Origin of the sequence: Solihabitans fulvus (genome assembly GCF_008386585.1) — a bacterium.
Classification (GTDB): domain Bacteria; phylum Actinomycetota; class Actinomycetes; order Mycobacteriales; family Pseudonocardiaceae; genus Solihabitans; species Solihabitans fulvus.
On record NZ_VUOB01000059.1, the window covers coordinates 773 to 114,500 of the forward strand.

The 113,728-nt window shown below is 70.4% G+C and carries 107 protein-coding genes (1 of these 107 only partly in view); 61 read left to right on the forward strand and 46 right to left on the reverse strand.

The window, feature by feature from the left end; genetic code table 11:
* Positions 1–150: 150 nt before the first annotated feature.
* Complete coding sequence (locus F0L68_RS28955; RefSeq protein ID WP_223199228.1) at positions 151–678, reverse strand: winged helix-turn-helix domain-containing protein; 528 nt, start codon at positions 676–678, stop codon at positions 151–153.
* Positions 679–762: 84 nt separating this feature from the next.
* On the opposite strand from F0L68_RS28955, the gene F0L68_RS28960 reads away from it, so the two are divergent.
* Together F0L68_RS28960 and F0L68_RS28965 are read left to right on the forward strand one after the other, a co-directional pair.
* A complete protein-coding gene (locus F0L68_RS28960; RefSeq protein ID WP_149853008.1) occupies positions 763–1,413 on the forward strand; it encodes a GntR family transcriptional regulator in 651 nt (216 codons plus the stop codon).
* Between the two features lie 6 nt (positions 1,414–1,419).
* A complete protein-coding gene (locus tag F0L68_RS28965; RefSeq protein ID WP_149853009.1) occupies positions 1,420–2,421 on the forward strand; it encodes a 1-aminocyclopropane-1-carboxylate deaminase in 1,002 nt (333 codons plus the stop codon).
* An 8-nt stretch (positions 2,422–2,429) separates the two neighbouring features.
* Here F0L68_RS28965 and F0L68_RS28970 read toward each other — a convergent pair whose 3' ends face one another.
* From F0L68_RS28970 to F0L68_RS28985, 4 genes are read right to left on the reverse strand one after another with little or no spacing between them, the layout of a single operon-like run.
* On the reverse strand, positions 2,430–3,965 hold the full coding sequence (locus F0L68_RS28970) for a pentapeptide repeat-containing protein (protein WP_149853010.1): 1,536 nt from the start codon (positions 3,963–3,965) through the stop codon (positions 2,430–2,432).
* A 44-nt stretch (positions 3,966–4,009) separates the two neighbouring features.
* Positions 4,010–8,569 carry an ATP-dependent helicase gene (locus F0L68_RS28975; RefSeq protein WP_149853156.1) on the reverse strand — a complete coding sequence of 1,520 codons (4,560 nt, stop codon included), beginning with the start codon at positions 8,567–8,569 and terminating at the stop codon, positions 4,010–4,012.
* A 42-nt stretch (positions 8,570–8,611) separates the two neighbouring features.
* The gene (locus tag F0L68_RS28980) at positions 8,612–9,838 is read right to left on the reverse strand and encodes an MFS transporter (RefSeq protein WP_149853011.1); all 1,227 of its coding nucleotides are present in this window, start codon (positions 9,836–9,838) and stop codon (positions 8,612–8,614) included.
* 50 nt (positions 9,839–9,888) lie between these two features.
* The gene (locus tag F0L68_RS28985; protein ID WP_223199230.1) at positions 9,889–10,491 is read right to left on the reverse strand and encodes a Uma2 family endonuclease; all 603 of its coding nucleotides are present in this window, start codon (positions 10,489–10,491) and stop codon (positions 9,889–9,891) included.
* 268 nt (positions 10,492–10,759) lie between these two features.
* Here F0L68_RS28985 and F0L68_RS28990 point away from each other — a divergent pair, with 268 nt between their 5' ends.
* The 3 genes from F0L68_RS28990 (at position 10,760) to F0L68_RS29000 (ending at position 15,670) form a co-directional block, all read left to right on the forward strand.
* On the forward strand, positions 10,760–12,637 hold the full coding sequence (locus F0L68_RS28990; protein WP_149853012.1) for an Hsp70 family protein: 1,878 nt from the start codon (positions 10,760–10,762) through the stop codon (positions 12,635–12,637).
* A gap of 80 nt (positions 12,638–12,717) precedes the next feature.
* On the forward strand, positions 12,718–14,034 hold the full coding sequence (locus F0L68_RS28995; protein WP_149853013.1) for an MFS transporter: 1,317 nt from the start codon (positions 12,718–12,720) through the stop codon (positions 14,032–14,034).
* A gap of 97 nt (positions 14,035–14,131) precedes the next feature.
* Positions 14,132–15,670: a purple acid phosphatase family protein gene (locus F0L68_RS29000; RefSeq protein WP_223199231.1), complete on the forward strand. Its 1,539-nt coding sequence runs from the start codon at positions 14,132–14,134 to the stop codon at positions 15,668–15,670.
* Between the two features lie 93 nt (positions 15,671–15,763).
* Here the strand turns inward: F0L68_RS29000 and F0L68_RS29005 are convergent, their stop codons facing one another.
* Positions 15,764–16,648 (reverse strand): SRPBCC family protein, encoded by an 885-nt coding sequence (locus tag F0L68_RS29005; RefSeq protein ID WP_149853015.1) that lies wholly within the window; start codon positions 16,646–16,648, stop codon positions 15,764–15,766.
* The gene (locus tag F0L68_RS29010; protein WP_149853016.1) at positions 16,635–17,198 is read right to left on the reverse strand and encodes a helix-turn-helix domain-containing protein; all 564 of its coding nucleotides are present in this window, start codon (positions 17,196–17,198) and stop codon (positions 16,635–16,637) included. Before F0L68_RS29010 ends, F0L68_RS29005 begins: the two co-directional genes overlap by 14 nt.
* A 173-nt stretch (positions 17,199–17,371) precedes the next feature.
* Between F0L68_RS29010 and F0L68_RS29015 the strand changes: the two genes are divergently transcribed.
* Both F0L68_RS29015 and F0L68_RS29020 read left to right on the forward strand, forming a co-directional pair.
* On the forward strand, positions 17,372–18,550 hold the full coding sequence (locus F0L68_RS29015; protein WP_149853017.1) for a serine hydrolase domain-containing protein: 1,179 nt from the start codon (positions 17,372–17,374) through the stop codon (positions 18,548–18,550).
* 28 nt (positions 18,551–18,578) lie between these two features.
* A complete protein-coding gene (locus F0L68_RS29020) occupies positions 18,579–19,364 on the forward strand; it encodes a MerR family transcriptional regulator (RefSeq protein WP_149853018.1) in 786 nt (261 codons plus the stop codon).
* A gap of 61 nt (positions 19,365–19,425) precedes the next feature.
* Here the strand turns inward: F0L68_RS29020 and F0L68_RS44610 are convergent, their stop codons facing one another.
* Positions 19,426–19,551 carry a hypothetical protein gene (locus F0L68_RS44610; protein WP_276313904.1) on the reverse strand — a complete coding sequence of 42 codons (126 nt, stop codon included), beginning with the start codon at positions 19,549–19,551 and terminating at the stop codon, positions 19,426–19,428.
* Positions 19,552–19,588: 37 nt separating this feature from the next.
* Between F0L68_RS44610 and F0L68_RS29025 the strand changes: the two genes are divergently transcribed.
* Positions 19,589–19,783, forward strand: a complete 195-nt coding sequence (locus tag F0L68_RS29025) for a DUF3046 domain-containing protein (protein ID WP_149853019.1) — start codon at positions 19,589–19,591, stop codon at positions 19,781–19,783.
* A gap of 36 nt (positions 19,784–19,819) precedes the next feature.
* On the opposite strand, the gene F0L68_RS29030 is transcribed toward F0L68_RS29025, so the two are convergent.
* Complete coding sequence (locus tag F0L68_RS29030) at positions 19,820–20,512, reverse strand: DUF4383 domain-containing protein (protein WP_223199232.1); 693 nt, start codon at positions 20,510–20,512, stop codon at positions 19,820–19,822.
* 285 nt (positions 20,513–20,797) lie between these two features.
* On the opposite strand from F0L68_RS29030, the gene recA reads away from it, so the two are divergent.
* The 3 genes from recA (at position 20,798) to F0L68_RS29045 (ending at position 23,089) form a co-directional block, all read left to right on the forward strand.
* Positions 20,798–21,838 carry a recombinase RecA gene (recA, locus tag F0L68_RS29035; RefSeq protein ID WP_149853020.1) on the forward strand — a complete coding sequence of 347 codons (1,041 nt, stop codon included), beginning with the start codon at positions 20,798–20,800 and terminating at the stop codon, positions 21,836–21,838.
* A 6-nt stretch (positions 21,839–21,844) separates the two neighbouring features.
* Positions 21,845–22,423, forward strand: a complete 579-nt coding sequence (locus tag F0L68_RS29040) for a regulatory protein RecX (RefSeq protein WP_149853021.1) — start codon at positions 21,845–21,847, stop codon at positions 22,421–22,423.
* A 147-nt stretch (positions 22,424–22,570) separates the two neighbouring features.
* Complete coding sequence (locus tag F0L68_RS29045) at positions 22,571–23,089, forward strand: GNAT family N-acetyltransferase (protein ID WP_149853022.1); 519 nt, start codon at positions 22,571–22,573, stop codon at positions 23,087–23,089.
* Positions 23,090–23,146: 57 nt separating this feature from the next.
* Here F0L68_RS29045 and F0L68_RS29050 read toward each other — a convergent pair whose 3' ends face one another.
* A complete protein-coding gene (locus tag F0L68_RS29050; protein WP_149853023.1) occupies positions 23,147–23,794 on the reverse strand; it encodes a dioxygenase family protein in 648 nt (215 codons plus the stop codon).
* Between the two features lie 246 nt (positions 23,795–24,040).
* Between F0L68_RS29050 and F0L68_RS29055 the strand changes: the two genes are divergently transcribed.
* Entirely contained in the window at positions 24,041–24,730 is a 690-nt protein-coding gene (locus F0L68_RS29055) for an HAD family hydrolase (protein ID WP_223199233.1), read from the forward strand.
* A gap of 55 nt (positions 24,731–24,785) precedes the next feature.
* Here F0L68_RS29055 and eda read toward each other — a convergent pair whose 3' ends face one another.
* The gene (gene eda, locus F0L68_RS29060) at positions 24,786–25,412 is read right to left on the reverse strand and encodes a bifunctional 4-hydroxy-2-oxoglutarate aldolase/2-dehydro-3-deoxy-phosphogluconate aldolase (protein WP_149853024.1); all 627 of its coding nucleotides are present in this window, start codon (positions 25,410–25,412) and stop codon (positions 24,786–24,788) included.
* A 103-nt stretch (positions 25,413–25,515) separates the two neighbouring features.
* Complete coding sequence (gene edd, locus F0L68_RS29065; protein ID WP_188316888.1) at positions 25,516–27,381, reverse strand: phosphogluconate dehydratase; 1,866 nt, start codon at positions 27,379–27,381, stop codon at positions 25,516–25,518.
* A gap of 271 nt (positions 27,382–27,652) precedes the next feature.
* Between edd and F0L68_RS29070 the strand changes: the two genes are divergently transcribed.
* The 4 genes from F0L68_RS29070 (at position 27,653) to F0L68_RS29085 (ending at position 31,579) form a co-directional block, all read left to right on the forward strand.
* Positions 27,653–27,940 carry an Rv0250c family protein gene (locus tag F0L68_RS29070; protein ID WP_149853025.1) on the forward strand — a complete coding sequence of 96 codons (288 nt, stop codon included), beginning with the start codon at positions 27,653–27,655 and terminating at the stop codon, positions 27,938–27,940.
* Positions 27,941–28,025: 85 nt separating this feature from the next.
* Complete coding sequence (gene sdhC / locus F0L68_RS29075) at positions 28,026–28,814, forward strand: succinate dehydrogenase subunit SdhC (protein ID WP_149853026.1); 789 nt, start codon at positions 28,026–28,028, stop codon at positions 28,812–28,814.
* A 94-nt stretch (positions 28,815–28,908) separates the two neighbouring features.
* Entirely contained in the window at positions 28,909–30,825 is a 1,917-nt protein-coding gene (locus F0L68_RS29080; RefSeq protein ID WP_149853027.1) for a fumarate reductase/succinate dehydrogenase flavoprotein subunit, read from the forward strand.
* 1 nt (position 30,826) lies between these two features.
* Complete coding sequence (locus tag F0L68_RS29085) at positions 30,827–31,579, forward strand: succinate dehydrogenase/fumarate reductase iron-sulfur subunit (protein ID WP_149853028.1); 753 nt, start codon at positions 30,827–30,829, stop codon at positions 31,577–31,579.
* Positions 31,580–31,627: 48 nt separating this feature from the next.
* On the opposite strand, the gene F0L68_RS29090 is transcribed toward F0L68_RS29085, so the two are convergent.
* The 3 genes from F0L68_RS29090 to F0L68_RS29100 all read right to left on the reverse strand — a co-directional run bounded on the left by F0L68_RS29090 (position 31,628) and on the right by F0L68_RS29100 (position 33,604).
* Positions 31,628–32,416, reverse strand: a complete 789-nt coding sequence (locus tag F0L68_RS29090; RefSeq protein WP_149853029.1) for a VOC family protein — start codon at positions 32,414–32,416, stop codon at positions 31,628–31,630.
* 122 nt (positions 32,417–32,538) lie between these two features.
* Positions 32,539–32,733, reverse strand: a complete 195-nt coding sequence (locus F0L68_RS29095) for a DUF397 domain-containing protein (protein WP_149853030.1) — start codon at positions 32,731–32,733, stop codon at positions 32,539–32,541.
* A 4-nt stretch (positions 32,734–32,737) separates the two neighbouring features.
* A complete protein-coding gene (locus F0L68_RS29100) occupies positions 32,738–33,604 on the reverse strand; it encodes a helix-turn-helix domain-containing protein (RefSeq protein ID WP_149853031.1) in 867 nt (288 codons plus the stop codon).
* 88 nt (positions 33,605–33,692) lie between these two features.
* Here F0L68_RS29100 and F0L68_RS29105 point away from each other — a divergent pair, with 88 nt between their 5' ends.
* Positions 33,693–33,914, forward strand: coding sequence for a hypothetical protein (locus F0L68_RS29105; protein WP_149853032.1), 222 nt, complete (start codon positions 33,693–33,695; stop codon positions 33,912–33,914).
* 33 nt (positions 33,915–33,947) lie between these two features.
* On the opposite strand, the gene F0L68_RS29110 is transcribed toward F0L68_RS29105, so the two are convergent.
* The 4 genes from F0L68_RS29110 to F0L68_RS29125 all read right to left on the reverse strand — a co-directional run bounded on the left by F0L68_RS29110 (position 33,948) and on the right by F0L68_RS29125 (position 37,231).
* Positions 33,948–34,811 carry an amino acid ABC transporter permease gene (locus tag F0L68_RS29110; protein WP_149853033.1) on the reverse strand — a complete coding sequence of 288 codons (864 nt, stop codon included), beginning with the start codon at positions 34,809–34,811 and terminating at the stop codon, positions 33,948–33,950.
* Positions 34,808–35,464 carry an amino acid ABC transporter permease gene (locus F0L68_RS29115; protein ID WP_149853034.1) on the reverse strand — a complete coding sequence of 219 codons (657 nt, stop codon included), beginning with the start codon at positions 35,462–35,464 and terminating at the stop codon, positions 34,808–34,810. Before F0L68_RS29115 ends, F0L68_RS29110 begins: the two co-directional genes overlap by 4 nt.
* Positions 35,465–35,542: 78 nt before the next feature.
* Positions 35,543–36,436, reverse strand: a complete 894-nt coding sequence (locus F0L68_RS29120; RefSeq protein ID WP_149853035.1) for a glutamate ABC transporter substrate-binding protein — start codon at positions 36,434–36,436, stop codon at positions 35,543–35,545.
* 66 nt (positions 36,437–36,502) lie between these two features.
* Complete coding sequence (locus F0L68_RS29125) at positions 36,503–37,231, reverse strand: amino acid ABC transporter ATP-binding protein (protein ID WP_188316901.1); 729 nt, start codon at positions 37,229–37,231, stop codon at positions 36,503–36,505.
* 258 nt (positions 37,232–37,489) lie between these two features.
* On the opposite strand from F0L68_RS29125, the gene F0L68_RS29130 reads away from it, so the two are divergent.
* Entirely contained in the window at positions 37,490–38,182 is a 693-nt protein-coding gene (locus F0L68_RS29130) for a response regulator transcription factor (RefSeq protein ID WP_149853037.1), read from the forward strand.
* Between the two features lie 4 nt (positions 38,183–38,186).
* A complete protein-coding gene (locus F0L68_RS29135) occupies positions 38,187–39,581 on the forward strand; it encodes a sensor histidine kinase (protein ID WP_149853038.1) in 1,395 nt (464 codons plus the stop codon).
* 64 nt (positions 39,582–39,645) lie between these two features.
* Here F0L68_RS29135 and F0L68_RS29140 read toward each other — a convergent pair whose 3' ends face one another.
* Complete coding sequence (locus tag F0L68_RS29140; protein WP_149853039.1) at positions 39,646–40,611, reverse strand: TAXI family TRAP transporter solute-binding subunit; 966 nt, start codon at positions 40,609–40,611, stop codon at positions 39,646–39,648.
* Positions 40,612–40,705: 94 nt separating this feature from the next.
* Here F0L68_RS29140 and miaB point away from each other — a divergent pair, with 94 nt between their 5' ends.
* Both miaB and F0L68_RS29150 read left to right on the forward strand, forming a co-directional pair.
* The gene (gene miaB, locus F0L68_RS29145; RefSeq protein WP_223199234.1) at positions 40,706–42,202 is read left to right on the forward strand and encodes a tRNA (N6-isopentenyl adenosine(37)-C2)-methylthiotransferase MiaB; all 1,497 of its coding nucleotides are present in this window, start codon (positions 40,706–40,708) and stop codon (positions 42,200–42,202) included.
* Positions 42,199–42,714: an Rv2732c family membrane protein gene (locus tag F0L68_RS29150; protein WP_223199235.1), complete on the forward strand. Its 516-nt coding sequence runs from the start codon at positions 42,199–42,201 to the stop codon at positions 42,712–42,714. Before miaB ends, F0L68_RS29150 begins: the two co-directional genes overlap by 4 nt.
* A gap of 13 nt (positions 42,715–42,727) precedes the next feature.
* On the opposite strand, the gene F0L68_RS43765 is transcribed toward F0L68_RS29150, so the two are convergent.
* Positions 42,728–42,820, reverse strand: a complete 93-nt coding sequence (locus F0L68_RS43765; RefSeq protein WP_149853042.1) for a VOC family protein — start codon at positions 42,818–42,820, stop codon at positions 42,728–42,730.
* 191 nt (positions 42,821–43,011) lie between these two features.
* Positions 43,012–44,343 (reverse strand): DUF349 domain-containing protein, encoded by a 1,332-nt coding sequence (locus F0L68_RS29160; protein WP_149853043.1) that lies wholly within the window; start codon positions 44,341–44,343, stop codon positions 43,012–43,014.
* 202 nt (positions 44,344–44,545) lie between these two features.
* Here F0L68_RS29160 and F0L68_RS29165 point away from each other — a divergent pair, with 202 nt between their 5' ends.
* Genes F0L68_RS29165 through dapF form a run of 3 tightly spaced genes read left to right on the forward strand, consistent with a single transcriptional unit; the run spans position 44,546 to position 47,019 of the window.
* A complete protein-coding gene (locus F0L68_RS29165; protein WP_149853044.1) occupies positions 44,546–45,268 on the forward strand; it encodes a class III extradiol dioxygenase subunit B-like domain-containing protein in 723 nt (240 codons plus the stop codon).
* Positions 45,265–46,173, forward strand: a complete 909-nt coding sequence (gene miaA / locus F0L68_RS29170) for a tRNA (adenosine(37)-N6)-dimethylallyltransferase MiaA (protein ID WP_149853045.1) — start codon at positions 45,265–45,267, stop codon at positions 46,171–46,173. Before F0L68_RS29165 ends, miaA begins: the two co-directional genes overlap by 4 nt.
* Positions 46,174–46,182: 9 nt before the next feature.
* Positions 46,183–47,019, forward strand: a complete 837-nt coding sequence (gene dapF, locus F0L68_RS29175; protein ID WP_149853046.1) for a diaminopimelate epimerase — start codon at positions 46,183–46,185, stop codon at positions 47,017–47,019.
* 33 nt (positions 47,020–47,052) lie between these two features.
* Here the strand turns inward: dapF and F0L68_RS29180 are convergent, their stop codons facing one another.
* The gene (locus tag F0L68_RS29180) at positions 47,053–48,330 is read right to left on the reverse strand and encodes an MFS transporter (RefSeq protein ID WP_149853047.1); all 1,278 of its coding nucleotides are present in this window, start codon (positions 48,328–48,330) and stop codon (positions 47,053–47,055) included.
* A 193-nt stretch (positions 48,331–48,523) separates the two neighbouring features.
* On the opposite strand from F0L68_RS29180, the gene hflX reads away from it, so the two are divergent.
* The 7 genes from hflX to F0L68_RS29215 all read left to right on the forward strand — a co-directional run bounded on the left by hflX (position 48,524) and on the right by F0L68_RS29215 (position 55,953).
* Positions 48,524–49,981 (forward strand): GTPase HflX, encoded by a 1,458-nt coding sequence (gene hflX, locus F0L68_RS29185; RefSeq protein WP_149853048.1) that lies wholly within the window; start codon positions 48,524–48,526, stop codon positions 49,979–49,981.
* A 74-nt stretch (positions 49,982–50,055) separates the two neighbouring features.
* Positions 50,056–50,310: a Sec-independent protein translocase subunit TatA gene (tatA, locus tag F0L68_RS29190; protein ID WP_149853049.1), complete on the forward strand. Its 255-nt coding sequence runs from the start codon at positions 50,056–50,058 to the stop codon at positions 50,308–50,310.
* Positions 50,311–50,602: 292 nt separating this feature from the next.
* Positions 50,603–51,280 carry a Crp/Fnr family transcriptional regulator gene (locus F0L68_RS29195; protein ID WP_223199236.1) on the forward strand — a complete coding sequence of 226 codons (678 nt, stop codon included), beginning with the start codon at positions 50,603–50,605 and terminating at the stop codon, positions 51,278–51,280.
* A gap of 134 nt (positions 51,281–51,414) precedes the next feature.
* The gene (locus F0L68_RS29200) at positions 51,415–52,173 is read left to right on the forward strand and encodes a nucleotidyl cyclase domain-containing protein (RefSeq protein WP_149853050.1); all 759 of its coding nucleotides are present in this window, start codon (positions 51,415–51,417) and stop codon (positions 52,171–52,173) included.
* Entirely contained in the window at positions 52,170–54,437 is a 2,268-nt protein-coding gene (locus F0L68_RS29205) for an amino acid adenylation domain-containing protein (protein WP_149853051.1), read from the forward strand. Before F0L68_RS29200 ends, F0L68_RS29205 begins: the two co-directional genes overlap by 4 nt.
* Positions 54,434–55,585, forward strand: coding sequence for a hypothetical protein (locus F0L68_RS29210; protein WP_149853052.1), 1,152 nt, complete (start codon positions 54,434–54,436; stop codon positions 55,583–55,585). Before F0L68_RS29205 ends, F0L68_RS29210 begins: the two co-directional genes overlap by 4 nt.
* A complete protein-coding gene (locus F0L68_RS29215; protein ID WP_149853053.1) occupies positions 55,582–55,953 on the forward strand; it encodes a hypothetical protein in 372 nt (123 codons plus the stop codon). The genes F0L68_RS29210 and F0L68_RS29215 overlap by 4 nt, the downstream gene beginning before the upstream one ends.
* 34 nt (positions 55,954–55,987) lie before the next feature.
* On the opposite strand, the gene lexA is transcribed toward F0L68_RS29215, so the two are convergent.
* Positions 55,988–56,710 (reverse strand): transcriptional repressor LexA, encoded by a 723-nt coding sequence (lexA, locus tag F0L68_RS29220; RefSeq protein WP_149853054.1) that lies wholly within the window; start codon positions 56,708–56,710, stop codon positions 55,988–55,990.
* 222 nt (positions 56,711–56,932) lie between these two features.
* Between lexA and F0L68_RS43770 the strand changes: the two genes are divergently transcribed.
* Positions 56,933–57,388, forward strand: coding sequence for a LysM peptidoglycan-binding domain-containing protein (locus F0L68_RS43770; protein ID WP_223199237.1), 456 nt, complete (start codon positions 56,933–56,935; stop codon positions 57,386–57,388).
* A 491-nt stretch (positions 57,389–57,879) separates the two neighbouring features.
* Here the strand turns inward: F0L68_RS43770 and F0L68_RS29230 are convergent, their stop codons facing one another.
* A complete protein-coding gene (locus F0L68_RS29230) occupies positions 57,880–58,176 on the reverse strand; it encodes a hypothetical protein (protein ID WP_149853055.1) in 297 nt (98 codons plus the stop codon).
* A gap of 85 nt (positions 58,177–58,261) precedes the next feature.
* Between F0L68_RS29230 and F0L68_RS29235 the strand changes: the two genes are divergently transcribed.
* The 5 genes from F0L68_RS29235 to F0L68_RS29255 all read left to right on the forward strand — a co-directional run bounded on the left by F0L68_RS29235 (position 58,262) and on the right by F0L68_RS29255 (position 64,372).
* A complete protein-coding gene (locus F0L68_RS29235) occupies positions 58,262–58,531 on the forward strand; it encodes a hypothetical protein (protein WP_149853056.1) in 270 nt (89 codons plus the stop codon).
* A gap of 283 nt (positions 58,532–58,814) precedes the next feature.
* A complete protein-coding gene (locus tag F0L68_RS29240) occupies positions 58,815–59,111 on the forward strand; it encodes a putative quinol monooxygenase (RefSeq protein WP_149853057.1) in 297 nt (98 codons plus the stop codon).
* Between the two features lie 230 nt (positions 59,112–59,341).
* The gene (locus tag F0L68_RS29245) at positions 59,342–59,635 is read left to right on the forward strand and encodes a hypothetical protein (protein WP_149853058.1); all 294 of its coding nucleotides are present in this window, start codon (positions 59,342–59,344) and stop codon (positions 59,633–59,635) included.
* A gap of 1,222 nt (positions 59,636–60,857) precedes the next feature.
* Positions 60,858–61,343, forward strand: coding sequence for a transcriptional regulator NrdR (nrdR, locus tag F0L68_RS29250; protein ID WP_149853059.1), 486 nt, complete (start codon positions 60,858–60,860; stop codon positions 61,341–61,343).
* Positions 61,344–61,480: 137 nt separating this feature from the next.
* Positions 61,481–64,372 carry a vitamin B12-dependent ribonucleotide reductase gene (locus F0L68_RS29255; protein WP_149853060.1) on the forward strand — a complete coding sequence of 964 codons (2,892 nt, stop codon included), beginning with the start codon at positions 61,481–61,483 and terminating at the stop codon, positions 64,370–64,372.
* 92 nt (positions 64,373–64,464) lie between these two features.
* Here the strand turns inward: F0L68_RS29255 and F0L68_RS29260 are convergent, their stop codons facing one another.
* A complete protein-coding gene (locus tag F0L68_RS29260; RefSeq protein WP_149853061.1) occupies positions 64,465–65,247 on the reverse strand; it encodes a ComF family protein in 783 nt (260 codons plus the stop codon).
* Between the two features lie 247 nt (positions 65,248–65,494).
* Between F0L68_RS29260 and F0L68_RS29265 the strand changes: the two genes are divergently transcribed.
* Entirely contained in the window at positions 65,495–66,433 is a 939-nt protein-coding gene (locus F0L68_RS29265; protein ID WP_149853062.1) for an alpha/beta fold hydrolase, read from the forward strand.
* 62 nt (positions 66,434–66,495) lie between these two features.
* Here F0L68_RS29265 and F0L68_RS29270 read toward each other — a convergent pair whose 3' ends face one another.
* Entirely contained in the window at positions 66,496–67,389 is an 894-nt protein-coding gene (locus F0L68_RS29270; RefSeq protein ID WP_188316889.1) for a TIGR03620 family F420-dependent LLM class oxidoreductase, read from the reverse strand.
* Positions 67,390–67,502: 113 nt separating this feature from the next.
* Between F0L68_RS29270 and F0L68_RS29275 the strand changes: the two genes are divergently transcribed.
* Positions 67,503–68,099: a TetR/AcrR family transcriptional regulator gene (locus tag F0L68_RS29275; protein WP_223199238.1), complete on the forward strand. Its 597-nt coding sequence runs from the start codon at positions 67,503–67,505 to the stop codon at positions 68,097–68,099.
* Between the two features lie 19 nt (positions 68,100–68,118).
* Here the strand turns inward: F0L68_RS29275 and F0L68_RS29280 are convergent, their stop codons facing one another.
* On the reverse strand, positions 68,119–69,573 hold the full coding sequence (locus tag F0L68_RS29280; protein ID WP_149853064.1) for an MFS transporter: 1,455 nt from the start codon (positions 69,571–69,573) through the stop codon (positions 68,119–68,121).
* 82 nt (positions 69,574–69,655) lie between these two features.
* On the opposite strand from F0L68_RS29280, the gene F0L68_RS29285 reads away from it, so the two are divergent.
* The 5 genes from F0L68_RS29285 (at position 69,656) to F0L68_RS29305 (ending at position 73,638) form a co-directional block, all read left to right on the forward strand.
* The gene (locus F0L68_RS29285) at positions 69,656–70,051 is read left to right on the forward strand and encodes a winged helix-turn-helix transcriptional regulator (protein ID WP_149853065.1); all 396 of its coding nucleotides are present in this window, start codon (positions 69,656–69,658) and stop codon (positions 70,049–70,051) included.
* A 254-nt stretch (positions 70,052–70,305) separates the two neighbouring features.
* Complete coding sequence (locus F0L68_RS29290; RefSeq protein ID WP_149853066.1) at positions 70,306–70,494, forward strand: hypothetical protein; 189 nt, start codon at positions 70,306–70,308, stop codon at positions 70,492–70,494.
* Between the two features lie 93 nt (positions 70,495–70,587).
* Positions 70,588–71,574 (forward strand): ADP-ribosylglycohydrolase family protein, encoded by a 987-nt coding sequence (locus F0L68_RS29295; RefSeq protein WP_149853067.1) that lies wholly within the window; start codon positions 70,588–70,590, stop codon positions 71,572–71,574.
* A 191-nt stretch (positions 71,575–71,765) separates the two neighbouring features.
* Positions 71,766–73,013: a hypothetical protein gene (locus F0L68_RS29300; RefSeq protein ID WP_149853068.1), complete on the forward strand. Its 1,248-nt coding sequence runs from the start codon at positions 71,766–71,768 to the stop codon at positions 73,011–73,013.
* A 196-nt stretch (positions 73,014–73,209) separates the two neighbouring features.
* Positions 73,210–73,638 (forward strand): CBS domain-containing protein, encoded by a 429-nt coding sequence (locus tag F0L68_RS29305; protein WP_149853069.1) that lies wholly within the window; start codon positions 73,210–73,212, stop codon positions 73,636–73,638.
* A 54-nt stretch (positions 73,639–73,692) separates the two neighbouring features.
* Here the strand turns inward: F0L68_RS29305 and F0L68_RS29310 are convergent, their stop codons facing one another.
* Together F0L68_RS29310 and add are read right to left on the reverse strand one after the other, a co-directional pair.
* Positions 73,693–74,133 (reverse strand): MarR family winged helix-turn-helix transcriptional regulator, encoded by a 441-nt coding sequence (locus F0L68_RS29310; protein ID WP_223199239.1) that lies wholly within the window; start codon positions 74,131–74,133, stop codon positions 73,693–73,695.
* A gap of 40 nt (positions 74,134–74,173) precedes the next feature.
* Positions 74,174–75,190: an adenosine deaminase gene (gene add / locus F0L68_RS29315; RefSeq protein ID WP_149853070.1), complete on the reverse strand. Its 1,017-nt coding sequence runs from the start codon at positions 75,188–75,190 to the stop codon at positions 74,174–74,176.
* 283 nt (positions 75,191–75,473) lie between these two features.
* Here add and F0L68_RS29320 point away from each other — a divergent pair, with 283 nt between their 5' ends.
* Entirely contained in the window at positions 75,474–77,309 is a 1,836-nt protein-coding gene (locus tag F0L68_RS29320; protein ID WP_149853071.1) for a Xaa-Pro dipeptidyl-peptidase, read from the forward strand.
* Between the two features lie 32 nt (positions 77,310–77,341).
* On the opposite strand, the gene F0L68_RS29325 is transcribed toward F0L68_RS29320, so the two are convergent.
* From F0L68_RS29325 to F0L68_RS29335, 3 genes are all read right to left on the reverse strand, one after another.
* Entirely contained in the window at positions 77,342–77,995 is a 654-nt protein-coding gene (locus tag F0L68_RS29325; protein ID WP_149853072.1) for a response regulator, read from the reverse strand.
* Positions 77,996–78,026: 31 nt separating this feature from the next.
* A complete protein-coding gene (locus F0L68_RS29330) occupies positions 78,027–79,100 on the reverse strand; it encodes a sensor histidine kinase (protein ID WP_223199240.1) in 1,074 nt (357 codons plus the stop codon).
* A gap of 87 nt (positions 79,101–79,187) precedes the next feature.
* The gene (locus F0L68_RS29335) at positions 79,188–79,685 is read right to left on the reverse strand and encodes a hypothetical protein (RefSeq protein ID WP_149853074.1); all 498 of its coding nucleotides are present in this window, start codon (positions 79,683–79,685) and stop codon (positions 79,188–79,190) included.
* A 317-nt stretch (positions 79,686–80,002) separates the two neighbouring features.
* Here F0L68_RS29335 and F0L68_RS29340 point away from each other — a divergent pair, with 317 nt between their 5' ends.
* Positions 80,003–81,007 (forward strand): DUF4192 domain-containing protein, encoded by a 1,005-nt coding sequence (locus tag F0L68_RS29340; RefSeq protein WP_188316890.1) that lies wholly within the window; start codon positions 80,003–80,005, stop codon positions 81,005–81,007.
* A gap of 171 nt (positions 81,008–81,178) precedes the next feature.
* Here F0L68_RS29340 and F0L68_RS29345 read toward each other — a convergent pair whose 3' ends face one another.
* From F0L68_RS29345 to F0L68_RS29360, 4 genes are all read right to left on the reverse strand, one after another.
* The gene (locus F0L68_RS29345; RefSeq protein ID WP_149853076.1) at positions 81,179–83,230 is read right to left on the reverse strand and encodes a S9 family peptidase; all 2,052 of its coding nucleotides are present in this window, start codon (positions 83,228–83,230) and stop codon (positions 81,179–81,181) included.
* A gap of 6 nt (positions 83,231–83,236) precedes the next feature.
* The gene (gene galE / locus F0L68_RS29350) at positions 83,237–84,199 is read right to left on the reverse strand and encodes a UDP-glucose 4-epimerase GalE (protein ID WP_149853077.1); all 963 of its coding nucleotides are present in this window, start codon (positions 84,197–84,199) and stop codon (positions 83,237–83,239) included.
* 69 nt (positions 84,200–84,268) lie between these two features.
* Entirely contained in the window at positions 84,269–85,528 is a 1,260-nt protein-coding gene (locus F0L68_RS29355; RefSeq protein ID WP_149853078.1) for a galactokinase, read from the reverse strand.
* Positions 85,525–86,220 carry an iron-dependent transcriptional repressor DtxR gene (locus F0L68_RS29360; protein ID WP_149853079.1) on the reverse strand — a complete coding sequence of 232 codons (696 nt, stop codon included), beginning with the start codon at positions 86,218–86,220 and terminating at the stop codon, positions 85,525–85,527. Before F0L68_RS29360 ends, F0L68_RS29355 begins: the two co-directional genes overlap by 4 nt.
* Positions 86,221–86,381: 161 nt before the next feature.
* Here F0L68_RS29360 and F0L68_RS29365 point away from each other — a divergent pair, with 161 nt between their 5' ends.
* A complete protein-coding gene (locus tag F0L68_RS29365; protein ID WP_149853080.1) occupies positions 86,382–87,233 on the forward strand; it encodes a sulfurtransferase in 852 nt (283 codons plus the stop codon).
* A gap of 151 nt (positions 87,234–87,384) precedes the next feature.
* Here the strand turns inward: F0L68_RS29365 and F0L68_RS29370 are convergent, their stop codons facing one another.
* The 3 genes from F0L68_RS29370 to F0L68_RS29380 all read right to left on the reverse strand — a co-directional run bounded on the left by F0L68_RS29370 (position 87,385) and on the right by F0L68_RS29380 (position 89,668).
* Positions 87,385–87,957 (reverse strand): DUF3558 family protein, encoded by a 573-nt coding sequence (locus F0L68_RS29370; RefSeq protein WP_188316891.1) that lies wholly within the window; start codon positions 87,955–87,957, stop codon positions 87,385–87,387.
* Between the two features lie 113 nt (positions 87,958–88,070).
* The gene (locus F0L68_RS29375; RefSeq protein WP_149853082.1) at positions 88,071–88,631 is read right to left on the reverse strand and encodes a DUF3558 family protein; all 561 of its coding nucleotides are present in this window, start codon (positions 88,629–88,631) and stop codon (positions 88,071–88,073) included.
* A gap of 407 nt (positions 88,632–89,038) precedes the next feature.
* Positions 89,039–89,668, reverse strand: a complete 630-nt coding sequence (locus F0L68_RS29380; protein ID WP_149853083.1) for a DUF3558 family protein — start codon at positions 89,666–89,668, stop codon at positions 89,039–89,041.
* 167 nt (positions 89,669–89,835) lie between these two features.
* On the opposite strand from F0L68_RS29380, the gene F0L68_RS29385 reads away from it, so the two are divergent.
* The 4 genes from F0L68_RS29385 (at position 89,836) to F0L68_RS29395 (ending at position 95,226) form a co-directional block, all read left to right on the forward strand.
* Entirely contained in the window at positions 89,836–91,011 is a 1,176-nt protein-coding gene (locus F0L68_RS29385) for an acetoin utilization protein AcuC (RefSeq protein WP_149853084.1), read from the forward strand.
* 10 nt (positions 91,012–91,021) lie between these two features.
* The gene (locus F0L68_RS29390) at positions 91,022–93,775 is read left to right on the forward strand and encodes a bifunctional acetate--CoA ligase family protein/GNAT family N-acetyltransferase (RefSeq protein WP_149853085.1); all 2,754 of its coding nucleotides are present in this window, start codon (positions 91,022–91,024) and stop codon (positions 93,773–93,775) included.
* A 34-nt stretch (positions 93,776–93,809) separates the two neighbouring features.
* On the forward strand, positions 93,810–93,980 hold the full coding sequence (locus F0L68_RS42720) for a hypothetical protein (protein WP_188316892.1): 171 nt from the start codon (positions 93,810–93,812) through the stop codon (positions 93,978–93,980).
* 469 nt (positions 93,981–94,449) lie between these two features.
* Entirely contained in the window at positions 94,450–95,226 is a 777-nt protein-coding gene (locus tag F0L68_RS29395; RefSeq protein WP_223199254.1) for a GntR family transcriptional regulator, read from the forward strand.
* A gap of 97 nt (positions 95,227–95,323) precedes the next feature.
* Here the strand turns inward: F0L68_RS29395 and F0L68_RS29400 are convergent, their stop codons facing one another.
* Positions 95,324–97,705, reverse strand: coding sequence for a Tex family protein (locus F0L68_RS29400; RefSeq protein WP_149853086.1), 2,382 nt, complete (start codon positions 97,703–97,705; stop codon positions 95,324–95,326).
* Positions 97,706–97,888: 183 nt separating this feature from the next.
* Between F0L68_RS29400 and F0L68_RS29405 the strand changes: the two genes are divergently transcribed.
* The 6 genes from F0L68_RS29405 to F0L68_RS29430 all read left to right on the forward strand — a co-directional run bounded on the left by F0L68_RS29405 (position 97,889) and on the right by F0L68_RS29430 (position 106,991).
* The gene (locus tag F0L68_RS29405; RefSeq protein WP_149853087.1) at positions 97,889–99,007 is read left to right on the forward strand and encodes a TIGR03364 family FAD-dependent oxidoreductase; all 1,119 of its coding nucleotides are present in this window, start codon (positions 97,889–97,891) and stop codon (positions 99,005–99,007) included.
* Positions 99,004–99,681, forward strand: a complete 678-nt coding sequence (locus F0L68_RS29410) for a phosphonatase-like hydrolase (protein WP_149853088.1) — start codon at positions 99,004–99,006, stop codon at positions 99,679–99,681. Before F0L68_RS29405 ends, F0L68_RS29410 begins: the two co-directional genes overlap by 4 nt.
* Before the next feature lie 188 nt (positions 99,682–99,869).
* Complete coding sequence (locus tag F0L68_RS29415; protein WP_149853089.1) at positions 99,870–100,700, forward strand: DUF4190 domain-containing protein; 831 nt, start codon at positions 99,870–99,872, stop codon at positions 100,698–100,700.
* Between the two features lie 108 nt (positions 100,701–100,808).
* Positions 100,809–104,663 (forward strand): hypothetical protein, encoded by a 3,855-nt coding sequence (locus F0L68_RS29420; protein WP_149853090.1) that lies wholly within the window; start codon positions 100,809–100,811, stop codon positions 104,661–104,663.
* Positions 104,664–104,772: 109 nt separating this feature from the next.
* Complete coding sequence (locus F0L68_RS29425; RefSeq protein WP_149853091.1) at positions 104,773–105,534, forward strand: response regulator transcription factor; 762 nt, start codon at positions 104,773–104,775, stop codon at positions 105,532–105,534.
* On the forward strand, positions 105,534–106,991 hold the full coding sequence (locus F0L68_RS29430; RefSeq protein WP_149853092.1) for a sensor histidine kinase: 1,458 nt from the start codon (positions 105,534–105,536) through the stop codon (positions 106,989–106,991). The genes F0L68_RS29425 and F0L68_RS29430 overlap by 1 nt, the downstream gene beginning before the upstream one ends.
* Positions 106,992–107,013: 22 nt before the next feature.
* Here the strand turns inward: F0L68_RS29430 and F0L68_RS29435 are convergent, their stop codons facing one another.
* A complete protein-coding gene (locus F0L68_RS29435) occupies positions 107,014–107,388 on the reverse strand; it encodes a winged helix-turn-helix transcriptional regulator (RefSeq protein ID WP_223199242.1) in 375 nt (124 codons plus the stop codon).
* Positions 107,389–107,444: 56 nt separating this feature from the next.
* Here F0L68_RS29435 and F0L68_RS29440 point away from each other — a divergent pair, with 56 nt between their 5' ends.
* From F0L68_RS29440 to cutA, 3 genes are read left to right on the forward strand one after another with little or no spacing between them, the layout of a single operon-like run.
* A complete protein-coding gene (locus F0L68_RS29440; protein WP_149853093.1) occupies positions 107,445–107,855 on the forward strand; it encodes a YybH family protein in 411 nt (136 codons plus the stop codon).
* A gap of 9 nt (positions 107,856–107,864) precedes the next feature.
* Positions 107,865–108,308, forward strand: coding sequence for an SRPBCC family protein (locus F0L68_RS29445; protein ID WP_149853094.1), 444 nt, complete (start codon positions 107,865–107,867; stop codon positions 108,306–108,308).
* Positions 108,305–108,622: a divalent-cation tolerance protein CutA gene (gene cutA, locus F0L68_RS29450; protein WP_149853095.1), complete on the forward strand. Its 318-nt coding sequence runs from the start codon at positions 108,305–108,307 to the stop codon at positions 108,620–108,622. The genes F0L68_RS29445 and cutA overlap by 4 nt, the downstream gene beginning before the upstream one ends.
* 11 nt (positions 108,623–108,633) lie before the next feature.
* Here cutA and F0L68_RS29455 read toward each other — a convergent pair whose 3' ends face one another.
* Together F0L68_RS29455 and F0L68_RS29460 are read right to left on the reverse strand one after the other, a co-directional pair.
* A complete protein-coding gene (locus tag F0L68_RS29455) occupies positions 108,634–109,362 on the reverse strand; it encodes a carbon-nitrogen hydrolase family protein (protein ID WP_149853096.1) in 729 nt (242 codons plus the stop codon).
* Positions 109,363–109,438: 76 nt separating this feature from the next.
* Positions 109,439–110,026 carry a hypothetical protein gene (locus tag F0L68_RS29460; protein ID WP_149853097.1) on the reverse strand — a complete coding sequence of 196 codons (588 nt, stop codon included), beginning with the start codon at positions 110,024–110,026 and terminating at the stop codon, positions 109,439–109,441.
* A 294-nt stretch (positions 110,027–110,320) separates the two neighbouring features.
* Between F0L68_RS29460 and F0L68_RS29465 the strand changes: the two genes are divergently transcribed.
* Entirely contained in the window at positions 110,321–111,670 is a 1,350-nt protein-coding gene (locus tag F0L68_RS29465) for an MFS transporter (protein WP_149853098.1), read from the forward strand.
* Between the two features lie 54 nt (positions 111,671–111,724).
* On the opposite strand, the gene F0L68_RS29470 is transcribed toward F0L68_RS29465, so the two are convergent.
* Positions 111,725–113,227 (reverse strand): aldehyde dehydrogenase (NADP(+)), encoded by a 1,503-nt coding sequence (locus F0L68_RS29470; protein WP_149853099.1) that lies wholly within the window; start codon positions 113,225–113,227, stop codon positions 111,725–111,727.
* Positions 113,227–113,728: the 3' portion of an NAD-dependent epimerase/dehydratase family protein gene (locus F0L68_RS29475; protein ID WP_149853100.1), read on the reverse strand. It continues 323 nt past the right edge of the window; the window shows 502 of its 825 coding nt (coding positions 324–825); the start codon falls outside the window, past its right edge; it ends in the stop codon at positions 113,227–113,229. Before F0L68_RS29475 ends, F0L68_RS29470 begins: the two co-directional genes overlap by 1 nt.

A 113,728-nucleotide genomic window follows, 5' to 3' on the forward strand; every position in this document is an offset into this window, starting at 1 on the left:
CTCGCACACCCCGCACCGTCACAAAGTGGAAAAGCGGGGCGCTGGGCGTGGGGCGTGGGGCGTGGGGCGCTGGGCGTGGGGCGTGGGGCGTGGGGTGCGGGGCGTGGGGTGCGGGGTGGGGGGCGTGGGGTGCGGGGTGGGGGCGCCTGGCTAGCGGTTCGGCTTGTCGTCGGTCTTGTCTGTTGGTAGCAGGGGGAACAGTCGGGCTAGGGCGGCTACGGGTAGGGCGTCGGTGGGGCGTTGCTCTGGGTGGGTTTCGCGGTTCGCGAAGCGGTTGAGTACACCGCGGATCTGGTCGGCTACCTCGTGGAGTTCGTCCGGGCTTAGGTACAGGACCGTGCTGAACGCCTCGTCGCGTTGCCATTGCTCGGACGCCTGGTCGCGGAGTCGCAGCCATCGCTGGTAGCCCTCGTCCTCCAGTTCCCTGGCCAGGTTGCCTAGGTCGTCGGCCGGCTGGGTGCGCAGCCGCCAGGGTCGGACCCGGCCGCGCGCGCCGCCTGCCTCTTCGATGTGGCCGTAGCGGGCCAGTTGGCGCAGGTGGAAGGAGCACAGGCCGGAGCTGTGGCCCAGTTCCCGCGCCGCCTCCGTGGAGGTCACCGTGCCCCTGGCGCGGATCAGGTCGAGCAGCGCGCTGCGCACCGGGTGGGTCAACGCCGTCGCGGCCTTCTCGTTGGTCACTTTGCAAAGACTATGCTTTGCAAAGAGTGGCGTCAAAGATCGTCTTTTGTTGACGTGGGTTGGTTGTGGGGGCATGGTGGTTGTATGCAATATATTGGTCAGGTTGATCGGTCGTTGCTTCGTGATCGCGCGTTGTCCTCGATCCGCGAGGCGATCGTTGTTGGCGACCTTGCGCCCGGCGAGGCGATCAGGGACGTCGACCTGGCCGAACGGCTCGGGCTGTCCAGGACCCCCGTCCGCGAGGCGCTGGCTCGGCTGACCGACGAGGGGCTGGTCGAGTCGAAGCCGCACAGCTACACGAGGGTTACGCCGCTCAACGGTGACGCGGTGCGCGACGCGCACGCGGTGGTGCAGGCCATGCACGCGCTCGCCGCCCGCCTGGCCGTTCCGCGCCTCGGCGCGGCCGAGCTTGCCGCCATGCGGGCGGCGAATTCGGACTTCGAGGCGGCCATCGCGCGCGGCGACGTCGGTGCGGCGCTGGCGGCCGACGACGAGTTCCACGGGGTCGCGGTGCGCGCCAGCGGGAACTTCGCCGTGGTGGCGACGATCGAGCGCTACACGCCGCTGGTGCGCAGGCTGGAACGGCTGCGGTTCGCCTCGCCGGTCGGCTGCCATTCCGTTGCCATGCACGAGGAGATCGTCGCGGCCTGCGCCGAGGGCGACGCGGAGTTGGCCGGCCGCCTGGTCGAGCGCAACTGGGCGACGCTGGGTGATCTTCTCGGCGAGAGTGGGTGACCGGTCATGCGTCTCGTCGATTTTCCTCGCCACCCCTTGATGTTCGGCCCGTCGCCGGTGCACCCGCTCGATCGGCTCACCGCCCACCTCGGCGGCGCGCGGATCTGGGCGAAACGGGAGGACTGCAACTCGGGACTCGCCTTTGGCGGCAACAAGACCCGGAAACTGGAGTACCTGGTGGCCGACGCGCTGGCCACGGGCTGCGACACGCTCGTGTCCATCGGCGGCGTGCAGTCCAACCACACCAGGCAGGTCGCCGCAGCGGCCGCGAGGGTGGGGCTGAAGTGCGTGCTGGTGCAGGAAAGCTGGGTCGACTGGTCGGATCCCGGCTACGAGCGGGTCGGCAACATCCAGCTCAGTCGGCTGCTCGGGGCGGAGATCCGCTTGGCGCGGGCGGACTTCGGCATCGGCGTGAAGCGGACCTGGGAGCAGGCGATCGAGGATGTGCGCAGCGCGGGCGGCACACCGTACGCCATCCCGGCCGGGGCGTCCGACCATCCGCTCGGCGGCCTCGGTTTCGCCGGCTGGGCGGCCGAACTGACGCGGCAGGAGGCCGAACTCGGCGTCTTCTTCGACACAGTGGTGGTGTGCTCGGTCACCGGCAGCACCCAGGCTGGGATGGTCGCCGGCTTCGCCGCGCTCGGGCAGCGGCGTCGGGTGATCGGCATCGACGCCTCCGCGAAGCCGACCGAGACCAGGGACCAGATCCTGCGCATCGCGCGGTGCACCGGCGAGCTGCTCGGCGTCGAGATCGCGGACGCGGACGTGCTGCTGGACGACCGCTACCACGGCGGCATTTATGGCATCCCGGACGAGGCCACTCTTGATGCCATGCGCACGTCTGCCAGGTTGGAGGGCATGATCACCGACCCGGTGTATGAGGGGAAGTCGATGGCAGGGTTGATCGATCTGGTCGGGAGGGGTGAGATTTCAAAGGGCGCAACGGTTCTGTACGCGCATCTTGGCGGTCAGCCTGCCCTCAATGCGTACAGCGCGCTGTTCGCCTGACCCGTCGCCTACCGCTTCACCCGTGCGCGGATCGCCAGGAACGCCAACGCGAGGAGCACCGGCCCGAGGAGCCGTGCGAGCAGCACGATCCAGTTGCCCGCCGTGGTGAGCCGCTGGCCCGCGTCGCGGAACACCACCGCGTTGAGCGCCAACCTCGCGGACGTCTCGGCGCGGTCCCAGGTCACTCGCTGGTCGGGTGCGGGCGGTCGGGCGGTGGTGTCGGCGGCGACCACCTGCCCTGGCTGGGGTTCCGCGGGCAGCCCGAACCCGACGAGCCCCGCCGTGACCAGGAGGACGAGCAGCGCGAGCGCGATCAACGCGCGGCTTGCCCGCTGCCCGTAGCCGGAGAACAGCCAGTAGGCGCGGAGGATGACGCGCTCCCCGCGCGGAGTGACCGTGGCGTGCCGGCGCGCCTCCATCTCGCCGTAGTAGAAGTCGCCGGAGCCGGCCTCGTTCTTGTTGTCCTCCATGGATTTCCGCAGCCCCCGATACAGGGCGGCGAGTCGTTCGGGGCCGACTGCGGCGACTCGCCAGCCGGGGCCGAACGCGTCGCCGAAGGGGTGCCCGGCCTGCCAGCCGGAATCCTCGTCCCGGCGCGCGCGCCACAGGTGCTCGTCGAAGATCACCTGACGGTTCGTCCAGCGCAGCCCCGGCGGTGGTTGGGCGAACGGGCTGCGGCCCTCGATGCGCAGCTTCTCCAAGCGCAGCGCGCCTGCGAAGTGACACCAGCGCAGATCGATGTCGGTGAGCACCAGCTCGCTCACATCGGTGCCGCTCAACGACGCCAACGCCGGCTGCCAGCCCTCCGGACCGCTGCGGAGATCGCGGGCGTGGATCCGCGCCGCCCACCGCGTCCAGTTCTGTCGCTGGTTCTCGTCCGCGATGTCCGAGATCGCGCTGTAGCCGACCGCGAAGGTGCTGGAGCCTGCCAGCGAGGACGCGGCCCCGAAGCGGACCTGTTCAAGCCGCACCACGGCGAACCGCACGCGCAGGGCGACGCCGTCCTCGAATCGCGTTCGCACGCAGGACACGACGCCCGCCTCGGCCTCGATGATCATCGGTTGGGCGAACACCGCCTCGTCGAGCACCAGCGAGTCCGCGGCCAGCGGGCCGAGCCCGCCAGGTGCCTCGAAGCGGGCAGCCACGAAGCTGGCCCGGCCGGCGAACCTCGCCCTGTCGAACCACACGCCTCCGGCGAACCGCGCCTCGTCGAACACCGCGTCACCGGCGAACCGCGCGCCACGGAACCAGGTCTCGCCGGTGAACTCCACGCCCTCGAACGACGCCTTCTCCTCGAAGCGCGCACCGTCGAAGTTGGCCTCGTTCAGGCGAAGTCCCCTGTGTGTCAGGACTTGGCTGAGCAGGTCCGCCGTGAATGCTGTCCCGCGCAGATCGACGGTGTCGGCCTTGCGGATGGCCTGGAGCGCGTCCACCAGACGTGGACCGCGGAGGTGTGCCAGGCAGCGGCTCAAGCCGGGGATCTGCACGCCGGTGCAGGCCGGTTTGACCGGTTCCTGGCAGATGGACCAGCTCACTGCGATCATCGTTCAGTTGTAGGGCATCGGCGCGCGGCGCGGGCCGGAAACGCCTACGCGCGCAACCGCAGTCCCTTCGGCGTGGCGCGGAAACCGGCCTCCTGCAACACCAACGCCAACCGCGACCCCAGCGCGCCCTCGCCGTCGGCGCGTTGCACGGCCAGCTGGCCGAGCCACCCGTCCCGCACCGCGCGGCTCAACGCCTCGGCCGCACTGCGCAGCGCGGTCTCGTCCTCGGTGAACGACAGCAGCGACCGGCCGCCGCGCTCCACGTACAGCGCGGGGACGCCGTCGACGAGCACGGTCAGCCCGCCCGCCTTGCGCGCCGGCCGGTGCTTGCCGCCGCCGATCGGGTCCGGCCAGGGCAGCGCCGCGCCGTAGGGCTGGGCCGGGTCCGCCGCGGCGAGCACGATCGTCGGGGTCGGGTCCGCGCCGTCAGCCGGCCGGGACAACGCCCGCAGCCGGTCCACCGCGCCCCTGGCGGCGAACTGCGCCGCGCCGAGCCCCTCGACGACGTACCCGCGCACCACCTGCCCGGACTCCTCCATCGCCCGCAACACCTTGTACACCGCGCTGAAGCCGCCGCTGACCCGCTCGGTGTCCAGCGCGCCCCTGGTCAGCACGCCGTGCCGCTCCAGGAACGCCTCGGCCCGCGCGTGCGCGCGCCGGGTCGGGTCGGTCTCCCGCGCGACGACCAGCGACCACCGGCCGGCCACGGTCGGCGGGCCCGACCGGCTCGGCATCGCCGGCCGCGCCGCGCGCAGCTGCGCGTACCGCCCGCGCGGGGCCGTCCGCCGGGGTTTGTGCGCCGCGCCCTTGCCGGACACCAGCGCGCGCAGCGGCCCCAGCGTGTCGTTGGTGACCAGGCCCGCCCACACCAGGTCCCACAGCGCGGCAACCATGTCCTGGTCGTTGGGCACCGGCGCGTCCTCGTCGCGCGGCGCGACGGACACCCGGTCGGTGAGCTGCCGGAAGAACAGCGCGCCGCCGGCCAGAGCCGCGAGCACCGCAGTGTGCAGCGGTGACTCCGGCAACGCCTCGGCGATCTCGGGCAGCAGCAGGTCGGCCACGTCGGTCGGGGCGAGCGCCACCCAGCCGTCGCCGCCTGCCAACGCCCCGCACCCGGCCCAGGTGACCTCGCCGGACGCGGTCAGCTCGTCAAGCAGCGCGGGGGAGTAGCCGGGCAACCGGGCGGGCAGGATCAGCGACTCGAGCCCGCTGGCCGGCAGCGGCGCGCCGGCCAGCTGCTCGACCACCGACAGCACGTCGTCCACCGAGGGAGCCGACCGCAGCCTGCGGGACACGCCGTGCCAGTTCGGCAGGAACCGGCCGAGCGCGGCCGGTTCGACGGGTTCGACCTCGGCGCGCAGCCGCGCAAGGGACGCGCGCCGCAGCCGACGCAGCACATCCGCGTCGCAGTACTCGGTGTGCGTGCCGCCCGGCCGCAGCTCGCCGCGCACCAGCCGCCCGCCGGCCGCCATCCGTTCGAGCACACCGGTCACCACGGCGACGCCGAGCCCGAATCGCTCCGCCGCCTGCGCGGCCGGGAACGGGCCGTGCGTGCGGGCGTACCTGGCCAGCAGGTCGCCGAGCGGGTCGGCCACCGGCTCGGTGAACGCCTCCGGCACGCCGACCGGCAGCGCGACGCCGAGCGCGTCCCGCACCCGGCCGGCGTCCTCGATCGCCAGGTGCCTCGGCTCGCCGGCGATGCGGACCTCGATCGCCCTGCGCTGCGTCACCAGCTCGGCCAGCCACGCCGGGTCGACCCCGCGCTCCTGCGCCTCCGGCACCGAGAGGTCGCCGAGGAACCGCAGCAGGTCCGCCGCGTCCTCCAGGTGCCTGGCGCGCCGCTCGGGGGTCAGGCGCTGCAACGACAGTTCGACCTCGGCCAGCACCTCGGGGTCGAGCAGCTCGCGGATCGCCTCGGCGCCGAGCAGCTCAGCGAGCAGCGCGGAGTCGAGCGACAGCGCGGCGGCGCGGCGCTCGGCCAGCGGCGTGTCCGACTCGTACAGGAACATGCCGACGTAGCCGAACAGCAGGCTGCGCGCGAACGGCGACGGCGCGGCCGTCTCGACCTCGACCACGCGGACCCGGCGGGCCCGCACGTCGGTCATCAGCTCGCGCAGCCCCGGCAGGTCGTAGACGTCCTGGAGGCACTCCCGCATCGCCTCAAGCACCACGGGGAAGCTCTCGTACTTCGCGGCGACGGACAGCAGCTGCGCCGCGCGCTGGCGCTGCTGCCACAGCGGCGTCCTGCGGCGGGGATCCCTGCGGGGCAACAACAACGAGCGCGACGCGCACTCGCGGAACCGCGCGGCGAACAGCGCGGAGCCGCTGACCTCCGCCACCACGATCTGGTCGATCTCCTCAGGATCGAGCAGCACGTCCTGCGCGCCTGCGGTCACCTCGGACCCGTCCTCGTCGACCGCGTCGGGCAGCCGCAGCACGATGCCGTCGTCGGAGTGCGCGACCTGCGCCTCGACGCCGCGCCGCTCGCGCAGCCGCGCCGCGATCGCCAGCGCCCACGGCGCGTTCACCTGCGCGCCGAACGGGGAGTGCACGACCAGCCGCCAGTCGCCGAGCTCGTCGCGGAACCGTTCCACCAGAACGGTTCTGTCGTCCGGCACGTGCCTGGTGGCGGCCCGCTGCTCGGCCAGGTAGGTCAGCAGGTTCTCGCCGGCCCACTCGTCCAGGCCGGCGGCCGCGGTGCGCTGCTTCGCGTCCGCTCTGTCCACTGTGGACAGTTCGCGCAGGAACTTTCCCAACGCACGGCCGAGTTCCAGCGGCCGGCCCGGCGAGTCGCCCTTCCAGAACGGCATCCGCGCCGGCTCGCCTGGCGCCGGCGTGACCACCACGCGATCGTGCGTGATGTCCTGCACGCGCCAGGAGGACGTGCCGAGCAGGAACGTGTCCCCGACGCGGGACTCGTACACCATCTCCTCGTCCAGCTCGCCGACCCGCGAACCTGGCGACGAACCGTCTCCCGGCGTCATCACGGTGAACATGCCTCGGTCGGGGATCGTGCCGCCGGAGGTGACCGCGAGCCGCTGCGCGCCGGGCCGGCCGCGCAGCTCGCCGGTGATCCGGTCCCAGGTCACCCTGGGGCGCAGCTCGCCGAACTCCTCGCTGGGATAGCGGCCGGCGAGCATGTCCAGCACGGAGTGCAGCGCCGACTCCGGCAGCGCCGCGAACGGCGCGGCCCGCCGCACCAGCCCGGCCAGCTCGTCGACCGTCCACGGCTCCAACGCCACCATCGCCACGATGTGCTGGGCGAGCACGTCCAGCGGGTTGCGCGGGTACCGCATCGACTCGATCGCGCCGTCCCGCATCCGCTCGGCGACCACCGCGCAGGACACCAGATCGCCGCGGAACTTCGGGAACATCACGCCCCGCGACACCGCGCCGACCTGGTGGCCAGCGCGGCCGACCCGCTGCAACCCCGACGCGACCGTCGGCGGCGCCTCGATCTGCACCACCAGGTCGACCGCGCCCATGTCGATGCCCAGTTCGAGCGAGGAGGTGGCGACGACGCACGGCAGCCTGCCCGTCTTCAGCTCCTCCTCGACGGTGGTGCGCTGCTCGCGGGACATCGACCCGTGGTGCGCCCTGGCGACGGTCGGCGGCGCGCCCGTCGTCAGCCCGGACTGCCCGATGGCCTCGGCAGGGAAGCGTTCGATCGGGGTGTCGTCCTCGGCGGCCAGCTCGTTGAGCCGGGCCGTCATCCGCTCGGCCAGCCGCCGCGAGTTGGCGAACACGATCGTCGAGCGGTGCTGCCGGACCAGTTCGAGGACGCGCTGCTCCACCGAGGGCCAGATCGAGCTCCGCCGCTCCGCCCCGGACGCCGACCCGGACACCTCGCCGGTCGGCTCGCCAAGCGTCGACATGTCCTCGACCGGCACCTCGACCTCGACCTGGATGGTCTTGGCGATGGCCGGCTGCACCAGCCGGACCGGGCGGCCCCCGGCCAGGAACGAGCTGACCTCCTCGACCGGGCGGACCGTCGCGGACAGGCCGATCCGCTGGGCCGGACTGTCCAGCAGGGCGTCGAGGCGTTCGAGCGACAGGGCTAGGTGCGCGCCGCGCTTGGTGCCGGCCACCGCGTGCACCTCGTCGACGATCACCGTCTGCACGCCGCGCAGCGAGTCCCGCGCGGCCGAGGTGAGCAGCAGGAACAGCGACTCGGGCGTGGTGACCAGCACGTCGGGAGGTGTGCGGGCGAACGCGCGGCGCACGTCGGCCGGGGTGTCCCCGGTGCGCATCCCGACCGTGATCGAGGGCTCGGGCTGCCCGAGCCGATGCGCGGCCTGGCGGATGCCGGCGAGCGGGGCGCGCAGGTTGCGCTCCACGTCGACCGCGAGCGCCTTGAGCGGGGACACGTACAGCACCCGGCAGCGCCGCTTCGGCTCCTCCGGCGGCGGCAGCGTGGCCAGCCGGTCCAGCGCCCACAGGAACGCGGCGAGCGTCTTGCCAGAGCCGGTCGGCGCGATCACCAGGGCGTGCTCGCCGGCCGACGCGGCCTGCCACGCGCCGACCTGGGCGGGAGTCGGCGCGACGAAGGCTCCCGCGAACCACTGCCTGGTCGCCGGCGAGAACACGTCGAGCACATCCACCAGGCCATACTGACTCACGGCACCGACAACGGCCGTGCCGGCAGGTCAGCTCGCCGCGACGGCGGGCTCGGGGACGCCCCGGCCGAGGCCGCGCACGCTGGGGCTCGCGAGCATGCCCAGCGTCGCGAGCAGGCAGACGACGCCGCCACCGACCACCACCTCGGCCGCGCCGAACCTGGTCGCCAAGAAGCCGGCGCCGAGCTGCCCGACCGGCATGGCGATGAACGACCCGAGCATGTCGTAGGAGAACACCCGGGACAGCTTGTCCTCCGGCACGTGCTGTTGCAGCGCGGTCTGCCACACCACGCTGAACACGCCCATGCCGACGCCGGCGAGCACGCTGCACACCAGCAGCGTCGGCGGGTTCGGGACCAGCCCCAACAGCGCGAGCAGCGGCGCGGTGGTGATCGTGCCGATGATCCCGGCGCGCATCGGGCGGGCCGGGTCGAACCGCATCATCGCCGCCGTGCCGATCAGCATGCCGGCCGTGTCCGCGGCGAGCAGCAGGCCCCACCAGCCCCGGCCGAACGAGCCGTCCGCGATGGTCGGACCCAGGGTGTTCCACGCCCCGGCCGTCACCATGTTGAGCGCCCCGAACCCGAGGACCACCACCCACAGCCACTGGCGGGAGGCGAACTCGGTCCAGCCCTCCCGCAGGTCGGCGAGCATGGTGCCGCCCGAGATCCGGTCGCCTGCCGGTATCCGCAGTGCGGCGAACAGCACCGCGGCGGCGCCGAAGGTGGCCGCGTCGAAGGCGATCGCCCAGCCCGACCCGACGGCGGCCACCACGATCCCGCCGAGGGCGGCGCCGCCGATCCGCACGCCGCTGCCGCCGAGGCTGAACAGCGCGTTCGCCCCACGGCGCAGCTCGGCGGGCACGACCTGCGCGAACAGGCCCTCGAGGGCGGGCATGGTGAACGCGCCCGCGGCCCCGTTCACGGCCTCGATCAGCGCGAGCGTGGTCACCGTCGCGGTGTGGGTGAGCAGCATGGTCGCCGCGAGGCCCTGGGACGCGACGGAGACGACACCGGCGACGACGAGCACCCGGTGTCGGGGCAGCCGGTCCGCGATGATGCCGCCGAACAGCAGAAGCAGCAGCGTCGGCACGGTCCGCGCGGCCAGCACCACGCCGAGGTCGAGCGACGAGCCGGTCAGGTCGAGGACGGCGAACGCCACCGCGATCGGCGCGACCGCGCTGCCGAGCCCCGACACGAGCCGGGCGGACAGCAACAGCCGGAACGGCCGATGGGCCAACGGGGCGAAGGCAGACATGCCGGCACCATGCCGCAGGTACTGCTGTTAGTGCGACCGGATTACGAAGCTCAGCGAAGGGCGTCCAGACGCAGGCTGACCGCGAAGGGGGCAGCCGTGGTGAACGTGCCGGTGACGCGTTCGGCGTCCTGATAGCTGAACTCGTCGGCGAGACGGCAGGCCATGAGCGAGACCTGCCCGTCTAGGTCGATGATCCAGTAGTGCTGGATGCCCGCGTCGGCGTACTCGGCGTGCTTGGTCCTGTAGTCCATGCGGCGCGAGCCGGGCGACACGACTTCGATCACGACGAGCACCTCCGATGCGCGGATGATTCCGCCCTCGCGACGAATCCTCTGGCGGACGGCCTTGTCCACGATGACCAGATCCGGTCGGCGGGAGAATCCCGGTTGATCTGAGGGTGCCAACTCCAGGTCGATGTCGATATCCTGAATGATTTCCAGATGATCAGGTATCTGCTGCTTGAGCAGGTCGCGTAGTTCCCCTGAGGCGTAGTTGTGGTCAGGTACCGGGCTCGGTGACATCAGCAGGCGGCCCTCTTCAAGCTCCGTGTACCCGGACTCGGGCTCGCCGAGTGCCGTGTACTCCTCGATGGTCAGCAGGTGAGTCGGCATCGCCAGCATGTGGGTCTGCGTTGGCTGGGGGACCGCGATCACAGCTTCTCCTTACGTCGTCATCGAGTTTTTCACGGGCGTCGTCGAACTTTGTAGTGCCTGACCATTGTTTCCGCCTATCAGGTCGTCGAAGAATGAATCCTTCCCGACCTCAGTCGGTCAATTCTAGCGACCGAATTCGACCCCGGCCACGCACCCGAGTATCGGGCGGATCTGGCCAACCAGCACCCGCGGCATCCGGGTGACGTGGCAGCATCACCGCTGATGCGGCCGGTCGTCGGCGCGCTCACGGGTGAGGCGAGGGAGAACGGTGCGCGTCCTGTCGGTTGACCTGGGCACCTCCAACACGGTCGCGGTGCTGTCCGCGCACGGGCGGCAGCCCAGGGTCGTCGAGGTGGACGGCTCCGCCACGATGCCCTCCGCGGTGTTCGCCGAGGACGGCGGCGGGCTGGTCGTCGGCCGCGACGCCGAGCGCCGCGCCCGGCTGGACCCGTCGCGCTTCGAGCCCAACCCGAAGCGCCGGGTGGACGATGGCGCGCTGCTGCTCGGCGAGTCCGTCGTCCCCGTCACCGACGCGCTGGCCGCCGTGCTCGCCAGGGTCCTCGGCGAGACCACCCGCCAGCTCGGCGGCGCGGCCCCCGAGGAGGTGCGGCTGACGCACCCGGCGCAGTGGGGTTCCATGCGCCGCAACGTGTTGCTGTCCGCCGCCCGGCTGGCCGGCATGGGCGGCAACCTCGTGCTCGTCCCCGAACCGGTGGCCGCCGCCGCCCACTTCGCCTCCTTCCTCGACCAGCCGCTCGCCGCCGGCCAGGCTCTCGCCGTGTACGACCTCGGCGCGGGCACGTTCGACGTCGCCATCGTCGGCGCCACCCAGGACGGCTTCGCGGTGCTCGCCGAGGACGGCCTGGCCGACCTCGGCGGCCTCGACGTCGACCAGGCGCTGCTCGAACACGTCGGCCGGCAGGTCTCCAACCGCGACCCCGCGCACTGGCAACGGTTGCTGCGCCCCGAGTCCACCGCCGACCGCCGCGCAAGGCGCGCCCTGCTTGAGGACGTGCGCGCGGCCAAGGAGGCGCTGTCCAGGCACCCGCAGACCGAGGTGCCCATGCCGGAGCCCTTCGACGACGTCCTGGTGACCAGGACCGAGCTGGAGGCGCTGATCCGGCCGAGCCTGCTGCGCAGCGTCGAGCTGCTGGCCGCGACCATCCGCTCCATCGGCATGGCGCCGGAGAACCTCGCCGGCATCTACTTGGTCGGCGGCGCGAGCCGCATCCCGTTGGTGGCCACGCTGATCTCGGAGCGGCTGCGGGTCGTGCCGACCAGCCTCGACCAGCCGGAGACGGCCGTCGCGCTCGGCGCGCACCACGTGCCGTCCGAGGGCGCCAGCCACCGCACCAGGGACTTCGCGGTCCCGCCGCCGACGGCGGCCGAGACCACCGACAGCATGCCGGCGATCAGCGGTGGCTACACCAATCCGCACACGGGCGGCTTCACCATTCCCGGCACCCAGGCCTACCCGGGTACGGGGCCGCAGCCGATGCAACAACCCGTGCCGCAGTTCAACTTCCCTTCGGTCAGCCCGCAGCCGGCGGCCCGGCCCGCCGCGGTCAAGGCCAAGAAGAAGAACAGCAACCGGACCGTGCTGATCGCGCTGGCTTCGGTCGTCGTGCTCGCGCTCGCCGCGTTCGGCGCGGTCCTGTTCCTGCGCAACGGCAACGGCGTGCCGACCGCTACCGAGTGCAAGGACCAGACCGGCAAGGACGACAAGGGATTCACCAAGTGCCTCCGGCAGCTCGCCGGGGCGGTCGCCGACCGCGACAACTGCCAGGCCGGCAGCACCGCGGGGGTGGCCGGGGTGACCCTCAAGGGCATCTCGGTGAACTGCAACGTCGGCAGCGGCTACACCGTGCAGTACGTGCTCACCGACACGGTCACCGCGGCCCAGGAGAGCGCGACGGCGGTCGTGACGTCCAACCGCAGCAACGTGGTCAAGGCGAACTGGAGCGGCAACGGGTTCGACGGGGAGTACCGCGCCAGCGCGGACAGCGGCATCGGCTTCCTCGTGTTCACCGTCAAGGACCGCCCGCTGGTCGGCATCATGACCAAGGTCGACAGCAGCGGCGCCAAGAGCATGACCCCGGACGCCCTCGCCGACTACTTCGAGCACAACGTCCAGCCGGGAACGTAGCCCACAACCTCGACGCGGGACACGTCGTCCCACGTCCGGGCCTAGCCGAGGCGTCGGCCGCCGTGTCACGATCGCTGATCATGGGAGCCGGTGGCGGGCGGACGGACGAGGTGTCGGTGCCGAGGCGCGCCGCGCCCGTCATCGAGGTGGAACGCCTGCAACGCAAGATCGTCGGCGTGCTCAGCGGCACCCAGGTGCTCGGCGGGGCCGGGACAACCACCGGGCTGGCCATCAGCACCCTGGTGGCCGCCTCGATCTCCGGTTCCGACGCGATCGGCGGCCTGGCCCAGACCAGCGCGGTGCTCGGCGCGGCGATCCTGGCGCTGCCGGCCGCGCGGCTGGCCGCCCGCCGGGGCCGCAGGCCGGCGCTGCTGCTCGGCTACGCCGTCGGCACGGTGGGGGCGCTGGTCGCGTCGGTCGCCGTCGCGGCGCACTCCTGGCCCGTGCTGCTGTGCGGCCTGGTGATGTTCGGCGGCGGCAGCGCGGCCAACCTCGCAGGTCGTTACGCCGCAACCGATCTGGCCCACCCGCGCCGCAGGGCCCGTTCGCTGTCCTTCGTCGTGTGGGCGACCACGGTCGGCGCGGTCGCCGGCCCGAACCTGGCCGATCCGGCCGGCCGGTTCGCCGCCGCGCACGGCCTGCCGCTCGGCAGCGGCCCGTTCCTGTTGTCCGCGATCGTCTTCGGCGCGGCCTCCCTCGGCGTGTTCCTCGGCCTGCGACCCGACCCGCTCGTGGTGGCGCGCGCCGCCGAACTGGGCCGCGAACAGCCCCGCCTGGCCGCCGACCACTGCACGGGCGGCGCGACCCCGACGGCCGTGCGGGCCACCGCGTGGCGGTCGCTGCGGCCGTCGGCGCGGCTGGCACTGGCCGGCGTCACCCTCTGCCACACCGCGATGGTCGGCATGATGTCGATGACCCCGGTGCACATGAACCACGCAGGCGCATCGCTGAAGGTCGTCGGCCTGGTGATCAGCCTGCACGTGGCCGCCATGTACGGCGCGAGCCCGCTGTTCGGCTGGATGGCCGACCGGCTCGGCCGGGTGCCCGTGCTCGCGATGGGCGCCGCGCTGGTGGTCGCCGCGGCCGGCGTCGCGGGCATGGCGCCTGCGGCCGACGCCCCGCAGCTGGCCGCCGGGCTGATCCTGCTCGGCTTCGGCTGGTCCGCCGGCGTCGTGTCGGGTTCGGCGCTGCTCACCGAGTCCGTGCCGATCGAGGCAAGGCCGGCCGCGCAGGGCCTGTCGGACCTGTGCATGAACGTCGGCGGCGCGCTCGGCGGGGTGCTGGCCGGCATCGTCCTCACCACCTGGTCCTACGCCGTGCTCGGCCTCGCCGTCGGCTTCACGGCGCTGCCCCTGCTGGTGTTGTGCCTGTTCGCCACGCTGCGGCCCGCGACCTGACCAGACAGTGCTCATCCACTGTTTGCCCGACGGCCATCCGGCGGTCGTCGTCCGGGGGCAGGGTGTGCGTGATCAGTAGCGACTGGGTGGAGGCGTTGTGAACGAGATCAGCAGGCGGAGCCTGTTCCGGGCCGCGGGTGTGAGTGGCGCGGCGATCGCGGCGGGGCTCGCGCTGCCCGGCGCCGCCACGGCGGCCCCCGAGCTGCTGACCGCCACCGGACCGACCGGGACGACCCCGGTGCAGGCCCCGCACACCACCTTCGGCGCGGACCCGGCCCGCGAGGTCGTCGTCTCGTGGACCTCGCCGAGCCAGGTGCACCGGCCGCTGGTCCGGATCGGCACCACCGACGGCGGCTTCGGCCGGGTCGTGCACGCGGAGACCACCCGCTACGTCGACCACGCCAGCAACCGCGAGGTGTTCTGCCACCACGCCTCCGTGCGCGGCCTGCACCCCGACCGGCACCACGTCTTCCAGGTGCGCCAGGGCGACGCGGCCCCGGTGTCCGGCACGTTCCGCACCGCGCCGGACGGCCGCGCGCCGTTCCGGTTCACCAGCTTCGGCGACCAGGCCACCCCGACCCCGGGGGACACGCTGTGGTCCCCGCACGCGGCCGACATCGTCGACCAGGTCGAGACCGTCGACCCGCTGTTCCACCTGATGAACGGCGACCTCTGCTACGCCAACATCAGCCCGGACCGGATCAAGACCTGGCAGGACTGGTTCGCCAACAACGCCCGTTCGATGCGCAACCGGCCGTGGATGCCGGCGGCCGGCAACCACGAGAACGAGCTCGGCAACGGCCCGATCGGCTTCGCCGCCTACCAGTCGCTGTTCCGGCTGCCCGCGCCGCATGGCGTCGACGAGGAGACCAAGGGCCTCTGGTACTCCTACACCGTCGGCTCCGTCCGGTTCGTGCACCTGAACAACGACGACGTCGCCTACCAGGACGGCGGCAACTCCTACGTGCGCGGCTACAGCGGCGGCGCGCAGCGGCGGTGGCTGGAGGCCGAGCTGGCGTCGGCCCGCTGCGACCACCGGATCGACTGGATCGTGGTGTGCATGCACCAGGTGGTGATCTCCTCGGCCGACTTCAACGGCGCCGACCTCGGCATCCGCGAGGAGTTCGCGCCGCTGTTCGACCGCTACGGCGTCGACCTGGTGCTGTGCGGGCACGAACACCACTACGAGCGGTCCCACCCGGTGCGCGGGGTGGAGAGCGGCTCGGCGACGCTGACCCCGCGCGCGGCGGCCACCGACCTGCGCAGGATCGACACCACCAAGGGCACCGTGCACATGATCCTCGGCGGCGGCGGCACGTCCGCGCCGTCCAATCAGACGCTGTTCACGCCACCCAAGGCGAAGATCATCACCGGCGTCGGCCCGGTGGGCGCCAACGGGAAGCGTCCGTCGGTGTTCGCCTACGAGCAGGCGGGCTGGTCGGCGGTGCGCGACCACGACCACGCCTACGGCTTCGCCGGCTTCGAGGTCGACCCCGGCAGGGCGGGCGGCAAGACCACCATCAAGGTCACCTACTACGACTCGCTCGGCTCGGGCGCCGGCAACATGGTGCCGTTCGACGAGTTCGTGCTGGAGCGCCCGCGCCGCGACCACCGGGGCGGCCGGGACGACGACTAGCAAGGCTGCACCGACGTCGCGAAGGACTGGCTGGCCCAGGCTGGTCTCTGAGCACGAGGGCCCTCGGAACAGTTCCGAGGGCCCTCGTTTTCCCTAGTCGTTCAGCAGGATGCCTTCGGGGAGACCGGCCACGTCGATCTTGCGCCAGATCGAGCGCCAGTCCGGCAGCTCGTGGTAGCGCCGCAGCTCGGCGACGCCGCTGAGCCAGCCGCCCCAGCCCGAATACGGCGGGTTCGCGGGGTCGAACCCGCTGTGCACGATGGTGAGCCGGGTCCGGCCGTCCGAACCGTCCAGCTCCCAGGTGGTGGTCTCGTTGTCGGCGAAGCGAATGGCCGCCTTGCGGCCCGGTTCGAACTCGACGAACTTGGCCCCGCCCGGGTCCACATCGAACCCGCCCATCGCGAACCGGCCACCCAGGCGCGGCTCGATGTCCACGTTGGCGCGGAACCAGCTGCGGAACTGCTCCGACTGGACCAGAGAATCGAACACCGCCTGCGGTGCCGCGTCGATGACGACCGACGCGCGCAGCTCGTCCGAGGTGAAGTCGATCTTCGGGGTCAGCTCGCGGCCGGCCAGGTAGTCGGCCAGGTTGGCGATCGCCAGCGCCCAGAACGTCTGCACCGCGCCCCGGGCACCGGCCTTGTCGGCCAGCACCTCCTCGAAACTGGGCAGGTCGCTGTGGCTGAGCGTCACCAGCGTGCCGCCCTCGTCCTCGTCCACCTCGAACTGCACCGTGTCCTCCACGCCCTCCACGGTCCAGCCGAACCGCAGGGTGCGCTCGTCCACGTGCAGCACGCGCTGGTGCGGCCCGCCGCCGTCCGGGGTGGAGGGGCCCCAGAACTCGTATCTGGTGGGCAGGTCGACCTCGGCGTGCTCGGTCAGCCAGACGCGCAGCGCGGCCGGATCGGTCAGGGCCTCGTAGGTGACCTTCGGCGGGGCCGGCACGACCGCGCGGAGGACCAGGTCAGGTTCGGTCATCGGGATCTCCCTTCGGGTAGCAGGCGACGGCCAGGCGGAACGCGTCGCCTTCGGCGCCGCCGTAGCGGGTGAACAGGTCCTGGAGCGTCTGCTGTAGGTCGTCGAGGAACGCCTTGCGCTGCTCCGGGCGCACCCGGATTTCCCCGGACACGCCGATCGACGGCAGGTCCGGCCGGGTGCGGTCGAGCGCCGCGACCTCGGCCTGGACGTCCTCCATCAGGTCGACCAGGTAGCCGAGGCTGAGCCGGTCGCGGGTCTGACGCAGCCCGATCCGCCCCACTAGGCCAGGGGACAGCCAGTAGGACCGGGCGGTGGCCTGGTAGATCCCCTCGTGGATCCCGCGCACCCGGCGCACGGCCACCTGGCCGACCAGGCCGGCCTCCAGCAGGCGTTTCACGTGGTAGTAGACCCGCTGCGGGGTCTGGTCGAGCTCGACCGCGACCTCGGTGCACGACCGGGGCTCGGCGAGCTGCCGCAGCACTTCGATCCGCTGCGGCTTGAGCAGGGCCTCGGCCTGCTCGATCTGATCGAGGTAGATGACGTCTCTCATGGCGAAAATCAGTTTGTACATAAAAAAGTTTTTTGTCAATGAGACGACGGTGGTGACCGCGGCGAGCGTGGCTGTGAGCCAGCTCATGGTTGAGGTTGACCTTGGGTCAGGGTGGACGCTCGTCGCAGCGGCACAAACGCCGACCAGCACACGAACTCGAAGGACCAACCACCATGGCCAGCACCCCGACCGACCAGGACACGTTCACCCGGCAGACCGTCGTCTCGCTGCCGGCCGCCGCCGGACCGGACCGCCAGGAACTCCAGCGGGCCATCGACGAGATCGTCGGTTCCGGCTTCGTCGGGGCGACGCTGCGCGTGCACGACGAGCGGGGCGAGTGGGTCGGCAGCGCCGGGCTGGCCGAGCTTGGCGGGACCGCCAAGCCGCCGACCAACGGGCACTTCCGGATCGGCAGCAACACCAAGACCTTCACCGCGGCCCTGGTGCTGCGACTGGTGGCCGAGGGCAGGATCGGGCTGGACGTCCCGGCGGCCGACTACCTGCCCGAGTTCGAGCTGGACCCGCGGATCACGGTGCGGATGCTGTTGCAGCACACCAGCGGGGTGTTCAACCACACCGGCGAGGTCTACGCCGACGGGACGGTCGTGCTGGGGATCCCCATCCCCTACGGCACCACGGGCAAGGAATGGGTGGACAACCGGTTCGCGACCTACCGGCCCGAGGAGCTGGTGCGGCTGGCGTTGTCCAAGCCCGCGCGGTTCGAGCCGGGGACGGGCTGGAGCTACTCCAACACCAACTACGTGCTGGTCCGGCTGCTGATCGAGAAGGTCACCGGCCGCTCGCTCGCCGAGGAGATGCAGCGGCTGATCATCGGGCCGCTCGGGCTGTCGGGCACCGTCGTGCCGGACGCCTCGCCGGAGCTCCCCGAGCCGCACGCCCACGTCTACTACCGCTACGAGGACGCCGGCCAGCAGCAGACACTCGACATCACCCGGCACAACCCCTCCTGGGTCTCCACCGGCGGTGACATGATCTCCACCACCCAGGACCTGCACACCTTCGTCTCCGCGCTGAACGGCGGCGGGCTCCTGCCGGCCGAGCTGCTCGCCGAGATGCGCACGCCGCACCCGACGGGCATCCCGAACATGGGCTACGGCCTTGGCGTGTTCGTGCAGGACACCGACAGCGGCGGCACCCTCATCACCCACAACGGCGGCATCGCGGGCTACGCGACGCTGATGTTCAGCACGCCCGACGGCAGCAGGGCCCTGACCGCCTCGCTGACCTGTGTGGACGACGCCGGCCTGTCCATCGCGGCAGCGCTCCAGAACGCCCAGCAACGGCTCGTCGACGAGGTGTTCTCCGCCGGGCAGACCGAGTCGACGGCCTGAACACCGGCGCACAGGGCAGGCTGATCAGATGACCAACGGAGTCACGATCGGGCAGGCGGCGGCGTTCGTCGGCGTCACGGTGAAGACGGTGCGGCACTACCACAAGCTCGGCGTGGCCGAGGAGCCCGAACGCGACAGCTCCGGCTACCGGCGGTACGGATCCGCCGACCTGTTGCGGCTGGTGCGGGTCAGGACGCTGGCCGCCGCCGGGGTGCCGCTGGCCGAGATCGGGCGCCTGCTCGACACCGACGCCGCGCCGTTCGCCGCCGCGCTGGCCGACGTCGAGCGGCAGCTCACCGAGCGGATCGAGGAGCTGATCGCACGGCGTGACACGCTGCACCGGCTCGCCGACGGCGACCGGGCCCTGCTGCCGGACCACGCCGTGGCGCTGCTGGAGCGGATGCCCGGCCTCGGCTTCACCCCGGACGAGGTGGCGGCGACCAGGGACGGCTGGGTGCTGGCCAAGGCCCTGGTCCCGGAGGGCTTCGACGAGTACCTCACCGATGTCGAGCACGCCCTCGAGGACACCCGGTTCGTCGCCCTGCTCAGGCGCGGCGCCGAAGCCGCGGCCTGGGATCCGGACGATCCGCGCATCCCCGAGCTGGCCACCGCCGCGGCCGAGCACTACCTCGCCAACCCCGCGCAGTTGAAGGTGGTGACCGGCCTCCAGGCCAGGACCGAGGCCGCGACCCGGTACAAGCTGATCGCCCACCACGGCGAGGAACAGGGATCGGCCGCGGCGCGGCTCGGCGCGCTCGTCGAGGCCAAGCTCCGCGCTGCGGGCGTCCGCCTCCCGAGGCCGGACGCCCACTGACCGCGCCGTGCTCCGGTCCCTCGGATGTCGACCGAACGGAAGCGGTGACGACTCCTCGGCGTCACCGTTTCCGGTTGAACCACCACGCGCGCAGGCCGACCACGATCGCGGCAAGCAGGCCGGCCGCGACGGCGATCTGGCCGATCGGCGAGGACAGGCCCGTCGGGTCGCCTTCGAGCAGCTGCACGCCGTGAGCCTACGCGCGCCACGTAACCTGGACGGCGATGCGCATTACCGTGTTCAGGCAGAAGCTGGCCGACGAGTTCGGCGACGTGCGGGCCGAGATGCTGGCCCGCGACCACGTGTTCTCCGCCCTCGGCGGCCGCACCGTGGACGAGGCGCTGGAGGCGGGGCACCCGACGAAGTCGATCTGGCGCGCGGTCTGCGACGCCTTCGACATCCCCGCCGAGCGCCGCTGACCAAGCCCGTCCCGACCGCCGTCCTGGCCGCGCAGCTCAGGAGTAGGGGCTGTTCTGGGCCAGCCAGGTCCTGCCCTGTTCCCGCTCGCGTCGGTACAGCTCGCGGCGCGTCTCGATGGCCCGGCGCACGGCGTCCTCGTGCACCATCCGCAGCTGTTCGGCCGTCGCGTGCCCCTCGGCCACCGCCAGCTCCGCGTGCGCCAGCTCGTCGATCTCGGCCATCCGAGCCCGCTCGGCCAGCAGCTCGGGGCTGTGGTCGTCGTAGGGCTCCTCGTGGTGGCGGGCGCGCCAGTACGGGTTGTCCTGCGGCAGCCGGCCAGCGACCCGCCCGTAGAGGCCGACGAACAGCAGCAGCATGCCGGCGACCAGGCTGAACAGCACGTTCGGCAGCTTGAACGCGAGCAGGTTGAGCGGGCTGTCCAGCACCGCGAGGTTGACCAGGCCGGAGAGCAGGAAGGCCGCGCCGACGACGCTGGTGGTGGTCGAGGCCACCAAGCCGCCGATGACCGCGGCCACGACGAGGCCGAGGCCGACCACCACCGAGATGGTGGACAGCAGGCCGTTGCTGGACAGCCCGAGCACCATGTCGCCGCTGGTGGAGAAGTAGGCGAGCTGGTTGGCGAAGCCGAGCGCGCCGAAGACCACCAGCCCGAGCCCGAACAGCGCGGCGCCGATCCGGTGCACCCTGTTCAGCGGATGGTTCGGCGGCAGATAGCGATCCATCTTCATGGCGGCACCTCCGTAGGACGTTCGCGGCCGGCCGGTGCCCGGTTCGCCGCGGTGCCTGTAGGAGTAGTTTCCGTCCGTTGCCCGGCCAGCGCAGCGCAGGCAAAAATCTCCACCGTAGGGGACCGGTGTGTCACTCCGACGCTCGAACACCTGTTCGGGTAGCATCCTGTCCACAACAGGGTCGTCGATCCACAGGTCGGCTGTCGGGCGCGGAAATTGTCGGCCCCTCCCCGTAGCGTCGGCCCCGACAAAACACGACGGCTCACTAACCGAGGTGGATTCGAGATGGCACCAGCACCCGACCGGGACAAGGCGCTTGAGCTGGCCCTGGCACAGATCGACAAGAACTTTGGCAAGGGATCGGTCATGCGGCTCGGCGACGAGGGTCGCGCGCCGATCGAGGTGATCCCCACCGGTGCGATCGCGCTGGACGTGGCGCTGGGCATCGGCGGCCTGCCGCGCGGCCGCGTGGTGGAGATCTACGGCCCGGAGTCCTCCGGTAAGACGACGGTCGCCCTGCACGCGGTCGCCAACGCGCAGAAGGCCGGCGGCATCGCGGCGTTCATCGACGCCGAGCACGCGCTCGACCCCGACTACGCCAAGGCGCTCGGCGTGGACACCGACGCCCTGCTCGTGTCCCAGCCGGACACTGGCGAGCAGGCGCTGGAGATCGCGGACATGCTGGTCCGCTCCGGCGCGCTGGACATCCTCGTCATCGACTCGGTGGCCGCGCTCGTGCCGCGCGCCGAGATCGAGGGCGAGATGGGCGACAACCACGTCGGCCTCCAGGCCAGGCTGATGAGCCAGGCGCTGCGGAAGATGACCGGTGGGCTCAACACGTCCAACACCACCGCGATCTTCATCAACCAGCTCCGCGAGAAGATCGGCGTCATGTTCGGCTCCCCGGAGACCACGACCGGTGGCAAGGCGCTGAAGTTCTACGCCTCGGTCCGGCTGGACGTGCGGCGCATCGAGACCCTCAAGGACAGCGGCGACGCGGTCGGCAACCGCACCAGGGTCAAGGTCGTCAAGAACAAGGTTGCCCCGCCGTTCAAGCAGGCCGAGTTCGACATCCTCTACGGCAAGGGCATCAGCCGCGAGGGTTCGCTGATCGACATGGGCGTCGAGCAGGGCATCCTGCGCAAGTCCGGCGCCTGGTACACCTACGAGGGCGACCAGTTGGGGCAGGGCAAGGAGAACGCCAGGAAGTTCCTGCTGGACAACCCCGACATCGCCAACGAGATCGAGAAGCGGATGAAGGAGAAGCTCGGCATCGGCGCGAAGCTGGACGCCGAGGACAGCGCGCCGACCCCGGTCGACTTCTAGTCCGTCGTGGCGGGTCGTCAGTGGGGCCGTGGCGGCGGCGGTCGCGGTCCCGAATCGGCGCAGGCGCGCGAGGAGAGCCCGGCCGAGCAGGCGAGCCGGGCCAGGGAGATCTGCTACCAGCAGCTCACCGCCCGGCCGAGAACGCGGGCCGAGCTGCACGAGGCGTTGCTGCGCAAGGACATCGCCGAGGACGTGGCCGAGCAGGTGCTGGGCCGACTCAACGAGGTCGGCCTGATCGACGACGCCGCGTTCGCCGAGGTGTGGGTGCGTTCCCGGCACAACCACCAGGGGTTGGCCCGTCGCGCGCTCGCGGCCGAGCTGCGCCGCAAGGGTGTTGCCGACACGTTGGCCGCCGAGGCGGTCGCGGCGGTGGACGACGAGTCGGAGGAGGAGCGGGCCCGCCAGCTCGTGCGCAAGCGCATGCGTGTCCTCGGCGGGGTCGACGAGACCACCAGGATCCGCCGGCTGGTCGGAGTGCTGGCCCGCAAGGGCTACTCCGAGGGCATGGCCTTCCGCGTGGTCCGCGACGAACTCCGCAACGCCGACCTGGACGCGGACCAGCTCGACGGTCCCGCGCTGGACTGAGGTCGACCCCGGGCTGGATTGACGCAGGCTTCGCGCTGGACTGACGTCGGCTTCGGACACGCCCAACGACGCCGACTCGGCCCGGAATCGTATGTACTGCATCACTTCTGGTCTCGCGCAGCCGCGCGCGGGTGTTGGGATCGCCGCATGCACGAGATCGTCCGACTGTCTCCCAACGACCTGCTCGACTCGGTCCGTGAGCTGGCCGAGGTGCTGACCGACACCGTCGCAGGGGGCAACTCCCTCGGCTTCCTGGCTCCGCTCGACCCAGCCGCGGCCGAGGTGTGGTGGGCGGCGCAGGCCCCGGCGATGAAGGACGGCCACCTGCTGGTGCTGGCCGCCAGGGCCGAGGGGCGGATCGTCGGCACCGTGCAGCTCAAGCGGGGGCAGTTCGCCAACGGCAGGCATCGCGCCGACGTGAACAAGCTGCTGGTGCATCGCAGCGCCAGGGGACAGGGGCTCGGCCGGGCGCTGCTGGCCGCCGCCGAACGCCTGGCCGCCGAGGAGGGCGTGACGCTGCTCGTGCTGGACACCGAGACCGGCAGCCCGGCTGAGCGGCTCTACCGGGCGAACGGCTGGACCGAGGTCGGCGTCATCCCCGACTTCGCCGCCGACGCGGCCGGGGTGCTGCGGCCGACCACGATCTTCTACAAGTCCGTCGGCTGACGTCACCGCCGTGGCGGGCCGGCCGCCGGACGGCCCGCCACGACGGTGACTTGTCACCTATTTCTTCGCCGCGTCCCAGGAGCTCAGCACGAAGTCGAAGGCGGCCGTCCTGCCGTTGGGGACTCGCTGAACCGGCATTACCAGCCGCTGGTCGAAATAGGGGTCGGTGTTGTTTCTCGGCTCACCGGGGAAATAGAGCTGAGTGGTCAGCACGGACGCGTTCGGGAGCTGCGCCTTGACGTGGATATGCCTGGTCCTGCCGGGATACAGGCCCGGCACGATCGTGGTCAGCGTGAACTTCCCCTGCGCGTCGGTGTACTGGTGGCCGCGCAGCGTGTAGCCGACGTTGTCGTAGTTGCCGTAGCGATCGGCCTGCCAGAAGTCCAGCAGCGCGCCCTCCGACGGGGCGCAGTAGACGTCGAACACATAGCCGCTGATCACCAGCTGGGTGCCGGTGACGCCGGGTTCGAGCAGGGAAGCGCGTTCGGGGGAGCCAGGAGTGAAGTAGGGGCCCTCGATCTCCGGCGGGGTCGGCTCGTCGCCGTCGTGGCAGGCCGGCGTCAGGTCGAGCGGTTTGGTGGCTGCCTGCGCTTTGCGGTCGGACATGCTGCCGGCCGCGCCGATGAGCACCGGAACCACAGCCGCAGCCGCCAGGCCAGCCTTGAGGAAGGAGGCGCGGCTGAGGCGGTGTTCTTCGTCCGTCATGACATAATCACCTGTCTGAGTAGGCAATTCTTCACTGAATTACTCGTCAGAACTCCTCGGCGACCTGCGCACAGAATGTTGGCAAAGGTGTTGCGAAGTCAAGGGGAAGGTAAAGAATCACCCATAGGAATCAGTCGCCGGCTACGGACCTGAAGTAACTCCCGAGTTACCTACTCACCTCGGGGTAAGTGTGCTCCGTCGCTGGTGGGGGCCCCGCCGGGCACCGGCCGATTAGGCTGCGTGACCGTGACTACTGGGGGAGCGACCATCGGGGGAGCCGCGCGGCCTGCGCGGCACGTCGTCTGGGACTGGAACGGCACGCTGCTGGACGACAACCACGCCGTGGTGGCTGCGGTGAACAGCGTCTGCGCGGGTTTCGGCCGGCCGTCGGTGACGTTGGAGCAGTGGCGGGAAGTCTTCAGTCGACCGCTGGTGGCGTGCTACGAGCGGCTGCTGGAACGGCCCCTCAGCGCCGAGGACTGGGCGACCCTCGACGCGCTGTACCACGACGAGTACCGGAACCTGCTGGACACCTGCCGGCTCGCCGACGGGGTGCCGGACCGGCTGCACGACTGGCGGGCGGCCGGGAACACCCAGTCGCTGCTGTCTATGTGGTTCCACCACGAGCTCGTCCCGCTGGTCACCGAGTTCGGCCTCGCCGACCTGTTCGACCGCATCGACGGACTGCGGGTCGACACCGGCGGCGGCTCCAAGGCCGAGCACCTCGCCGAGCACCTGACCCAGCTGCGGCTCGACCCGGCGGACGTCGTGCTGGTCGGCGACGTCGTCGACGACGGGCACGCCGCCGAGCAGGTCGGCGCGGCCTGCGTGCTGGTCAGCACCGGCGTGACCAACCGGGCGACCCTCGAAGCCACCGGCCTCCCCGTGGCCGACTCCATCCCAGCAGCCCTCACCCTGATCAACCGCATGTCGTGAAGGGTCCCTTCCTGACGCAAATCCAACGTCAGGAAGGGACCCTTCAGGGCGTGCCTCAGGCGGTGAGTTCGGCCGCGGCCTTCGCCAGCGACTCGATGAGGCCGAAGTCGCCGGCCGCCAGCGCCGACTTCGGCGTCAGCCACGAGCCGCCGACGCAGCCGACGTTGGCCAGCGCGAGGTAGTTCGGCGCGCTCTGCGGCGTGATCCCGCCGGTCGGGCAGAACCGCAGCCCTGGCAGCGGTCCGCCGATGGACTTCAGGAAGTCCACGCCGCCAGCGGCTTCGGCCGGGAAGAACTTCAACGCGGTGAGCCCGCGCTCGGCCAACCGCATCGCCTCCGACACCGTGCTCGCCCCCGGCAGGAACGGCAGCCCGGTCGCCTCCACGGCGTCCAGCACCCGGTCGGTGCTGCCCGGCGTCACCAGGAACGCCGCGCCGGCCTTGGCCGCCAGCTCGGCGTGCTCGGGCGCGGTGACCGTGCCGGCCCCGACCACCATCTCCGGCACCTCGGCGGCCACCCGCTCGATCGCGGCCAGCGCGGCGGGAGTGCGCAGGGTCAGCTCGATCACGCGGATGCCGCCCCGCAGCAGCGCCTTCGCCAGCGACACCGCCTGATCGGCGTCGTCGAGCACCACGACGGGCACAACGGGGGACAGGTCGAGCAGGTCCGGTCCGGTCGTCACCGGGCCACCTCCAGGTCGATCAGGTTGATCGGGTTGAACAGGTTAGTCAGGATCATTGTCGCGCGGCGCACGGCGGGTGCGAGCCGCAGCGGAACGGCGTCGGTCACGACGCGCCGGCGAAGTGCGAGGCGGCCAGCGGGCCGAACACGCTCGCGCCCCGGTCGGCCGGGCCGACCGAGCGACGCAGGGCCGCGAACAGCTCGCGGCCGGTGCCGGCCCAGGCGTCCGCGCCGGGCGGGAAGTCCACCAGCTCGCGGGCGGCCAGCTCGGCGGGGTCGACCAGCACGTCCAGCGTGCCGAGCGTGGCGTCAAACCGGAGCACGTCGCCGTCGCGCACCTTCGCCAGCGGGCCGCCGACGGCCGCCTCCGGGGTGAGCTGGATGGCGGCCGGGATCTTCCCCGACGCGCCGGACATCCGGCCGTCGGTGACGAGCGCGACCTGGTAGCCCCGGTCCATCAGCACGCCGAGCGCCGGGGTCAGCCCGTGCAGCTCGGGCATCCCGTTCGCCTGCGGACCCTGGTTGCGCAGCACCACCACGACGTCGCGCTCCAGCTCGCCCGCCTTGAACGCCTCGGCGAAGCCCTCCTGCGAGGTGAACACCCTGGCCGGCGCCTCGACGATCCGGTGCTCCTCGCGCACCGCGGACACCTTGGTCACCGACCGGCCGAGGTTGCCGGCCAGCATCCGCAGGCCGCCGTCCGGCGCGAACGGGTCCGCCAGCCCGCGCAGCACCGACTCGTCCAGGCTGCGGCTCGGGCCGTCCCGCCACACCAGCTCGCCGTCGATCAGCACCGGCTCGCGGCGGTAGCGGTCCAGCCCGTCGCCAGCCACGGTCCGCACGTCGCCGTGCAGGAACCCGCCGTCCAGCAGCTCGCCGACCAGGAACTGCACGCCGCCGGCCGCCTGGAAGTGGTTGATGTCGGCGTTGCCGTTGGGGTAGACCCGCGCGAGCAGCGGCACCACGGCGGACAGGTCCGCGAAGTCGTCCCAGCTCAGCTCGATGCCGGCGGCAGAGGCGATGGCCACCAGGTGCAGCGTGTGGTTGGTCGATCCGCCGGTGGCCAGCAGCGCGACCACGCCGTTGACCACGGTGCGCACGTCGACCACCTCGGCGATCGGGGTGTACTCGTCGCCGCCGGGCTGGGTCAGCGCCACCACGCGCCGCCCGGCCTCCTCGGTCAGCGCCCGCCGCAGCGGGGTGTTCGGGGGCACGAAGCTCGCGCCGGGCAGGTGCAGGCCCATCACCTCGACCACGAGCTGGTTGGAGTTCGCGGTGCCGTAGAACGTGCAGGTGCCGGCCCCGTGGTAGGACGCCGACTCCGCCTCGAGCAGGTCCTCCCGCGTCGCCTTGCCCTCGGCGAACAGCTGCCGCACCCGGCTCTTCTCCGAGTTGGGCAGGCCAGAGGCCATCGGCCCGGCCGGCACCAGGATCGCGGGCAGGTGCCCGAAGGACAGCGCGCCGATCAGCAGGCCGGGCACGATCTTGTCGCAGACCCCGAGCAGCAGGGCGCCGTCGAACATGTCGTGGGACAGCGCGATGCCGGTCGCCATCGCGATGACGTCCCGGCTGAACAGGGACAGCTCCATGCCGGGCCTGCCCTGGGTGATCCCGTCGCACATGGCGGGCACGCCGCCGGCGAACTGAGCGACGCCGCCCGCCGCGCGGACCGCGTCCTTGATCCACGCGGGGTACTCCTGCATCGGCTGGTGCGCCGAGAGCATGTCGTTGTAGGCGGACACGATCGCCACGCCGGGCTTGACCAGCCGCCGTAACGCGATGCGGTCCTCGCCCTCGCAGGCGGCGAAGCCGTGCGCGAGGTTGCTGCACGCCAGGCCAGCGCGCACCGGGCCCTGCGCGGCAGCGGCGGCGACGCGGGCCAGATAGGCGGCGCGGGTCTGCGCGCTGCGGTTGGCGATCCGTTCGGTGACCTCGGCGACGACCGGGTTCAGTTCAGGTCGGTTACTCATGTGGCACCTGTCTCCGTCGAATACGGGCCGTGGTGGTGGCCCGGCGGACGACGGCGTTGGCGCCGCACGGGTGTGCGTGACAGGTCACACAGTAGGCGACATCACCCGTTCGAATCAAAACCGATCCAGTAATCGATTCAGTACCCCGGTTGGGCGGAGGTCTACGATCACCGGGCGATTCCCGGCGTGTGGTTCTTGTCACAGGGCAGGTCTGGGGTGCACAGTCGGCGGCACGGCGTCGAGGACGCCCTTCGGTACGGGAGGTGCAGCTATGTCGTCCACCGAGATCGCGGAGCTCCGGCGAGCGATCGGCCAGCTTCGCCAGTGCGTCGGCGCGCTGCGGTCCCGCTTCGGCGACGCGCCCGCGGTGCAGCGGCTGGCCAACGACGTCGAGCGCATGGACATCGACTCGACCGAACTCTCCGACCTGGGCGTCCCGCCCGCACAGCGGAAGGCGGAGCACGAGGTCGTCGTCGTGCCCGACGCGCCGTATGACCCGAAGCTGTGGCACGGCGCCGACGACGAGGGCGTTGGCGGATACCACCGCCACGGCACCTGACCTGTCCGGCTGACCGGTGGCGCCGCGGCGCCCCCGGTCGCATCCGCGTGTCCGGACCAGAACCGACCTGAAATCCGAGGTGGCGATGACCGCAGGGACCAATGCGGCCGGTCGCGCGCAGATCGGCGCGCGCACGTTACGTACCGACCGCTGGTGGCTGCAACCGGCACTGACAGTGGCGGCTCTGGTCGCCTTCATCATCTACTCGACGATCAGGGCGTTCGCCAACACGGCCTACTACGCCCCGCCCTACATCTCGCCGTTCTACTCGCCGTGTCTGACGACCAACTGCGTGCCGGGCGCCGGCGACGTGAACCTGGTCGGCGACTGGTGGCAGCTCTCGCCCGCGTTGATCATCCTGATCTTCCCGCTGGGCTTCCGGCTGACCTGCTACTACTACCGCAAGGCCTACTACCGGGGCTTCTGGGCCTCGCCGCCGGCCTGCGCGGTCGCCGAACCGCACGGCAAGTACACCGGCGAGTCGCGATTCCCGTTGGTGCTCAACAACATCCACCGGTACTTCTTCTACGCCGGCCTGGTGTTCAACGTGATCCTCACCTACGACGTCGTGTTGGGGTTCCGGGACGCGCAGGGCAACTGGGGCCACGCCGGTCTCGGCACGCTGGTGTTGCTGCTCAACGCGGCGTTCCTGTGGGTGTACTCGCTGTCCTGCCACTCCTGCCGGCACCTCATCGGCGGACGGCTGACGCACTTCTCCCGCCATCCGCTGCGCTACCGCATGTGGACCTGGCTGTCCAAGCTCAACGCGCAGCACATGCGCTACGCGTGGATCTCGCTGTTCTGGGTGGCGTTCACCGACTTCTACGTCATGTTGGTCGCCAGCAACACCATCAGCGATCTGCGTTTCTTCTAGACCACGCTGTGTCTGACAGGCGTTGCTGTGTCTGGACATTGCTGTGTCTGAGCAATCGGATCTGCTGCGCTCTGTTCAACGACGAGGGGAGCTCATGTCGGAGTTGGAGCGGCACGCCTACGACGTGCTGGTGATCGGAGCAGGCGGTGCCGGGCTGCGTGCGGCCATCGAGGCGCGCGAGCACGGGATGCGCACGGCCGTACTGTGCAAGTCGTTGTTCGGCAAGGCGCACACCGTCATGGCGGAGGGCGGCATCGCCGCGGCGATGGGCAACGTGAACTCGCACGACAGCTGGCAGGTGCACTTCCGCGACACCATGCGCGGCGGCAAGTTCCTGAACAACTGGCGGATGGCCGAGCTGCACGCGAAGGAGGCCCCGGACCGGGTCTGGGAGCTGGAGACCTACGGCGCGCTGTTCGACCGGACCGCAGACGGGCGGATCAGCCAGCGCAACTTCGGCGGCCACGAGTACCCGAGGCTCGCGCACGTCGGGGACCGCACCGGGCTGGAGCTGATCCGCAGCCTCCAGCAGAAGATCGTGTCCCTGCAACAGGAGGACCAGCGCGAGCTTGGCGACTACGAGGCCAGGCTGAAGGTCTTCGCCGAGTGCACCGTCACCGAGCTGTTGCAGGACGAGGACGGCCGCATCGCCGGGGCGTTCGGCTACTGGCGGGAGTCCGGCCGGTTCGTGTCCTTCGAGGCGCCAGCCGTGGTGCTGGCCACCGGCGGCATCGGCAAGTCCTTCAAGGTCACCTCGAACTCCTGGGAGTACACCGGCGACGGGCACGCGCTCGCGCTGCGCGCGGGAGCCGCGCTGGTGAACATGGAGTTCGTGCAGTTCCACCCGACCGGGATGGTCTGGCCGCCGAGCGTGAAGGGCATCCTGGTCACCGAGTCGGTGCGCGGCGATGGCGGCGTGCTGCGCAACTCGGAGAACAAGCGCTTCATGTTCGACTACATCCCCGAGGTGTTCAAGGACAAGTACGCGGACAACGAGACCGAGGCAGACAAGTGGTACACCGACGCGGACAACAACCGCCGCCCGCCGGAGCTGCTGCCGCGTGACGAGGTCGCCAGGGCGATCAACTCCGAGGTGAAGGCGGGCAGAGGATCGCCGCACGGCGGGGTCTTCCTCGACGTCTCCAGCCGGCTACCGGCCGAGGAGATCATCCGCAGGCTGCCGTCCATGCACCACCAGTTCAAGGAACTGGCCGACGTGGACATCACCGCGCAGCCGATGGAGGTCGGGCCGACCTGTCACTACGTGATGGGCGGCGTCGAGGTCGAGCCGGACACGGCCGCGTCGCGGGTGCCAGGGTTGTTCGCGGCCGGCGAGGTGTCCGGCGGCATGCACGGCTCGAACCGGCTTGGTGGCAACTCGCTGTCGGACCTGCTGGTGTTCGGCCGCAGGGCAGGAGCCGGCGCCTCGGCGTACGTGCAGGGGCTGACGGAGCGGCCGGCCGCCGCGCCGGAAACGCTTGCGCGCGCGGAACGATCGGCGCTCGCGCCGTTCGATGGCGAGGGCGGTGCAAATCCCTACGGCCTGCACATGGAGCTCCAGCAGGTGATGAACGACCTCGTCGGCATCATCCGCAAGTCGGGCGAGATGGCGCAGGCGTTGGAGAAGCTCGAGGCGCTCAAGGCAAAGGCGGCCGAGGTCACGGTCGAGGGGCACCGGCAGTTCAACCCCGGCTGGCACCTCGCGCTCGACCTGCGCAACATGCTGCTGGTCAGCGAATGCGTTGCCAAAGCTGCGTTGTTGCGCACCGAGAGCCGGGGCGGCCACACCAGGGACGACTTCCCAGGGATGGACGCCGAGTGGCGGCGCAAGCTGCTGGTGTGCACGGCGAGCGGCGACGGCGTCGAGGCGTCCGCCGAGGTCGTGGAGAAGCCGCAGGTGCCGATGCGACCGGACCTGCTCGACCTGTTCGAGTACAGCGAGTTGGAGAAGTACCTCACCGGCCAGGAGCTGACCGGACAGAGCGGGGCCAGCCGCGGCGAGGGGAGCTGAGATGGGCTACCAGGCGCACTTTCGGGTGTGGCGAGGTGATGGCGAAGGGGGAGACCTGCGGGACTTCACCGTCGAGGTGAACGAGGGCGAGGTCGTGCTCGACGTCATCCACCGGTTGCAGGCGACACAGGCCTCGGACCTCGCGGTGCGGTGGAACTGCAAGGCCGGCAAGTGCGGCTCGTGCTCGGCGGAGATCAACGGCAGGCCGAGGCTGCTGTGCATGACCAGGATGTCGGTCTTCAGCGAGTCCGAGACCGTCACGGTGACGCCGATGCGGACGTTCCCGGTGATCAGGGACCTGGTCACCGACGTGTCGTTCAACTACACCAAGGCGAGGGAGATCCCGTCGTTCAAGCCGCCGGCGGATCTCGCGCCTGGCGAGTACCGGATGCAGCAGGTCGACGTCGAGCGCTCGCAGGAGTTCCGCAAGTGCATCGAGTGCTTCCTGTGCCAGGACACCTGCCACGTGGTGCGTGACCACGAGGAGAACAAGGAGTCCTTTGCCGGGCCGAGGTTCCTGATGCGCATCGCCGAGCTGGAGATGCACCCGCTGGACGACGCGGACCGGGTGCGCGAGGCGCAGTCCGAGCACGGGCTCGGGTTCTGCAACATCACCAAGTGCTGCACCGAGGTCTGCCCGGAACACATCAAGATCACGGACAACGCGCTGATCCCGATGAAGGAACGGGTGGCCGACCGGCGCTACGACCCGCTGGTGTGGCTGGGCAACAAGATCGGCCGCCGCAAGGCCTGACGGTGTTGTGGGCGCACGACATCCGGTCGTGCGCCCACAACACGGGTGTCAGACGGGCAGGCTGGTGATCAGCGCGAACGGCGCGCCGAACGGGTCGGTCACCATGGCGGTGCGGCCGGCCATGGGCGTGTCCATCGGCGCGATCAGTTCCGTGGCGCCGAGCTCGAGAGCCTTGGCGTAGGCCGCGTCGCAGTCGGCGACCTCGAAGTACGGGTGCCACTCGGAGGTCGAGCCCGCCGCGAGGTTGGCCTCGCCAAGCTGCATCATGCCGCCGTGCATCGTGGTCTGGCCGCCGCCCTTGGGGGAGGCGATGGTGTAGGTCATGTCCGGTCCGGCCGGCATGTCCACGGTGTCCCACTCGAACACGGTGCGGTAGAAGGACTTCGCCGCGTCGGCGTCGGTGCTGTACAGCTCCAGCCAGCTCATCGAGCCGGGCACGTTGTAGGTTTCCAGGCCCGGGATCTCGCCGCCCTGCCAGACCGCGAACTGCCCGCCGGCCGGGTCGGTGAAGCCCGCCATCCGGCCGCTCGGCGAGACGTCCATCGGCTCGAACCGGACAGTGCCGCCTGCCGCCGAGACGGCCTTGGCGGTCGCGTCGGCGTCGGCGGTGTGGAAGTAGATGGTCCAGGAGGGCGTGGTGCTCTCCTCGGTGTGCGGGCCGATGGCGGCGACGGTCTTGCCGTCGAGCAGGAACACGCCGTAGCTGTTGGGTTCGGGGCTGAAGGACTTGAAACTCCAGCCGAACAGGTTGGTGTAGAAGGCAGCCGTGGTGGCGATGTCGGTGGCCGCGAGGTCGAGCCAGGCGGGACCGCCGGGCGCGTTGGTGGACGTAAGCATGTTGGTGCTCCTCAGTCCTTGCATGTCGGCTTTGGCGTGGGGCACGGCCTCACGGGCGTGCCGTCCAACGCGCACAGGATGGCAGAGGGCACCGACAACGGCTCGGTGTACGAGTGGATCGGTCAGACGTCGTAGTCGCCGTCCTTGACGCCGAGGACGAAAGCGGACCATTCGTCGTGCGTGAAGACGGCGGTGCCGGCCTCCGGGCGGAGGTTGTTGCGGACGTAGACGGCATCGTCGGTGAACTTGGTTTCCACGCAGGTGTTGCCGTTCGGGCTCTGACGCGGCACGAACCACTCGTTGGTCTTACGTGGCATGCGGTCACTCTACTGACAGCTCCTGGTGCAACCGCTGGAGAAAGTCGGTGCTGCTGTCGAGTCCGAGGGCCTGGGCCTTCAACAATTCCAGGTGGTGTGCTGCCCGAGCGACCTCGCCAGGACGGTCCTCGAAGATCATTCGACCGTAACTGTCCAGCATGAGCGTATCCGGTGCCGGAGGCGGAAACCGAAGCAGCGCAATGGTGAGGCCGAGGAACGCGTGCGCTCCGCTTCCCTGCGGCAGTACCTGCACGACGATGTTCTCCATGGTGAGGTTTGCCTGGATCAGGTGCCCGATCTGTTCCCGCATGACCTTGGCGCCGCCGATGTTGCTGCGCAGCGCGGTTTCGCTGAGGATGCACCAGTACCGCAGCGGCGGGCGGTGCGTGCGGGTCAGCGCGCCCGCGCGTTCCATTCGAAGGTCGAGGAACCTGGCGACCTCGTCCGGTCGGCTCTCGCGCCCCCAGCTCAGCAGCGCCTCCGCGTAGCTGCGGACTTGGAGGATGCCTGGGATCAGCTCGCCCGAGTAGAAGACCGAGGACAGCGCCTGCGCTTCCAGGTCCGCCGTTCGAATGTGATTCCCGGGAATGGCCGCCGTGCTGTAGGGGCTTGGGGCGCGGCGGCCTCGCGACGTGCGGGCGAACTGGACCAACTCGTCGCGTTCCGCGCCGGTAATGCCGTAGTGATCGAGCAGGCGTTCCAGTTCGGCCGGCTTCGGCTTAGAACGCCCGACTTCCAGGTCGCCGATTTTCGAACTCGTGCAGCCGAGTAGGCTGGCCGCCTCCTCACGGCTCACCTTGGCGTGTTCTCGCATCCGGCGCAGTGTTGCCGCGACCTGGATGTGCTCGGTGTTCAACCGACGTGCCGTCACATGTGCAGCGTAGCTCGGTATCTACGCCCGTAGATTCACTCGATTGTGCAGTTCCAAACCATTACGCGCGTAGGTTACGGTCAAAAACATGACGATCTACACCGACAGTCCGCAACTCCACGGCGGCGCGTGGATCTCGTTGCAGGACAACAACAAGATCAGTTACCAAGTCCTGCCCGACGAGGGCTACGCCGACTTCAACTTCTTCGGTCCCATCGAGGTCAGCCTGAACATGTCCACCGACACCATTCGCCGCTGCCACGAACTCTTCGGCCAGGCCCTGGACGAAATCACGAAGGGCGCCCCCTGAAACCAGGGAGCGCCCTTCGGGTGAACCGCAAACTCAGTCGGCGGCGAGCGCCACCGCTTCGGTCTTGCCCGTATCGTCCAGCTCCACGTGCTTCTTGCTGCGACGGTTGCGCTTCTCCAGGTACCTGGCCAGCGCGGTCAACAGCAGGCACATCGCGATGTACATGAACGCCACCACGATGCTGACCGGAATCAGCGGCCTGCCGAACTCGAACTTGCCACCGAGGAAACCCGCGTAGCGCAGCAGTTCCTCGTAGGTGATCAGGAAACCGAGCGCGGTGTCCTTGAGCAGCACCACGAGCTGGCTGATGATCGTCGGCAGCATCGCCCGCAGCGCCTGCGGCAACAACACCTGGATCATCACCTGGGTCTTGCGCATGCCCAGTGCGTACGCCGCCTCGCTCTGGCCCCTCGGCAGCGACAGGATGCCGGCGCGGAAGATCTCCGCCAACACGGAACCGTTGTACAGCGTCAACCCGAGCACCACAGCCGCGAACGGCGACATCTTGATGCCGACCGTCGGCAGGCCGTAGTAGAAGAAGAACAGCATGATGACCAGCGGCACCGCGCGGAAGAACTCCACGATCACCATCGACGGCCCGCGCAGCCACGCGTGCTCGGACAGCCGTCCCGCCGCGAACACCGCGCCGAACAGCAGCGCGAGCACGGCGCCCGCCGCGAACGCCTGCAACGTGTTCATCAACGCGGTAAGCAGGTCCTGCTGGATCGTCGTGTACTGGATCCAGTCCCACTTCTTCGCGTCGAACTGACCGGTGTCGTAGAACCGGTACGCCACGAAGCCGACGATGCCGACCACCACGACCACGCCGACCACGGCCAGCAGTCGGTGCCGAATCCTGGCCTTCGGCCCCGGTACGTCGAACAGGACCGAGCTCATCGGGCCACGCTCCAGCGCTTCTCGAGGCTGCGTTGCAGCAGCGTCATCGGGATCACCAGCACCACGAAGAACAACGCGACCCACAGCAGGCCGACCATCGTGTCGGCGCCTCGCTCGGACAGCGTGCTCCGGATCGCACCCGCCTCGGCGACGGAGAAACCTGCCGCGATCGTGGTGTTCTTCAACAGCGCGATCAGCGTGCTGACCAGCGGCGGCACCACCGAGCGCAGCGCCTGCGGCAACACGACGTTCGACAGCATCTGGCCGAAGGACAGCCCCAACGCCCGCGACGCCTCGGCCTGGCCGACCGGAACCGTGTTGATGCCCGAGCGCACCACTTCGCAGATGAACGCCGACGTGTACAGGATCAACGCCGTGATGGCGGCGACGAAGTAGGAGAAGCTGTCCGGGCTGACGATCTTCAACAGCGGGAAGGCGAAGGCGAAGAAGAAGAACACCAGGGTCAACGGTGTGTTGCGGAGCAGCGTCACGTAGACCGTGGCCGCGGCGCGGAACACCGGCACCGGGCTCACGCGCAGCATGGCCAGGATGGTGCCGAGCACCAGGGAGCCGACTGCGGAGATCAGAAACAGCTTGATCGTGGTGAAGAACCCGCTGAGGAACAGCGGGAGGTTATTGACCAGGACGTCCATCGGCTTCCCCGTCGGTCTTGGTGCGACATAGCGTGGCCGGCGGCCGCCAGCAGGCGGCCACCGGCCACGGGGTCGTGATCAGTAGCGGGTCAGCGGCGGCGGCGAGGCCTTCGAGCCCGACTTGCCCAGCGTCGAGTCGTAGATCTTCTGCCAGGTGCCGTCGTCGTAGGCCTTCTGGAGAACGTCGTTCATCTTGGTCCGCAGCGCCTTGTCGTCGTGACCCAGGCCGATGCCGTAGGGCTCCTGCGAGAACGTCGCGCCGACGACCTTGAAGTTGTCCGGGTCCTGGGCCGCGTAGCCCTTGAGGATCGCGTCGTCCGTGGTCACCGCGTCGATGGCGCCCTGCGCGAGCTTCTCGACGCACTGCGAGTACGTCTGGAACTCCACGATCTTGTCGGCGTCGGTCAGCTTCTGGTCCTTCACCCGCTGGATCGGGGTGGAGCCGGTGACCGAGCAGACCTTCTTGCCCTTGAGGCTGTCCTTGCCGGTGATGTCGGTGTTGCTCTTCTTCACCAGCAGGTCCTGGCCGGCGACGAAGTACGGGCCGGCGAAGCTGACCTTCTCCTTGCGCGGGTCACTGATGGTGTACGTACCGACGTAGTAGTCGATGTCACCGTTGGTGATCGCGGACTCACGCGAGGCGGACGGGACCGCCTTGTAGGTGATCTTGTCCTCGCCGAAGCCGAGCTGCCCGGCGATGAGCCTGGCGATCTCGATGTCGAAGCCGCTGTACTTGCCGGTCGCCGCGTCCTTGTAGCCAAGGTTGGGCTGGTCGTCCTTGACGCCGATGACGACCTTGCCGCGCGCCTTCATGGCGTCGAAGGTCTTCGAGCCGTCGACCTTCACGTCGGTGGCGACCGCGGCCTGCGGGGCGCTCGACGAACCCGAGTCGGCAGGACTGCCCGACTTGCCGCATGCGGTCAGGGCGAGGCCGCCGACCAGCAGCGTCACCGCAAGGGTGCGAACCCTCATCGTCCTGTCTCCTGCTCTGTTGATCAGGCGACGCCGAGTCGGCGCCGCACAAACGGGGTTAAGACTTCAGTGGGTCAGGATCTTGCCAAGGAAGTCCTTCGCCCGGTTGGACTTCGGCGCGGTGAAGAACTCCTGCGGAGTGGAATCCTCCACGATCTCGCCCTCGGACATGAACACGACACGGTGTGCGGCCTTGCGCGCGAAGCCCATTTCGTGGGTGACGACCAGCATGGTCATCCCCTCCTTGGCCAGCGCGGTCATCACGTCGAGCACCTCGTTGACCATCTCGGGGTCGAGCGCCGAGGTCGGCTCGTCGAACAGCATGACCTTGGGCCGCATCGCCAGCGCCCGCGCGATCGCGGCGCGCTGCTGCTGGCCGCCGGACAGCTGCGCGGGGAACTTGTCGGCCTGGTTCGCGATGCCGACCCGGTCGAGCAGCTCCATCGCGGTACGCCGGGCCTCCGCGGCCGGGGTCTTGCGGACCTTGACCGGGGCCAGCAGCACGTTGTCCACGATCGACTTGTGCGCGAACAGGTTGAACGACTGGAACACCATGCCGACGTCGGCGCGTAGCCTCGCCAGCTCCTTGCCCTCGGCCGGCAGCGGCTTGCCGTCCACCTCGATGGTCCCGGAGCTGACCGGCTCGAGCCGGTTGATCGTCCGGCACAGCGTCGACTTGCCGGAACCCGACGGACCGAGCACCACGACGACCTGGCCCTTGGGGACCTCCAGGTTGACGTCCTTGAGGACGTGCAGCGGCCCGAAGAACTTGTCCACACCAGCCATCCGGATCATCGGCGGCGCAGGGGTGGCAGCGGTCATTCGGTCCTCCGTGACGGATCTGTCGGTGTTGGCGGGAAACGTAGGTGTCGACCGCCACACCAGTCCAGGCGGTTTGAGCAAGACTTAGGGTCTCAAGTCTGCATCGTTCACCGCACGCGGGGGCGCAATTCGGTGATTGCCCGGCCCGTGTCGCGCGTGTGGGACACGCGGCGGGGCCTGGTGCGGTAACTCTGTCACAGGCTTGCGATTGTTGAGTGGGAGGGACCACACGTGCGGGTGCTCCTCATCGAGGACGACGACCGGGTAGCCGAGGCGCTGATCCCGGCGTTGACCCGGCGCGGCTTCGCCGTTGACCGGCTGGCTGCCGGGCGCGGCGCGCTCGACCGGCTGACCGGCGTCGACGTGGTGCTGCTCGACCTCGGGCTGCCCGACATGGACGGCGTCACGCTGTGCCGGTCCATCAGGGCGGCCAGCGACGTGGCGATCATCGTCGTGTCGGCGCGCGGCGAGATCGACGACCGCATCGTCGGCCTGCACGCCGGGGCGGACGACTACCTGGTCAAGCCGTACGACGTCGGCGAGCTGGTGGCCAGGGTGCACGCCGTGTGGCGACGCAGGGGCGACCCGGTCGGCGTCGGCGGCACCGGCACCGAGGTGTTCACCGTCGAGGACGTGCAGGTGGACCTCGGTCGGCACGAGGTGACCGTGGCGGGCCAGTCGGTGGCGCTGTCCCGCAAGGAGTTCCAGGTGCTCGCGCTGGTGGTGTCCGCAGGTGGGGCCGTGTGCACCCGCGAGCGCATCCTGGCCGAGGTGTGGGGCCGGACCTGGGCCGGCGCCAACCGCACCCTTGACGTGCACGTGGCGACGCTGCGCACCAAGCTGGGCCGCCCGACGCTGGTGGAGACCGTGCGGGGCGTCGGCTACCGGCTGGCGCATCCCAGCCACGCGCCGACCGGGGACTAGCCGCGTGCGCACCCGGCTGCTCGGCATCGTGTTCTTCCTGGTCGTGCTGGTGCTGCTTGGTCTCGGCGTGCCGCTGGCGACCAGCGTGGCCGGCAGCGAACAGCAGCAGCTGTTCTTCGACCGGCTCTCCGACACGAGCCGGTTCGCTTCCCTCGCCCAGCAGCCGTTGCTCGACAACAACGCCGAGCTGCTCGCCCCGCTGCTCCAGCGCTACGACGACCTCTACCAGGTGGGTGTCGCGGTGCTCGACCGCGACACCCTGCGGCCCATCGTCGCGTCACGGCAGGGCCTCGACCTGGCCAACCCGACCGTGTCCAACCAGGTCAGGGGCGCGCTGGCCGGACGGCTCCCGGACGAGCCCGCCCTGCTGCTGCCCTGGAACGACCAGCAGCTGGTGCTGGCCGAACCGGTGCTGGTCAACGGCGAGGTGCGCGGCGCGGTCGTGACGTTCTCGCCGACGGACAAGATGCGCCAGCGGGTGCTGGGCTGGTGGGCGCTGCTGGTGTTCGGCGCGCTGCTGGTGCTCGGGCTCGCCGTCCTGCTGGCGCTGCCCGTGGTGCGCTGGACGCTGCGGCCGGTCCGCCGACTGGACGACGCCACCGGCGCGCTGCTGGCCGCGGTGGTCGCCGGGCGCGCCGTCGACCCGGTCGGGGCCGACAGCGGGCCGCCCGAGCTGCGGCAACTCGGCCGCTCCTTCGACCAGATGGCGGCCAACGTCGGCGACGTGCTGGCCGCGCAGCGCGCGTTCGTCGCCGACGCCTCGCACCAGCTGCGCAACCCGCTCACGGCGCTGCGGCTGCGGCTGGGCAACCTGGACGGCCACGTCGAGGGCGAGGCCGAGACGCACCAGGTCGCCGCGTTGGCCGAGGCGGACCGGCTGAACCGGATCCTGGACGAGCTGCTGTCGATGGCGCGCGCCGAGTCCAGCTCGGTCGACCCGGTGCCGGTCGAGGTCGACCGGGTGGTCACCGGGCGGCTGTCGGCGTGGCAGGTCGCCGCGTCGGTCAAGCGGGTGCACCTCGTGCTGGACGGCGAACCCGGCGGGATGGCGCTCGCCCCGCCGCGCGGGCTGGAGACCATCCTGGACGCGCTGCTGGACAACGCGCTGAAGTTCACCGGGGACGACACGTTCGTCTCGGTCGAGGTGCACCGGCGGGACGGGCGGGTCCGGATCGCCGTCCGCGACCACGGGCCCGGCCTGCGTCCCGAGGAGCTGGAGCGGGCGACCGACCGGTTCTGGCGCAGCGCGACGCACCAGAACGTGTCCGGCTCGGGGCTCGGGCTGTCGATCGTCCGCCGGATCGTGGAGCGGGTCGACGGCAGCGTCGAGCTGGACCTCCCCGAGGACGGCGGCCTTCGCGTGGTCGTCGAGCTGCCGGCCATCGGCCCGCCCGGCTGACCTGGCCCTGCCGCGGCGAACGCTGCCGTGGCGAACCCCGGTGGAGCGGACGCCGTCGGGCGGCTCAGATCTTGATGGACCGGTAGTAGCGCTCGGCCCCGGGATGCAGGGGGATCGGCGTGGTCTCGATGGCCGAGCGCACGTCGATCGACTTGGCCGCCGGGCTGGCCTGTTCCAGGCTGGCCTGCGCGTCGAACAGGCCGCGCACCAACGCCTCGGCGACGTCGTCCGGCATCGTCGTGGTCACCAGCAGGACGTTGCGCACCACCAGGGTCGTGGTCGCCGTGCCGCCCGGCAGGCCGTAGGCGGAGGCGGGCACCGTGGCCGAGTCGTAGACGTCCTTGTATCTGGCGCGCAGCAGCGCGACCTCCGACTTGAGGTCGAGCAGCGTCACGTGCCCCTCCTTTGCCAGCGTCGCCACGCTCGGTGTCGGCAGCCCGCCCGACCAGAAGAACGCGTCGATCGCGCCCTGCCTGAGTGCGGACGCCGAGTCGTCGATCGCCAGGTGCTTGACGTTGGCCTCGGGCAGGACGACGTGGTCCACGTCGAGCACCCGGTTGGCGATCACCTCGACGCCGGAGTTCGCCGGGCCGATGGAGACCCGCAGGTCCTTGAGGTCCGCGACGGAGCCCACCCGAAGATCGTTGCGCACTACCAGTTGCAGATAGTCGTCGTGCATCCTGGCCAGGGCGCGCAGCTGACGCTGACCGGGCGCGCCGGTGATCTGGGCCGCGGCGTCGGAGGCGACGTCCACCGTGGAGAACCCCACGTCGGCCTCACCCGACCGCAGCTTGTCGAGGTTGTCGACCGACCCCCTGGTCTCCAGCACCTTCGGCCGGTCCATCTGGAGCTGACCGGCCCAGGCGTCGGCCAGCGCCTTGCCGAGCAGGTTGTAGACGCCGCCCTGGCTGCCGGCGGCCTCGGTCAGCTTCAGCCCTTCGTAGCCGCTTCGGCAGCCGGAGACCAGCCCGGCGACCGCCAGCAGCGTCGCGAGGACGGTCGCTCCCGCGCGCGGTCGACGAAGCCTCATGCCAGCATCGTGCCACCGGGCGCGTCCCCGTGGTCGGCGCCCCACCAGCCCCACGTGGTCCGGAGGGTACGAACCCAGGGGATACCCTGGGTTCGTGGCCGACAGCAGTCTTCGTCGAACGTTCCAGGTGCGCACGTTCGGCTGTCAGATGAACGTGCACGACTCCGAACGCCTCGCCGGGCTGCTCGAGGACGCCGGCTACACGCAGGCGTCCGGGGACGGCACGGCGGACGTCGTCGTGTTCAACACCTGCGCGGTGCGGGAGAACGCGGACAACAAGCTCTACGGCACGCTCGGCCACCTGCGCCCGGCCAAGGACGCCAACCCCGACATGCAGATCGCGGTGGGCGGCTGCCTCGCCCAGAAGGACCGGGGCGAGATCGTCCGCCGCGCGCCCTGGGTGGACGTGGTGTTCGGCACGCACAACATCGGCTCGCTGCCCGCGCTGCTCGACCGCGCCAGGCACAACTCTGAGGCGCAGGTGGAGATCCTGGAGTCGCTGGAGGTCTTCCCCTCCTCGCTGCCGGCGCGCCGCGACTCCGCCTACTCCGGCTGGGTGTCGGTGTCGGTCGGCTGCAACAACACCTGCACGTTCTGCATCGTGCCCTCGTTGCGCGGCAAGGAGAAGGACCGCAGGCCGGGCGACGTGCTCGCCGAGGTCGAGGCGCTGGTCGCCGAGGGCGTGCTGGAAGTCACGCTGCTGGGCCAGAACGTCAACTCCTACGGCGTCGAGTTCGGCGACCGGCTCGCCTTCGGCAAGCTGCTGCGCGCCTGCGGCGGCGTGGAGGGACTCGAGCGGGTCCGCTTCACCTCCCCGCACCCCAAGGACTTCACCGACGACGTGATCGAGGCGATGGCCGAGACACCCAACGTCTGCCACCAGCTGCACATGCCGCTCCAGTCGGGCTCGGACCGCCTGCTCAAGGAGATGCGCCGGTCCTACCGGTCGGGCAAGTACCTCGGCATCCTGGAGAAGGTGCGGGCGGCCATGCCCGACGCGGCGATCACCACCGACCTCATCATCGGCTTCCCCGGCGAGACCGAGGAGGACTTCCAAGCCACCCTCGACGTGGTCCGCGAGTCCCGGTTCTCCAGCGCCTTCACCTTCCAGTACTCCAAGCGGCCGGGCACCCCGGCGGCGGAGATGGACGGGCAGGTGCCCAAGCAGGTCGTGCAGGAGCGCTTCGACCGGCTGATCGCGCTCCAGGAGGAGATGTCCTGGGAGCTGAACCGCGAGCAGCTCGGCCGCACGGTCGAGGTGCTGGTGGCCAACGGCGAGGGCCGCAAGGACGCCGAGACGAACCGGATGAGCGGCCGCGCCAGGGACGGCAGGCTGGTGCACTTCTCGCCGACCGGCGACGCGATGGACCGGGCCGTGCGGCCGGGAGACGTGGTGCGCACGGTGGTCACCCACGCGGCGCCGCACCACCTCGTCGCGGACGGCGCGCTCGTCGAGCACCGGCGCACCAGGGCGGGTGATCACGCCGAGGCTGGCACGCGGCCGAAGACCTCAGGGGTCAGCCTCGGGCTGCCCTCGTTCGGCACCCCGGCCCCGCAGCCGGCCGCCGTCAGGGGATGTGCGGTCCAGTGATCCGAGACAAGGCGTCTGAGGGCTCCGGCGAGCCGGCCGAGTGGGCCGACCTTCGGCAGGAGATCGACGGCGTCGAGCGGTCCATGGCGCGCCGCATCGACCCCGGCGTCGGCGCGGTGGTGATCGCCGTCGCCGTGCTGGTGCTGCTGGTCGCCGCGATCCTGCCGTGGATCGGCACGGTCAGCGGCTGGCAGGTGCTGACCGGCCAGATCCCCGAGGGCATCAAGGTGGGCGTGCTGCCCAGGGTGTTCAGCTACGCGCTGACGTTCGTCGGTGTGCTCGGCTCCGCGCTGGCCCTGGCGCTGCGGCGCTGGGGGCTCGCGTGGGTGTGCGCGCTCGGCGGCTTCGCCAGCACCGTGATCGGCGTGCTGTCGATCTGGTCGCAGCAGACGACCACCAGCCACCACCCGGGCCCCGGTCCCGGCGGCGGCCTGGTGCTGGCCGTGCTGGCCGTGCTCGTGCTGGCCAGCCAGTGGCTGCGGATCGCCGCCTCCCGCCCCAACACCCGCTGACCGGCCCTCGCCGTCAGCGCCGGCTAGGCCAGGACGCGATCGCGCGAGGCAGGTCAGGCACCCACAGCTCGATGTGGTGCAGCATCCCGGTGCTCGGTTCGCCCATGCCGCGTTCCTCCTGGCTGGCTGTCCTGTTGGACCGGATCGATACCGCCGCGGTATGCCCGACCTGATCCACACCGACCAGACGGCGACGCATTTCGCCCCGCGCCGCGCCAGCCGCCCAACGCAACGAGCCCGCAACGCCGAATCCAGATCGGCATTGCGGGCTCGTCACCCCGCCTCGCGGGATACGGCCTAGCGGCTGGCGACCGACTGCTCCGCGGCGGTCAGCCACTCGCGCCACTGCGCGGCCTGCGCCTCGGCCTGCTCGGCCCGACGCTTGTCGCCGGCCGACCGCGCCTTGGCGGCCTGCGCCTCGAACTGCTCAACGCGCTCACGGAACTGCGCGACCCTGGCCTCGGCCTCCGGGTCGGACTTCCGCCACTGGGCGTCGACCGCCCCGCGCACGCGCTCCTCGATGGCCCGCAGCCGACCCTCCAGCTCGCGCACCCGCTCCCTTGGCACCTTGCCGACCTGGTCCCAGCGCTCCTGCACCCGGTACAGGTGCGCCCGCGCCGCGTCCAGGTCGCCTGCCGGATCGATCTGCTCGGCCTCGGCCAGCAGCTCCTCCTTGAGCTTCGCGTTCGCGCCGAACTCCGCGTCGCGCTCGTTGAACGCCTCGGACCGCTTCGCGAAGAACTGGTCCTGCGCCGCCCGGAACCGCTGCCACAGGGTGTCGTCGGCCTCCTTGGGCGCCCGGCCCGCAGCCTTCCACTCGACCATGAGCTCCTTGTAGCGGCCGGCCGTCGGACCCCAGTCGTCCGACTCGACCAGCTTCTCGGCCTCCTCGACCAGCTCCTGCTTGCGCGACTTCGCCACGCCACGCTGCCGGTCGAGGTCCGCGAAGTGCGAGCCGCGCCGCCGGTTGAAGGCGTCGCGCGCCTTCGAGAACCGCCGCCACAGCTGCTCGTCGGTCTTGCGGTCGACGCCCCGGACGGTCTTCCACTCGTCCAGGATCGCCCGCAGCCGGTCGCCCGCGGTCTTCCACTGGGTCGACTCGTTGCCGATCTGCTCGGCCTCGGCCACCAGCGTTTCCTTGCGGGTCACCGCCTCGGCGCGGGCCGCCTCGCGGGCGGACTTCGCCGCCTCGACGCCCTGCTCGGCCTTGGCGATCACGTGCTCGACCCGCGCGGCCAGCCCGGCGAGGTCGCCGACGACGGCCGCGTCCTTCAGGCCGTCCTTCACGTGCTTCGCGCTGCTCAACGCCTGCTTCGGGTCGCCTGCACCCGAGGAGAGCCGCGCTTCCAGCAGCTCGACCTCGGTGCGGATGTCGTCGAAGCGCCGCGCGAAGTGCGCGAGCCCCTCGGCCGGCTCGCCAGCCTGCCACGAACCGACGGACCGCTCGCCGTCCTCGGTGCGCACGTAGACCGTGCCCTCGGCATCGACGCGACCCCAGCGATCCGGGTGGTCCGATGCCACCGCGACCGGCGGAGGCGCCGCCGGCGTCCCGGGGCCTCGCGTGCCGTCGACCTTCGAAGGACTCGCGCCCTCGGCCGTGGTCTCCGGTGTCGTGTCCTGGTCCGTCATCGCCGGCTCCTCCCTGACTGCCCGCCTCATGGTGCCCGTGCCTTCCACGGGCGCCCCGCCGCAGCGGGGCCCAGCAATCGGGTACTGCGGTCGCTGATGGACCCCATTACCCCCGCGCGCATTCAAACAGGTCAGGCCGAGACTCGGTACTCCGCATCGGTGCTTCCGGGCGTTGGGTAACGTCAGTCGGCGTGATGTCGACGTGATCACGCGGGCTGTCGTGGTGCCCAACCCGCCGCTGTTGGTGCCCGAACTCGTGGTCGGAGCCGCCGCCGAAACCGAACCGATACGCGCTGCGTGCCTGGTCGCGGCCGGTGCGCTCGCCGGGGCGGCGACCGAATGGATAGCGATCGGCGCCGACCCGGCCGGTCCGGTCCGGCTCGGTCCCGCCGCGCGCGGCACGTTCCTCGGCTACGGCGTCGACGTGCCCGTGTCGCTGAGCGCCGACCAGAGCGACGGCGAGGCGGACTCCACGATGCCGCTGCCGGCGCTGGTCGCCGGCTGGCTGCGCGGCAGGGTCGGCGCCAACCGGGTGACCGTCGAACTCGTCGCGCCGTCGCTGTCGGTCGCGGACTGCGTCGCGGTCGGCGAACGCATCGCAGCCGAGGCGGCCGGCGACCGCCCGGTCGGCCTGCTCGTGCTCGGCGACGGCTCCAACCGGCACACCGAGCGCGCGCCGAGGCGTCCCGACGACCGCGCCGAGGCCTTCGACGGGACCGTCGCCGAGGCGCTGGCCGCCGCCGACCCCAAGGCACTGCTGACCCTGGACGGCGACCTGGCCGCCGAGCTGGGCGCGGTGGGCCGCGCGGCCTGGCAGGTGTTCGCCGGGGCCGCGCTGAGCACCGGCGACTGGCACGCCACCCGCGCCGAGTTCCTCGCCCCCTTCGGCGTCGGCTACCACGTCGCCGTCTGGGAGCCGGCGTGAACCCGCGCGGGCCCGTCGCCGTCGTGGGGCCGACCGCGACCGGCAAGTCCGACCTCGGCGTCGAGCTGGCCAGGCGGCTGGGCGGCGAGGTGGTCAACGCCGACGCCATGCAGCTCTACCGGGGCATGGACATCGGCACCGCCAAGATGACCGAGGCGGAGCGGCTCGGCGTGCCGCACCACCTGCTCGACGTGCTGGACGTGACCGAGACCGCCTCCGTCGCCGCCTACCAGCGCGAGGCCCGCGCCGTGATCGAGGCGCTGCTCGCCGAGGGACGTACGCCGGTGCTGGTCGGCGGCTCCGGCCTGTACGTGCAGGCCGTGCTCGACGACCTGCGGTTCCCCGGAACCGATCCGGAGATCCGTGCGCGGCTTGAGCACGAGCTGGCGGTCTTCGGCGCGGACGCGCTGCACGGGCGGCTGCTCGAGCTGGACCCCGCGGCGGCCATCGCGATCCTGCCGAGCAACGGCCGCAGGGTCGTGCGCGCCCTGGAGGTCATCGAGCTGACCGGCCAGCCGTTCTCGGCCACGCTGCCCAAGCCGGGGCCCGCGCGGTACGACACGGTGCTCGTCGGCGTCGACCGGGACGCGGCCGAGCTGGACACCCGGGTCGACCTGCGCGTCGAGCGGATGTTCGCGGCCGGGCTCGTCGACGAGGTGCGCGAGCTGGCGGCGCGCGGGCTGCGCGAGGGCCGCACGGCCCCGCGGGCGCTCGGCTACCAGCAGGTGCTCAGCGCGCTGGACGGCGAGATCGACCTGGCCACGGCCGCGACGGAGACGGCCCGCGCCACCAGGCGGTTCGTCCGCAGGCAGCGGTCCTGGTTCCGCAGGGACCGGCGGATCACCTGGTTCGACGGCGCCGGCGACGGGTTGACCGACGCGGTGCTGGCACACCTGGCGACGTAGCCTGGTCGCATGGGAACGGGACTCGAGTTCGTCAAGGGGCACGGCACGCAGAACGACTTCGTGGTGCTGCCCGACCCCGACGGCGTCCTCGACCTGACCGACACCAGGGTGCGCGCCCTGTGCGACCGGAGCAGGGGGCTCGGCGCGGACGGCGTGCTGCGGGCCGTGCGCACCGGCAAGGTGCCCGACGCGCCCGCCGGCATCGACCCCGACCTGTGGTTCATGGACTACCGCAACGCCGACGGTTCCATCGCCGAGATGTGCGGCAACGGCGTGCGCGTGTTCGCCAGGTACCTGGTCGACGCGGGCCTCGCCGAGCCGGGTGAGCTGGTCGTCGGCACCAGGGCAGGCGAACGGCCGGTCGTCGCGCACGCGGACGGCTCGGTCACCGTGCACATGGGCCCGGCCACGGTGTTCGCCAGGTCCACCGCGACCGTGGGCGGCACCGAGTTCGACGGGGTCGCCGTCGACGTCGGCAACCCGCACCTGGTGTGCCTCACCGAGACCGCCGTCGAGCGGCTGGACCTCTCGGTGCCGCCGGGCCACGACCCGGTGGTGTTCCCGCACGACGTGAACGTGGAGTTCGTCAACGTGCTCGGCGAGGGCTCGCTGCGGATGCGGGTGCACGAGCGCGGGGTCGGCGAGACCCGGTCCTGCGGCACCGGCACGGTCGCGGTGACCGCCGCCTGGCTGCACCTCACCGGCCGCGACACCGGCCGCGCCGAGGTGCACGTGCCCGGCGGGCAGGTCACCGTGGTCGTCGGCGACCGGGTCAGCACGCTGACCGGCCCCGCCGAGCTGGTCGCCAGGGGCGAACTCGACCTCGCCTGGTGGGCGGCGGCCTGACTCTCGGCGCGAACCGCCGAGGGCGACCCGGCGTCAGCCCGCCGCAGGCTCCTCGGTCTCCGCGGTCTGAGCGGTCTCCTCGGTGGACTTCGGCAGGTCGCGCATGTGCCGCAGCGGCGAGAAGAGGACCCAGCTGATCGCGGCCGCGGTGCCGACGGCGGACACCCACAGCGTCTCGCGCACCCCGATCCACCCGCCGAGCAGGCCACCGAGCAGGCCGCCGAGCGGCATCGTGCCCCAGACCAGGAACCGGATGCTCGCGTTCATCCTGCCGAGCAGCCGGTCGGGGCAGATGGCCTGGCGGAAGCTGACCTGCGCCACGTTGTAGACCACCGCGCCGTAGCCGGCCGAGGCGCTGCCGAGCACGGCGAGGACGACCAGCCAGCCGCGTCCGGCGAGCGGGATGAGCAGCCCCAACGGCAGGGTGACCAGCCCGACCAGCCAGATCACCCTGGCCTGCCCGAACGTCCTGCTCCACCAGCCGCTGGTGAGCGCGCCGGCCACGCCGCCGAGGCTGGACACCGCGAACACGCCGCCGATCTCGCCCGCCGACAGCCCGAGGTCCCTGGCCAGGAACAGCACGAGCAGGGACTGCTGCATGCTCAGGAAGAAGTTCGTGCTGCCCGTGCAGGCCGCGATCGCCCGCAGCAGCGGGTTGCCGACCACGAAGCGCAGCCCCTCGGCGATCTCGGCGCGCAGGTTCCGCGCGGCGCGACGCTCCGGCGCGGGCTCCTGCGCCCTGATCCGCAACAGGAACAGCGCCGACGACAGGTAGCCGAGGCCGGTGGCGAGCACCGCGCTGGCCGCCCCGACGGCCTGCACCAGCCCGCCCGCGACGGCAGGCGCGGACACCTGGGCGACCGTCTGGCTGGCCTGGAGCTTGGCGTTGCCGTCCATCAGCTGGTCGCGGCCGACCAGCGAGGGCAGGTAGGACTGGTAGGCCACGTCGAAGAACACAGTGCACACGCCGGTCAGCAGCGCCACCGCGATGAGCTGGGCCAGGCCGAGCACCCCGGCCCACCACGCGACGGGCACGCTGAGCAGCAGCGCCGCCCTGGCGAAGTCGGCCCGCAGCATCAGCGGACGCCGACGCATGCGGTCGACCCAGGCGCCCGCCGGCAGCCCGATCAGCAGGAACGCGGCGGTCTCGGCCGCCGTCAGCAGCCCCATCTGGAACGGGGTCGCGGCCAGCACGCCGACGGCCAACAACGGGATGGCGGTGTTGCCGACCATGGTGCCGAACTGGCTGATCGTGTCGCCGGTCCACAGCTGCCGGAAGTCGCGATGCCGCCACAGGGATTCTCCTGACATGGCGGAAAGCATCGACGAGCGCTCGGGTCAGGCGCAGCCGAACCGCCATATCACCCGACCGGGTAGTCCCGCCGGACGCGGAACAGGCGCGGCCCGCCGGTCGTTTGACCTAACGCAGGGCGGTGTGTCCGGCCGTGTGCCCGGCGGATAAACCGTTCGGCGCCCGCCCCGAGGCGTGGGAACATGGAGGCATATGACCGAGTACACGTTCAACCCCGACAAGGCCGCTGACCTGGCCACGGAGAACGACCTACTGTTCTCCACCGGTGAGCTGGAGCTCGCCGACCGCGCCGCGTTGCGCCGCGTCGCGGGACTCTCGACCGAGCTCGACGACGTCACCGAGGTCGAGTACCGGCAGCTGCGCCTCGAGCGCGTCGTGCTGGTCGGCGTCTGGACCGAGGGCAGCGCACAGCAGTCCGAGGCCTCGCTCGCCGAGCTGGCACGGCTGGCCGAGACGGCTGGCTCCGAGGTGCTCGACGGCCTGGTGCAGCGCCGCGACCGGCCGGACCCGGCCACCTACATCGGTTCCGGCAAGGTCACCGAGCTTCGCGACGTCGTCGCGTCGACCGGCGCGGACACCGTGATCTGCGACGGCGAGCTGTCGCCCGGCCAGCTGCGTCAGCTGGAGGAGCGGCTCAAGGTCAAGGTGATCGACCGGACCGCGCTGATCCTGGACATCTTCGCCCAGCACGCTCGCTCGCGTGAGGGCAAGGCGCAGGTCGAGCTGGCCCAGCTCCAGTACCTGATGCCCCGCCTGCGTGGTTGGGGCGAGTCGCTGTCCCGGCAGGCCGGTGGTCGTGCCGGCGGCGGCAACGGCGGCGTGGGTCTGCGCGGCCCCGGTGAGACCAAGCTGGAGACCGACCGGCGGCGGATTCGCGCGAAGATCGCGAAGCTGCGGCGCGAGATTGCCGGCATGGGCACCGTGCGCCAGACCAAGCGGGTGCGCAGGCTGGCCAACGAGGTGCCGAGCGTCGCCATCGCCGGCTACACCAACGCCGGCAAGTCCAGCCTGCTCAACGCCATCACCGGTGCAGGAGTGCTGGTGGAGGACGCGCTGTTCGCGACGCTGGATCCGACCACGCGGCGCAGCGAGACCCCGGACGGCCTGCCCTACACGCTGACCGACACCGTCGGCTTCGTGCGGCACCTGCCGCACCAGCTGGTCGAGGCGTTCCGGTCCACGCTGGAGGAGGTCGGCGAGGCCGACCTGCTGCTGCACATCGTGGACGGCTCCGACCCGATGCCCGAGGGGCAGGTCTCGGCGGTGCGTCAGGTGCTCGGTGAGATCACCGAGGAGCGGGACACCCCTATGCCGCAGGAGCTGCTGGTGGTGAACAAGGTGGACGCCGTCGGCGATCTGGCGATGGCCAGGCTGCGGCACCTGTTCCCCGGCGCCATGTTCGTCTCCGCGCGCACCGGCCAGGGCATCACCGAGCTGCGCGAGCGCATCGCCGAGCTGCTGCCCAGCCCAGACGTCATGGTGGAGGCGCTGGTGCCCTACACCAGGGGCGAACTGGTGGCCAGGGTGCACCGCGAGGGCGAGGTGCTCGCCGAGCGGCACACCGAGGCCGGCACGCAGCTCAGCGCCAGGGTCCACCCCGACCTGGCCGGTGCGCTGGAGCAGTTCGCGGCGAACGGCAGCCCGGCCTGAACCGGACGCCCGTCCACGGCGGATACTGTGAGGTGAGCGGAGCAGCAGCGCCGGTGGTTCGGTAGGAGGTGCCCATGGGCGAGTTGAGTTGGGTGCACTGGGCGATCGTTGCCCTGGTGTTCGTCGTGCTGTTCGGCGCCAAGAAGCTGCCCGACGCGGCCCGAGGTATCGGGCAGTCGATGCGGATCTTCAGGGCCGAGATGCGGGCCGACGACACCAAGCCCGCCGTCGCGCCGACCGAGGACACCGCTGCCTCCGTCGCCCCGCAATCGTCCGCCCCGCAGGCGTCCGCCACGACGCAACCGCCGACGGCGGCACCCGGGCACTGAACGCGCGAAGCCCGGCGGCACCTGAGGTGCCGCCGGGCTTTCGCCTGCCTGCGGCACCTGAGGTGCCGCCGGGCTTTCGCCTGCCTGCGGCACCCCCGTCGTGCTCATCTAGCTGCCACTCTCGTACCTGGTGGTCAAGCCGCCGTTCGGTTCGGCGAGTGCCTTCCGCCCTCCGCGATTTCGTCGCATCGCTCTCGGCAATGACAGAGGTCTGCTCCGGTAACAAGCCGTAGCCTGGCGTCACGCCTTGCCACATGGATGACAGACGGACTCCCGGGGGAGGAGTGCTCTCGTGGGCCTCTTCGGAAACAAAATTCCCGTCATGCACAGCTTGCCGGCGAGAGATCGAGAGGCCTTGCTGCGAGTTGGTACGCCACGCAACTACGTCGCCGGACAGAGCCCGATCCTGGAGGGCGACCGCACGACGTTCGCCTTGGCGATCCTGGACGGCTGGGCGGTGGTGCTGACCACCACCCAACGGGGCCGACGGATGATCTTCGCCATTCGCGGACCCGGCGACATCGTGGGCGAACTCTCCGCCATCGACGGGCAGCCGCGCAGCACAACGGTGTCGGCGCTCAGTCCGCTGCGCACGATCCTGATGCCCGGTGATCGGTTCCGAAGCTTCCTCGACACCCACCCGGCCACTTCCGCGGCGCTGATGTCCCACTTCAGCCATCGACTTCGGGAGTCGGATCTGGACCGGAGGGCACTGGCTTCCTCCACGGTCCTGCAACGGCTCGCCCGGCTGCTCCTGGAATTGGTCGAGCACGTCGGTACGCCCACGCCACAAGGCACGCTCGTCGACCTGCCCCTTGCCCAGTACGACCTCGCGGCATCGATCGGGTCGACCCGCGAGGCGATGGCGAAGGCTCTTCGGGTGCTGCGCGAGCGCGGCATCGTGCACACCCATGCCAGGCGGGTGCTCATCCTCCATCCGGACCTGCTCGATGTGCTGGCTGGTGATTGAGCCCGCGCCCTTCTGCCGAACGAGGCTGCGGTCAACGGCCTAGCAACGGATCGCGCCCGGTGTGTAAACGGATACTGCGGCCCACCGAACCACTGACAATCCTGATCTCCACATTGCCACTCATGTGAGGTCAGATGGACAGCGAAGCCAAGCATCATTTCATTCTCAGCCTGGACGTGCAGGGTTCCGCGAGCAGGACGGACCACGAGAAGCTGGCGCTGCGTCAGGTCGTGTACGCGGTGGTCGGTCAGGCCTTCGACGCGGCCGGCGTCGACCCGGCCGATCGTCGGATCGAGGACCGGGGTGACGGCGTGTTGGCGCTGGTGTCGCCTACGGTTCCCGAGTCGCGCATGATGGGGACCTGGGTCGAAACCGCGCGGGAGGTCCTGCGCGAGTCGAACCGCCGGTCGGGCGACCAGCAGCGGGTTCGCGTGCGGCTCGGCCTGCACTGCGGCCAGGTGCACGAGGACGGGCACGGAGTGGCCGGCGCTGACGTGGAACTGGCCTGTCGCCTCTGCGACTCCGACGCGGCACGAGGCGTTCTCGACGCTGCACACGCAGCCGACCTCGCGGTGATCGTCTCCGACCGCCTATACCAGTCGGTGGTGCGGCACGGCGGCAGGTTCATCGATCCTCACTGTTACGGCGAAGTGCGGGTCACGGTGAAGGAAACCGACACCTGTGCCTGGGTGTATGTGCCGGGACACTCGACTCCGCCGGCACCCCGGAGCGCATCGCGAGCGACACGGGGAGCAGGGGAAGGCCAGGCCGCGGCTGGCGGCTCCAGGGTCGTCACGGTCAACGGGCCGACAACCATGATCGAGCACGGCACGTTCGGCGACCTCGTGGTGGGCACGGTCCATCACCATGTCGAGGACGGGACGGCTCGGTGAGCGGAGACGATGCAACAGGCTCGACCGGACCGTCCTTGCCGTCCACCACGGCTGAAGGCGGCGGCGAGTCGAACCCGACCACAGAGAAGTCGACCTCGGGGGTACTGGACAGCGGGACGACGAAACCCCCAGAGCCGGACGAACAGAAGATCTACCAGCAGGTCAGACAGAACCTGGATCCCGCCGTCAGTATTCATGAAGGTCACTGGCGGGACACGGTGGTGGGGGACCAGTTCAACGTCTTCGCGGGACGCGGCCTGCCGCTGTTGCCCGGACCTGTCCGGGCCGAGGTCCTTGAGTGGATTAGGGAACGCTATGCCCCGGTCGCCGGGTACGACCGGATGCGCGAGACGTTGGCTGAGCGCCGGCTGGTGGTCCTCTGTGGGCTGCCGGAGAGCGGACGAGCGACCACGGCACTCCACCTGCTCGACTGGTCGGCTGCGGGGAAGGTGTCCAGGCTGGATTCCGACGAGGACCTCAAGTCGGTGCAGGAGAAGGACTTCGAGCGGGAGCACGGCTACCTCGCCGAACTCGCGGACACCGACGCCGCGCCGGCATTGGCCGAGAAACACCTCGACCGGCTGAGCGATCTGCTCCGCCGCCGCGACAGCTTTTGCGTGCTGCTCAGCGCCGACGGTTCGCAGCGGGAACTCCTCGGCGGCTATGCCGTCGACTGCCCGCCGCCGGAACCCGACACACTGCTGGCCAGGCATGTCCGAGCGGCGGTTCGCGACGAGGAGGACGACGGACTGGCTGAGCGACTGCTGGACCTGGCCGCCGCTCCAGACGTCAAGGCCGCGCTCGGCCCGGCGCCGGTGCCGAGGGAACTGATCCGGCTCGCCGGCCTCCTGGTCGACTACGGCAGGGGATCGATCACCCTTGAGGACGTTCGGGACGGGTGCGCCCAGTCCGTGCCTCGGCAGGTGTCGGTGTGGTTCTCGGGCCTGCGGGAGGTCGGCCGAGGGGCGTCGGCGGATCGGGCACTGCGGCTGGCTGGTTTTCGGATTGCCCTGGCTTTCCTCAACAACTCACCTGTGCACCTCGTCAGGGAAGCCGGTGAGTCGCTCGGCGAGGAGCTGATGAAGACCATTTCGCCGCGACGAACGCCGGGTCGGACCCTGTCCGCCGACGATGCGGACGGCGGCCTGCTGGCGTCTCGCGCCAGGATCGTCGACGGCGGCGTGAGCGTCGGTGAGGCCTCGATGCCGGTAGAGATGATCGAGTTCGCCGACGATCGGTTTCCTCAGGCCGTGCTCGCACACGTCTGGCTGAGTCACCACAACATGCGCGAACCACTGATCAGGTGGATCAGGCAACAGAGCCGGCATCCAAGCCTCATGGTCTGGATGCGCGTCGCGCTCGCCGCAGGCCTGTTGTGTTCGCTGGACTTCCCCTACGCGCTCAACACGTTGATCGAGCACGAGGCATCGGCGCTGGGGAAGAAGAAGGCAAAAGGACAGCCGAGGATCGCCGCGTTGATGCTGGATCAGGCTGCTCGGGATGACCGCGTGCGACCGGTCATCCTAGAACTGCTCCGCGCGTGGCGCCGTCATGGTTCCGAGGCCAAGCGTCGAACTGTCGCAGGCACTCTCGGCTACGAGCTTGGGCTGGAGTCGCCAGACACCACGCTGGAGGAACTCAGAATCCTTGGCAGCACCTGGGAGCTCGATCGCATCAGCTCGCCGGAGCGCCACCTGTTACTCGTCTGGCAATGCCGTCGGAGCCTGGCGCGACTGTTCTGCTTCGGTGCTGCGGGTACCGTGCTGGATCACCTGCTGGCGTGGGAGAACGCCGGCAGGCGCAGCCTCCGCGAACTTGTGCACGGCACGATTCTGGAGCTGTGTCAGCTCTACGTCTACCACTTGTGGAACAACGGGACCTTCGCGGCTGCGGCAGACCGCGAACGCCTGACACTGCCCAGCCGGCGGAGACACTGGCCAGTGCTGCTGGCCCTGCAAGATCAAGACTCGACAACCACGCGGCCGATCGCGAGTCTGCTCATGAGCGCCCTGCGGAGTTCGGGTAGCGGCGGCATCGAGGACGTCCTGGGCGACTGGACCCGCGTCGGGGAGCGGGACCCTGAGTGTCTCGACGCGCTGTGCCGATTTCTGTCGAACCTGGTCGAGAACGCCGGGGACCGGCAGCGCCTACATCACATCGTCAATCGGATCAGACGGCACTGGGCCGAGCCGCTGCGCGAGGAAGTCGCGGCACGCCTGGAGATGGCCATCGACGGCAACCCGTACCAGGAGCAGGCATCGTGACTGAACAACCGGAAACCCAGGCGGCGCCGGCAGGATTTCCTGTCGCCGCCCCCGTCTCCGTCAACCTGGCTCAGCCCTCAGCCGTCGGGCCCCCTCCAGCGGTGTCGATCAACGTGGCCTCCGCGCCGGCACCTGTGCCACCGCCCGCGCCCGTGGCCGTGGCCGTGGCTGAGGCCGTCGCACCGCCGCCTGCGTTCAACCCCATTCTGACCGAGCGCCAGGTTCGTCGCTTCGAGTTCCTGCGCCAGAAGCCGATGGTCAGGGCTCGGGTCGCGCTCGTGTTCGCCACCCTCCGAAGTGGACACGTGGTCTTCAGACCCGACAATCCGCCGACCATGGGTGAGCTGCTCTGGAAGGGGATCCGAGCCGCATACGAGGTGGACATGGGAATGCACCAGATCCGGATCGACGGCGACCTGCCGAGCGCAGGCGACGCGTTCCCCTTCCACGCGGAGATCGACGTGCAATGGCGAGTGGACGACCCGTCCAAGATCGTGAAGGACGGCATATCCGATGTCCGGGAGGCGCTGGCACCCGTGCTGTTCCAGCGACTGCGCACCATCACCCGAGGTTTCGACATCCACCAGGCGAAGTCCGCCGAGGACAAGGCCAACCGGGAGTTGGCCGACGGTTCACTCGGGGCTGAGTTCGGTCTGTGGGTCAGGTTCTTCCTGCGTCTGAGGATGGACGATCCGACCGTACAGCACGCTAGCGCCGAGATCGGCGTCCGCCGCGAAACCGTGCTAGATGCGTTGAACCACGAACGGTTGGTGTTGAGAGAGCGGAACGAGGTGTTCCGGATCGAGCGGCGAGTTGCCGCGTACAGCGCGATCATCGCCTCCGGCGACGTGGAGCAGTTCGCGTTCCAGCTCGCACAGAATGCCAACAACCCGGAAGACGTCCGTGCGGTGATCCAGATGCTCAAGGACGAGCGCGACACCAACCGGAGCGTCACGGTCGACTTCGTTGCGAGGCTCCTCGGTTCGGGCGCCATCGAGCGGTGGGAGGTGGACGATCAGGTCAAAGAGGCGCTGCAGTGGCTGAAGGACTCGACTGCGCGGGTGATCCACGGCCCGACGAGCAAGCCGGCAATCGGTCCAGTTCCCTCGGACAACGGCGGCACACCAGCCGGGCCGGCTCCGTCGTGACCGGAGTGCTGCGCGACCTGCTGATCGTCGCGGTCGTCACGGCAGCGGCCTGCCTCGCCGTCCGGATCGTGCTGCCGTGGGCCGTACGGACGGTCACCAGGCCGTTGCAGGACGCGATCGACTTCCTGACCGCCTGCCTGTTGCTGCCCGAGTACTGGGTGAGCGCCGCCGCGCGCAGGACGGCAGGGCGACCGCCAAGACTGGCCTACGAGTATGGATTCGCACTCGGCTGGCTCGCCTCCGTCCTGTGCACGGCGCTCGACCGGCTCTGCCGCACGGCCGCCAGGGCCGGCACCTCCGTACACCCCGTGCTGGTCGCCGTCCTGGCGAGCGGGCTGTCGACGGGCCGCATCCTATGCTGGCTGTAGCGGCAGGTCTCCAGCTCGCCGACGGTCTGGGAGACTAGAGCCTGCGGAGGACGGCGACCACGCGGCCGAGGATGCTGGCCTCGTCGCCGAGAATGGGCTCGTAGGCGGGGTTGTGCGGCATCAGCCACACGTGGTCGTCCCGGCGCTTGAGCGTCTTCACGGTGGCCTCGCCGTCGATCATGGCCGCCACCACGTCGCCGTTCTCTGCGGTCGGCTGCTGCCGCACGACGACCCAGTCGCCGTCGGTGATCGCCGCGTCGACCATCGAGTCGCCGACGACCTTGAGCAGGAACAGCGAGCCCTCGCCGACGATCTCCTTGGGCAGCGGAAAGACGTCCTCGATGGCCTGCTCGGCCAGGATCGGCCCGCCGGCCGCGATCCGGCCGACCAACGGCACGTAGGCGGCCTCCGGCCGCAGCGTGGTGCCGAGCGCGGGGGTCTCCGGCTCGGGCGGCAGCACCCCGACGGCTCTTGGCCGGTTCGGGTCGCGGCGCAGGTAGCCCTTGCGTTCGAGGGCCCGCAGCTGGTGCGCGACCGAGGAGGTCGAGGTCAGGCCGACGGCCTCGCCGATCTCGCGCAGGCTCGGCGGATAGCCGAACCGCTCCACCCAGTCCCGGATGACCTCGAGCACTCTGCGCTGACGCTGGGTCAGGCTCGTGTTCTCCGCCGACTCGGCCGGGTCGGGGAACGCGCGGACCTCGGCGCCTACGCCCGTGTCCTCGGCCGTCTCGTGGTTACCGGTGCTCCTGCGTGTCACTGCGCTGCCTCCTCACCGGTCCCGTTCCGAGTCCGGCTGCCGGTCGATCTTCAACATCAAAAATAGTCCGACCGCGCGCCCAGATCAAACACCTGTTCGAAGGACACGCCCGCAAATCTCGATTTTGTCGGTGCGAGGTGGTACACATTCGCTCGGACGTTCGATCGAACGTCTGTTCGATCATCACGTCATCGGACGTGGTGACCTGCGGCGGGAGGCGTCATGACGGTTCTCATCGGCACCGGATCGGGTTTTCGGCGCGTCGAGCGAGCCGAGGTCGAGGAGCTGCTTCGACCAGGTGCTCCGATCGCCCCCGAGGCCGGTCAACCCACGCCGGTCGGCCGCCCGCGGCCGGCGAGCGTGCCGCCCGCCCCGGGTCCGCTGGTCCGTCAGGCGCGGCACCCGCTGCTCCAGCTCGTCGGCATCGGCGTGCTCATCGCGCTGGCGGTCGTCTGCCTGGGGCTGCTCTACGGCACCGGGGTCGACGGTGCCGGCGCGGTGCCCGACCGGACCGCGACGGTGCAGGTGCACGCCGGCGAAACGCTGTGGGACGTGGCGCAGCGGATGGCGCCGGGCAGCGAGCCGTCGGCCGTGGTCGAGCGCATCAAGCAGCTCAACGGCCTCGGCGGCACCTCGGTCTACCCGGGCCAGTCGCTCACCGTGCCGAGCGGCCGCTAGACCCGCCGTAAGTCGACGCTGCCGACATCGCGTCGTCCAGCGGAGAGGCGTCACCGCTCCAGCGGCGAAACACCCCAGTGGGGGAACACCTCAGTGGCCATTTTTGCACACTATTCACTCGTCCTTACCTTTCCAAAGGAAATTGACAGAGCAGTCGACTTCCCGTCCTGCCTGTCCCGCCGCGCCAAGTTGAGGACGGCACGGCGGGATAGGCAGTACAGGCTCACGACCTGCATGAACGCCCACGGCGCAGCAGCGGGACGACTTCGGGATCGGACGCCTACCGTGGGAGATTCCCCTTGAGGATCGACAACAGGTTACGCAGATATGTCTCAGCGCCAAGCTCACGCAGTAGCTCCACATTCGAGGAAATCCACTGAGTCTCGGTAATCATCGGCTTGTGAGGCGCCGCGAGAACGGGATCAAACTCGATAGCGTAGAACGGAGCGGTGGCCAAGATCGTGAGCCACCACTGCCACGGCCAGACTGGACTATTCGATCGACTTGAGCGGCACGAACTGAACTCCGGTGAATTCAAAGTTAGCCTGCTCTATTGCTTCATCGACTGTCGGATGCATGGTATCCGACAGGACTTGCCAGCTCTCATCACAGTAGAATAGATAGGTGTCGGACTCACTTCCGTACCTCGCAAGCACTAGGTACGAAACCTCCATTGCAGGGTCTGCAATCCACGAATGACGAGTGGCCCCTGTTGCTTGCGTTTCTGCCGTGGACGCATACATCTCGACCGTTGCGCCATCGATAACTTGAGGCGGTTTCCAACTCATGGCGCAACCCCCACTGTCGCGATCTCAATGTCTCGCTTTTGAGCGCTGATATCGACGCTGCATCAAGGATGGTAGTGCATCGATAGTGCAACACCGCAACAAGAGTGCCGGAGCCGAGCAGTTCACCAGCCTGTACGAGCTGACGAACGCGGTCGAGGTCAACCCATTCGATGCGACCAACTTCTTCCGTGTCGGTGGCCATACCTATCTGTACTGCGTCGCGCTACAGATAGACATCGACCGGTGCGTCGACCATGCCGGGGAGCGGCTGGAAGCCGATCAGGTGCGTGGAGTTTCCGGCCGGCCGCCAACCGCTCTCGTCTTCCGCTTCATGAGCCGCAGCTTAGGCCGGTGATTCGTCGGGCTCGACCAGGCCGCCAAGCAGCTCATACCCCCAGCGATCAACGGCAAACCTCGAAGTCCACCGATAACAGCTGATCAGAGCGACGTTCCTGTTCAGGGGGCACGGCGGACAGATCCATGGGGCCGATAGGGTGGGTTGATCATCCTGAGCGAAAGGCCACGCCCGCAGTGACCGAGCCCCGCCCCCACGTCCTGTTCTCCTTCGGCACGCTGCTGGACCAGAACATCCAGACCTCCCTGTTCCAGGCCAGCTCCCTCCACTCCAAGGAGGAGTGATGTTCGACCTCATCGTCATCGTCCGGGTCTCCGAGTCCGCCAGCATCGCCCCGGTGGCCGACGCCCTGGCCCGGATGCGCCCCCTGTGTCTCGACGAGGACGGCTGTGTCAGTTGGGAGGCATACCAGTCGCAGGACGACCCGGGCCGCTTCGTCCTCGTCGAGCGATGGGCGAGCCGCGCCCACTGGGAGACTCACGACTCCGGCGACGCCATCCAGAAGATCTACCTCCCGGAGATCATGCCGCACATCGAACGCGAGGTGCACCCGAGCACTCCGGTGAGCAGCGCGCAATAGAAGGCGACAAGGCGACGGAGTGTGGACTGGCTTCGGGGCGGTTCCACGCCCCGTCGCGGGACCCGCCGATTCGGCGAGATCCCTGGGTTGCATCAATGAGGGATGCTGCTGGTTAGAGATCGCGTGATCTTCCTTCGCGAGCGGCTAGGAAGTCCGAGCGAGCCGAGCGGCCCACGAAACGGACGTACCTGTTTCGTGGTCGCATCCGGTGCACTGCGTGCGGACGCAAGATGGAGGCCAGTCCGCGTGCGCACGGCACGTACTACCGCTGTCCGGCCCGGACACTGGCCCCCGGCTCGCTTGCATTGGCGTCACACCCGCCTGCGGTCTATCTGCGTGAGGACGTGATTCAGGACGCGGTCGACGGTTGGCTCGGCGAGCTGTTCGCGCCGAAGAACCTCGACCGAACTGTTGCCGCACTTGTGTCACTGTTGCCGCACTTGTGTCGCAGGCCGGCACGAACCCTCCGCCGGACGGACGAGAAGCGGCGCGGCAGCGCCTCACGAAGACGGAAGCGCAGTTGAGTCGCTTTCAGGAGGCGATCAAGGCGGGAATCGATCCGACGGCGTTGGTCGAGGCGGTGAATGAGGCGCAGGCGGTTCGAGCCGCCGCGCGAGCCGAGTTGGAGGGCAGTCACACACCGAACGCACTCACGGACGCTGAGGTGTTCGCGATGGTCGATTCGCTGGGTGATGTGGGAGCTGCGCTCTCCAGTGCGAAGGATGAACGCCTCGCGGAGTTGTACCGCGTGGTTGATCTGCAAGTTCGCTATACTCACGCGGCCCACGAGGCTGATGTGATCATCAAACCCGTGGGCCGTGTGAATAGTGCGTGTGTCCGAGGGGAAACACCTCAGCGGGGAAACGCCCGAGCGGCGAAACGTGCCAGGCGGCGAAACGTCCCAGGCGGGGAAACGTGCCAGGCGGGGAAACATCCCAGCGGCGAAACACCCCAGCGGGGAAAGGCCTCAGCGGGAAACCTCACCCTCCAGTGAAGAACCTCTGCTCAGCGGGGAAGCCCCTTCCAGTGAAGAAACCCCGCCGCACCTCAGGGGGCCGTGCCCTTGGCCAGCGTAGTGACGATCATCGAGGCGCGCCGCGAAACGTGGCTGGCTGTGGATGACTGGGCATGTTGTGGATAACTCAGGCGCACGGTTAGCCAAGCAGCGCACCCCCTGACATGCGCAAACCCGACCATGCGCAAACCCGGTCGACCTCGTCCCCCGGCTCGCCCCTGACCTTGGCCCCGACCTTGGCCGACGACCTTGGCCAACGACCTTGGCTCCCGACCTTGACCGCCGACCTTGGTCAACGACAGCGCCGAACGACAGCAGCGAACGACAGCAGCGAACGACGACGGCCAACGGTGCAGCAGCCAACGACGGCGTCAACAACACCCGTTCGTGGTCGCGACGTCACCGTCCGTCCATGTGGCGGCCCCGATCCTCCCGTGAGTGAATGCGCCGGGGCGCCGCGCGGGTCCTGCTCCATCCGGTCGTACGGCCAGCTCCGGCCGGTGTGTCGCGCACCATCGGGGATTCCTGCCCGCGACGCGCCGTGTCAGCTTGCGTCCCGCTCGTTCGAGACATACCTTCTACCCCTACATCTAGTGGTTACATCGCTGTAGTTAGTCCACAGGTTGGGTTTGAGGCGTGGCGAGTTGTCCACGTGTCATCCACAGGCTGATCCCCAGCCCCGCCTCGTGTGGCTGACGGAAACGATGCTGCGCTGGGAAGGGGTGAGCAGGGTGCGTTGTCCGTTTTGCCGGCATTCGGATTCCCGCGTGGTGGATTCCCGCGAAGTCGACGAGGGCCAGGTCATTCGGCGTCGGCGGTCCTGCTCCAAGTGCAGCCGGCGGTTCACGACCGTCGAGGAGGCCGTGCTCGCCGTGGTGAAGCGCTCCGGCGTCACCGAGCCGTTCAGCCGGGACAAGGTCGTGCGCGGCGTTCGCCGGGCCTGCCAGGGGCGTCCGGTCGACGAGGACGCCTTCCAGCTGCTCGCGCACCGCGTCGAGGAGTCGATCCGAACCACCGGGTGCGCCGAGATCCCCAGTCACGAGGTGGGGCTGGCGATCCTCGGCCCGCTTCGCGAGCTCGACGAGGTCGCCTATCTGCGCTTCGCGAGCGTGTACCGCTCCTTCACCTCGGTAGAGGACTTCGAGAAGGAGATCGCCGATCTGCGCACCGTGAGAGTGGTCGAGTCCAGACCCGAACCGGGCGCATCCGGCCAGTGAACCAGCGCCCGGCGGGATCAGGGACCGCCGGGGCGCATGCACGACATCCAGGTATTCAGGTCGGCCGGACCGCATCGGACGGGGAGCCCGGACGGGGCCGTGCCAGCACGAGCGAGCAACTAGGAGAGGTACCGGTCATGACGGAGACCGTCGGGACGCCTGCCGCAGGCAGCACGGGGAAGTCGGCAGCCCGCAACGGCAGGGCTGCGGAGAAGAATGCGGCCGACAAGGCCAAGGCTGGGCTTGGCGTGCGGCGGGTCTACACCACCGAGGGCATGCACCCCTACGACGAGGTGACCTGGGAACATCGCGATGTCGTGATGACCAACTGGCGCGACGGCTCGGTCAACTTCGAGCAGCGCGGCGTCGAGTTCCCCGACTTCTGGTCCGTGAACGCCGTCAACATCGTGACCAGCAAGTACTTCCGTGGTGCCGTCGGCACCGACCGGCGTGAGCGCAGCCTGCGCCAGCTCATCGACCGCGTGGTGAAGACCTACACCGAGGCCGGCATCAAGCACGGCTACTTCGGCACGGACGCCGACGCCGAGATCTTCGAGCACGAGCTGACCTGGATGCTGCTGCACCAGGTGTTCAGCTTCAACTCGCCGGTCTGGTTCAACGTCGGCACCAGCTCCCCGCAGCAGGTCAGCGCGTGCTTCATCCTCGCGGTCGACGACACCATGGAGTCGATCCTCAACTGGTACCGCGAGGAGGGGCTGATCTTCAAGGGCGGCTCCGGCGCCGGCCTGAACCTCTCCAGGATCCGGTCCTCCAAGGAGCTGCTGTCCTCCGGCGGCACCGCGTCCGGCCCGGTGTCGTTCATGCGCGGCGCGGACGCCTCCGCCGGCACCATCAAGTCCGGTGGCGCCACCCGGCGCGCGGCCAAGATGGTCGTCCTCGACGTGGACCACCCCGACGTCGAGGAGTTCATCGAGACCAAGGCGCGCGAGGAGGAGAAGATCCGCGTCCTGCGCGACGGCGGCTTCGACATGGACCTCGGCGGCAAGGACATCGCCTCGGTCCAGTACCAGAACGCGAACAACTCGGTGCGCGTGTCCGACGAGTTCATGCACTCCGTCGAGGCCGGCGGCGAGTTCGGGCTGCGGTCGCGGACCACCGGCGAGGTGATCGAGCGGATCGACGCCAAGGGCCTGTTCCGCAAGCTGTCCAAGGCGGCCTGGGACTGCGCCGACCCGGGTGTGCAGTACGACGACACGATCAACGACTGGCACACCTGCCCGGAGTCGGGCCGGATCACCGCGTCCAACCCGTGCAGCGAGTACCTGCACCTGGACAACTCCAGCTGCAACCTCGCGTCGCTGAACCTGATGAAGTTCCTGCGCCAGGACGGCACCTTCGACGCGGAGCTGTTCGCCAAGTCGGTCGAGGTGGTCATCACCGCGATGGACATCTCCATCTGCTTCGCGGACTTCCCGACGGAGCCGATCGGCGACACCACGCGGAAGTTCCGTCAGCTCGGCATCGGCTACGCCAACCTGGGCGCGCTGCTGATGGCGACCGGCCACGCGTACGACTCCGAGGGCGGCCGGGCGCTCGCCGCGTCCATCACCTCGCTGATGACCGGTGTCGCCTACCGTCGCTCGGCCGAGCTGGCCGGCGTCGTCGGCGCGTACGAGGGCTACGCCCGCAACGCGGACGCGCACCAGCGGGTCATCCGCAAGCACGCCGCGGCCAACGACCTGATCAGGACCCACCACGCCAACGACCGCGTGGTGCAGAAGCTGGCCACCGAGGCCTGGCGCAAGGGCCTGGAGATCGGTGCCCGCAACGGCTGGCGCAACGCGCAGGCCAGTGTGCTCGCGCCGACCGGGACCATCGGCCTGATGATGGACTGCGACACCACCGGCGTCGAGCCTGACCTGGCGCTGGTGAAGTTCAAGAAGCTGGTCGGCGGCGGCTCGATGCAGATCGTCAACCAGACGGTGCCCAGGGCGCTCGAGGCGCTCGGCTACCAGGCCGAGCAGGTCGAGGCGATCGTCGAGTTCATCGGCGAGCACGGTCACGTCGTCGACGCGCCCGGCCTCAAGCGCGAGCACTACGAGGTGTTCGACTGCGCGATGGGCGAGCGCTCGATCGCGCCCATGGGCCACGTGCGTATGATGGCGGCGATCCAGCCGTTCATCTCCGGCGCGATCTCCAAGACGGTCAACATGCCGGAGACGGCGACCGTCGAAGAGGTCGAGCAGATCTACTTCCAGGGCTGGAAGCTGGGCCTGAAGGCGCTCGCGATCTACCGCGACAACTGCAAGGTCGGCCAGCCGCTGTCGGCGGGCAAGGGCGCGAACAACGGCAAGGCCGCCGAGGCGAAGGCCGAGACGGTCGTCGAGTACCGCCCGGTGCGCAAGCGCCTGCCCAAGAAGCGCCCGAGCCAGACCGTGTCGTTCACGGTCGGCGGCGCCGAGGGTTACCTGCACGCGGGTTCCTACCCGGACGACGGCCTCGGCGAGATCTTCGTCAAGCTGGGCAAGCAGGGTTCGACGCTGGCCGGCGTCATGGACGCGTTCTCGATGTCCATCTCGGTGGGTCTCCAGTACGGAATTCCGCTGGAGTTCTACGTGTCGAAGTTCCAGAACCTGCGGTTCGAGCCGGCCGGCATGACCGACGACCCGGACGTGCGGATCGCCACGAGCGTGCTGGACTACCTGTTCCGCAGGCTGGCGCTGGACTACCTGCCCTACGACAAGCGGGCCGGTCTCGGCATCTTCACCGCCGAGGAGCGCACCGCGGCGGTGAGCGGCGGCGACTACGGCACGCCGCCGTCCGCCACGGTCGACGTCGACCTCGAGGATCTGCGCACCACGGTCGACGCGACCACCCCGGCGCGTGAGGCCGTGGAGAGCAGCAAGAAGGACGACCTCCGCAAGGCGGGCAGCTCGACCGAGCTGATCGAGTTGCAGCTCGGCAAGGCCGCCGACGCGCCGCTGTGCTTCACCTGCGGCACGAAGATGCGCCCGGCCGGCTCGTGCTACGTCTGCGAGGGCTGCGGCTCGACCTCCGGTTGTAGCTGATCTCAGAATCCTGACGGGGTGTCTGCCGATGGCGCAGACACCCCGTCAGGCTTTCTCCTGGGTCGGGCACCCATTTCGCGCGTGTCGACGACTCAGCGTCGGAGGGTCCTGGCGGCGACCAGGCCGAGCACGGTGGTGGCGCCGGCTCGTCGTGCCGCGCTGGCGACCCCGGCCATCGTGAAGCCGGTGCGGTAGACGTCATCCAGGACGAGAACCGTCCGGCCGGTCAGGTCCTCCTTGATGACGAACTCGTTGAGCAGCGCGGCGCGTTCGTCATCGGTCATGTTCTTGGCCTGCTTCCGCTCCGCTCTCAGGCAGCCGACCTCGGTCCGGGGAATGCCGAGTTCGTGGGTCAGCAGCGCACCGAGCAGGACGGCGACAGACGGCTTGTCACGCGCGTGACCGGGGACGGGAAGGATCCGGGTGGCCTGACTGAGCCACTCGTGTCGGAGTATGGCGTCGCTCAGCGACTCGCACAGCGTCAGGCCCGCACGGTCGATCTCGGCCGGGCTCGCCTGCTCGTACTTCTTGACCAGTCTGATCAGGTTCGCCGTCGCGGTGTGCTCCACCTTGGCCGAATCGCCTGCGGCCGGCTGATTGTAGAAGTCCAACGCGATCGCGGCGTCGAGGAGATCCTGCCGTTCGATCCGGATGACGAGCACTTCCTTCAGGAAGTCCAGGAACTCGTCAAGAGAGCTGTCCGGGTTGAAGTCCAGGCGGATTCGATAGGGCCACTTGGCGTCGTGACCGACTGTGCCGACGTTCTTCGCCCGTGGAAACGCGCCGATGATGTGGTCGGCGGTCTCCGGAACGCCGCGGAACTCGATGAACCAGTGCGAGCCCGAGGGCACGCGCCGCCAGGCGTCGAGGTGCATGGCCCGAGAATCCGGCCGGTAGTGCGGTGATGAGGTCAAGCGAAGCCCCCAGATGCAGGTGATCAAGTGTCAGCCTGGCACAGGCGGACGGGTTCGGGAACGTTCGACCACACGACGATCGCGCCGCACCGCGCGGTTGGGCCGCACGGACGCATGGATTCCTCCTGCGTCGGCGGCCGGCGGTGGTGAACGATGTCTAGCGTTTCCTCGGACGAGTCGGCCGGTTCGCATGGGGAGGCAGGGCGCGATGATTCCCGCTGAGGAGACCTTCGACGGCACCTGGCCGTTTCGGGCCAACTACACGGAAGCGGCCGGTTTCCGGCAGCACTACGTCGACGAGGGTCCGCGCGGTCAGTCCGATCCGGTGGTGCTCCTGCACGGCGAGCCGACCTGGGGCTACCTGTGGCGACACCTGATCGGCCCGCTGTCGCGGACGCACCGGGTCGTCGTGCCCGACCACATGGGGTTCGGCAAGAGCGCCACCCCAGATGGGTCCAGCTATCTGCTCGGCGAGCACGTCCGCAACCTGGAGTCGTTGCTGGTGGATGTGCTTGACCTGAAACAGATCACGCTGGTGCTGCACGACTGGGGCGGACCGATCGGCGCCGAGTTCGCGCTGCGCCATCCCGGCCGGATCGCCCGTGTCTTCGCTACGAACACGGTCCTCCCGCTCGGTCAGCCCGGTTACGGCGAGCTGATGGTGGCCAACTTCGTTGACAGCGCGTGGTTTCGGTGGGCGCGGGCCGCCCAACAGGACGGCTCGCTCGAGGAGGTGCTCGGCAACGCGGGCAGCACGGTTACCCACCTGATGCTCGCGTTGCAGACCGTCGCCCGCCCGCAGATCGTCACTCCGACGTGGGTCCGCGCCTACTCCGCCCACTTCACCGGACGCGCCGAATGCCGTGGTGTGATCAGGTTTCCGCAGCAGTTGGTCGCGCCGGACCCGGACGCGCCGCCGGCCGCGGCGCCGGATCCCGTTGCGGCTGCGGCAATCCTGGCCAAACCGGCGATGCTCGCCGAGGGAATGCGCGACACCGCCCTGTTGCCGCGCCACGTGATTCCTGCGTTCCGGGCCGCGTTCCCCGACGCGCCGGTCATCGAACTCGCCGACGCAGGCCACTTCCCGTCCGAGGACACCCCGGAGACGTTGCTCGCGCTGCTGCAACTGTTCCTGCACAGCACCTGACCGGACGGCGGCGGCCTCGACCGCCCCGGGTCGTTCCGAGGTCGCCTCGGTCACCTTCCGGGTCAGTCGAGCGGGAGGTGGGCGGCGAGGTCCCGCCACTGCTCGATGGGCGGCGCGCTCGGCGTCGCGGTGACGACGTGCAGGCTGACGTGGTCGGCGCCGGCGGCGCGGTGTTCCTCGACGCGCTCGGCGACGTCGGCGGCGGAGCCTGCGGCGACGAGTGCCGCGACGAGCCGGTCGTCGATGGCGTCGGCGTAGCCGAGATCGCGGAGCAGGCCGTGGCGGTTGGGCAGTGCGGCGGTGGCCACCGACCTGGCCAGCTCGGCGGCCTGCGCGCGGTTCGGGTGCAGCACGCAGAACTGGGTGACGGTCAGCAGCGCGTCCGGCCCGAGCACGGCCCGCGCGGTGCGGGTGTGCTCGACCGGCATGCCGAGCACGTGAGCGCCCCACGCGCGTTCCCCGGCCAGCGCGAGCATCGCGGGGTCCAGTGCCGAGAGCACCCGGTGCGGCGAGGCCGTCGCGGCGGGCGGCCCGAAGGGCGCCGTGTCCAGCGCGTCCAGGTAGGCGCGCATGGTCTCGACCGGAGGGCCGAAGCGATGGCCCCTGACGTCCTCGGCGAGGCTGGGGTGACTGCCCCACAGGCCGAGCAGGAATCGGCCGGGGAACGCCTCGTCGAGCGTGCCCTGGGCGGCTGCGGTGGTCACCGCGTCCCGCGCGTAGATGTCGGCGCTGCCGGTGGCCAGCACGATCCGTCGGGTGGCGGACAGGAGGATCCCGGCCTGTGCCATGGCCTCCCGTCCGGTCGCCTCCTGTAACCACAGCGTCCGGTAGCCGAGATCTTCGACGGCCACCGCGGCCTGGCGAAGGGCGACGGCCGGCAGGCTGTCGGCGGAGCCTGCCCAGATCCCCGTACTCCCGAGGCGGAGGCGGCGGTCGGTCTTTCCTGCTGTGCGCACGGTTTCTCCTGCGGTGAGGTGTCGAGGGCACACCCCGATCCTGGAAGTGGGGTGGTCCTCCGTTTGTCTCGGGTAACATACGGAGGGCCACCCCGGTTAGGCAAGGAGGTTCGGTGTCGGAGAGTCCTGCCGCGCGGCCGATGCGCGCTGACGCGCGCCGTAACTACGAGCGGATCCTCGCCGTCGCGGGGGAGGCCGTCGCCGAGCACGGGGCCGAGGCCTCACTTGAGGAGATCGCGCGGCGGGCCCTCGTCGGGTCGGCGACCCTGCATCGGCACTTCCCGTCAAGGCAGGCGCTGCTGGAGGCCGTGTTCCGCGTGCGGGTGCAGGCCCTCTGCGACACGGCTCGCGACCTGGCGGCAGCCCTCGATCCCGGGCAGGCGCTGGTCGAGTGGCTGCGCGCGGTCGGCCGGCACGCGGCGGCCAATCGCGGCCTCGCCGCGTCGCTGCTGCTCGGCGCCCGCGCCGGCGCCGGCGATCCCGCCTTCGGGCAGACCTGCCACGCGATGATCACGGCTGCGGGCAGTGAACTCCTGTCGCGCGCTCGCAAGGCGCGCGCCGTGCGTCCCGAGGTGGCCATCGTCGACCTGCTCAAGCTGGCCAGCGCCATCGCGCTGGCCGCCGAGGACGAACCCGACGGCGCGGTCGAGGCGGACCGGCTGCTCACGTTGGCACTACACGGGGTGCACCCCCGCGAATCGTCGGCCTGAGCACGGCTGCCAGGTGCGGTCACACCGTTGCGGCCACGGGGATCTCGTCCCCCGCAGCGGTCGACGCCGTCTTCGGCCGAAGCGCGAAGGCCGCGACGAGCATGGCGGCGGCCAGCAGCCCGGCCGCGACACCGAACGCCAGGTGGTAGCCGCCGGTCAGCGCCGACGCGGTGTCCGCGCCGCCCTCGACCAGTCCGGCGCTGCGCGAGGCCGCCAGCGTGGACAGCACCGCGAGGCCGAGCGCCGCGCCCACCTGCTGCGTGGTGTTGAACAACCCCGAGGCGACACCGGAGTCGCTCGGTGTCGCGCCCGACATGGCCAGCCCGGCCAGCGACGGCAGCACCAGGCCGCCACCACCGATCAGCACCATCACCGGCAGCACGTTCGTGACGTAGTCGCCGTGCACCGGCGTCCTGGTCAGCAGGGCGAGGCCGACCAGCAACAGCCCGAGACCGGTCAGCAGCACCGCCCTCGGCCCGAAGCGCGCGATCAGCCGCGCCGAGAACGCCAGCGACACCGTGCCGATCGCGACCGCGGCCGGCAGCATCGCCAACCCGGTGTCGGCGGCGCCGTAGCCCAGCACCTTCTGGAGATACATCGCCACCAGGATCTGGAAGCCGAACATCGCGCCGATCGTCATGGCCTGGATCAGGTTCGCGCCCCAGACGTTGCGGGACCGCAGCACCCGCAACGGCAGCAGCGGATTGGCCGACCTGGCCTGCCGCGCCACGAACGCGGCCAGCAGCACGACCGTCACCGCGCCGAGGCCGAGCGTGTGCGCCGATCCCCAGCCGTGCTCCTCGGTCCCGACGATCGTGTAGACGCCGAGCATCACGCCCGCGGTCACCAGTGCGGCGCTGACCGCGTCGGCCCCGGCCGCCAGGCCGAGCCCCCGCTCCGGCGCGAGCTGCCGGGTGGCCAGCAGCACGGCGACCAGCCCGATCGGGATGTTGATGAAGAAGATCCAGTGCCAGTTCGCGGCCTCGGTGAGCACGCCGCCGAGCACCTGGCCGATGGCCGCGCCCGACGCGCCGACGAAGCTGAACGCGCCGATGGCGCGCGCCCGCTCGCGCGGGTCGGTGAACAGCGCCACGATCATGCCGAGGCTCACCGATGACGCCATCGCCCCGCCTACGCCCTGGAGGAACCGCGCGCCGATCAGCGTCGCCGGGCCGACGGCCAGCCCGCACAGCAGCGAGGCCAGCGTGAAGACGGCGAGCCCGGCCAGGAACATCCGCTTCCTGCCGATCAGGTCACCGAGTCGTCCGGCGAGCAACAGCAGGCCGCCGAAGGCGATCAGGTACGCGTTGACGATCCAGGTCAGGCCGGAGGGCGTGAAGCCGAGGTCGCGCTGGATCGACGGCAGTGCCACGGTCACGATGCTGCCGTCGAGGATGATCATGAGCATCCCCGCGCACAGCACGGCGAGCGCGAGCCAGCGCGACCGGACGGGCGCGGGTGCGGGTGTGGACATGGCCTCTGACCTCCAAAGGGGCACTTCTTGTTACTGAGGCCATGTTCTGTGACCATTGGAGTCGCCGGAAGGAGGCACTTTCATGTCCCAGAGTCACACCTGTGTGACAGGCCAGGTCAGCGGCCCGCTGTGTCCAGTGGAAGAGGTCCTGGATCACGTTTCGGGGAAGTGGAGCATCGGCATCGTCGTGGCCCTCGCGGCAGGCCCGATGCGCTTCACCGAGCTGGAACGGCACGTCAAGGGCATCAGCCGCCGCATGCTCACGCTCAACCTGCGCAAGCTGGAGCGCGACGGACTGCTCCTGCGCACCGTCTACCCGACGGTCCCGCCGAAGGTCGAGTACGCGCTCACCGACATCGCCCGCGACCTGAACGAGTCGTTCGCCACGCTCATCGCGTGGGCGGAGCGCAGCCGGCACTCGATCACCGAGGCCCGCGTCGACTACGACCAGGAACACGGCGCCGCGGCCGCGAGCTGACCGCTCGGCTCACCGCGTCCCCTTAGTCGACGCGCCGCGTGCCGCGGGTTAATCGCATGCGCGCGGACCGTCGGCCGTGCTAACGTCAAGTCATGATCTCCGTCCTCTGAGGATGACTCGCGAGCCTTGGTGCCGCGTAGTGCCCGCCGTCCTGTGCACGGTGGGGCGCCCTCGTCGCCGCCTGCGGGCGGCCGTTCCGCAAGTCCAGCCGTTTTTCGGTTGATGTTTCTGCACGCTCTTTCAGAGGAGACCTCATGCCTGACCAGGTGCAACCCAACGACGAGTCCGAGACCACGCCCGAGAACACCGAAGAGGTCGTGCTCAACCGGCGGGAGCGTCGCGCGGGCGGGAAGAGCATCCCGGTCGCCAACAAGGTCCCGATCGGCAAGCCGCGCGGTGTTGTCGTGCACAACCGCTCGTACTCCAACCGCCGTAGCGGCTGACCCGAGCACACCAACGGAACTGACGGGAGTCCTGGCCGCACCGTCGTGCGGCCAGGACTCCCGTCACTGTGACCGACACCGACGGGGGAGCACGTGCGCGCGACCGGAAGCCTGTACGGCCTGGCATACGGCGACGCGCTCGGCGCGCCGACCGAGTTCCTCGACCTGGCGCAGATCGTCCAGCGCTACGGCACGGACGGCCCGCGCGAGCTGGTCGGCAATCCCGCGTTGATCACCGACGACACCCAGATGACCCTCGCCGTCGCCGAAGCCCTGCTGCTCGCCGACGAACTCACCCCGCAACAGCTGGAACCGTTGCTGCGTGAGGCTTTCGTGCGCTGGTGGGAGAGCCCGGAGAACAACCGCGCCCCCGGCATGACCTGCCTGCGCGCCTGCGAGCTACTCGCCACCGGCATGCGGTGGCAGACCGCCACCGGACGCTCCTCCAAGGGCTGCGGCGCGAACATGCGCGTCGCGCCCGTCGGCCTGCTGCCCGGTGTGGACGATCCGGTGCGGGCCGCCGTCGCGCAGTTCCAGGCGGCACTGACGCACGGCCACCCCACCGGCCTGGCCGCCAGCGAGCTCACCGCCTTCGCCGTGCACTGGCTCCGCGACGGGATGTCGCCGACCGAGCTGCCGGCCGCCCTGCGCGACCGCTGCCGTTCCCAGCGCGAGATCTACCACGAGGAGTGGCTCGGCGACCTCTGGCAGCGACCCGGCACGAACGACCCCCGTGAGTTCATCGCGCGCGGCTGGGACGAGTGCCGCGCCGTGCTGGACCGGCTCGACGCCGCGCTGCTGGACCCCGACCGTTCCGCCGACCCGTGCCTGGCCACCGGCGCCGGGTGGATCGCCGAGGAGGCGCTGGCCACGGGCCTGTACTGCTTCCTGCTGTTCCCCGGCGATCCGGTGTCGGCCCTTGCGCGCGGCGCGGCCAGCTCGGGCGACTCCGACTCGATCGCCTGCCTGGCCGGCGCGTTCGCCGGCGCCGCGTACGGCCACGACGCCTGGCCGGCCGAGTGGGCAGACCGGATCGAGCACTCGGCCGAACTGGCCCGCTACGGCACGGCCTGGGACTGACTTCTCGGGGTAACCACCCGAAATGCATTCGGGTATTCGGCCCGAGAGTCGGTGCGGCAAATGCCACCTCGGCATCCGAGAAATGCCCAGGCCGGGCATCCAGGATGCGCATCAGATCCATTGCCCGGCCCTGAACGGCGCAGGTACAAATACCGTCGTCGATGCCGCGTCGGCCGTTCTACGGTGCCGCCGTGGCGCTTTCCCGCTCGAATCTGCTCGCGAAGACAGTGGCCATCTCCCTCGCCGTCGGCGGTCTGCTCGCCGGCCTCACCCCTCCCGCCGGAGCCGCCGACGACGGCCCGGCATTCGAAGTAGTCGCCTCGCCCGCCCTGCCCCAGGGCAGCGCGCTGAATGCCATCGCGACCGAGGGCGGCCGCACCGCCTGGGCGGTCGGCCAGGCGCCGACAGGCGATCCCAACAGCGGAAACCGCAGCCCGGTCGTGGAACGGTGGGACGGCGGGAAGTGGCAGCTCGTCACCCTGCCCGCGCTGCCCGACATCGCCGGGCACCCCATCATCAGCGCGGAACTGAACAGCGTCAGCGTGTCCCGCGACGGCGAGGTGTGGGCGGCAGGCGAGCAACGACCCGCCAACCGGCACTGGCGACCGCTCGTCCTGCACGAGGTGGCCGGGACCTGGTCGGTGCTGCCGATTCCGACGGACCTGGCCCTGGTACCGAGCTACGTCCTGTTGTCCGTTACCGCCGTCGACGCCAAGCACGTGTGGGCGGCCGGCTATTCCGTGTTCCACCACGGACAGATATTCCTGATGTCCTGGGATGGCACCCAGTGGAACGACTCCTACGTCCTGCCGCTGCCCGGCGGCTTCTTCGGCAACCTCGCGTCCCTGCTCGCTCGCAGCGAGCACGACGTGTGGGCGACCGGCGTCGCGGCGTTCGGGCCGGGCGGCCCGATCCGCAGCGAGGTCGCGACGTACCACTGGGACGGCACCGCGTGGTCGCCGGTGGCCATGCCGACCGTCCCCGGCCTGCCGAACGGCGTACTCGGCTCAGGCGACAGCCTCGCCGCAGGCCGCGACGACCTGTGGCTGGCGGGCAGCACCATCAGCGACCCGGCGATCAGCTCCACCATCGAGCGATGGAACGGTTCGGCGTGGACGGTCGGCCCCGCTCTCCCAGCGCAGCCGGTACCGCTGACGGTGAGCCAAGTGGCCGCGGACCGGCACGACCACGCCTGGGCCGTCGGCACCTACCCTGACAGCACAGGGCCGGCCACGCGGTCGGTGGCCGACATCGTCCGATGGGACGGCCAACGCTGGCAGCGAGCCGAACTGCCCGCCTCGGTGTCCTCGGCCGACACCACGGCCATCACCGTGGCGATCACCCGCGGCGGCCACACCACGTGGGCGATCGTCAACACCTCGGCCGGACCGACGATCCTGCGCGCCGCCGCGCACGACTCCGCCTCAGACGGAGACTGAGGCGGCCTGGCCGCCAGGGGAACCGGCCCTCGGACGGTTCCCCTGGCGGCCGCGACCCCGGTCCCGTCCGGCGGGAGCCGGAGCCGTGCGCCCGGCGACCAGGTCGCCACCCGTCTGCTGGCCGCGCGGTCGGCCGCGCGCGGTTACTCTGATCAGAGGCAGGGTCACCGACCGGTGTGGATCGGAGGCGCTCACGATGCGAATCGCGGACGTGTTGCGAAGCAAAGGCTCGACGGTTGCCACGGTCGAGCCGGGAACCACGGTCACCGAGTTGCTCGCCGCGCTGGCCGTGCACAACGTCGGGGCGATGGTGGTCCTGGACGGTGACCGCGTCGCCGGCATCGTCTCCGAGCGGGACGTGGTGCGTCGCCTCGGCGAGCGGGGCGCCGAGCTGCTCACGCGGCCGGTCGCGGAGATCATGACCGCCGCCGTCGTCACCTGCGAGCCGACCGACACCGTCGACAGGCTCACGGTCGTCATGACCGAGCGCCGCATCCGGCACGTTCCGGTGTTGGTGGACGGCAGGCTCGCCGGCATCGTCAGCATCGGCGACGTGGTGAAGAGCCGAATCAGCCAGCTCGAGGAGCAGGACCAGCAGCTGTCGGCCTACATCACGCAGGGCTAGGCCGTCTCCTGCGGATCTCTTTACCGCTGCGGCTGGGCGTGTCGGTGGTCGCGGTCAGTGGTCGCGCTCGGCGGACAGCACCTGCACGCACCGGCCGAGCAGCGCCCGCAGGGTGTCCCGCTCCTCGGCGGTGAACTCCGCCGAAAGCCGTCCCTCGATCGCCGACGCCCGCGCGTCCGCCTCGTCCAGCGCGGCAAGGCCCTTCTCGGTCAGCCGAGTCTCCAGCACGTTGCCGTGCCACGGATGCGGCGTGCGCTCGATGAGACCGCCGTCCTCCAGGTTCCGCAGCACCGTCGCCATCGTCTGCGGGGTGACCATGCTCGCGCGGGCGAGCGCGGCGGCCGAGATACCGGGGTTGTCGGCGAGCAGGAACAGGGCCGAGTACTGCGGCACGGTCAGGCCCGCCGCCTTCATGGCGGTGTGCTTCACGGCCATCAGCTCCTGCTCGGTGCGCTTGATGTCCAACCCGAGGCGCTCACTGGCAGGCATCCGCATGCATCCACCATACGTGCACTGATGCTCGGCAGAGGCCTGGCTACCGGCGGGCCGAACTGCCCTCAACCGCGTCGATCTCCGCCAGCAGTTCCACCCGCACGTGCGGTGGGCAGAAGGCGGCGCGCACCCCGGCCCGCGCCAGGTCTGCCAACTCGGTGCGGCCGAGCCCGAAGGCCTCGTGGCACAGCAGGTACTCGCGGTTGAGGTCGGTGTGGAACATGCCGGGATCGTCGGTGGCCACGGTGACCGTGACACCGGCCTCCAGCAGCCGGGGGAGCGGATGCTCCTCGATGGCGCGCACCACGTTCGTGCGCAGGTTGGACGTGGGGCAGACCTCCACCGCGATGCCGTGCTCGGCCAGGTGGTCCAGCAGGCGGGGATCCTGCACGGCCGAGGTGCCGTGCCCGATCCGCTCCGCGCGCAGCGCCCGCAGCGCCGCCCACACCGTGGCGGGCCCGGTGGTCTCGCCCGCGTGCGGAAGCGAGTGCAGGCCGGCGTCCCTGGCCAGGTCGAACGCGCCCTTGAATCGCTCGCGGTCGATCCCGAGTTCCGGGCCGCCGATGCCGATGCCGACCGTGCCGGCCGGGCGGTGGCGTACCGCGAAGTCGGCGGTGTCGAGGCCGTCGCTGTGGTCCCCGAGGCCGGGACTGTCGAAGACCCACCCCAGCAGCACCGAGTGCTCGGTCAAGGCCCGATCCCGCCCGAGCTCGAGCGCCTCCGCCAGCTCCTCGGCGGTGATGCCCATCGCGAGGTGGCTGGTGGCCGTGACGGTGACCTCGGCGTAGCGGACGTTGTTGCGGGCCAGGTCGGCGGCGAGGCCGACCACCAGCGAGGTCACGTCGGTTCCGGTGGTGACCAGCCGGTTCACCTTGATGTAGACATCGATGAAGTGATCGAAGTCGGTGAACTCGTAGAAGCGCCGCAGCTCGGCTTCCTCGGTCGGCACGCCGCGCTCGGGGTGCTGGCGGGCCAGGTTCAGCACGGTGTCGACCGATGCGGAGCCGACGAGGTGGACGTGCAGTTCGGTCTTGGGCAGCGCGGAGATGAACTCGAGCACAGGAAACCCTTTCGGGGACTGGGGAACAGGGGCGGCGTCGGCCGTCGCCTCACCAGGCCAGGTCGCCCCTGGCGTGGTCCTCCCCGTACAGCGGCCGTGGAATCAGCGCGCCGAATGTGATCCGCACGTTCCGGATTGTTCTCACGCCGGGCCGCCTCCGTCAAGGGTCGTTGGTAGGAAGTTGTCGATCATCCACTGTGGACTGTCGTCGGCCTTGACACGGCTTGCAGACCTCGGGATGGTGCTAGCTGATGCCTTTCCGACCGTTCGCCGGGGAGTGCCCATGCGGGGTGTACGGAAGATCGCGTTGCTGGTCTCGTTGATCGCGTTACCGCTGACCGTCGTTCCCGCGTTTGCCGACACCCCAACGGGTCCGGTGTTCGTCGACGGCGAGGCCCAGCCGGTGTTCGATCCGGCGGACGTGGTCCGCCAGGACCTGTGGGTCCGCGCACCGGTGGACAGCGACGGCGACGGCCGCCCCGACGAGGTGCACGTCCAGGTCGTGCGCCCGAGAATCACCGAGCGCGGGCTCAAGGTTCCTGCGGTGTACCAGATCAGCCCGTACTACGCGGGCGGCAACGACGTGGTCGACCACGACGTGGACGTCGAGCTGTACCAACCGCCCGGCCCGCGCTCCGGCCGCGTCCTGCACGCGACGACCGACGAGAGGATCGCCGCGGCAGTCGGCCCGCGGCCCGCCCGCGCGGCCCGGATCTCCTCCCGCTACCAGGACTACTTCGTCGCCAGGGGCTTCGCCATGGTGTACGCGGAATCCCTCGGCAGCGGCCAGTCCACGGGATGCGCGACCTCCGGCGGCCGCAACGAGACGATCGGCGCGCGATCCGTGGTCGACTGGCTCAACGGTCGGGCCACCGCGCACGATGCGGCCGGCAGTCCCGTCACGGCCGGCTGGGCGACCGGCAAGGTCGGCATGATGGGCGTGTCCTACAACGGAACCCTGCCCAACGCCGTCGCCTCCACCGGCGTTCGGGGCCTCGAGGCGATCGTGCCCATCGCGGCGATCTCGAGCTGGTACGACTACTACCGCGAGGGCGGCGCGGTCGTCGCCCCCGGCGAATTCCAGGGCGAGGACACCGATGTGCTCGCCGACTACGTCAACACCCGAGCGGACAATCAGGTGTGCCGCGCCGTGATCGACAAGCTGGCCCGCGAACAGGACAGGACCACCGGCGACTACAACGCCTTCTGGGACGAGCGCAACTACGTCAAGGACGCCGGCAAGGTGCACGCCGCCGTGCTGGCGGTGCACGGCCTGAACGACTGGAACGTGAAGTCGATGCAGGTCGCGCAGTGGTACGCCGCGCTGCGGGCCAACCACGTGCCGCACAAGATCTGGCTGCACCAGTACGCCCACACCGACCCGATCGCGCTACGGCCGGTGGAATGGCTGCACACCCTGAACCGCTGGTTCAGCCGCTACCTGTACGGGGTCGCCAACGGCATCGAGGACGCGCCGAAGGCCACCATCCAGCGCGAGGACAAGACCTGGACGGACGAGGCGGACTGGCCGGCCCCCGGCGCGGCGGACACCACGCTGTGGCCGTGGCCCGGCGGTCCGGCCAAGGGCACCCTCGATCCCGGCGCAGGCGTGCCGGGGCGCGCGACGGTGGAGCAGTTGGCCGATGACGCTGGCACGACCGTCGAGGAACTGGTCGACCTGCCCAGCTCGGGCAACCGCCTCTCCTACGCGACCAAACCGGCCCGTGTGCCGCTGCGCCTGAGCGGCACGCCAAGGGCCGAGCTGGGCATCGCGTTCGACCGCCCGGCCGCGAACGTGACCGTGGTCCTCGCGGACCGCGCTCCCGACGGCACCAGTCGGATCGTCACGCGAGGATGGATCGACCCGCAGAACCGGGACGACCTGGCCGTCAGCAAGCCGATCCACCCCGACACGCAGTACCGGCTCGCCGTCGACATGCAGCCCAAGGACTACGTGCTCGCGGTCGGCCACGCGCTGGAGTTCGTGGTGCTGTCCAGCGACCACGACTACACGCTTCGCCCACGGCCCGGAACCGGCCTGTCCGTCGACCTGACCACGACGAGCCTGGTGCTACCCGCCGTCGGCGGACAGGACGCGGTGGTCAACTCCGTCGGCTAGTTGCGTGCCGCCTTCTGGTTCAGCGCGTAGCGTCAGTCCTGCATCAGACCGATCCGGTACGCGTACGCAACCGCTTGCGCCCGGTCGCGCAACTCGGCCTTCGCGAACAGGTGGTTCACGTGGGTCTTCACCGTGGCTTCGGTAACCACCAACATGCGAGCGATTTCGGCGTTCGACAATCCCGCCGCGATCAACCGAAGCACCTCCAGTTCTCGATGGGTCAATCCCTCCGCCTGCTCGACCTGCCGGCCCAGAGTCAGGTGCATCCTCGTGGCCGCCTCGACCAGACGCCGTTGCACCTCTCCGTCCACAGTAGACTGTCCCGCCGCCGCCGCATGCAGCGCTCGCACGATCGCCTCGCCGTCGGCGTCCTTGGTCAGGAAGCCCCTGGCGCCGGCCTGAAGCGCCGCGAGCACCGAGTCGTCGTCGGCGTAGGTGGTCAACACGACCACCTCGGTGTCCGGGTAGTCGGTCCGCGTCCGCCTGGTGGTCTCCACGCCGTCGCAGCGCGGCATCCGAAGGTCCACCAGCAGCACGTCCGGCCGCTGCTCGGCGATCAGCGCCAACGCCTCGATCCCGTCCGCCGCCGCGCCGACCACCTCGACACCCGGCAGCAGGCGAAGCAGCGTGACCAGCCCTTCACGCACCACCATCTGGTCGTCGGCCACCACGACGCGCAGGTTCACGCCTCCCCCTCATTCACCCACACGAGCCGGCTCACTCCGGCACCACCAGGTGCACCCGCCATCCATCCTCCGTCGGTCCGCTGTGCAACGTGCCGCCGATCAGCTCGGCGCGCTCTCGCATTCCCGTCAGACCGTAACCGCCGGGAGCCGCCGCGCGAGGCTCGTGTCCCGGACGGTCCACGACCGTCAGTTCGGTGCGGTCTGCCTGGTAGTCGAGCAGCACCTCCACGGGCGCGCCGGGAGCGTGCTTGCGGGTGTTGGTCAGCGCCTCCTGCGCCGTGCGGTACAGCGCGTTGCTGGCGGCTCCGGACAGTTCGCGCGGCGTGCCCTGGGCGACGAACTCGGCCGACGCGCTGGTCTCCAGCCGGAACGCGGTCACCAGGTCTGCGATCCCGCGCTGAACCGGCACCGGGTCCTCCCGCAGCGCGGCCACCGCTCGCCTCGCCTCGTTCAGCCCGTCGGCCGCCAGCCGCTGAGCCCGCTCCACCTGCCCCACCGCCTCCGCGCTCGCCCCGTCACGCACCAGAATCAGCCTGGTGCCCTGGAGGTTGAGCGACAGGGCGGCCAGCGAGTGCGCGAGCACGTCGTGCAACTCCCTGGCGATCCGAGCCCGCTCGGCCAGCGCCGCGGCACGGGCGTGTTCCTCCCGGGCCGTCTGCTCTCTGGCCAGCGCGAGCTCGGTCTGCTCGAGCCGCTCCAGCCTGGCCCGTCGGGCTATGCCGAAGGCCAGGATCGCCGCGAGCACGGCGATCGTGGTGGAGATGTCCAGCCAGTCCCCGCGATGCAGCTTGATGGAGACGACCGTGGCAACGGCCGAGACCCCCGTCACGATGACGAGCGTGGGCTGCGAGTTCCTTCGGGAGGCATGCGTCACCGCGACGTACACCAACATGATGGTCAGATTCCTCGGAGTAAGCGTGTACAGCGTGGCGCCGCTCAGCGAGAGGACGAGCAGCAGGCCGCACACCACCCACTCGGGCAGCACGCGAGCCCACATCAGGACGACACTGCTCAGGAAGGCCAGCCCGGAGAGGAGCAGGATCAGCCACCCGTGGTGCTGCGGGAGGTAGGGGATGAGCAGCACCAGCACCATCGCAGCCGGCACCGGTCGGAGCACCCTCATGAGATCCCGGCCGTCCCCGTTCTTTCGGGCAGCGCCCTCCGTTGTCACCAGCGCATCATCCCGCCCCGCTCAGCTGCGCCGCGCAGTGGCGGGCATCGGCACGCCTAACTTCTGCGCTCGCCACCACACGACGGAGTTCTGCACAACCAGGCTCACGCCGAGGGTCGCCATCAGTGAGGCGCTGGAGAGCGTCCCCGGGATGCCCATCGCGTGCGCGACGAGGCTCGCGCCAAAGCGCTCGGCGATCGAGACCACCCACAACGTCGTGGTCAGCCAGGTGCCCTGTTGGAACGGAGCGCCGTCGCGAACGGTGACCCCGATGCTCGCGCCGCGCGCAAGGCCGAAGGGCACCAGCAGCACAACGTTGACGACAAGGAGGACGACCTCGCTGGCCGAGGCGGTCGACAGCACGTTCGCCGCGTTCGCCGCACCCACGACCAGCAGGATCGCGGGAACCAGGAACAGCGAGCGCGCCGACACCGGCTGACCCTGAAGTTGCTTACCGATCACCCGCAGCAGGACCAACGCCACGATCACGATGGTGGCCACCGTCTGGATGTTGGACACGTCCCCTCCTCGTTCTCGCCAGGCCCGGATGGCTGGCACGAGAGGAAGCATGCGTGGGGAGAGGGGTGGGCGGCATCGGCGTGGGGGTTGGTCTTGGGTTGAGTCTCGTCTCCACCCTGGGGTGGAGACGAGACATGCCCTAGCAGAGCCCGCCGACAATCTCGACTGCGACCGGGTCTACCGGCCTCAGTTTGTCCACAACACTCGAGTTATCCACAGAGGACTGAAGTCGGTTTTGCGTGATCGACTTCATGGTCCACTGTGGACGCATGAGAACACCACTGCGTCACAGAGTGTGCCTGACACGGCCGGCGGAGATGATCGCCGCGGTCCCACACCTGCTCGGGTTCCACCCCGAGAACTCGTTGATCCTGATCACCTTGCGCGGCGAGGGGGCGGCCGACGTCGGCCCCACGATGCGCATCGACCTTCCCCCGCCCCGAAACCGGCACGCCGTGACGGAGCAGTTCGTCGCGGTCGTCCGTCGTCAGAACGCGAGTGCCGCCGTTCTGATCGTCATTGGCGGAGGCGGCGCCGACCCACCCGACGACGTTCCACACAGTGACCTCATCGCCGCGCTGGATAGCGCCCTCGGCGCCGCCGGTGTGCCAGTGATGCACGCGGCGTGGGCCGAGAGCACTGCGGCAGGCGCGGCCTGGTGTTGCTATCACGAGTCCGGTTGCGGCGGTGCGCTACCCGATCCCAAGGAGACAGTGTTGGCTGCGGCAAATGCGGTCGAAGGTTCGGTCACCTTCGCCAATCGAGAAGAACTGGCCGCACTTGTGCGACTGGACGACGACCGACCCGCGATGAACCGCCGTTCCAACGAGCTGGAACAGGCCGCGTGGCAGGTGGAGCAGGCCGGCGGACGCATGAGCCGCGCAGCCGCCAGGCAGGCGTTGCTCCGCGTGCACGACGCCGTCGCCGCGGCCAACGTCGGTGACGTGGTGCTGGGGGACGACGAGGTGGTGCGGCTCGCGGCCGCGCTGTCCGACTCCCGCGTACGGGATGCCTGTCTCGCCACCGCAGGCGGCGAGCACGCGGCCGCGGCCGAACGGCTGTGGCTCGCGCTGACCAGGTCGACTCCACCACCAGAGCGCGCCCAACCCGCCACCCTGCTGGCGTTTTCCGCCTATCTCCGGGGTGACGGGGCTCTGGCTTCCATCGCGCTCGAACAGGCCGAGGCCGCGATGCCAGGGCACCGTCTCGCCGGCTTGCTGCGGCACTCCCTGGACTTCGGCCTGCCACCGGGCCGGCTCACCGTCATCGTCGCTGACGCCGCCGCCGATGCCGAGGCGTTGCTCGGCGGGCCGACCGGCTGACGTGCTTTTGCTGCCACGAAAGGAGAACGTGTCATGATCGAACTAGTCAGCCGTCCCGCGCGGCGGGCCGGCGCCGGATGCCTTGGCGTCACCCGGCGCGGCCCGGCACGTGGACCCGGCCGCAGCATCTCGCGCACCATTGTCGGCGCGAGATGCCGCAACCGGACCGGCTCAGATCAGCTCAGGCCGCCGCCACGGCTCGTCGAGCACGTGCTCGGCGAGGAACGCGAACACCGTCTCGTACCAAACCCGCGCGTTGCCAGGGGTGAGCACCCAGTGGTTCTCCGTGGGGAAGTACAGGAACTTCGCGTCGACCCCGTGCCTGACCAGGTCGAAGTACAGCCGAAGCCCCTCGCCGATCGGCACCCGGTAGTCCTTGTCACCGTGGATGACCAGCATCGGCGTCTTGATGTCGGCAACCCGCAGGTGCGGGGAGTTGGCCGCGATCCGCTCCGGGTCCGCGAGGGGGTCGCCCATCTCGCGCATCCAGTAGTAGGAGCTGTCCGTGCTGCCGGTGAACGCGTCGAGGTTCCACAGCGACGCGTGCGTGACGATGGCACGGAACCTGCTGGTCTGGGTGGCGATCCAGTTGGCCATGTAGCCGCCGAAGCTGCCACCCATCGCCGCGGTGCGGTTGCCGTCGATGTCCGGCCGTGCCACGGCGACGTCGGTGATCGCCATCAGGTCCGTGAACGGCGCGGCGCCCCAGGCGCCCCAGCCGGCCCGAATGAAGTCCTGGCCGTACCCGGTGGACAGAGCAGGATCGGGCAGCAGCACCGCGTACCCGCGCGCTGCGGCGGTCCACGGGTTCCAGCGCCAGGTCCAGCCGTTCCAGCTCATCATCGGGCCACCGTGCACCCACAACAGCAACGGTGCGGGCCGGTCCGCCGAAGCGCCCTCCGGCAGCACCAGCCAGGACCGCACGGTGCGACCGTCGGCGACGGTCGTCTCGATCTCGGTCAGCGTGCCGGGCACCGCGTCCAGCGCGCCAGGAGCCAACAACGGGACCGGATCCTGCTCGGCCAGCGTCGGGTCGAGCCGCACGGGCTGGGCAGGGTGGTCGATGGCGTCGCGCAGGGCGTACAGGGCCGAGCCGTCCGGCGAGACCTGCAAGTCGGTGTAGTGACCGGACGCGGTCAGCCGGGTGATGTCCCCACTGGCCAGATCGAGTCGCCACACGGGCCGGTGTCCCTTGTGGGTGCTGAAGAAGTACACGGCGTCACCCGAGGGAGACACCATCGGCCCGTCGGGCTGGTCCGGGAAGTCCGGCGCGAGTTCGGTGAGTTCACCGGTCGCCAGGTCGACCCGGATGAGCGCCACGTTGGGCGGCTCCTCCTTGGTCGAGTCGAAGTACCGGACGCAGATCACCGCAGAGGAGTCCGGTGTGAACACCGGCTGCTCGAACGTGTGCTGCTCCTGGTCGGCCAAGGTCCGCGGCTCGCCGCCCGTGGCCGGGACCAGACGCAGCGACCCGCGCGGGCCGTAGCCGGGGCTGACCTCGACCTCTCGGTAGTAGACCACCCAACGTCCGTCCGGGCTGATCGCCGTGGACTCGCCGATCCTGCCGTCGGGCTGCGAGGTGACGTCGGTCAGGTCGCCGAGCCGACCGTCCTCAGTGGACATCGGCGCGGCGACGCCCAGCCGCCGCTGGTCGGGACCGAGGTCGTGGTCCCAGTACCGGACGGGGTAGGCCTCGTGCAGGATCGCGGTCACCCCGGCGTCCTCACGCGCCTTCTGGTGCTCCTCGTCGGCCTCGCCAAGAGGTGTGTCGGGGTGGGCCGACGTGGTCACCAGCAGGGTTCCCGCGTCGCGAGCCACCCGCACGGTCTGCACGCCACGCTTCGGCGCGTAGACCTGCCGGGCCTCGCCGGTGGGCGGCAGCAGCCAGAGCGCGGCAGAGCTCTTGCCCGCCTTGGAGTCCTCGGGCTTGGCCTCCTGGTCCGCCCTCGACGAGACGAACAGCACCGAGCCGTCCGTCGCGAACACGGGGGAGGACTCGGTCTTGGCAGCCCTGGTCAGTCGGCGGGCCGGGCGTTTGCCCTGCGGGTCGACCTCCCACAGCGAGCCCTGCCACGTCTTGCCGTCCGCCGCCTGTTCCGACACGACCGTGACCAGGCGCGACCCGTCGGGCGAGATCGCCAGCGAACTGACCCGGGGGAGTGCGAGGAACTCGCTGAGGTCAGCGAAGGGGGAAACGGCGGTCTCTCGTCCGTCGGTTGTCATCTCGTCTCAGACTTCCTGCCTGGCCTGGGCGAAGTCCCAGGCGTCCTGCACGATGCCGACCAGGTCGGCGCGCTCGGGCTGCCAGCCCAACTCGTTCCTGGCCCGGTCACTCGAGGCGACCAGGGTCGCCGGGTCGCCGGAGCGGCGCGATGCGACCAGCGCGGGGATCGGATGCCCGGTGACCTTGCGGCAGGCGTCGATGACCTGCTTGACGGAGAACCCGGTGCCGCTGCCGAGGTTGTAGATGCGGTGCTCGCCGGAGACGGCCTGCTGGAGCGACAACAGGTGGGCGTCGGCGAGGTCCACCACGTGGATGTAGTCGCGCACGCAGGTGCCGTCCTCGGTCGGCCAGTCATCGCCGTAGATCTGCACCTGCTCCCGCTGCCCGGCCGCGACCTGGAGCACGATCGGAATGAGGTGCGTCTCGACGGCGTGCCGCTCGCCGAAGCGTCCGTACGCGCCTGCCACGTTGAAGTAGCGCAGGCTGGCCGCGGCGAGGCCGTGCGCCGCGGCATAGGAGGTGATGGCGTTGTCGATCGCGAGCTTCGTGGCGCCATAGGTGTTGGTCGGCCGCGTCGCCGCCGTCTCCTGGATGGGCACCTGCTCCGGCTCGCCGTAGGTGGCCGCGGTCGAGGAGAACACCAGCTTCGGCACGCCGTGCTCGCGCATGGCGTCGAGCAGTCGCAACGAGGTGACCACGTTGCCGTACCAGTACTTCCCGGGCTCCTGCATGGACTCGCCGACGAGAGACTTCGCCGCGAAATGCAGCACGCCGTCGAAGCCCTCGGACAGCACCGAACCGGCCACCTCGGCGATGTCACCCTCGACGAACCGGCAACCGTCGGGAACCGCGTCGCTGTGCCCAGTGGACAGATCGTCGAGCACGACGACCTCGTGTCCTGCCTCCACCAGGCGCGCGGCGCACACGCTCCCGACGTAGCCAGCACCACCCGTCACAAGCAACTTCACGGCATTCCCCGCTTTCCTTCGATGTGTGGGACATGGCACCGCCGAGCCGGTGGCGCCGACACTACGTGGTTAACGATCTCGGCCGGCTCCGGCCGAGGGCACCGCCGTGAACATGCGTGGCGTGCCGAACCCGTGCTGCTCGAACGCCGCGATGGTCGCTTCCTGAACGGCGTCGCGGTCGGCGGAGGAAACGAGCGCGATGGCCGAGCCGCCGAAGCCGCCGCCGGTCATCCGCGCGCCGAGCGCGCCGTTGGCCAGCGCGGCCTCCACCGCGACGTCCAGCTCCACACTGGACACGCGGTAGTCGTCGCGGAGGCTGCGATGTGAGGCGGTGAGTAGCGGACCGATCTCGGTCAGGCGTCCGTCTCTGAGCAGCTGCACCACCTGGAGCACCCGGTCGTTCTCGGTGACGACGTGTCGCACCAGGGGGCGCAGTTCCTCGGGCAGCTGCGCGAGCGCGGCGTCCAGCCCGGCAAGCTCGATGTCGCGCAGGGCGGGGACGCCAAGCAGGTCGGCCGCCTGCTCGCAGCCTCGGCGGCGCGCGCCGTAGCCGCCGTCGCTGTGCGAGTGGCTGGCCCTGGTGTCGATGACCAGGACCTCAAGCTGTTGCTTGGTGGCGTCGAACAGCACCTGGTCGATCTCGCCGGAGCGGACGTCCAGGAACAACACGTGCGCCTCGACGCAACACAGGGAGGCCGTCTGGTCGAGCAGGCCGGTCGGGGCACCGACGAAGTCGTTCTCGGACCGCTGCACCCACCGTGCGATGTCCTGGCGAGTTGTCGAGCCCGAGCCATTGCTGCTGCCATCGGGAGTGCGGGCGGTGCCGGTGTCGTCACCGTCCGGATTGGCGCCGTGGGCGTTGCGGCCATCGACACCGTCGGGCTGCCGCCCGGCGAGACCCAACAGAGCGAGTGCGACAGCGCACTCCAACGCGTGAGAGGAGGACAGACCAGCGCCCGCTGGCACGTCGCCGGCGATCACCAGATCCGCCCCGCCGGTCACGCCCTGTTCCCGTAGTGCCCAGGCCACCCCGGCCGGATACGCCGCCCAGCCCGCCACCTGCCCAGGGGCGAGTTCTGCGATCCGAACCGGTTCGGCCTGCCTGGCCTGCCCGTCCTGGTCCAGCGTGCTCACCGTGAGCACGCCGTCGGCCCTGGGCGCGGCGGCCACAGCGGTGCGATGCGGTAATGCGAAGGGCAGCACGAACCCGTCGTTGTAGTCGGTGTGCTCGCCGATGAGGTTCACCCTGCCCGGGGCGGACCAGACGCCGCTCGGGGCTCGGCCGTGGAGTTGTTCGAACGCCGTGGCCGCTCGGTTCGCTGGTGTCACCGGGCCTGCACCAGCACCGCGTGGGCCACAGCCTGCTGCAACTCGGCGGTCGTGCCGTTGCCTCGGACGTGGACTGCCTTGGTAGCGCTCGTCATCGAGTCGACGTCGACGGTGCCGCCCGGCACCACGCCGACCGACTTGAGTTCGGCCATCAGGGTCTCGTCCAGCTGAATGTGTTCGGCGATCCTGCGCACCTCGACGCGACCGCCGCCGCGTCGAGCGACCTCGTCGACCCGGACGAGGCCGGCCTCGACCGGGGGTGCGGGGTCGCCGTCGCCGAGCTGGTCAAGGCCCGGGATCGGGTTGCCGTAGGGCGAGGTGGTGGGGTTGCCGAGCAGCTTCACGAGCTTGCGCTCGACGGCCTCGCTCATGACGTGCTCCCAGCGGCACGCCTCGCTGTGCACCTGCTCCCACTCCAGGCCGATGACGTCGACCAGCAGGCGCTCGGCGAGCCTGTGCTTGCGCATCACGGCGATGGCGAGGTCGCGGCCCTCGTCGGTCAACTCGAGGTGCCTGTCGTCGGCGACGACCAGCAACCCGTCGCGTTCCATCCGCCCGACGGTCTGGCTGACGGTGGGGCCACTCTGACCAAGGCGCTCGGCGATGCGGGCGCGCAGCGGAACCACGCCCTCTTCCTCAAGTTCGTAGATCGTGCGGAGATACATCTCCGTGGTATCGATGAGATCGTTCACCGGTGCTCCTCGGCTTGGCCGTGTCCTCCAGGGCGAGGAGGAACCGGGCCGCTACGGGCAGGTTCACATGGGCGGGTGTGTGTCCTAATGCTAGTCGTTGGTAACGACAAAGCGTGTCGGGATGTCTCGCGGGGGTGGGCTTGGGCAGGAAGGATGAGCACGTGTATCCCTTGATCAGCACTCAGACCCTGGCGGAAGCCCTGGACGGGGACACCCCGCCGGTCCTGCTCGACGTGCGGTATCGGCTCCTCGGCCCGCCCGGCCTGCTCGACTACCAGGCCGGCCACCTGCCGGGAGCGGTGTTCGTGGACCTGGACACCGACCTGGCCAGCGCGCCGGGCGACGGGGGTCGGCACCCCCTCCCGACCGCCGAAGCGCTCCAGGTCGCGCTGCGTCGGGCCGGCGTGAGCGCTGATCGCCCGGTCGTGGCCTACGACGCGGCCGACGGTTCGATCGCCGCCCGCGCGTGGTGGCTGCTGAGGTGGGCCGGCCACGAGTCGGTCGCGGTGCTCGACGGCGGCTTCGCGGCTTGGGCGGGCGAGGGGCGCCAGGTGACGCAGGAGGTGCCCGAACCAGAGCCGGGCGACATCGTCGTCCGTCCCGGTGGGATGCCCGTCATCGACGCCCCGGCCGCAGCGGCGCTGGCCAGGGACGGCGTGCTGCTGGATGCCCGCGCGCCGGAGCGATACCGGGGGGAGACCGAGCCGATCGATCCCCGCGCAGGTCACGTGCCGGGTGCGTTGAACGCGCCGACCGCCGGGCACCTCGGGTCGGAGGGGCGCTGGCGCGCGCCCGAGGAGCTTGCCGAGCGGTTCCGGGCGCTCGGGGTCGGTTCGGATCAGCCGATCGGGGCGTACTGCGGGTCCGGGGTGACCGCGACCTCGGTGGTCCTCGCGCTCGAGGTCGCCGGAGTCACCGGGCCGTCGGGGCCGGCTGCCCTGTACTCGGGCTCCTGGTCGCACTGGTGTGTCGACCCGACGCGTCCGGTCGCGACGGGTGGCGAGCCTGGCTGAGCTGGCGGAGCTGGCTGAGGCGGGTGTACCGGGGAGCGTCGCCTGTGTTCGGTGGCTCGGTGGCTCGGGTGTGCCGCCTGGTGGAGGTTGGTGGTCCGGGGTGCCGTGATTAGGGCGCGACACCCCGGGCCCTCCGTGAGGGACGCTGGTTTTAGGCAGCTGGCAGCTTGCCGAGGACCATCGTCGCCATCTTCGACGCGAGGTCGCACACCTTGACGCCCTTGCCCGGGGCGTAGGTGGCCGCCTCGACGACCATGGCGTCTTCGGGGTCCACGTTGAACGTGGTCCTGCTGTGCAGCTTCACCACGAACTTGCACGACTCGTTGTCGCTCGCCGTCGCCTGGTGCAGCACCGCCTGGTTGCCGTCGATCCAGCCCTGCTTTCCGCTGCCCAGCCCGGCGACCTCGGCGTTGAAGTGTGACTGCGCGATGGTGAGCGCCAGCATCTGCTTTCCCTTGGTGCCCAGCGTGCAGATCGGCCCGGCCGGCTCCGGCGAGATGTCCTCGCTGACGATGGCCTTGAGGTCCTCGGCCTTGAACACGGTGCAGATCGTGAGGTCGCTCATCTTGACCTCTTTCATCGGGCCGCTCGGCGTCTGCTGGCCCACCTCGTTGGCGCTGGTGGGGTTCGTGCCTGCGCTGCCGCCGCTCGACTGGGAGCAGGCAGTGAGGGTGAGGGCGAGCGCGGCGACGGCCAGTGCGGCGGTGAACTGTCGGATGTGCATGGGTGTTGACCTCATTGAGATGTGGGGAGACGCGCCGGGGCGCGGTCGGCGATGGCGAGACTTCGAGTGCGCTGACGAGAGGGAGCGTCGGGTCAGGCTGAGAACCGCGCGGTTCAGGCGGAGGGCAGCTTGTCGAACACCATGGCCGCGATCTTCTTGGTGATCTCGCACGGGTCGCCGGCCGGGCGGATCGGGAAGAACCTGATGTCCAGCATGCCGACGAGCACGTTCGGGTCGGTGCTCAACAGCACGAACACGCCGCAGCCCTCGTTCGACTTCTGCTGCACGGCCGAGTTGCCACCGATCTGGATCGAGTCGCCGACGATCGACTTGTCGGTGGCCGTCGCATTGATGCTGATGGTCGTCGACGGCTTGGTGGTGTTGACGGTGCATCCCGTGCCGCTTGGCGGGGCGTCGACCGTGCCACCCACGATGGCCTTGATGTCATCGGCGACGAACAGGTCGCAGACGTTCACCTTGTCGATCTTCTTCGGCTTCGAGACGGTGCCGCCTGCCTGGCTGGCCGGCACGGCGCCGGTGTCCGAAGCGGACTTTGTCGCCGTCGACTGACCCGCCGCGGCGACCGGGCTACCGCTGACCTGCTGAGCGCAGGCGGTGAGGGCGAGCGGGAGCGTGACGGCGGCGAGCGCGGCGATGAACTTACGGATGTGCATGGGACTTCGACCTCATTGAGATGTGGGGAGACGCGCCGGAGCGCGGGTGGAAAACAGGGGGAGGGACCCAGGGAGGGGCCAGAGGGAGAGGTGCGGAACGGGGAACGCGGGGCGCGCGGCTCAGGCTGGCGGCAGGGAGTCGAAGGCCGCAGGCCGTCTAGGCGCTCGCTGAGGGGCCGGGAGGGAGGCGGCGGGAAGCCGGAGGAGGTGTCCTTGGGGAGGCCCGGGAGGGGAGCGGTCGACCAGGGCGGAGGGCTGGTGGGGCCGCTGGCCGCGTGGGTCGGGTGAGGTGAGTGTCTCGCTGGGCGCGGCCGGCCGGGGCGCGCTCGGGAGCGGACCTCGGCGCGGACGCGACTGCGGATCGGGCGAAGGGAACAGGGAAGGGGAGCGGGGCAGAACGGGGTGGGTCAGCCGGGCGGGAGCTTGTCGAAGACGAGCGTGGCGATCTTCTGCGAGATACCGCACGCGTCGACGTTCGCGCCGATCGGAATGAAATTGACCTCCAGCGTGCCGGCGATCACCTTGGGATCGGTGGACAGCAGCACGTGGATATCGCACCCGCTGCCCGAATTCTGCTGTGTGGCCGAATTGCCGCCGATCTGGATCGGATCGCCGGCCGCCGCCTTGTCGGTGACGGTCGACATTACCGACAGCACCGCCGTTGGCTTGCTGAACGAGAGCACGCACCCGTCGCCGCTCGGCGGGGTGTCCGGGGCACCGCCCACGATCGCCGCGACGTCGTCGGCGGTGAACAGCTCGCACACCTTGACACCATCGGCCTTCTTGGCCTTGCTGACGGTGCCGGGGGCTGCTGGTGAACCCGTGCCGGGGGCCGCGCTGGCCGAGGTCGACGGCGAATCGGAGCTGCTCGGCTGGTTCGACTCGGACGGCGCGTCGGTCGAACTCCGCTCGGATCCGCTCGGCGGCGGCGCGCCGGGCGCGGCGACGGGACTGCCGCCGACCTGCTGGGCGCATGCGGTCAGGCTGAGAGGCAGCGCTGCGATCGCCAGCGCGGCGCCGAGTCGTCGGATATGCATGAAAACTTGGACCCCGTTCTACTGCGCGCGGTTCCGTGGCCATTGGCGTCGGACGCGCTGTGCTGCGTCGGACCTTAACCCCGCAGGATCCGACAGTGCAGCCGGTCGGACGAATGCGTGACACTTCTGTCAATGATCGCGGTGACCGACTCGGGTAGTTTCGGACCATGGGCAAGGCAGCCGCAGTCGTCTGGGATGAGGCACTCCTCGGTTACGACATGGGCGAGGACCATCCCCTCAATCCCGTCCGGCTCGACCTCACGTTGCGCCTGGCCACCGCGCTCGGCGTGCTGGACGGAGTCGAGCTGGTTCGGCCGGCCCCCGCCGATCCGGCCGACATCGAGCGGGTGCACGAGCCGAGCTACATCGCGGCCGTGCAGGCCGCGCCGACCGCGGGGTGGGACGTCGGCCACGGGCTCGGCACCCCGGACAATCCCGTGTTCGTGCGGATGCACGAGGCCGCGTCACTGGTCGTCGGCGGGTCCGTCGAGGCCGCCCGCCGGATCGCCAGCGGCGAGGTCGACCGCGCGGTGAACATCGCGGGCGGCCTGCACCACGCCATGCGCGACCACGCCGCCGGCTTCTGCGTCTACAACGACTGCGCCGCGGCCATCGCCTGGCTGCTGGACAACGGCATGGAGCGCGTCGCCTATCTCGACGTCGACGTCCACCACGGTGACGGCGTGCAGGCGGCCTTCTACGACGACCCCCGGGTGCTCACGATCTCCCTGCACGAGTCGCCCATGTCGCTGTGGCCGGGCACCGGCTGGCCGAACGAGGTGGGCGGTCCGGGGGCCGAGGGGACGGCGGTGAACGTCGCGCTACCGCCGGGCACCTCCGACGCGCACTGGCTGCGTGCCTTCCACGCCGTCGTGCCGGGGCTGCTCGCCGAGTTCCGGCCGCAGGTGCTGGTCACCCAGTGCGGCGCGGACACCCACGCCGAGGACCCGCTCGCGGATCTCTCCCTCTCGGTGGACGCGCACCGGGCCACCTACGTGGCTCTGCGCGACCTTGCCACCCGGTACGCCGGCGGGCGGTGGCTCGCGCTCGGCGGTGGCGGCTATGAGCTGCTCAGGGTCGTGCCGAGGTCGTGGACCCACCTGCTGGCCACCGTGCTCGACCGCGACGTCGACCCGGCGACGCCGCTGCCGGCCGACTGGGTCGCGCACGCGGCGCGACTCGCGCCGCACCGCCCGCTGCCTGCGTCGATGACCGACGGATGCGACCCTGAGTACCAGCCGTGGGGCGGCAGCGAGGGCCAGCCGGTGGACAGGGCGATCCTGGACACCCGGCGCGCGGTCTTCCCGCTGCACGGTCTGGACCCAGACGACCCCCGCGACTAGGAGCACTTCAGTGGCCGGTGACACGCGGGAACCCGACGTCGCTCAGCCGGGCGAGCCGGACCCGTACGACTACCCCCGGCACTGGGAGGCCGACGTCGTGCTCTCCGACGGCGGCACGGTCCACCTGCGACCGATCACCCCGGACGACGCCGACCGGCTGCTGGCCTTCCACACCAGACTGTCCGAACGCACCAGGTACTTCCGCTACTTCGGGCCGTATCCGCGCATCCCGCAGCGGGACCTCCGGCGGTTCACCACCGTCGACCACCACGACCGGGTCGCCTTCGTGGCGATGCTCGGCGACGACATCGTCGCGGTCGGCCGCTTCGACCGTCTCGGCGCGACGAATCCGGCGGGCGAGCGCGACTCCGCCGAGGTCGCGTTCGTGGTCGAGGACGCGCACCAGGCGAGGGGCCTCGGCTCGATCCTGCTCGAACACCTGGCCGCGGCGGCGCGGGAGTGCGGGCTGAGCCGGTTCGTCGCCGAGGTTCTCGCGGAGAACGGCAAGATGGTTCGGGTGTTCCGGGACGCGGGCTACCGGGTCAGCCGGGCGTTCGAGGACGGCGTCGTGCACCTGGAGTTCGCGATCGACCCGACCGAGGAGTCGGTGGCGGTCGCGAGGGCCCGCGAGCAGGCCGCGGAGGCCCGCAGCGTGCACAACCTGCTGCACCCGAAGTCGGTCGCGGTGATCGGGGCGTCCACCGACCGCACCAAGATCGGCTACGCGGTGCTGACGCACCTGCTGTCCGGGGACTTCGCCGGGCCGGTGTACCCGGTCAACGCGGAGCACCGCTCGGTGCGGGGCGTCCGCGCCTACCCGTCCGTGCTGGACATCCCCGACGACGTCGACCTCGCGGTGATCGCGGTGCCGGCGGCGGGCGTCGACGACGTGCTGGACGCGTGCCTCGCCAAGGGCGTCAAGGCGCTGGTCGTGGTGACCTCGGGGTTCGGCGAGACCGGTCCGGACGGCCGCACGGCGGAGCGTCGGCTGGCCGGCGAGGCCCGCGCGCACGGCATGCGGGTGGTCGGGCCGAACGCACTCGGCGTGCTCAACACGGACCCGGCGGTGCGGCTCAACGCCACGCTCGCGCCGCAGCTCCCGGTCCGTGGCCGCACCGGCTTCTTCTGCCAGTCGGGCGCGCTCGGCACGGCGATCCTGGCCACCGCCAACGAGCGCGGGCTCGGCCTGTCGACCTTCGTCTCCGCCGGTAACCGCGCGGACGTGTCCGGCAACGACCTGTTGCAGTACTGGGAGACCGACCCGGCGACCGACGTCGTGTTGCTGTACCTGGAGTCGTTCGGCAATCCGCGCAAGTTCGCCAGGCTGGCCCGCAGGCTCGGCCGCACCAAGCCGATCGTGGCGGTGAAGTCCGGCCGCAACGCGATCCGGCCCGCGTTGGCCGCCAACTCGGTTCCGGTGGACGAGGCGAGCGTGCAGGCGCTGTTCGAGCAGGCCGGGGTGATCCGGGTCGAGTCCCTTGACCAGCTGTTCGACACGGCGCTGCTGCTCGCGCACCAGCCGCTGCCAGGCGGCCATCGGGTCGCCGTGGTCGGCAACTCGACGGCCATCGGCGTGCTGGCCGCCGACACGGCGCTGGCGCAGGGGCTGGAACTGGCAGGCGACCCGGTCGACGTCGGCTCGCAGGCCGGGCCGTCGGAGTTCGCCGCAGCGGTGCGGGACGCGTTGCGGCGGGAGGATACCGACGCCCTGGTGGTGGTGTTCGTGCCGCCGCTGGCCGTGCCGGGCACCGCCTACGCGCGCGCCCTGCGGGAGGTGGTCGGCGAGGCGGGCACGGCGTCGACCAAGCCGATCGTGTCGACCTTCCTCGCCGTGGAGGGCGTGCCGGACGAGCTGGCGGTGCCAGGTCCCGGCGGCGCGCCGGGGCGCGGGTCGGTGCCTTCCTATCCCAGCCCGGAGCGGGCGGTGCTCGCGCTGTCCAGGGCCACCAGGTACGCGCAGTGGCGCTCGGCCGCCAAGGGCAGCCTCGTTCGACCGGCTGGCATCGACGAGCAGGCGGCCAAGGCGATCGTCGACGAACTGGTGTCCACTGTGGACGGTCAGGATGAGGTTGAGCAGAACCTCGGTGACGAGCTGATCGTCCGGCTGCTGGCCTGCTACGGCATCGACGTGGTGCCGTTCCGCGTGGTGTCGGGTGTCGAGGCCGCGGTCGCCGCGGCGACCGAACTCGGCTATCCGGTGGCGATGAAGTCGGCCAGCGAGACGCTGCGGCACCGCACCGACCTGGTCGGCGTGCGGCTCGACCTCGGGGCCGAGGACGCCGTGCGAGCTGCCTATGCCGACCTGCACACGGTGTCGGGGCGCGCGGACGTGTACGTGCAACGCATGGCGCCCAAGGGCATCTCGTGCGTGCTGGGCCTCCAGGACGACCCGTCCTTCGGCACGCTGGTGTCGTTCGGACTGTCCGGAATGGTCAGCGACCTGCTGGACGACCGCGCCTACCGGGCGGTGCCGCTGACCGACGTCGACGCTGCGGCCCTGGTGCGGGCGCCGAAGGCCGCGCCGCTGCTGGCGGGCTATCGGGGTGGCGCGCCGACCGACCTGGTCGCGATGGAGGACCTGGTGCTGCGGGTGGCGGCGCTGGCCGAGGACATGCCGGAGGTCCGGTCGCTCGCGCTGGAGCCCGTGCTGGCCTCGCCGGCCGGTGTCTTCGTGTCCAGCGCGCGGATCACCGTTGGCCTGCCGCCGTCCCGGCACGACACCGGGCCGCGCCGACTGAGGTCGATCTCACCGCTCGAAGGGTAGTTCGCCGGCCTGCGGACTGTGCGATGCTTGGCGCATGGCCATGGCGCACATGATCACGCAGGTGGACGCCCTCAGTCAGCACCTCGAGGCGCGGGGCATTCTGTCGGCGATCGGCAACGCGATCCTCGTGGTGCTGCTGGTGGTTCTGCTCATCGGCGTGCTGATCGGCTTCTTCATCGGCCGTGCGTTCGGCCGTCGCCGCTGAGAGTTCGTGTTCTGTAGTTCACGGTCTCGCCCGCGATCCCGGGGCGCTGGGAAGGGCCAACGCGGGGAATCACCCTGTCTGTCAGGTCACACCGCGCGTCACTGACGCGGCGGTACCGGGGGAGTGACCGCGCGGAAAGCTTGGTGACGTGGAGATTCTGGGCAAACCCATCTGGTGGACCGAGGACGGAGATCACGCCGTCACCGTGCAGTTGACGCACGGCGCCGACATGCGCTTCGCCAAGCAGTTCGTCTCCGAGACGGGTTCGGAGGTCAAGGTCGAGCTGGCGCTGCGCAAGCAGGGCAGGACCGCAGAAGGGCAGGGCGGCGCGGTCACGCTGTCGACGCTGCACGCCAATCTCACCAAGCCGGTCGGCACCCGCCGGTTCGTCGTGGTCGTCGACGGCGACGTGGTGGCGCCGATGCGCGCGACCGGCCCGGCCGGCTCTGCCGGCCTATGCTCCCGAGCTGTGCCGGCAGACAATCGCATCCCGCCGCATCGGGCGGACGGCCCGGTGCGCGCCGGAATCCCGGAGCACGGACGAATTCCGCGCTACTACGCGGTGAAGGCCGAGTTGCTCGTTCTCGTCGACGAGTTGGGTGTCGGGGCCGCGCTGCCCTCTGAGCGGGAGCTGGCCGAGCGGTTCGCGGTGTCCAGGGTGACCCTGCGCCAGGCCGTCGCCGAGCTGGTGCTGGAGGGCCGGTTGCAGCGCAGGCAGGGCAGCGGCACGTTCGTCGCGCCGCCCAAGCTGGTGCAGCCGCTGTCGTTGGTCAGCTACACCGAGGGCATGCGCCGGCAGGGCGTGCATCCCGGGCGCACCGTGATCACCCTGGAGCGGTTGCCCGCCGACGACGGGCTGGCGGCCGAGCTGGCCATCGAGCCCGGCGCGACGGTGATCCACATCGAGCGGGTGCTGCTGGCGGACACCGAGCGCGTCGGCCTGGAATCGACCTACCTGCCGGAGTCGAGGTTTCCCACGCTGCTGGAGGTTTTCGACCCGGCGACCTCGCTCTACGCCTGCCTGGTCGACCGGCTCGGCGTCACCTTCGCCGAGGCGGAGGAGCGCGTGGAGACCGTGCTGGCGACGCCCCGAGAGGCGCTGCTGATCGGCACCAATCCGGCGCTGCCGATGCTGCTGCTGCACCGCGTCTCGCTGGATGCGAAGGGCGGTCCCATCGAGCGGGTCCGCTCGCTCTACCGGGGCGACCGGTTCAGCTTCACCGCGCGGCTCCGCGCCGACAGTTAGTTCCTGGCGCGGCTGGTTCCTGGCGCGGCACCGCCTGACACAAACCGGCCCGTACCGCGTCCGATCCGGATGCGGTACGGGCCGGTTGTTCGTGGTGCTAGTGGCCGTTGTTGAAGCCGGCACGGCGCAGCGCTTCGGCCATCGCGCCGCCCGACTGCCCGGACTGCCCGGACTGGCCCGACTTTCCGCCGCGCGGCGCGTTCCGCCTGCCGTCGTTGCGCTGGCCGCCGTCGTTGCGCTGGCGGTTGCCGCCGCCGCCGCCGGACTGGCCGCGCTGCTCCTGGCGGGTTTCCGCCTCGTCCTCCAGCCGCAGCGTGAGCGAGATGCGCTTGCGCGGGATGTCGATGTCGAGCACCTTCACCCGCACGACGTCGCCCGGCTTGACCACGTCGCGCGGGTCCTTGACGAACGTCCGCGACATCGCCGACACGTGCACCAGCCCGTCCTGGTGCACGCCGACGTCAACGAACGCGCCGAACGCGGCCACGTTGGTGACGACGCCCTCCAGCACCATGCCCTGCACGAGGTCGGCGATCTTGTCGACGCCCTCCTTGAAGGTCGCGGTCTTGAACGCCGGCCTCGGGTCGCGGCCCGGCTTCTCCAGCTCCTTGATGATGTCGGTGACGGTCGGCAGCCCGAACGTGTCGTCGGCGAAGGTCTGCGGACGCAGCGTGCGCAGCGTCGCGCTGTCGCCGATCAGCTTGGTGATCTCGGCGCCGGTCGACTCCAGGATCCTGCGCACCACCGGGTACGCCTCGGGGTGCACGCTGGAGGAGTCGAGCGGGTCGTCGCCGTCGGGGATGCGCAGGAAGCCCGCGCACTGCTCGAACGCCTTGGGGCCGAGGCGGGCCACGTCCTTGAGCGCCTTGCGCGACCGGAACGGCCCGTTGCCGTCGCGGTGCAGCACGATGTTCTCGGCCAGAGTCTCGCTGATGCCCGACACGCGGGTGAGCAGGGGAGCGGAGGCGGTGTTGACGTCGACGCCGACGCCGTTCACGCAGTCCTCGACCACCGCGTCGAGCGAGCGGGACAGCTTGAGCTCGGACAGGTCGTGCTGGTACTGGCCGACGCCGATCGACTTGGGGTCGATCTTGACCAGCTCGGCGAGCGGGTCCTGGAGCCGGCGGGCGATCGACACCGCGCCGCGGATCGACACGTCCAGCGAGGGCAGCTCCTGCGACGCGTAGGCGGACGCCGAGTACACCGACGCGCCGGCCTCCGACACCATCACCTTGGTGAGCTTCAGCTCGGGGTGGAGCTTGATCAGCTCCTCGGCCAGCTTGTCGGTCTCCCGCGACGCGGTGCCGTTGCCGATCGCGATCAGCTCGACGCTGTGCTGCTTGGCCAGCCGCGCCAGGCTCGCCAGCGCCTCGGTCCAGCGCTGCGCCGGCACGTGCGGGTAGATCGTGTCCTTGTCGACGACCTTGCCGGTCGCGTCGACGACGGCGACCTTCACCCCGGTGCGGAAACCGGGGTCGAGGCCCATGGTGGCGCGCGAGCCGGCCGGCGCGGCGAGCAGCAGGTCACGCAGGTTCGAGGCGAACACGCGCACGGCCTCGTCCTCGGCGACCTGCCGCAGCCGCCCGCGCAGGTCGATGCCGAGGTGCACCAGGATCCTGGTGCGCCAGGCCCAACGGACCGTGTCGGTCAGCCACTTGTCGGCGGGCCTGCCCCGGTCGTCGACGCCGAACCGGCTGGCGATGCGCACCTCGTAGTCGCTCGGGCCGGGCCGCACGTCCTCCTCGGGCCGCTCCTCCTCGGGTTCGAGGGTGACCTCGAGGAAGTCCTCCTTCTCGCCGCGGAACATGGCGAGGATGCGGTGCGAGGGCAGCTTGGTGAACGGCTCCGAGAAGTCGAAGTAGTCGGCGAACTTCGCGCCGTCCTCCTGCTTGCCGTCGCGGACCTTGGCGACCAGCCTGCCGCGCGACCACATCTGCTCGCGCAGACCGCCGATGAGGTCGGCGTCCTCGCCGAACTGCTCGACCAGGATCGAGCGCGCGCCGTCGAGGGCAGCGGCCTGGTCGGCGACGCCCTTGTCCGCGTCGACGAAGGTCGCGGCGAGCGCCTGCGGGTCCTGTGTCGGGTCGGCGAGCAGCGTGTCGGCCAGCGGTTGCAGACCGGCCTCGCGGGCGATCTGCGCCTTGGTGCGCCGCTTGGGCTTGTAGGGCAGGTAGATGTCCTCCAGCCGCGCCTTGGTGTCGGCGGCCAGCACCTGGGCGCGCAGCGCGTCGTCCAGCTTGCCCTGCGACTCGATCGACTCGAGCACGGCGGCGCGCCGCTCCTCCAGCTCGCGCAGGTACCGCAACCGCTCCTCGAGCGTGCGCAGCTGCGTGTCGTCGAGTGTGCCGGTCACCTCCTTGCGGTAGCGGGCGATGAACGGCACGGTGGCGCCGCCGTCCAGCAGGTCGACCGCGGCCTGCACCTGGCCGTCGCGCACGCCGAGTTCCTCGGCGATCCTCTGATGAATAGACAACGTCACGGTCCTGATCCGCCCTCTCCCTGAGCCTGCGTGGCCATTGTGCCGGGGTGCGCTTCCGGTGGGTTCGCCGCCTCCGCACGGCAAGATAACGCTGAGGTAACACATCTAGTCCACATGTCGAGTTCACTCCCCCTTGGCCGCAGATCCACCGCCGGTTCGCCCGCGCCCCGCACCGTGTGCCGCGTGCGAGTACTGATCGTTGGTGGCGGCGTGCTGGGGACCATGCACGCCTGGCAGGCCGTGGAACGCGGCCATGACGTGGTCCAGCTCGAGCGCGAGCCCGAGGCCCGAGGGGCGTCGGTGCGCAACTTCGGGCTGGTCTGGGTCGGCGGGCGGGCGGCGGGCGACGAACTGGACACGGCGCTGCGCGCCCGCGAGCTGTGGGCCGAGCTCGGCCGACGCGCGCCGGGACTCGGCTTCCGCGCCAACGGTTCGCTGACCGTGCTGCGCACGCCGACCGAACTGGCCGTCGCCGAGGAGACCGTGGCCCGCGCCGACGCGGCCGCGCGAGGCCTCGCCCTGCTCGGGCCGGACGCGGCGCGCGCGGTCAACCCCGCGCTGCGCGGCGACCTGCTCGGCGCGCTGCACTGCGACCGCGACGCCGCCGTCGAGCCGAGGACCGCCCAGCCGGTGCTGCGCGAGCTGCTGCTGGCCACCGGCCGCTACACCTGGCTGCCCGGCCGCGAGGTGCGCGACGTGGACACCGGCGGTGTCCGAGACGACCGGGGCGAGCGACACGCGGCGGACGTCGTGGTGCTGTGCACCGGGGCCTGGCTCGGCGGCCTGGTGCGGGAGATCGCCGGCACGCCGCCGGTGCGCCGCGTGCGGCTCCAGATGATGCAGACCGATCCGCTCGACGAGCAGCTGACCACGTCCGTCGCCGACGGCGACAGCCTGCGCTACTACCCGGCCTACCGGGGCGCGGCGCTCGACGAGCTCAACCGCACCCAGCCACAGCCCGCCATCGCCGCCGAGCACGCCATGCAGCTGCTGGTCGTGCAGCGGCTGGACGGCGGCCTGACCATCGGCGACACCCACGGCTACGCCGAGCCGTTCCCGTTCGACGTGGACGAGGACCCCTACGAGCACCTGACCGAGGTCGCCGCGAGCGTGCTCGGCCGGCCGCTGCCCAGGATCAGGCGGCGCTGGTCCGGGATCTACGCGCAGTGCCTGGACACCGGTCAGGTGGTGCACCGCGAGCGCGTCGCCGACGGCGTGTGGCTGGTGACCGGTCCTGGCGGCCGGGGCATGACCTGTTCGCCGGCGATCGCCGAGCAAACCGCAGAGGAGCTGGGACTGTGACCGGGATCGATCTCGTCGTGCTGGACATGGCCGGTACGACCGTCGCCGACGACGGGCTGGTCGAGCGGGCGTTCACCTCGGCGATCGGCTCGGTCGGCGTGCGCGTCGAGGACGAGCGGTACCAGGGCATGCTCGACCACGTTCGCGCGACCATGGGGCAGTCCAAGATCACCGTGTTCCGCACGCTGCTCGACGGCGACGAGAACACGGCCCAGCGCGCGAACTCCGCGTTCGAGACGGCCTACGCCGAGCTGGTCGCGCAGGGCCACTGCGCGCCGATCCCCGGCGCAGAGGACGCGATTCGCGCGCTGCGCGGCGCTGGCGTGCTTGTCGCGTTCAGCACCGGGTTCGCCAGGCCGACCCAGCAGGCGATCCTGACCGCGCTCGGCTGGCGGGACCTGGCCGACCTGGCGATCACGCCAGCGGAGGCCGGCAGGGGGCGGCCGTACCCGGACATGGTGCTCGCCGCGCTGCTCCGCCTCGGGCTCGCCGACGTGCGCAGGGTCGCGGTCGCCGGGGACACGCCGTCGGACGTGCTCACCGGCCTGCGAGCGGGCGCCTCGGTGGTGGCCGGCGTGCTCACCGGCGCTGGCGACCGCGTCTCGCTCGCCGAAGCCGGGGCGACGCACGTGCTCGACTCCGTCCGCGAGCTCCCCTCGGTGGTGCTCGGCTGAGGTGGGCGCCCGGCTGAGTGGGCGCCCGGCTGAGCCACTGACTGGTGGTGCGGATCGGGCGTCTGGTGCACGCCGGTTGCCCGATCGGTCACATAGGCGCAAGCCGCTGATTCCTTTGGCGTAGCTGGACATCACAGTACGGACAAACGGCTTGTGACGCGGGGTGCGGTGCGGCAGGTTCGTGCCTCGTGTCCGAACCCGTCGCCGACCTGCCGCAGTCCACCTGGCAGCCGCCGGTCCCGCAGCCGACCGACCAGCCTGCCGCCTGGTACCCGCAGGGCCCCGCGCCGATGCCGCAGATGGCGCCCGGCGAGGAACGGCCGACCGGGCCAACCGGGCCGACCAACGGCCTTGCCGTCACCTCGTTCGTGCTGAGCCTCATCGGCGGCCTGGTGATCTCGACCGTCCTCGGAATCGTCGCGTTGCGCCAGATCCGCCTCAGGGGCGAGCGCGGGCGGGGGCTGGTGACGGCGGGCTTCGTGCTGTCCGGGCTGTGGGTGATCGGGACGATCGTGGCCGTGGTTCTGGTCAGCGCGCCGACCCGCTCGCAGCCGCACGCCGTCGCCGCGGGGTCGAGCACCTCGGCAAGGGCGAGCACCTCGGCAAGGCCGACCACCCGTGCGGGCACGGCCACCCATCCGACCGGCGAGACCGGGTCGGTGCAGCCGGCGCAGCTGCGCGCCAAGGACTGTTTCGACGGCATCCACGGGTCGGGCCAGACGACGATCCTCCGCGTCACGCTCGTCCCGTGCGCCCAGCCGCACGACGCCGAGATGCTGACCGAACTCACGTTGACCGACAGCCAGTTCCCCGGGCAGACAGCGGTGCTCGAAGAGGCCAAGACGAAGTGCGCGGACGGCGCCGAGGCCGAAGTGGCCGGCAGCCCGATCCTCGCGCAGCTGGAGCTGTACGTGATGGCGCCGACGTCGCTCACCTGGGCGCACGGCGACCGGACCGTGCGGTGCGTGGCCATCGACATCGACGGGGGCAAGCTGCCGGGGCCGGTGCACCCGCGCTGAAGATCGTGAAATTGTGAAGTCCTGTCGGTACCCAGGGGTAAGCTTTCAGCTACGGGCAGTGATTTTCACTGCTGGTCGTGCGGTGGGGGACTCGTACCTGGGGGACACATGGCGCTGGAAGCTGACATTGGCCTGGTCGGCCGCGCCGACACCGCTGCCCTGATCGAGTCCCTGATCGACCGGCGTTCCCGGCAGCCGCTGCCGATCATCGTCGCGTACGGCCCTGGCGGCAGCGGCAAGACCGCGCTGCTCGACCACCTCAAGCGCCGCTACCACGAGGCGCCGATGGCCAGGGTGGACCTCGACAAGGCGGGTTCCAAGTCCTGCAAGGACATTCTGGACGTCGTCTGCGGCCAGCTCCGCACCTACTCGCACCGGCAGTTCGGCCGATTACGGTTACCCAGGTACGCGCTCGCCAGGCTCGCGGTGTCCACGTCGAACAAGCCGGACGACTCCGTCGAGCCCTACCGCAGGGCGCGGGACCTGGTGGCGCAACGGATGACCAGCCTCCTCGCGGTCACCGACGTCGCCGTGTCCGCGGCCGAGGCGGCGCCCCCGGCCAAGGGTCTCGCCAAGCTGCTCCGGCCCGTTCTGCGCTGGCTGGTCACGCTGGCCGTCGTCGCGCCGCCCTGGCTGCGCGTGCTGCTGGCCGGCCGCACGTTCGCCTCCGCGTTGCGTTGGTACGAAAGGGAAGCCGGCGCGAAGCTGCTGGAGCGGGACTGCAAGGTCGACGAGGCGATCGTGCAGACCTGGCAGCTGCTCGGCAGCGACGAGCGAAGCGACCAGCTGACGCTGGAGCGGTTGCTGGTCGCGGCGTTCCTCGCCGATCTCAAGGCGTTGTACGGCAGGAGCCGGTACCGCAGGATGAACTGCCTGCTGCTGCTCGACGGCGCGGACCTGTTGGCCGGCATCGACACCTTCCTGCCGCCGCGCCGATCGGCCTCGCCGCCCGTCACCGACTTCCTGCACCTGCTGGCCGAGGCCCGCCGAGGCGACGCGGACGTGCCGCTGCTGGTCGTGGCCACCAAGCAGTCCGGGCAGCGCGATCCCGTGCGGGAACACGACTTCGACGCCGATCCCGTCGCGGTCGCCGAACGGCGCTACGCCGAGTGGCGGCGGCGGTACGAGCAGGAGCCCGCTCGCAACGGCGACGTGAGCGCCGCCTACCTGCCGATCCGGCTGTGCCCGTTCACCAGGGAGCAGACCAGGCAGTTCCTGGTGGAGTGGAACCGACTGCGCGAGACCACGGTGGAGTCCGAGGCGCTGGTCGAGGAGCTGCACGAGGTCACCCACGGGCATCCGCTCGCCGTGCGGCTGGCCAGCCAGCTCGTCGACTTCGTGTCGCAGCGCGACCAGGTGATCCCGTCGGTGCGGGCCGTGTTCGACGAACGGCTCCCGGTGGACGAGACCACCAACTACCAGGAGGGCACGGTCGGGGACTACCTGCTGTTGCGCTTCCTGCAACGGTTTCCCGGCGGCGACGACGTGCCAGAGCGGGCGCTTGCTCGGCAGATGTTCGCGCGGCTGGCCGCGCCGCGCAGGCTGGACCGGGCGACCATCCGGATGCTCGTGCCGGAGTGGTCGGCGGAGAACCTGAGCGAGCTGATGAGCACCCTCAGCTTCGTGGAGCGGGTCGTCGACCAGGGCGACGAGCACTTCGTGCTGCACCCGCTGCTGCGCGACCTGTTGGCCAGGCGGCTGCGCGACCAGCCGCCCTACAGCAGGTTCTCGCACACCCTGGTGCACGAGCTGCTCAAGCAGCACTTCGAGCAGCTCGGCGAGCAGAAGGAGGTGCTGTACCACTCGCTGGCGCTTGGCGAGGTGCACCACGTGGCCGGGCTGCTCAGCCCGCGCATCGAGGCCGGCAACAACCACTGGCTGACCGACCTGAGCGCGATCGCCGAGGCGCCGATGCCGCCGAGCAACGAGCTGGCCACGACGCCGAGGCTGCGCAAGATCCTGGAACGGTTGCTGCACAGCAGGATCGACCGGTTCGTCTTCCCCGAGATCGGCAAGGTCGAGGCCGCGATCATGGCGACCTGGCAGCTGCGCTCGTGCACCAGCACGGTGCGCCGCACCCCCGAGCTGTTCGACGGCGTGCTCACCACCTATCGCGCGCTGGACTCCCGCAGCGGCCCCGCCGTGCGCGCCCACCTGGCCAAGTACCGCACCCTCAAGCGCGCCACCGAGGACGGCACGCCGGCCCCCGCGCCACCAACGCTGCCCGGCTACTGCACCGGCCCCGGCCGGTATCCCTACCCCAAGGTGTGGCCGCAGCGGAACGCGGTCCGGCGCGGCGCGATGCTGCTGGTCATGGTGCTGCTGGTCGGCTACACCGCGCTCTACGTTGGCCACACCCGGCTCTACTGCGACAGGTTCGGCCCGCTCGACGCGGCGGGGCTCGGCCGCGCGCTGTGGGACGACAGCCTTTCCCTGACGAAGGCGGCGGGCGGCGAGTGCATCGGCGTGACCGACACCGCCGGGGTGTTCGCCTACCAGCCTGCCGACAAGCTCTCCGGCGACGACCGGGAGGTCGCGGAACTGAGCAGGCTCATCCAGGACCAGAACGACCAGGTGCGGGCCGAGGTCGACGGCGGGAAGCGCGACTACGTGACGATCGTGGTGGCCACCATGCTCAGCACGGTCGACGAGCCGCCCGCCCGCGACCTGTCCGCCGGGGTGAACGAGCTGCGCGGCGCCTACCTCGCGCAGCGGGACTGGAACAGCTTAGGGACGTCGCGGGCGTTGCCGGATCCGTTGCTGCGCATCGTGTTGGCCAACTTCGGCGGCGACTCGCTGCACGCCGAGGAGACCGCCGTGCGGATCCGCGCGCTCGCCGAGCGGGACCACACGGTCATCGCGGTGACCGGGATGGGGCAGACGCGCGACCAGACGATCGGGGCCGCCGCGATGCTCGGCGGTTCCACCAAGGAGTGGCCGGGCCTGCCGATGGTGGCGTCGGTGCCCTCCGGCGACGACTTCACCGGGAAGTTCCAGTTCTTCCGCTCGGCGCCGACCAACACCCGCCAGGCCGAGGTGGCGGTCAAGTACCTCGTCTCCAAGGCCCGCAGCCACTCCGCGCCGTTCACCGCGCAGAAATACACCCCCTACCTGGTGTACGACCGGGTCGACCCCTACAGCTCGGATCTGATCAGGCAGTACGAGATCTCCCTCAAGGCGGACCAGGAGTCTCCCAACCCGGTGCTCGGGCCGCAGTTCAAGCTGGACTACGAGGCGGACAGCCTCAACAGCAACTCGGTGGCGCAGAAGCTCAACGCGAGCGCCGCGCAGATCTGCCGCCACGCCGAGGACCCGAACACCGGCGACCCGGTGATCATGTACGCGGGGCGCACCAACCAGATGCCCACGCTGCTCGACGCGCTGAGCCGCAGCTCGTGCGGCCGGCGGGCGATCATCTTCGGCGCGGACGACCTGTCCCAGCTGGAGACCGCGGGCTTCCGCGACCTGGCCGGGCGCGAGGAGTACGCCAACGGTCGGTTGCTCTTCACGACCTTCGGCGCGACCCAGGACGGCTGGAACCGCCTGAGCCAGTCGACCGGGGTGCCCGGCCAGGTCGAGCAGTTCTTCTCGGACTACCAGGACCTCCAGGACGAGCAGCGCGCCGCGGGCGGCGGGGCGTTCCGCACCGGCCCCAACGGGCACATCATGCTCGCCTACGACGCGGTCCGGCTGACCCTCAGCGCGGTCGGCCGCCTGCACCCGAGCGGCGCCGACGTGCACAACCGGCAGGAACTCCTCAGGCAGTTGCAGGCGACGACCGGGCCGGACACGTTCAACGGGGTCGGTGGCCCGATCGACTTCGGACCCCCGGAGACCTACCCGACCCAGGCCGGCGGCGACGCCAGGAACAAGCTGGTTGCCGTGCAGGAACTCCAGCTCGACGGCGGCGCGCTGCATCCGGTGTTCCAGTGCGCGGAAGGGGTCGGCGACATCCCCTGCTGAGCGTGACCGACCCGACTCCCGGGGTTCGGGCAGCGCCGGATCCTCGAGGCTGGGACCCCGCGGCCACTCCAACGGGTGGTTCTCAGCAAGCTCCCAGCCAACTCCCAGGATGGTCATCCATGCTGCTCACGTGGACGACTCCAACACAGCGAACACGGCGACCGTGCTCGTGGTCGACGACGAGCCCAACATCCTCGAGCTGCTCTCCGCCGCGCTGCGGCTGAGCGGTTTCGTCGTGCACGCCGCCGAGAGCGGCACGCAGGCGCTCGCCTCGGCGCGGGAGTGCCGGCCCGACATCGTGGTGCTGGACGTGATGCTGCCCGACTACGACGGCTTCTCACTCGCCCGCACGCTGCGCACCGTGCACGAGCGGCTGCCGGTGCTGTTCCTCACCGCGCGCGACGCCGTCGAGGACCGCATCGCCGGCCTCACCGCGGGCGGCGACGACTACGTCACCAAGCCGTTCAGCCTCGAGGAAGTCGTGTTGCGGCTGCGCGCCATCCTGCGCCGCAGCCAGCCCCCCACCGAGGCCCCCTCCGACGACGGCAGGCTCCGGTACGCCGACCTCGAACTCGACGAGGACGCGCACGAGGTTCGCAGGGCCGGGGCACTCGTCCAGTTGTCTCCCACCGAGTTCAACCTGCTGCGCTACCTGATCGTCAACGCGGAGAAGGTGGTCAGCAAGCCGCAGATCCTCGACCGCGTGTGGAACTACGACTTCGGCGGCGACAGCCGGATCGTCGAGTCCTACATCAGCTACCTGCGCAGGAAGATCGACATCGTGGACCCGCCGCTGATCCACACGATCCGGGGCGTCGGCTACTCGCTGCGGATGCCCCGGGACGGGCAGCCCGGCTCGCAGCGGGTCTGATGACCGAGCAGCCGGTGCGCGCAAGGCGCACATGGACGCTGCGCGCCAGGTTGGTCGCGGCGCTGCTGGTGCTGGCCACCATCGGGCTCGCCGGTTTCGCCGTGGCGAGCGCGCTGCTGATCCAGCATTCGTTGTACGCCAAGGTCGACGAGCAGCTGCGCGCGCCGGAGGTGACCCGGTTCCTCCGACAGCCCCCGCAGACCGGGTCGTCCGGCCGGCACCTGCCGACCGACTTCCGGGTCGCGTTCTTCACCTCGTACGGCACCAAGTTCGACAGCCAGCCGGCCGGCGACACCGGCGGGCCCGCCTGGCCGACCATCGACGAGAGCACCGTTGCCAAGCAGGGCGCGCCGTTCACGGTCGCGGACCAGAACGGCGGCGCGGACTGGCGGGTGCGGGTGACGGCGGCGTCGAACGGCACGCTGATCGCCACTGCGGTCTCGCTGGAAAGGACCGACGACACCATCCGTCAGCTGCTCGTCATCGAGAGCGTGGTCGGCGCGTTCGTGTTGGTGCTGATCGGTTCCGTCGCCTACTACGTGGTGCGCATCGGCATGCGGCCGCTGACCAGGATCGAGGACACCGCCGAGGCGATCGCGGGCGGCGAGCTGGATCGCAGGGTCGAGGACAGCGACCCGCGCACCGAGACGGGTCGGCTCGGCCGCGCGCTGAACACCATGCTCAGCAGGCTTGGCGCGGCGCTGCGTGAGCGGCAGCGCTCCGAGGCGCGGCTTCGCCGGTTCGTCGCGGACGCCTCGCACGAGCTGCGCACGCCGTTGACGTCGATCCGGGGCTTCGCCGAGCTGTACCGCAGCGGTGGCGCGCCGGAACGGGCCGACGTGGACCGGATGATGGAGCGGATCGAGAGCGAGGCCAAGCGGATGGGCCTGCTCGTCGAGGACCTGTTGATGTTGGCGAGGCTGGACCAGGAACGTGCGCTGGACCTCGCCGAGGTGGACCTGGTCGTGCTCGCCGGCGACGCGGTGCACGATGCCACGGTGCGGGATCCCGACCGGCCGATCAGCCTGCACACCCCGCAGGGCCCGGTGCGGGTGATCGGGGACGAGCACCGGCTTCGCCAGGTGCTGACCAACCTCGTCGGCAACGCGCTCACCCACACGCCGCCGGGCACCCCCGTGCAGGTGACGGTCGGCCGACAGCACGCCAGCGCCCGCAACGGCGAACCCATTGCCACCGCAGGGGTTCCGCCGCGCCAGTCGGGCGACCTCGCGGTGCTCGAGGTGCGCGACTCCGGCGCGGGCATCCCGGTCGAGGAGGCCCCGCACGTGTTCGACCGCTTCTACCGGGCCGATCCGGCGCGGTCACGGAAGCGGGGCGGGGCGGGCCTCGGGCTCGCCATCACCGCCGCGATCCTGGAGGCGCACAACGGATGCGTCGAACTGCTGTCCGATCCGACCAACGGCACGGTCTTCCGCGTCCTGCTGCCCATCACGTGACAGTCCACTGAGGACTGTTGGCCTAAGCGCTTTCGATGGAACCCCAGTCCCACAGCGTCTGCAACACCGGTCCCAGCGCGCGGCCTCGGTCGGTCAGCTCGTAGCGCACCCTCGGCGGCCAGCCGGGCACGCGGTGCCGCTCGACCACGCCGAGGGTGGTCAGCTGGGTCAGTCGCTCGGTCAGCACCTTGTCGGACAGCGCAGGCAACGCCCGAGCCAGGTCCGTGAAGGAGCGGCCGCCGCGCAACAGCTCCCGGATCACCAGCGTGGTCCAGCGGCCGTGCAGCGCGGCGAGCGCGATCTCCACCGGGCACGAGGGCAGCGGCGCCGCCACGTCGGCCATCGGGCCGCTCGGCAGGCCGGGCCTGGCCGCGTCGCTCACCGTTTGGTCAGTCACGAAACCGCCTCCTAGCGTGCTGTTCGACACGACCGAAACCACGACAGGAGCTTCTCATGCCACGCGAACTGGCAACCCGCCCGCAGGACGTGCCCGACGTGTTCGCCGACCGGTTCAACACCGGCGACCTGGCCGGGGTGCTGGAGGTGTACGAACCGGACGCGCTGTTCGCGCCGAGCCCCGGCACCGTGCTGCGGGATACCGCGCTGCGCAGCGCAATCGAGGAGTTCCTCGCGCTGGGGCTGCCGATCACGGTCACCACTCGGCACGCGCTGGCGCACGAGGACATCGCCCTGCTGATCGTGGACTGGTCGATCCGGGGAACCGGACCCGGCGGCGAGCCCGTCGACATCACCGGCACCGCCACCGATGTCGCCAGGCGCGGCGAGGACGGCCGCTGGCGCTACGTGATCGACAATCCCTTCGGTACAGCCGAATCCGCACCGGTACCTGGTCGGCGTGAGTAGAGTCGGTCCATGGCAGCACGCCAGATTTCGGTAACCAGAACGATTGACGCGCCGGCCGAGCGGATCTTCGACCTGCTCGCCGACCCGAGCAAGCACCAGCAGATCGACGGCTCGGGCTCCATTCGTGCCCTTCGCGCCGGCGGTTCGCAGCGGCTGGCGCTCGGCTCCACCTTCGGCATGGACATGCGTGCGGGAATGCCCTACCGGGTCACCAACCGCGTCGTGGAATTCGCGGAGGGTGAGCTGATCGCGTGGCGGCACTTCATGGGCCACCGCTGGCGCTGGCGGCTCCGCGACACCGGCTCCGGCGGCACGGAGGTGACCGAGACCTTCGACTACAGCACGGTGCCCTTCGTCGTCGGCAAGATGTTCGAGCTGATGGGGATTCCGAAGAGCAACAGGAAGGCCATGGAGGCGACGCTCACGCGGCTGGCCGAGGTTCTGGCGGAATGACCGAGCACCGCGTCGTCATCACCACCACCGGCAGCGCGGAGGCAGCCGAGGCCCTCGCGCGCGGTGTCGTCGAGGCGCGGCTGGCCGCGTGCGTGCAGATCGTCGGGCCGGTGACCAGCGTGTACCGCTGGGAAGGCGCGGTGCAGACCGACCAGGAATGGCAGTGCGTCGTCAAGACCACCGCCGAGCGGCTCGACGAACTCGCCGCGCACATCAGGGGCCACCACGAGTACGAACTGCCCGAGGTGGTGGCGATTCCGGTCGTCGGCGGGCTGCCCGAGTACCTGGCCTGGGTGACCGAGGAGACCAGCTGAGGAGGGGGCCGTCAGGACAGCGTGGCCGTCACGATTTCGGGCACGCCACCGCTGGCCTGGACGCGCGGGACACCGTCCGGCCCCCACACCCCGCTGCCGCCGGTGGTGAGCCCGCCGCCGGTGGTGCCGCCGTGCGTGGACAGCACCACCCAGCAGCCGTTGTCGGCGGCGCGCGCGGCCGCGTGGTCGCTCAGCCGTTGTTCCGCGCCGGCCCAGTACAGCGCGCTGCCCACGTAGACGTCCGCGCCGGCCGCCACGGTCAGCTCGGCGTGCTCGGCGTGCGCCACGTCCGCGCAGATCGCCAGGCCGAGCGTCCACCCGTGGATCTCGACCAGCCCAGGTCGGCTGCCTGGCACGAACAACTCGGTCTCCACGCCGTGCAGGTACTGCTTGGCGTAGGTCGCGATCAGCTCGCCCCGGTCGTCGCACACCAGCGAGGCGATGGCCACGCCGCCGCCGTGCGGCGCGGTGGCGCCGACCACCGCGTGCACCCCGTGCTCCGCGCAGGCCTTGCGCACCAAGGCCATCGCGTCGCCGTCAGGGTCCACGACGAGCCGGTCGGGGGCCGAGGCGATCAGGTCCAGTTCGTAGCCGACCAGCGACAGCTCGGGGAACACCACCACCTCGGTGCCGGCCTCGGCCGCCAGCGCGATCAGCTCGGCGTGCGTCGCCGCGTTGGCCGAGGCGTCTCCCGGCACGCAGGGCAGCTGCACGGCGGCGACGGTCAGTGGTGTGCGCATGCCGCCAGCATGACATCCGCGCCACCGGCCGCGCCCGAACCGGGTCCGAGATCACGAGGTCAGCGGCGGATCTCCGTCACCCGCGTTCCCGCTGCGTTGGTTTGGCCGACCCAACCTTGGCGTGCGGGCTGTCGGTCTTGTTGAGCAGGTCGTCCAGGAACGCGCGGTAGTGCACCATGGCGCGGCGCAGGTCCTCGGTGGACGTGTCGCTCTCGCCGCCGCGCGCGGCGATGTCGTGGCCGGTGCGGTAGTGCTGTAGCGATCCGGCGTGCTCGACGGACAGCAGGACGACCTGCTGGTCGTAGCTCTCGGTCGGGTAGCCCCGCTCCGCCATGAAGGCCGTCACGAGTTCGTCGGCCGCGGCGACCGCCTCGGTTGGCGCGTCGACGAACCGCTCCTGGATGTGCAGCCACTCGCGGGAGTAGTGGTCCCGCGAGGCCGCGGACAGCGGCCGCAGCGCCAGCTCGGCGTGTCGCCGCTGGCGGTCGGCGAGTTCCCGTTCGCCGTCGCGCCGGTTGTCGGCGGCGGACACGGTCCGTTCGTACTCTGGGCCGAACCGCTGCTGGAGCCTGCGGCGTTCCATGAAGGGCCGAAGGAGCATGCCGAGCACCACCAACACGACGAGCACGGCGACGACAATGCCGATGATCGCACCTGCGGACATCACGACCTCCTCGCGATCGGGTCCGGATGTGGGCGATTCCCTCGGTCTGGTTGCCCCGTGTCGCCGACGGCAAACCCGCGGGCCGCGACAGGCCGCCAGGTGGCGCAGCCCGCGCACGCCGTGCGGCCCGGCGGGACCGCCGGGGCGATTTCCGACCCTGTCAGCACAATCGCCGTGTTTCGCGTATTCCACTGGACCGATCCCGCCCGCAAATGGGCCTTGACGGCTCCCTGTGTTGATCCCAAGGTGTATCCACTGGCCGGCGGGTCGGCCTCCTCTCACCCGGAGGTGCGGATGAGCACCATTCCTGCGGACGAAACGCTGGCCAGGAGCCAGCGTCGGCGTGCGGTGATCGCCAGCACGGTCGGCACTTCCATTGAGTGGTACGACTTCTTCCTCTACGGCACGGCGGCGGCGCTGATCTTTCCCAAGGTCTTCTTTCCCGGCGACTCCGCATTCGTCGGCGTGCTGGCGTCGTTCACGACCCAGTTCGTCGGGTTCGCCGCGCGGCCGATCGGCGCCGCGATCTTCGGGCATCTGGGGGATCGGATCGGCCGAAAGGCAACGCTGGTCACCACATTGCTGCTGATGGGCATCGGCACGTTCCTGATCGGCTGCCTGCCCGGGTACACGACGCTCGGCCCGGTCGCCGCGCTGCTGCTGACGATCCTGCGGGTCGCGCAGGGCATCGGCGTCGGCGGCGAATGGGGCGGTTCGGTCCTGTTGTCGATGGAATGGGGCAAACGCAGCCAGCGTGGGTTCATGGCGAGCTGGCCGCAGTTCGGCGTGCCCATCGGGTTGTTGCTGTCCACCGGCATGGTCAAGCTGATGGTCCCGGTGTCCGGCGACGGCTTCCTCACTTGGGGCTGGCGGGTGCCCTTCCTGCTGAGCATCGTGCTCGTCGGCATCGGCCTCTACGTGCGGCTGCGGGTGGCGGAGTCGCCCGCGTTCGCGGCGCTTCGGAGCGCGGAACGGGTCGTGCGGCTCCCGGTGTGGGAGGCGATTCGCCGGCACCCGAGGGCAATCCTCTGCGCCGCGTTCGTCCGCTTGTCCGAACAGGCGCCTTTCTATCTGTTCATCACCTTCGTGCTGACCTATGGCACGAAGAAACTCAAACTGGCGCAGGGCGATCTGCTCAGCTACACGATGGTCGCCGCCGCCATCGGACTGGTCAGCGTGCCGCTGTTCGGCTGGTTGTCCGACCGAATAGGGCGCCGCCTGATGTACGGCATCGGCATCGTGTGCACCGCCCTGTTCATCTTCCCGTACTTCGGCCTGCTCGACACGAAGACGCCTGGTCTGGTGCTGCTCGCCATCGTGTTGTCGATGGTCTTCCACGACATGCAGTACGGGCCGCAGGCCGCGCTCATCGCGGAGAGTTTCGGCGCGAACGTGCGCTATTCGGGAGCGGGCATGGGCTACCACCTCGCCTCGGTGATCGCGGGCGGGCCCGCACCGCTGATCGCCGCCGCGATCCTGCAACGGACCGGGTCGAGCACGTGGATCGCCTGGTACGTCATCGGTTGCACGGTGTTGGCGATGATCGCGTTGCTTGCCATGCCGCGCCGCGGTGAGCATACGGCCACCGCCGCCCAGGCCGACCATCCCCCTGGTCCGGTCGTCGTGCCGGTGCAGGGCGGGTGACGTGAAGGTCGGGGTCCGGTGTCGCGGGGCACGCGACACCGGACCCCGGACTCCTCAGTGGGTGCCCAGCACCCCGTCGCGCCGCCGGGGGATCCCCAGCGGGTTGTCGTCGCGCAGTTCCGCGGGCAGCAGCTCGTCGGGCCAGGACTGGTAGCTCACCGGGGCCAGCCAGCGCCGGATCGAGGTCGCGCCGACGGAGGTGTGCAGCGCGTTGGTCGTCGCGGGCCACGGCCCGCCGTGGTGCATCGCCCAGGACACCGCGACCCCGGTCGGCCAGCCGTTGAACACCAGTCGCCCTGCGATGGTCCGCAGCACGTCGCCGACCCGGCCGGCCAGGTCGTGTTCGCCGGCCGAGGCGTGCACGGTGCCGGTGAGGGTGCCTGGCAGCCGTGGCAGCACCTCGAGCAGCGCGTCGACGTCGTCGTAGGTGACCACGATGCCGGCCGGCCCGAAGTGCTCCTCGGTCAGCGTCGCCAGGTTGTCCGCGAAGTCCCGCAGCGTCACCGTGTACAGCTTCGGTGGCACGCTCCAGCCGTCCTCGGGGGCCGTTCCGGTCGCGACCAGCGAGACGAGCTCCCCGGCGTCCAGACCGTCCACATCGGACACGTAGGTGTCGCGCATCCGCTCGTTGAGCATCGCGCCGCCGTTGGTCGCGCCGACGGCGGCGGCCAGTCCCCGCACCAGTTCCGTCGGCGCGAACAGCAGGCCGGGGTTGGTGCAGAACTGGCCGACCCCCATGGTCAACGACTGGGCGAAGCCGGTGGCGATGTCCTCGGGACGCTCGGTTGCCGCGCCGGGCAGCACCACGGCGGGATTGACGCTGCCGAGCTCGCCGTAGAAGGGGATCGGGTCGGGGCGGCCGCTGGCCAGGTCGAACAGCGCCCTGCCGCCGCCGGTTGAGCCGGTGAAGCCGACCGCCCGCACTTCCCCGTGCCGCACCAGCCGGACGCCGGCCTGCGTGCCGTAGACGATCCCGAACACGCCGTCCGGCGCGCCGGACGCGCGCAGCGCCGCGTCGACCACCCTGGCGGTCTCCCGCGAGGTGCCGGGCTGCGCCGAGTGCGCCTTGACGATGACGGGGCAGCCCGCAGCCAGCGCGGACGCGGTGTCGCCGCCCGCGACGGAGAACGCGAACGGGAAGTTGCTCGCGGAGAACACCGCGACCGTCCCGAGTGGACGGAGGATGCGCCGGAGATTTGGCCTCGGCGGGATGATGTCGGGATCGGGGGAGTCGATGGTGGCCTCGACGTAGCTGCCCTCGCGCAGCACCTCGCCGAACAGCCGGAGCTGGTTGCTGGTGCGCTTGAGTTCGGTGGTCAGCCGGGGCACGCCGAGCGCGGTCTCGCCGTCGGCGGTGGCCACCAGCAGGTCGGCCTCCGCGTCGAGCGCGTCGGCGACGGCGTCGAGCACCTCGGCCCGCTCCGCCGAGGACCACGCCGACCACGCGGGCAGCGCGCGGGCGGCGGCAAGGCCGAGTTCGTCCACCGCACTGTCCGAAGTGGACTCGACCGGTTCGCCGATCGGCTGGCCGTTCCTCGGGTTGTAGCCCTGCACCATCAGCGTCCTGCCTCCTTGATCGCGGTGTCGAAGTCGGGGCCGCACCAGACGCCGCCGAGGTAGCGCCCCGCGAGCGAATCGGGGTCCGGCTCGCCGTGCTCGGCCAGCACCGCCGCCGCGTGGTCCTCGGCGTTGTCCTTGGACTCGTAGCCGAGCGCGCGCGCCTCGTCGAGGGAGAACCAGCGCCGGGTGTTGTCGGAAACTCCCCACACCACCCGGAATCCGGGCTCCGGCGCGGCGAGGCACGCCTCGAACAGCCGCGCGCCGTCGTCCGGGGACAGCCAGGTCGCGAGCATCCGCGCGTCCTTCGGCCGGTCGAAGCAGGAGCCGATGCGGACGCAGACGACGTCGAGGCCGTACCGGTCGGCGTAGAGGCTGCCGAGCGCCTCGACGGCGACCTTGCTGACGCCGTAGAAGGTGTCCGGGCGGGGGAACAGGTAGTCGCCAGCCTCGCCGTCCGCGCTCGGCACGAAGCCGACGGCGTGGTTGGAGCTGGCCAGC

What these genes read in the sequence shown, in the direction of transcription:
- F0L68_RS28960 (WP_149853008.1), top strand. Translation starts at nt 763, where the DNA reads ATGCAATATATTGGTCAGGTTGATCGGTCGTTGCTTCGTGATCGCGCG.
- F0L68_RS28965 (WP_149853009.1), top strand. Translation starts at nt 1,420, where the DNA reads ATGCGTCTCGTCGATTTTCCTCGCCACCCCTTGATGTTCGGCCCGTCG.
- F0L68_RS28970 (WP_149853010.1), bottom strand. Translation starts at nt 3,965, where the DNA reads ATGATCGCAGTGAGCTGGTCCATCTGCCAGGAACCGGTCAAACCGGCC.
- F0L68_RS28980 (WP_149853011.1), bottom strand. Translation starts at nt 9,838, where the DNA reads ATGTCTGCCTTCGCCCCGTTGGCCCATCGGCCGTTCCGGCTGTTGCTG.
- F0L68_RS28995 (WP_149853013.1), top strand. Translation starts at nt 12,718, where the DNA reads ATGGGAGCCGGTGGCGGGCGGACGGACGAGGTGTCGGTGCCGAGGCGC.
- F0L68_RS29005 (WP_149853015.1), bottom strand. Translation starts at nt 16,648, where the DNA reads ATGACCGAACCTGACCTGGTCCTCCGCGCGGTCGTGCCGGCCCCGCCG.
- F0L68_RS29010 (WP_149853016.1), bottom strand. Translation starts at nt 17,198, where the DNA reads ATGAGAGACGTCATCTACCTCGATCAGATCGAGCAGGCCGAGGCCCTG.
- F0L68_RS29015 (WP_149853017.1), top strand. Translation starts at nt 17,372, where the DNA reads ATGGCCAGCACCCCGACCGACCAGGACACGTTCACCCGGCAGACCGTC.
- F0L68_RS29020 (WP_149853018.1), top strand. Translation starts at nt 18,579, where the DNA reads ATGACCAACGGAGTCACGATCGGGCAGGCGGCGGCGTTCGTCGGCGTC.
- F0L68_RS29025 (WP_149853019.1), top strand. Translation starts at nt 19,589, where the DNA reads ATGCGCATTACCGTGTTCAGGCAGAAGCTGGCCGACGAGTTCGGCGAC.
- F0L68_RS29030 (WP_223199232.1), bottom strand. Translation starts at nt 20,512, where the DNA reads ATGAAGATGGATCGCTATCTGCCGCCGAACCATCCGCTGAACAGGGTG.
- recA (WP_149853020.1), top strand. Translation starts at nt 20,798, where the DNA reads ATGGCACCAGCACCCGACCGGGACAAGGCGCTTGAGCTGGCCCTGGCA.
- F0L68_RS29045 (WP_149853022.1), top strand. Translation starts at nt 22,571, where the DNA reads ATGCACGAGATCGTCCGACTGTCTCCCAACGACCTGCTCGACTCGGTC.
- F0L68_RS29050 (WP_149853023.1), bottom strand. Translation starts at nt 23,794, where the DNA reads ATGACGGACGAAGAACACCGCCTCAGCCGCGCCTCCTTCCTCAAGGCT.
- edd (WP_188316888.1), bottom strand. Translation starts at nt 27,381, where the DNA reads ATGAGTAACCGACCTGAACTGAACCCGGTCGTCGCCGAGGTCACCGAA.
- F0L68_RS29070 (WP_149853025.1), top strand. Translation starts at nt 27,653, where the DNA reads ATGTCGTCCACCGAGATCGCGGAGCTCCGGCGAGCGATCGGCCAGCTT.
- sdhC (WP_149853026.1), top strand. Translation starts at nt 28,026, where the DNA reads ATGACCGCAGGGACCAATGCGGCCGGTCGCGCGCAGATCGGCGCGCGC.
- F0L68_RS29080 (WP_149853027.1), top strand. Translation starts at nt 28,909, where the DNA reads ATGTCGGAGTTGGAGCGGCACGCCTACGACGTGCTGGTGATCGGAGCA.
- F0L68_RS29085 (WP_149853028.1), top strand. Translation starts at nt 30,827, where the DNA reads ATGGGCTACCAGGCGCACTTTCGGGTGTGGCGAGGTGATGGCGAAGGG.
- F0L68_RS29090 (WP_149853029.1), bottom strand. Translation starts at nt 32,416, where the DNA reads ATGCTTACGTCCACCAACGCGCCCGGCGGTCCCGCCTGGCTCGACCTC.
- F0L68_RS29095 (WP_149853030.1), bottom strand. Translation starts at nt 32,733, where the DNA reads ATGCCACGTAAGACCAACGAGTGGTTCGTGCCGCGTCAGAGCCCGAAC.
- F0L68_RS29105 (WP_149853032.1), top strand. Translation starts at nt 33,693, where the DNA reads ATGACGATCTACACCGACAGTCCGCAACTCCACGGCGGCGCGTGGATC.
- F0L68_RS29110 (WP_149853033.1), bottom strand. Translation starts at nt 34,811, where the DNA reads ATGAGCTCGGTCCTGTTCGACGTACCGGGGCCGAAGGCCAGGATTCGG.
- F0L68_RS29115 (WP_149853034.1), bottom strand. Translation starts at nt 35,464, where the DNA reads ATGGACGTCCTGGTCAATAACCTCCCGCTGTTCCTCAGCGGGTTCTTC.
- F0L68_RS29120 (WP_149853035.1), bottom strand. Translation starts at nt 36,436, where the DNA reads ATGAGGGTTCGCACCCTTGCGGTGACGCTGCTGGTCGGCGGCCTCGCC.
- F0L68_RS29125 (WP_188316901.1), bottom strand. Translation starts at nt 37,231, where the DNA reads ATGATCCGGATGGCTGGTGTGGACAAGTTCTTCGGGCCGCTGCACGTC.
- F0L68_RS29140 (WP_149853039.1), bottom strand. Translation starts at nt 40,611, where the DNA reads ATGAGGCTTCGTCGACCGCGCGCGGGAGCGACCGTCCTCGCGACGCTG.
- F0L68_RS43765 (WP_149853042.1), bottom strand. Translation starts at nt 42,820, where the DNA reads ATGGGCGAACCGAGCACCGGGATGCTGCACCACATCGAGCTGTGGGTG.
- F0L68_RS29160 (WP_149853043.1), bottom strand. Translation starts at nt 44,343, where the DNA reads ATGACGGACCAGGACACGACACCGGAGACCACGGCCGAGGGCGCGAGT.
- dapF (WP_149853046.1), top strand. Translation starts at nt 46,183, where the DNA reads ATGGGAACGGGACTCGAGTTCGTCAAGGGGCACGGCACGCAGAACGAC.
- F0L68_RS29180 (WP_149853047.1), bottom strand. Translation starts at nt 48,330, where the DNA reads ATGTCAGGAGAATCCCTGTGGCGGCATCGCGACTTCCGGCAGCTGTGG.
- hflX (WP_149853048.1), top strand. Translation starts at nt 48,524, where the DNA reads ATGACCGAGTACACGTTCAACCCCGACAAGGCCGCTGACCTGGCCACG.
- tatA (WP_149853049.1), top strand. Translation starts at nt 50,056, where the DNA reads ATGGGCGAGTTGAGTTGGGTGCACTGGGCGATCGTTGCCCTGGTGTTC.
- F0L68_RS29200 (WP_149853050.1), top strand. Translation starts at nt 51,415, where the DNA reads ATGGACAGCGAAGCCAAGCATCATTTCATTCTCAGCCTGGACGTGCAG.
- F0L68_RS43770 (WP_223199237.1), top strand. Translation starts at nt 56,933, where the DNA reads ATGACGGTTCTCATCGGCACCGGATCGGGTTTTCGGCGCGTCGAGCGA.
- F0L68_RS29230 (WP_149853055.1), bottom strand. Translation starts at nt 58,176, where the DNA reads ATGAGTTGGAAACCGCCTCAAGTTATCGATGGCGCAACGGTCGAGATG.
- F0L68_RS29240 (WP_149853057.1), top strand. Translation starts at nt 58,815, where the DNA reads ATGTTCGACCTCATCGTCATCGTCCGGGTCTCCGAGTCCGCCAGCATC.
- F0L68_RS29245 (WP_149853058.1), top strand. Translation starts at nt 59,342, where the DNA reads ATGGAGGCCAGTCCGCGTGCGCACGGCACGTACTACCGCTGTCCGGCC.
- F0L68_RS29255 (WP_149853060.1), top strand. Translation starts at nt 61,481, where the DNA reads ATGACGGAGACCGTCGGGACGCCTGCCGCAGGCAGCACGGGGAAGTCG.
- F0L68_RS29260 (WP_149853061.1), bottom strand. Translation starts at nt 65,247, where the DNA reads ATGCACCTCGACGCCTGGCGGCGCGTGCCCTCGGGCTCGCACTGGTTC.
- F0L68_RS29265 (WP_149853062.1), top strand. Translation starts at nt 65,495, where the DNA reads ATGATTCCCGCTGAGGAGACCTTCGACGGCACCTGGCCGTTTCGGGCC.
- F0L68_RS29280 (WP_149853064.1), bottom strand. Translation starts at nt 69,573, where the DNA reads ATGTCCACACCCGCACCCGCGCCCGTCCGGTCGCGCTGGCTCGCGCTC.
- F0L68_RS29285 (WP_149853065.1), top strand. Translation starts at nt 69,656, where the DNA reads ATGTCCCAGAGTCACACCTGTGTGACAGGCCAGGTCAGCGGCCCGCTG.
- F0L68_RS29290 (WP_149853066.1), top strand. Translation starts at nt 70,306, where the DNA reads ATGCCTGACCAGGTGCAACCCAACGACGAGTCCGAGACCACGCCCGAG.
- F0L68_RS29305 (WP_149853069.1), top strand. Translation starts at nt 73,210, where the DNA reads ATGCGAATCGCGGACGTGTTGCGAAGCAAAGGCTCGACGGTTGCCACG.
- F0L68_RS29310 (WP_223199239.1), bottom strand. Translation starts at nt 74,133, where the DNA reads ATGCGGATGCCTGCCAGTGAGCGCCTCGGGTTGGACATCAAGCGCACC.
- F0L68_RS29320 (WP_149853071.1), top strand. Translation starts at nt 75,474, where the DNA reads ATGCGGGGTGTACGGAAGATCGCGTTGCTGGTCTCGTTGATCGCGTTA.
- F0L68_RS29340 (WP_188316890.1), top strand. Translation starts at nt 80,003, where the DNA reads ATGATCGCCGCGGTCCCACACCTGCTCGGGTTCCACCCCGAGAACTCG.
- F0L68_RS29345 (WP_149853076.1), bottom strand. Translation starts at nt 83,230, where the DNA reads ATGACAACCGACGGACGAGAGACCGCCGTTTCCCCCTTCGCTGACCTC.
- F0L68_RS29370 (WP_188316891.1), bottom strand. Translation starts at nt 87,957, where the DNA reads ATGCACATCCGACAGTTCACCGCCGCACTGGCCGTCGCCGCGCTCGCC.
- F0L68_RS29375 (WP_149853082.1), bottom strand. Translation starts at nt 88,631, where the DNA reads ATGCACATCCGTAAGTTCATCGCCGCGCTCGCCGCCGTCACGCTCCCG.
- F0L68_RS29380 (WP_149853083.1), bottom strand. Translation starts at nt 89,668, where the DNA reads ATGCATATCCGACGACTCGGCGCCGCGCTGGCGATCGCAGCGCTGCCT.
- F0L68_RS29385 (WP_149853084.1), top strand. Translation starts at nt 89,836, where the DNA reads ATGGGCAAGGCAGCCGCAGTCGTCTGGGATGAGGCACTCCTCGGTTAC.
- F0L68_RS42720 (WP_188316892.1), top strand. Translation starts at nt 93,810, where the DNA reads ATGGCCATGGCGCACATGATCACGCAGGTGGACGCCCTCAGTCAGCAC.
- F0L68_RS29420 (WP_149853090.1), top strand. Translation starts at nt 100,809, where the DNA reads ATGGCGCTGGAAGCTGACATTGGCCTGGTCGGCCGCGCCGACACCGCT.
- F0L68_RS29425 (WP_149853091.1), top strand. Translation starts at nt 104,773, where the DNA reads ATGGTCATCCATGCTGCTCACGTGGACGACTCCAACACAGCGAACACG.
- F0L68_RS29430 (WP_149853092.1), top strand. Translation starts at nt 105,534, where the DNA reads ATGACCGAGCAGCCGGTGCGCGCAAGGCGCACATGGACGCTGCGCGCC.
- F0L68_RS29440 (WP_149853093.1), top strand. Translation starts at nt 107,445, where the DNA reads ATGCCACGCGAACTGGCAACCCGCCCGCAGGACGTGCCCGACGTGTTC.
- F0L68_RS29445 (WP_149853094.1), top strand. Translation starts at nt 107,865, where the DNA reads ATGGCAGCACGCCAGATTTCGGTAACCAGAACGATTGACGCGCCGGCC.
- cutA (WP_149853095.1), top strand. Translation starts at nt 108,305, where the DNA reads ATGACCGAGCACCGCGTCGTCATCACCACCACCGGCAGCGCGGAGGCA.
- F0L68_RS29455 (WP_149853096.1), bottom strand. Translation starts at nt 109,362, where the DNA reads ATGCGCACACCACTGACCGTCGCCGCCGTGCAGCTGCCCTGCGTGCCG.
- F0L68_RS29460 (WP_149853097.1), bottom strand. Translation starts at nt 110,026, where the DNA reads ATGTCCGCAGGTGCGATCATCGGCATTGTCGTCGCCGTGCTCGTCGTG.
- F0L68_RS29465 (WP_149853098.1), top strand. Translation starts at nt 110,321, where the DNA reads ATGAGCACCATTCCTGCGGACGAAACGCTGGCCAGGAGCCAGCGTCGG.
- F0L68_RS29470 (WP_149853099.1), bottom strand. Translation starts at nt 113,227, where the DNA reads ATGGTGCAGGGCTACAACCCGAGGAACGGCCAGCCGATCGGCGAACCG.